Annotated in this window: 85 protein-coding genes, 6 tRNA genes and 1 riboswitch (2 of these 92 cut by a window edge); of the genes, 59 read left to right on the plus strand and 32 right to left on the minus strand. The window is 48.4% G+C overall.

Annotated elements, in window-relative coordinates; all coding sequences use genetic code 11:
• From EJL91_RS18940 to EJL91_RS18960, 5 genes are all read left to right on the plus strand, one after another.
• Positions 1 to 482: the 3' portion of a hypothetical protein gene (locus EJL91_RS18940; protein WP_125143524.1), read on the plus strand. 10 nt of this gene lie to the left of the window's left edge; the window shows 482 of its 492 coding nt (coding positions 11-492); the start codon falls outside the window, past its left edge; the stop codon is at positions 480 to 482.
• Between the two features lie 145 nt (positions 483 to 627).
• Positions 628 to 1,026 carry a hypothetical protein gene (locus tag EJL91_RS18945; RefSeq protein ID WP_125143525.1) on the plus strand — a complete coding sequence of 133 codons (399 nt, stop codon included), beginning with the start codon at positions 628 to 630 and terminating at the stop codon, positions 1,024 to 1,026.
• Between the two features lie 12 nt (positions 1,027 to 1,038).
• A complete protein-coding gene (locus EJL91_RS18950) occupies positions 1,039 to 1,437 on the plus strand; it encodes a hypothetical protein (protein WP_125143526.1) in 399 nt (132 codons plus the stop codon).
• An 89-nt stretch (positions 1,438 to 1,526) separates the two neighbouring features.
• Positions 1,527 to 8,327 carry a phage tail tape measure protein gene (locus EJL91_RS18955; RefSeq protein ID WP_125143527.1) on the plus strand — a complete coding sequence of 2,267 codons (6,801 nt, stop codon included), beginning with the start codon at positions 1,527 to 1,529 and terminating at the stop codon, positions 8,325 to 8,327.
• 60 nt (positions 8,328 to 8,387) lie between these two features.
• The gene (locus EJL91_RS18960) at positions 8,388 to 8,663 is read left to right on the plus strand and encodes a hypothetical protein (RefSeq protein WP_125143528.1); all 276 of its coding nucleotides are present in this window, start codon (positions 8,388 to 8,390) and stop codon (positions 8,661 to 8,663) included.
• A gap of 1 nt (position 8,664) precedes the next feature.
• Here EJL91_RS18960 and EJL91_RS25175 read toward each other — a convergent pair whose 3' ends face one another.
• From EJL91_RS25175 to EJL91_RS18970, 3 genes are all read right to left on the minus strand, one after another.
• A complete protein-coding gene (locus EJL91_RS25175; protein WP_279230053.1) occupies positions 8,665 to 8,787 on the minus strand; it encodes a hypothetical protein in 123 nt (40 codons plus the stop codon).
• 43 nt (positions 8,788 to 8,830) lie between these two features.
• The gene (locus EJL91_RS18965; RefSeq protein WP_125143529.1) at positions 8,831 to 9,328 is read right to left on the minus strand and encodes a hypothetical protein; all 498 of its coding nucleotides are present in this window, start codon (positions 9,326 to 9,328) and stop codon (positions 8,831 to 8,833) included.
• Positions 9,329 to 9,413: 85 nt separating this feature from the next.
• Positions 9,414 to 9,797 (minus strand): hypothetical protein, encoded by a 384-nt coding sequence (locus EJL91_RS18970; protein WP_125143530.1) that lies wholly within the window; start codon positions 9,795 to 9,797, stop codon positions 9,414 to 9,416.
• Positions 9,798 to 10,009: 212 nt separating this feature from the next.
• On the opposite strand from EJL91_RS18970, the gene EJL91_RS18975 reads away from it, so the two are divergent.
• The 4 genes from EJL91_RS18975 to EJL91_RS18990 all read left to right on the plus strand — a co-directional run bounded on the left by EJL91_RS18975 (position 10,010) and on the right by EJL91_RS18990 (position 12,303).
• On the plus strand, positions 10,010 to 10,897 hold the full coding sequence (locus EJL91_RS18975) for a hypothetical protein (protein ID WP_125143531.1): 888 nt from the start codon (positions 10,010 to 10,012) through the stop codon (positions 10,895 to 10,897).
• Positions 10,898 to 10,908: 11 nt separating this feature from the next.
• Positions 10,909 to 11,460: a hypothetical protein gene (locus EJL91_RS18980; protein WP_125143532.1), complete on the plus strand. Its 552-nt coding sequence runs from the start codon at positions 10,909 to 10,911 to the stop codon at positions 11,458 to 11,460.
• 217 nt (positions 11,461 to 11,677) lie between these two features.
• Positions 11,678 to 11,860, plus strand: coding sequence for a type II toxin-antitoxin system HicA family toxin (locus tag EJL91_RS18985; RefSeq protein WP_125143533.1), 183 nt, complete (start codon positions 11,678 to 11,680; stop codon positions 11,858 to 11,860).
• Positions 11,861 to 11,898: 38 nt separating this feature from the next.
• Positions 11,899 to 12,303, plus strand: coding sequence for a type II toxin-antitoxin system HicB family antitoxin (locus tag EJL91_RS18990; protein ID WP_125143534.1), 405 nt, complete (start codon positions 11,899 to 11,901; stop codon positions 12,301 to 12,303).
• A gap of 696 nt (positions 12,304 to 12,999) precedes the next feature.
• Here EJL91_RS18990 and EJL91_RS18995 read toward each other — a convergent pair.
• Both EJL91_RS18995 and EJL91_RS19000 read right to left on the minus strand, forming a co-directional pair.
• A tRNA-Met gene (locus tag EJL91_RS18995) sits at positions 13,000 to 13,073 on the minus strand.
• 15 nt (positions 13,074 to 13,088) lie between these two features.
• A tRNA-Val gene (locus tag EJL91_RS19000) sits at positions 13,089 to 13,161 on the minus strand.
• Between the two features lie 263 nt (positions 13,162 to 13,424).
• On the opposite strand from EJL91_RS19000, the gene EJL91_RS19005 reads away from it, so the two are divergent.
• From EJL91_RS19005 to EJL91_RS19075, 15 genes are all read left to right on the plus strand, one after another.
• The gene (locus tag EJL91_RS19005) at positions 13,425 to 14,348 is read left to right on the plus strand and encodes a diacylglycerol/lipid kinase family protein (RefSeq protein ID WP_125143535.1); all 924 of its coding nucleotides are present in this window, start codon (positions 13,425 to 13,427) and stop codon (positions 14,346 to 14,348) included.
• Positions 14,349 to 14,395: 47 nt separating this feature from the next.
• Entirely contained in the window at positions 14,396 to 14,956 is a 561-nt protein-coding gene (gene ispF, locus EJL91_RS19010) for a 2-C-methyl-D-erythritol 2,4-cyclodiphosphate synthase (RefSeq protein WP_125143662.1), read from the plus strand.
• A gap of 219 nt (positions 14,957 to 15,175) precedes the next feature.
• Positions 15,176 to 16,579 carry a cysteine--tRNA ligase gene (gene cysS / locus EJL91_RS19015; protein ID WP_125143536.1) on the plus strand — a complete coding sequence of 468 codons (1,404 nt, stop codon included), beginning with the start codon at positions 15,176 to 15,178 and terminating at the stop codon, positions 16,577 to 16,579.
• Positions 16,564 to 17,055, plus strand: a complete 492-nt coding sequence (locus EJL91_RS19020) for a Mini-ribonuclease 3 (protein ID WP_125143537.1) — start codon at positions 16,564 to 16,566, stop codon at positions 17,053 to 17,055. The genes cysS and EJL91_RS19020 overlap by 16 nt, the downstream gene beginning before the upstream one ends.
• Positions 17,042 to 17,848: a 23S rRNA (guanosine(2251)-2'-O)-methyltransferase RlmB gene (gene rlmB, locus EJL91_RS19025; RefSeq protein ID WP_243125478.1), complete on the plus strand. Its 807-nt coding sequence runs from the start codon at positions 17,042 to 17,044 to the stop codon at positions 17,846 to 17,848. Before EJL91_RS19020 ends, rlmB begins: the two co-directional genes overlap by 14 nt.
• A gap of 73 nt (positions 17,849 to 17,921) precedes the next feature.
• Positions 17,922 to 18,479, plus strand: coding sequence for an SOS response-associated peptidase family protein (locus EJL91_RS19030; protein ID WP_125143538.1), 558 nt, complete (start codon positions 17,922 to 17,924; stop codon positions 18,477 to 18,479).
• 417 nt (positions 18,480 to 18,896) lie between these two features.
• A complete protein-coding gene (locus EJL91_RS19035) occupies positions 18,897 to 19,739 on the plus strand; it encodes a MurR/RpiR family transcriptional regulator (protein ID WP_125143539.1) in 843 nt (280 codons plus the stop codon).
• Positions 19,740 to 19,758: 19 nt separating this feature from the next.
• A complete protein-coding gene (locus EJL91_RS19040) occupies positions 19,759 to 20,463 on the plus strand; it encodes a ribulose-phosphate 3-epimerase (protein ID WP_125143664.1) in 705 nt (234 codons plus the stop codon).
• Positions 20,464 to 20,523: 60 nt separating this feature from the next.
• Complete coding sequence (xylB, locus tag EJL91_RS19045) at positions 20,524 to 22,062, plus strand: xylulokinase (protein WP_125143540.1); 1,539 nt, start codon at positions 20,524 to 20,526, stop codon at positions 22,060 to 22,062.
• A gap of 188 nt (positions 22,063 to 22,250) precedes the next feature.
• On the plus strand, positions 22,251 to 23,285 hold the full coding sequence (locus tag EJL91_RS19050; RefSeq protein WP_125143541.1) for a substrate-binding domain-containing protein: 1,035 nt from the start codon (positions 22,251 to 22,253) through the stop codon (positions 23,283 to 23,285).
• 96 nt (positions 23,286 to 23,381) lie between these two features.
• Positions 23,382 to 24,887 (plus strand): sugar ABC transporter ATP-binding protein, encoded by a 1,506-nt coding sequence (locus EJL91_RS19055; protein ID WP_341467034.1) that lies wholly within the window; start codon positions 23,382 to 23,384, stop codon positions 24,885 to 24,887.
• Positions 24,888 to 24,905: 18 nt separating this feature from the next.
• Entirely contained in the window at positions 24,906 to 25,895 is a 990-nt protein-coding gene (locus EJL91_RS19060) for an ABC transporter permease (RefSeq protein WP_125143542.1), read from the plus strand.
• Between the two features lie 56 nt (positions 25,896 to 25,951).
• Positions 25,952 to 26,503: a 6-phospho-3-hexuloisomerase gene (gene hxlB, locus EJL91_RS19065; RefSeq protein ID WP_125143543.1), complete on the plus strand. Its 552-nt coding sequence runs from the start codon at positions 25,952 to 25,954 to the stop codon at positions 26,501 to 26,503.
• Between the two features lie 58 nt (positions 26,504 to 26,561).
• Positions 26,562 to 27,398: a sugar phosphate isomerase/epimerase family protein gene (locus EJL91_RS19070; protein WP_125143544.1), complete on the plus strand. Its 837-nt coding sequence runs from the start codon at positions 26,562 to 26,564 to the stop codon at positions 27,396 to 27,398.
• A 312-nt stretch (positions 27,399 to 27,710) separates the two neighbouring features.
• Positions 27,711 to 28,517 carry a hypothetical protein gene (locus EJL91_RS19075; protein WP_125143545.1) on the plus strand — a complete coding sequence of 269 codons (807 nt, stop codon included), beginning with the start codon at positions 27,711 to 27,713 and terminating at the stop codon, positions 28,515 to 28,517.
• Between the two features lie 75 nt (positions 28,518 to 28,592).
• On the opposite strand, the gene EJL91_RS19080 is transcribed toward EJL91_RS19075, so the two are convergent.
• The 5 genes from EJL91_RS19080 to EJL91_RS19095 form a co-directional block, all read right to left on the minus strand.
• Positions 28,593 to 28,665, minus strand: a tRNA-Thr gene (locus EJL91_RS19080).
• 238 nt (positions 28,666 to 28,903) lie between these two features.
• A complete protein-coding gene (locus EJL91_RS19085) occupies positions 28,904 to 29,158 on the minus strand; it encodes a hypothetical protein (RefSeq protein WP_125143546.1) in 255 nt (84 codons plus the stop codon).
• Between the two features lie 154 nt (positions 29,159 to 29,312).
• Positions 29,313 to 29,385 (minus strand) — tRNA-Ala (locus tag EJL91_RS19090).
• Between the two features lie 224 nt (positions 29,386 to 29,609).
• The gene (locus EJL91_RS24670; protein WP_164516890.1) at positions 29,610 to 29,762 is read right to left on the minus strand and encodes a hypothetical protein; all 153 of its coding nucleotides are present in this window, start codon (positions 29,760 to 29,762) and stop codon (positions 29,610 to 29,612) included.
• Positions 29,763 to 30,004: 242 nt separating this feature from the next.
• Positions 30,005 to 30,077, minus strand: a tRNA-Ala gene (locus tag EJL91_RS19095).
• A gap of 197 nt (positions 30,078 to 30,274) precedes the next feature.
• On the opposite strand from EJL91_RS19095, the gene EJL91_RS19100 reads away from it, so the two are divergent.
• Both EJL91_RS19100 and EJL91_RS19105 read left to right on the plus strand, forming a co-directional pair.
• Positions 30,275 to 31,018, plus strand: a complete 744-nt coding sequence (locus EJL91_RS19100; RefSeq protein ID WP_125143547.1) for a M15 family metallopeptidase — start codon at positions 30,275 to 30,277, stop codon at positions 31,016 to 31,018.
• 314 nt (positions 31,019 to 31,332) lie between these two features.
• Positions 31,333 to 31,413: transfer RNA gene (locus tag EJL91_RS19105), tRNA-Leu, on the plus strand.
• A 199-nt stretch (positions 31,414 to 31,612) separates the two neighbouring features.
• Here EJL91_RS19105 and EJL91_RS19110 read toward each other — a convergent pair.
• On the minus strand, positions 31,613 to 33,073 hold the full coding sequence (locus EJL91_RS19110) for a GntR family transcriptional regulator (protein WP_125143548.1): 1,461 nt from the start codon (positions 33,071 to 33,073) through the stop codon (positions 31,613 to 31,615).
• Between the two features lie 231 nt (positions 33,074 to 33,304).
• Here EJL91_RS19110 and EJL91_RS19115 point away from each other — a divergent pair, with 231 nt between their 5' ends.
• Positions 33,305 to 35,743: a hybrid sensor histidine kinase/response regulator gene (locus EJL91_RS19115; protein ID WP_125143549.1), complete on the plus strand. Its 2,439-nt coding sequence runs from the start codon at positions 33,305 to 33,307 to the stop codon at positions 35,741 to 35,743.
• Between the two features lie 118 nt (positions 35,744 to 35,861).
• On the opposite strand, the gene ilvN is transcribed toward EJL91_RS19115, so the two are convergent.
• From ilvN to EJL91_RS19135, 4 genes are all read right to left on the minus strand, one after another.
• On the minus strand, positions 35,862 to 36,353 hold the full coding sequence (gene ilvN, locus EJL91_RS19120) for an acetolactate synthase small subunit (RefSeq protein ID WP_125143550.1): 492 nt from the start codon (positions 36,351 to 36,353) through the stop codon (positions 35,862 to 35,864).
• On the minus strand, positions 36,316 to 38,085 hold the full coding sequence (gene ilvB, locus EJL91_RS19125; protein ID WP_341467035.1) for a biosynthetic-type acetolactate synthase large subunit: 1,770 nt from the start codon (positions 38,083 to 38,085) through the stop codon (positions 36,316 to 36,318). Before ilvB ends, ilvN begins: the two co-directional genes overlap by 38 nt.
• A gap of 97 nt (positions 38,086 to 38,182) precedes the next feature.
• Positions 38,183 to 38,770: a TetR/AcrR family transcriptional regulator gene (locus EJL91_RS19130; protein WP_125143551.1), complete on the minus strand. Its 588-nt coding sequence runs from the start codon at positions 38,768 to 38,770 to the stop codon at positions 38,183 to 38,185.
• Between the two features lie 155 nt (positions 38,771 to 38,925).
• Entirely contained in the window at positions 38,926 to 39,261 is a 336-nt protein-coding gene (locus tag EJL91_RS19135) for a cyclic-di-AMP receptor (protein ID WP_009295999.1), read from the minus strand.
• Between the two features lie 237 nt (positions 39,262 to 39,498).
• Between EJL91_RS19135 and EJL91_RS19140 the strand changes: the two genes are divergently transcribed.
• The 4 genes from EJL91_RS19140 (at position 39,499) to EJL91_RS19155 (ending at position 44,205) form a co-directional block, all read left to right on the plus strand.
• Positions 39,499 to 40,323 (plus strand): MerR family transcriptional regulator, encoded by an 825-nt coding sequence (locus EJL91_RS19140; RefSeq protein WP_125143552.1) that lies wholly within the window; start codon positions 39,499 to 39,501, stop codon positions 40,321 to 40,323.
• An 80-nt stretch (positions 40,324 to 40,403) separates the two neighbouring features.
• Positions 40,404 to 41,810 (plus strand): MATE family efflux transporter, encoded by a 1,407-nt coding sequence (locus EJL91_RS19145; RefSeq protein ID WP_125143553.1) that lies wholly within the window; start codon positions 40,404 to 40,406, stop codon positions 41,808 to 41,810.
• A gap of 287 nt (positions 41,811 to 42,097) precedes the next feature.
• Positions 42,098 to 43,483, plus strand: a complete 1,386-nt coding sequence (locus tag EJL91_RS19150) for a sodium-dependent transporter (RefSeq protein ID WP_125143554.1) — start codon at positions 42,098 to 42,100, stop codon at positions 43,481 to 43,483.
• 101 nt (positions 43,484 to 43,584) lie between these two features.
• On the plus strand, positions 43,585 to 44,205 hold the full coding sequence (locus EJL91_RS19155; protein WP_125143555.1) for an HAD family hydrolase: 621 nt from the start codon (positions 43,585 to 43,587) through the stop codon (positions 44,203 to 44,205).
• Positions 44,206 to 44,209: 4 nt separating this feature from the next.
• Here the strand turns inward: EJL91_RS19155 and EJL91_RS19160 are convergent, their stop codons facing one another.
• From EJL91_RS19160 to EJL91_RS19175, 4 genes are all read right to left on the minus strand, one after another.
• The gene (locus EJL91_RS19160) at positions 44,210 to 44,812 is read right to left on the minus strand and encodes an ATP-binding cassette domain-containing protein (protein WP_125143556.1); all 603 of its coding nucleotides are present in this window, start codon (positions 44,810 to 44,812) and stop codon (positions 44,210 to 44,212) included.
• Positions 44,813 to 44,902: 90 nt separating this feature from the next.
• Positions 44,903 to 45,688 carry an ABC transporter permease gene (locus EJL91_RS19165; RefSeq protein ID WP_125143557.1) on the minus strand — a complete coding sequence of 262 codons (786 nt, stop codon included), beginning with the start codon at positions 45,686 to 45,688 and terminating at the stop codon, positions 44,903 to 44,905.
• A 31-nt stretch (positions 45,689 to 45,719) separates the two neighbouring features.
• Complete coding sequence (locus EJL91_RS19170) at positions 45,720 to 46,820, minus strand: ABC transporter substrate-binding protein (RefSeq protein WP_125143558.1); 1,101 nt, start codon at positions 46,818 to 46,820, stop codon at positions 45,720 to 45,722.
• Positions 46,821 to 47,209: 389 nt separating this feature from the next.
• Entirely contained in the window at positions 47,210 to 48,118 is a 909-nt protein-coding gene (locus EJL91_RS19175; protein WP_125143559.1) for a LysR family transcriptional regulator, read from the minus strand.
• 185 nt (positions 48,119 to 48,303) lie between these two features.
• Between EJL91_RS19175 and EJL91_RS19180 the strand changes: the two genes are divergently transcribed.
• The 4 genes from EJL91_RS19180 (at position 48,304) to EJL91_RS19195 (ending at position 52,443) form a co-directional block, all read left to right on the plus strand.
• Positions 48,304 to 49,134 carry a sugar phosphate isomerase/epimerase family protein gene (locus EJL91_RS19180; RefSeq protein WP_125143560.1) on the plus strand — a complete coding sequence of 277 codons (831 nt, stop codon included), beginning with the start codon at positions 48,304 to 48,306 and terminating at the stop codon, positions 49,132 to 49,134.
• The gene (locus EJL91_RS19185; RefSeq protein WP_125143561.1) at positions 49,121 to 49,876 is read left to right on the plus strand and encodes an SDR family NAD(P)-dependent oxidoreductase; all 756 of its coding nucleotides are present in this window, start codon (positions 49,121 to 49,123) and stop codon (positions 49,874 to 49,876) included. The genes EJL91_RS19180 and EJL91_RS19185 overlap by 14 nt, the downstream gene beginning before the upstream one ends.
• A gap of 29 nt (positions 49,877 to 49,905) precedes the next feature.
• The gene (locus tag EJL91_RS19190) at positions 49,906 to 50,988 is read left to right on the plus strand and encodes a TRAP transporter substrate-binding protein (protein WP_125143562.1); all 1,083 of its coding nucleotides are present in this window, start codon (positions 49,906 to 49,908) and stop codon (positions 50,986 to 50,988) included.
• A gap of 372 nt (positions 50,989 to 51,360) precedes the next feature.
• Positions 51,361 to 52,443, plus strand: a complete 1,083-nt coding sequence (locus EJL91_RS19195; protein WP_125143563.1) for a TRAP transporter substrate-binding protein — start codon at positions 51,361 to 51,363, stop codon at positions 52,441 to 52,443.
• Positions 52,444 to 52,546: 103 nt separating this feature from the next.
• Here EJL91_RS19195 and EJL91_RS19200 read toward each other — a convergent pair whose 3' ends face one another.
• Entirely contained in the window at positions 52,547 to 52,984 is a 438-nt protein-coding gene (locus EJL91_RS19200) for a DUF6608 family protein (RefSeq protein WP_125143564.1), read from the minus strand.
• Entirely contained in the window at positions 52,971 to 53,447 is a 477-nt protein-coding gene (locus EJL91_RS19205; protein WP_125143565.1) for a LytTR family DNA-binding domain-containing protein, read from the minus strand. Before EJL91_RS19205 ends, EJL91_RS19200 begins: the two co-directional genes overlap by 14 nt.
• A gap of 210 nt (positions 53,448 to 53,657) precedes the next feature.
• Here EJL91_RS19205 and EJL91_RS19210 point away from each other — a divergent pair, with 210 nt between their 5' ends.
• The 7 genes from EJL91_RS19210 to EJL91_RS19235 all read left to right on the plus strand — a co-directional run bounded on the left by EJL91_RS19210 (position 53,658) and on the right by EJL91_RS19235 (position 60,295).
• Complete coding sequence (locus EJL91_RS19210) at positions 53,658 to 54,365, plus strand: hypothetical protein (RefSeq protein ID WP_125143566.1); 708 nt, start codon at positions 53,658 to 53,660, stop codon at positions 54,363 to 54,365.
• Positions 54,366 to 54,711: 346 nt separating this feature from the next.
• A complete protein-coding gene (locus tag EJL91_RS19215) occupies positions 54,712 to 54,954 on the plus strand; it encodes a (2Fe-2S) ferredoxin domain-containing protein (protein WP_125143567.1) in 243 nt (80 codons plus the stop codon).
• A gap of 13 nt (positions 54,955 to 54,967) precedes the next feature.
• Positions 54,968 to 56,683: a [Fe-Fe] hydrogenase large subunit C-terminal domain-containing protein gene (locus EJL91_RS19220; protein WP_125143568.1), complete on the plus strand. Its 1,716-nt coding sequence runs from the start codon at positions 54,968 to 54,970 to the stop codon at positions 56,681 to 56,683.
• Entirely contained in the window at positions 56,683 to 57,861 is a 1,179-nt protein-coding gene (locus EJL91_RS19225; RefSeq protein WP_125143569.1) for a SpoIIE family protein phosphatase, read from the plus strand. The genes EJL91_RS19220 and EJL91_RS19225 overlap by 1 nt, the downstream gene beginning before the upstream one ends.
• A 14-nt stretch (positions 57,862 to 57,875) precedes the next feature.
• The gene (locus EJL91_RS19230; RefSeq protein ID WP_125143570.1) at positions 57,876 to 59,330 is read left to right on the plus strand and encodes a 4Fe-4S dicluster domain-containing protein; all 1,455 of its coding nucleotides are present in this window, start codon (positions 57,876 to 57,878) and stop codon (positions 59,328 to 59,330) included.
• A 112-nt stretch (positions 59,331 to 59,442) separates the two neighbouring features.
• Positions 59,443 to 59,565: a hypothetical protein gene (locus EJL91_RS25180; protein WP_279230054.1), complete on the plus strand. Its 123-nt coding sequence runs from the start codon at positions 59,443 to 59,445 to the stop codon at positions 59,563 to 59,565.
• 43 nt (positions 59,566 to 59,608) lie between these two features.
• Positions 59,609 to 60,295, plus strand: a complete 687-nt coding sequence (locus tag EJL91_RS19235; RefSeq protein ID WP_125143571.1) for a CatA-like O-acetyltransferase — start codon at positions 59,609 to 59,611, stop codon at positions 60,293 to 60,295.
• 192 nt (positions 60,296 to 60,487) lie between these two features.
• Here EJL91_RS19235 and EJL91_RS19240 read toward each other — a convergent pair whose 3' ends face one another.
• On the minus strand, positions 60,488 to 61,369 hold the full coding sequence (locus EJL91_RS19240; RefSeq protein ID WP_125143572.1) for a LysR family transcriptional regulator: 882 nt from the start codon (positions 61,367 to 61,369) through the stop codon (positions 60,488 to 60,490).
• Positions 61,370 to 61,590: 221 nt separating this feature from the next.
• Between EJL91_RS19240 and EJL91_RS19245 the strand changes: the two genes are divergently transcribed.
• The 5 genes from EJL91_RS19245 to EJL91_RS19265 all read left to right on the plus strand — a co-directional run bounded on the left by EJL91_RS19245 (position 61,591) and on the right by EJL91_RS19265 (position 72,306).
• The gene (locus EJL91_RS19245; protein ID WP_125143573.1) at positions 61,591 to 62,031 is read left to right on the plus strand and encodes a MarR family winged helix-turn-helix transcriptional regulator; all 441 of its coding nucleotides are present in this window, start codon (positions 61,591 to 61,593) and stop codon (positions 62,029 to 62,031) included.
• 28 nt (positions 62,032 to 62,059) lie between these two features.
• A complete protein-coding gene (locus tag EJL91_RS19250) occupies positions 62,060 to 63,820 on the plus strand; it encodes an ABC transporter ATP-binding protein (protein WP_125143574.1) in 1,761 nt (586 codons plus the stop codon).
• Complete coding sequence (locus EJL91_RS19255) at positions 63,820 to 65,898, plus strand: ABC transporter ATP-binding protein (protein ID WP_243125479.1); 2,079 nt, start codon at positions 63,820 to 63,822, stop codon at positions 65,896 to 65,898. The genes EJL91_RS19250 and EJL91_RS19255 overlap by 1 nt, the downstream gene beginning before the upstream one ends.
• A gap of 585 nt (positions 65,899 to 66,483) precedes the next feature.
• Positions 66,484 to 68,499, plus strand: coding sequence for a hypothetical protein (locus EJL91_RS19260; RefSeq protein ID WP_125143575.1), 2,016 nt, complete (start codon positions 66,484 to 66,486; stop codon positions 68,497 to 68,499).
• A gap of 18 nt (positions 68,500 to 68,517) precedes the next feature.
• Positions 68,518 to 72,306 (plus strand): peptidase A26, encoded by a 3,789-nt coding sequence (locus tag EJL91_RS19265; RefSeq protein WP_125143576.1) that lies wholly within the window; start codon positions 68,518 to 68,520, stop codon positions 72,304 to 72,306.
• A 21-nt stretch (positions 72,307 to 72,327) separates the two neighbouring features.
• On the opposite strand, the gene EJL91_RS19270 is transcribed toward EJL91_RS19265, so the two are convergent.
• Positions 72,328 to 72,624, minus strand: a complete 297-nt coding sequence (locus tag EJL91_RS19270) for a hypothetical protein (RefSeq protein WP_125143577.1) — start codon at positions 72,622 to 72,624, stop codon at positions 72,328 to 72,330.
• A 91-nt stretch (positions 72,625 to 72,715) separates the two neighbouring features.
• On the opposite strand from EJL91_RS19270, the gene EJL91_RS19280 reads away from it, so the two are divergent.
• The 3 genes from EJL91_RS19280 (at position 72,716) to EJL91_RS19290 (ending at position 89,040) form a co-directional block, all read left to right on the plus strand.
• Positions 72,716 to 86,323: an MSCRAMM family protein gene (locus EJL91_RS19280; protein ID WP_243125480.1), complete on the plus strand. Its 13,608-nt coding sequence runs from the start codon at positions 72,716 to 72,718 to the stop codon at positions 86,321 to 86,323.
• A 21-nt stretch (positions 86,324 to 86,344) separates the two neighbouring features.
• The gene (locus tag EJL91_RS19285) at positions 86,345 to 87,217 is read left to right on the plus strand and encodes a hypothetical protein (RefSeq protein WP_125143580.1); all 873 of its coding nucleotides are present in this window, start codon (positions 86,345 to 86,347) and stop codon (positions 87,215 to 87,217) included.
• A gap of 234 nt (positions 87,218 to 87,451) precedes the next feature.
• Positions 87,452 to 87,558: riboswitch (glycine riboswitch) on the plus strand.
• Positions 87,559 to 87,684: 126 nt separating this feature from the next.
• Complete coding sequence (locus EJL91_RS19290) at positions 87,685 to 89,040, plus strand: alanine/glycine:cation symporter family protein (RefSeq protein ID WP_125143581.1); 1,356 nt, start codon at positions 87,685 to 87,687, stop codon at positions 89,038 to 89,040.
• A gap of 90 nt (positions 89,041 to 89,130) precedes the next feature.
• On the opposite strand, the gene EJL91_RS19295 is transcribed toward EJL91_RS19290, so the two are convergent.
• Positions 89,131 to 89,454, minus strand: coding sequence for a DUF3870 domain-containing protein (locus EJL91_RS19295; protein ID WP_125143582.1), 324 nt, complete (start codon positions 89,452 to 89,454; stop codon positions 89,131 to 89,133).
• A 288-nt stretch (positions 89,455 to 89,742) separates the two neighbouring features.
• Here EJL91_RS19295 and EJL91_RS19300 point away from each other — a divergent pair, with 288 nt between their 5' ends.
• The 3 genes from EJL91_RS19300 to EJL91_RS19310 all read left to right on the plus strand — a co-directional run bounded on the left by EJL91_RS19300 (position 89,743) and on the right by EJL91_RS19310 (position 93,549).
• The gene (locus EJL91_RS19300) at positions 89,743 to 90,618 is read left to right on the plus strand and encodes a LysR family transcriptional regulator (protein ID WP_125143583.1); all 876 of its coding nucleotides are present in this window, start codon (positions 89,743 to 89,745) and stop codon (positions 90,616 to 90,618) included.
• 320 nt (positions 90,619 to 90,938) lie between these two features.
• Positions 90,939 to 92,168: an MFS transporter gene (locus EJL91_RS19305; RefSeq protein WP_125143584.1), complete on the plus strand. Its 1,230-nt coding sequence runs from the start codon at positions 90,939 to 90,941 to the stop codon at positions 92,166 to 92,168.
• 46 nt (positions 92,169 to 92,214) lie between these two features.
• Complete coding sequence (locus tag EJL91_RS19310; protein ID WP_125143585.1) at positions 92,215 to 93,549, plus strand: acetyl-CoA hydrolase/transferase family protein; 1,335 nt, start codon at positions 92,215 to 92,217, stop codon at positions 93,547 to 93,549.
• Positions 93,550 to 93,744: 195 nt separating this feature from the next.
• Here EJL91_RS19310 and gdhA read toward each other — a convergent pair whose 3' ends face one another.
• The 3 genes from gdhA to EJL91_RS19325 form a co-directional block, all read right to left on the minus strand.
• Entirely contained in the window at positions 93,745 to 95,097 is a 1,353-nt protein-coding gene (gdhA, locus tag EJL91_RS19315; RefSeq protein WP_125143586.1) for an NADP-specific glutamate dehydrogenase, read from the minus strand.
• A gap of 38 nt (positions 95,098 to 95,135) precedes the next feature.
• The gene (locus EJL91_RS19320) at positions 95,136 to 96,464 is read right to left on the minus strand and encodes a serine hydroxymethyltransferase (protein ID WP_125143587.1); all 1,329 of its coding nucleotides are present in this window, start codon (positions 96,462 to 96,464) and stop codon (positions 95,136 to 95,138) included.
• Between the two features lie 189 nt (positions 96,465 to 96,653).
• The gene (locus EJL91_RS19325) at positions 96,654 to 96,992 is read right to left on the minus strand and encodes a DUF3870 domain-containing protein (protein ID WP_125143588.1); all 339 of its coding nucleotides are present in this window, start codon (positions 96,990 to 96,992) and stop codon (positions 96,654 to 96,656) included.
• A 487-nt stretch (positions 96,993 to 97,479) separates the two neighbouring features.
• Here EJL91_RS19325 and gltS point away from each other — a divergent pair, with 487 nt between their 5' ends.
• From gltS to EJL91_RS19340, 3 genes are all read left to right on the plus strand, one after another.
• The gene (gltS, locus tag EJL91_RS19330) at positions 97,480 to 98,679 is read left to right on the plus strand and encodes a sodium/glutamate symporter (RefSeq protein ID WP_125143589.1); all 1,200 of its coding nucleotides are present in this window, start codon (positions 97,480 to 97,482) and stop codon (positions 98,677 to 98,679) included.
• Positions 98,680 to 98,898: 219 nt separating this feature from the next.
• Positions 98,899 to 99,717, plus strand: a complete 819-nt coding sequence (gene murI / locus EJL91_RS19335; protein WP_125143590.1) for a glutamate racemase — start codon at positions 98,899 to 98,901, stop codon at positions 99,715 to 99,717.
• 53 nt (positions 99,718 to 99,770) lie between these two features.
• Positions 99,771 to 100,622 (plus strand): bifunctional 5,10-methylenetetrahydrofolate dehydrogenase/5,10-methenyltetrahydrofolate cyclohydrolase, encoded by an 852-nt coding sequence (locus tag EJL91_RS19340; protein WP_125143591.1) that lies wholly within the window; start codon positions 99,771 to 99,773, stop codon positions 100,620 to 100,622.
• 270 nt (positions 100,623 to 100,892) lie between these two features.
• Here EJL91_RS19340 and EJL91_RS19345 read toward each other — a convergent pair whose 3' ends face one another.
• The 5 genes from EJL91_RS19345 to EJL91_RS19365 are packed head-to-tail and all read right to left on the minus strand — an operon-like array spanning position 100,893 to position 110,328.
• Positions 100,893 to 101,915 carry a hypothetical protein gene (locus EJL91_RS19345; protein WP_125143592.1) on the minus strand — a complete coding sequence of 341 codons (1,023 nt, stop codon included), beginning with the start codon at positions 101,913 to 101,915 and terminating at the stop codon, positions 100,893 to 100,895.
• Positions 101,902 to 103,158, minus strand: coding sequence for a hypothetical protein (locus EJL91_RS19350; RefSeq protein WP_125143593.1), 1,257 nt, complete (start codon positions 103,156 to 103,158; stop codon positions 101,902 to 101,904). Before EJL91_RS19350 ends, EJL91_RS19345 begins: the two co-directional genes overlap by 14 nt.
• Positions 103,145 to 106,636, minus strand: coding sequence for a hypothetical protein (locus EJL91_RS19355; protein ID WP_125143594.1), 3,492 nt, complete (start codon positions 106,634 to 106,636; stop codon positions 103,145 to 103,147). The genes EJL91_RS19350 and EJL91_RS19355 overlap by 14 nt, the downstream gene beginning before the upstream one ends.
• A 13-nt stretch (positions 106,637 to 106,649) precedes the next feature.
• Positions 106,650 to 107,327: a hypothetical protein gene (locus EJL91_RS19360; protein ID WP_125143595.1), complete on the minus strand. Its 678-nt coding sequence runs from the start codon at positions 107,325 to 107,327 to the stop codon at positions 106,650 to 106,652.
• Entirely contained in the window at positions 107,320 to 110,328 is a 3,009-nt protein-coding gene (locus EJL91_RS19365; RefSeq protein ID WP_125143596.1) for a DUF6765 family protein, read from the minus strand. Before EJL91_RS19365 ends, EJL91_RS19360 begins: the two co-directional genes overlap by 8 nt.
• Before the next feature lie 164 nt (positions 110,329 to 110,492).
• Between EJL91_RS19365 and EJL91_RS19370 the strand changes: the two genes are divergently transcribed.
• The 3 genes in view from EJL91_RS19370 to EJL91_RS19380 are tightly spaced (at most 35 nt apart) and all read left to right on the plus strand, a layout consistent with a single transcriptional unit that may run on beyond the window.
• Entirely contained in the window at positions 110,493 to 111,056 is a 564-nt protein-coding gene (locus EJL91_RS19370; RefSeq protein WP_125143597.1) for a hypothetical protein, read from the plus strand.
• 35 nt (positions 111,057 to 111,091) lie between these two features.
• On the plus strand, positions 111,092 to 113,914 hold the full coding sequence (locus tag EJL91_RS19375) for a DUF6603 domain-containing protein (protein ID WP_125143598.1): 2,823 nt from the start codon (positions 111,092 to 111,094) through the stop codon (positions 113,912 to 113,914).
• Positions 113,911 to 115,343, plus strand: the 5' portion of a protein-coding gene (locus EJL91_RS19380) for a hypothetical protein (protein ID WP_125143599.1). 790 nt of this gene lie beyond the right edge of the window; only the first 1,433 of its 2,223 coding nucleotides appear in the window; the start codon lies at positions 113,911 to 113,913; its stop codon lies off the right edge, out of view. Before EJL91_RS19375 ends, EJL91_RS19380 begins: the two co-directional genes overlap by 4 nt.

The following is a 115,343-nucleotide window of genomic DNA, read 5'->3' on the forward strand; positions in this document are numbered from 1 at the left end:
AAATTGTATGTCCGTCATGCAATACAATTTTTGATGAAGATTTATTAAAAGCAAAAAGTAGTGAAAATAATTGTTTAGTATGCGGGGCTAATTTGAGCGGATATGGTGAGACGAATGTAACGGATGAGCATTCCGATTGGATTACGTGGTGGTACTATGGTTTTAAAGAGAATAATGGGAGAACAACTTCCTTGAGAGACAAGCCGATAGATTTAATACGGTTTGGAGACACGTACTTTCTAATTAAGGAATTTAAAGCACCGCCTGAAAGTAATCCGGGTGGATTAGATGAAGTGAAGCGTATTCTACGCACCTACATCCCCGATGCATTTGCTCCGGCAGCGGAAGAACCTGTAATACGCTGCCCTTACTGTTCTAGCACAGAATACACCTTACTTAATAAAGGCTATAGTCTATTTACAGGATTTTTAGGTTCTGGAAAAATAAAACGGGTATGTAACCGTTGTAAGAGAGAGTTTTAAGAACAATTAGGAGTCTTCGCATTACCATATACGAGTAAACTGTTTAAATGTAAGAGTTGCGGGTATATGTTCTAGCGGAAGGAAAAGAATGGAATTGCAATAATTGTGGGAGCGAATTTTAAGAAATTATAAGGAGGTAAAATAAATGAGTATGTATTTTTATGATATATACAAGCCGGGCGAATTAGATGAAAATGATACGGGTGGAGTATTTCTTACTTGCAAAAATTGTGGCTGTAATCAATTATGTTATTACGATAAATTCAAAGAATTTTGTGAAGATTATATAGTGCTAAAAGACAATGAAACAATTAACTGCGAAGACTGTGGCGAACCAGCCGAACAGATTATCACCCGTAGACCAGAATCCTTAGAACCGTGTTCTCAAAATGAATATGTGCCCGTCTGTCCAATCTGTCATTCACCAAAGATTCACAGGATTCCGATAAGTAAGAAGATAACAAGGGCTGCTATATTTGGAATATTCGCATTACCTAAGGCTGGGAAAGAGTGGCATTGCGATAATTGTGGATCGGAATTTTAAGGAGGAAAATAAATGAGTATGTATTTTTATCAGATCGATAAGCCGGGCGAATTGGATGAAAACGATCCTGGGGGAGTATGGCTTATTTGCAAAAATTGTGGCTGTATTGAACTAGGCTATTACGATAAATTCAAAGAATTTTGTGAAGATTATGTAGTGCTAAAAGACAATGAAACAATTAACTGCGAAGACTGTGGCGAACCAGCCGAACAGATTATCACCCGTAGACCAGAATCCTTAGAACCATGTTCCCAAAATGAATATGTGCCCGTCTGTCCAATCTGTCATTCACCAAAGATTCATAGGATTCCAATAAGTAAAAAGGTAACAAGGGCTGCTATATTTGGAATATTCGCATTACCTAAGGCTGGGAAAGAGTGGCATTGCGATAATTGCGGAAGTGAGTTTTAAAAATAAAAACTGAATATTCAAGAAAGATAAACAGCTTGTGTATGCAGGCTGTTTTTATGTTATATAACGCAAATAAACGGAGGCATTAAATGAATAATGATTTTAGAATTAGCTTGATTGCGATTCTGGACAAAACCATGTCAAAAAGAATGATAAAAAATGATTTGAAATCCTTTGATGGTCAATTATTCGTCAAGGTAATAGCCAATATAAATAAGACATTATCCAAAAGAGCACTAACGCAATCGTTAAGAGAGTTGACAAACCTTAACGTCAGTGTAAAGACTAAGCTGAATCAATCGACAAGCGAAGCTCAACTAAAAAAGCAGATAAAAACATTACAAACTAAAATCGAAGATTTGGATATACGTTTAAAGGCAAATACAGGACAATTAAAAGAGTCTGTTAAACAGGCTGGAGTTAGTGCACAAAAGATTGCCAGTCAAACACCTATCGAGTATAAGGTTTTGATAAAGAAAGACAAGTTAGTAAGTGATTTATCTTTATTAGCAAAACAAAATAGCAAGTTATTTACAAACTCAGCAGCGACGCAAAAGTATGGGAAACTTCTGAACGATGCATATAATGCATCAACAAGCGGTGATATTAAAAAACTCACTTTAGGTATGGCGGCATTTAAAAATGAGTTGAAGGCTACCAACCTAAGTGGGCTTACTTTGACTGATACTTTTAAGAAAGCTGTGGGACGGACTGGTGAGTTGATTAGTGCTACATCTATGGTTGCAGTAGCCTATAGTCAAGCAAGAAAAGCATATACAGAGGTTAATGCGTTAGATGATTCAATGACCGGGCTTTATAAAGTTGCGGATGAAATTAACTCTCGTGAGGATTTCCCGGCTTATTTGGATAAATCGATTAAGAAAGCAAGGGAACTGGCAGTAGAAACAAAATCATTAATTTCTTCTGTTACAGACTGGAAAAAGATTGGTTTTAGTTTAGGATTAAGTGAGGAATTAGCAGAAGTATCCACTAAATTTGAAAAGACCGGAGATATGAGCATTGAAAAGGCGATGAGCACTCTTATTTCTACTTTACAGGCATTCAAAGACATTGATGGGCTTACAGAAGAACAATATAGTGAACGGGCTTTAGCCATAGCGGATAAAATTAATAATATCTCAAACACGCGCGGTATTGATGCGGAGGAAATCTCTGATGCACTGAAAAATAGCGCTACAACATTGCAAGAAGGTAACAATGATTTAAACCAGTCAATTGCAATGATTGCAGCAGGAAACCAGATTTTCCAGTCTTCGTCTGAAGCTGGGAATATGCTGAAAACAGTGAGCATGAGATTGCGAGGACTCACAGAGGATGGAGAAAAAGCAGAAGAGTCAGTTGCAATGCTGCAAGAAACAATATTAAACTTAACCAATGGTAAAGTAGACATTATGCTTGACGAAAATACTTTCAAATCTACTTACGATATTTTATTGGAAATCTCCAAAGTCTATAATTCCCTCAGTGACAATTCGCAGTCACTTTTGCTGGAAAAAATAGCCGGAAATCAAAGCGGTGTTCCGATGGCGGCTATGCTACAAAACATGTCCGAGGCAGAGGAAATATATAAAGATGTTTTGAATTCTGTTGGCAGTGTAGATCGGGAATTCCAAAGGTATCAGGAAGGTGCATCAGCAGCCATAACCAGATTTAAAGAAACGCTTGTTTACACATATACAGGTATACTTAGTGGAGATATGACTAAAAGTATTGCTAATGTGGGAACTTCTATTCTTGACTTGGTTAATAAGTTTAACTTATTGCAGTCTTCATTGATTGGGATAGCGGCTACGGGCGCAGTTAAAAGTATTGTTGCGATAAGTACAGCTGGTGTATCTGCGGCAATGCAAATGAGCACCTTGGGCGATGCGATAAAACGAATCGAGTCTCTGCCTATAGATGCAGGAAAAAGAAAAACGGCATTGAAAAATATTGGGAAGGCAAGCAAAAGCCTAAGTGATAGTCAGAACAAGTTGCTTCTTTCCAATAAAGCATTATCTCAAAGCGATAGAATGAATATTCTTACCGGTCAGGATGTAGCAAGAGCCAAACAAAAAGAAAAACTTGCTACTTTGGGACTTACACAGGTAACAGAAGGGCAGGCAGTGGCAAATGTTAAGGCGGCAACGAGTACATTTAGCTTGAAAGCTGCACTCACTGGACTTGGGGCTACCATGAAAGCAATTTTTCTGTCGAACCCCATTGGAATTTCATTAATGGCTTTAAGCGTTGGAATAGGAGCTGTTTCTGGTAAATATCATGAGTTTAAGCAAGCAATAGATGATGCCAGACAGACGAGTATTGAAGCTGCTGATGCTGCCGCTATGCAGGCGAATAAATTAAATGAATTGTATATGCAGTATGAAAACTTAGCAGGAGTTACGGATCGTACGTCTTCGCAAGAGCAAGAATTTAAGACAGCAATTGAGCAAATTACTTTGGCGCTGGGTGATAAAGCGAAGGTGTTGGAAGGTCTGACAGTTGGTACGGAAGAATATTCCGAAGCTTTAAAAGAGGCAACGCAAGCAGAGATAGAAGAGCAGTACGCAGCAGCAGTGAGAGGGCGAAAGGCCGCAGAAGATACCTTGCATGATGCTACATGGAGCACATGGAGTGGAAGTAAAATTGATGTACCTTTAAATGTCAATATGACTGGTGTGGAAAAGCACGTACAGGCACTCGGAATTGTTCGCACAATGCTGAATGATTTTGAAAAGGAAACCAGTCAAGGTATAAAGTGGGCACCAGAACATCCTGAAAATATGGATAGCGTTGTTGAATACTATTCTGCACTGGTTAAGGCAAGAGAACGTCTTACATTACAGTCTAAAGTATTAAATAACGATGCCATTCTTGAATCAGATATTTATAAAAAAATAGATAAGAGTATTTCAGATGTCTCTGAAAGTGTAAAGACGTACACTAAAAATAAATATGAAGAACTAAAGCTGGAATATGAGTATCATAATGGAATACCAACTACTGTTGAAGACTTCAATAGCATGAAGGATGCATTATTAAATGCAAGCGGTGCAGGTGAGGGACTAAAGCGCGTTTACAATGAGCTGCTATCAAAAGATTTTAGCTTCTTGGCAACACAAGCGATACAGGAAGTGCCAAAGGCATCCGATGGCAAGACCTTATTGCCTTGGACAGAAGACCAGAACAAGAAGATTGATGAATATCAGAGTAAAATAAAGTCTTTGATTGAAGCACAAATGTCTTTGGCAGATGGTACGATGACAAAATCAGGTGCGCTTGACCTGATACAGGAATATGGAATTGATCCCAGCAAAGTGGAAATGTCCACTGGGGCATTTATTGGATTAAGGGAAGAACTTGAGCGCATTGCAAAGCTGAGTCTAAATAACATCAGTTCCAAGCTTGAAGAAATGCTGAAGGGGGGATTTATTGATGAGTCTGCGTTTAGTATGCTATCACAGAGTTTCCATGACATGGCATATAACATTGATGAAAATGCAAACTCTTTGAGCACTTGGAAAAAACAATTACAGGATTCAAGAACTTCAATCTCGGATATTTCAGTTATCTTGAAGGATCTAGATGAAAATGGTATTAATAATCTGTCGTCGTCTTCGGTTGATAAAATTATATCTAACTATCCCGGTCTTTTATCGTATCTTAGTAAGGAAAAAGAATTACGTAATGGTTTGAACCAGGAATTAGAGAGACAGGAAACTTCTGCCAAGTCTGCGTATCTTAATATGATGCAGGCGGATGAAACATTTTATCAGCAGATATTACAGAATGAATCAAACAAGGTAGTGGCCGTAAATAATACAATTAACAGCATTGTAAACGGAAATGCACAGTTGGTTAATATGTTAGGCGGATACTATAATACGGATTTGGGAAATTTCAAATCATTAGCAGAAGCAAAGGCGAAAATAGAGGAAACATTAATCAAAAATTGTGCAGCTGCTTGGGCGAGATATTATCGAGTACAAGTTGTTGATGGTGTGGCAACTACAAATGCACTGGATGGTGGTGTACATAGTGGTGAAGAGGCAGCGGCAAGAAGCGCGGCAATTGCATCCGCGTCGGCTTATAATCAGGCGATAAAGTCATTGGATAGTTTGGCAAATATTTCTGTAGGAGTTGCAGATATTGGTAAAATTGACTCTAAAGGTAATGGAGGTAATTCCCAAAAAGCAAAAGAGGAACAAAAGAAAGTCCTCGACTGGATTCCGGCAGCATTAGACCATGTTGAGAAGGAACGGCAAAAGGTTGTAGACATCATAGAGGATGAGAATGTAGCTTATGAGAAGCAGCTCTCCCTCACGCATGAATTACTCGCAAACGATGAGGAAGTAATACGGGTAAACAAAGAGGCGCTTGATATATACCTGAGCCAGTGGGAAGCAATCCGTCAGAAAATTATTGAGGCATTTGGTGAGACAGAAGGTAATGCGCTGATTAGTAAAATTATGATGGGTAGTACCTTTGCTGAAGATTGGAAAAATGAATTTAGTTATGATCCTGATGATAAAACTATGTCTGCAAAGATGAAGCTTTTGGAGGATGGCGAAGAGGCTTTTGCAACCTATACGAAACAAGATGAGAAATACAGAAACAAAGTAAAAGAACACACAGAAGATCTTAAACGGCAGTTTGAAATCCGAGTGAATATTATAAAAGAATCCCTGGAAGATTTAAAATCCGAGATGAGTCAAATCGAGTCAGAAATAAGTCTTAAAGAAATTACAGGCCGCATTATTACGGAGTCTGATTACCGGGATATGATAAATCTGGCTGACGGCCAAATAGACTTACAGTATGAGCAGATTGATGCTTTAGAAGAGTATTTGGACGAATTAGATGAAGGAAGTGCCGAATGGTACAATGTCAAGTCTCAGATATCAAGCTGTAAAGACGCCATAAGGCAATGCGAAGAAAATCAAGCCAAATGGAATGAAGAAATTCTAAACCTCCCCGTCCGCAGAATTGAACGGTATTTGGAATTGCTCGGATTTATCAAGCAAGACCTCAGGAATTTCATTGATGAGCAATCCAGTTTGGGTAGAGATACATCACAGGAGCAATTACAAAAGCTAATTGAATTATCCTCTAAGCAAATCGAAAAGCTGAACGAAGAACACGAAGAACTGGTCAAAAAGCTGTCTAACTATGATTATGGCAGCGACAAGTTTAACGAAGTCCAGAAGAGCATTCAGGACTGTGAAAACGAAATGTCTTCTCTGATTCAGGAACAAATCCAGTACAACAAACAAATCCTAGATATCCCCCTCAATAAAATCAACGATTTAAAAGAGCAGCTTAACAGTATAAAAGGTGCATTAGATAGCGTTACAGGCGATTACGACACAGCTATCTCTGCTGTTATTAATACGATTGAGAAAGAAATCGATAGTTATAATGACATGAAAGAGGCGGCGGAGGAATCCTATGAAGCCAGGATTAAACCATTACAGGATGAATTGGATTTATTGAATAAAACTAATGAGGCGCGTCAAATTCAACTAGATGCCGAACAAAGCTTGTATGATCTGGAACGTGCTAAAAATCAGAAAACAACGCAAGTTGTAGAAAATGGTGAGATTGTTTATCGGGAAGATATAGATGCAGTCAGAAACGCTAATAAAGCGCACGAGGACGCACTGTACAATAAAGCGAAGTATGAACTGGAACAGCAGATTGAGTCACTGGAGAAAGAACGTGATGATCTTTTAGAAAGCTATGACGGACAAATCGCTAAACTGAATGAAATTAAGGACAGATGGTCTGAAATAGCGGATAACATCCGTGATGCAAATGAAGCGGCCCATGCCTCCGATATTCTCGGCGCCGGCTGGGAGGATAAAGTCACTACCGGTAATGATAAAGACATCTATGATGCAATGGTAAAGAATTATGAGGCTGCAGAGGCTCAGAAGGAAATGTACCAGAAACAAATTGATGCAGCGGAAAAGGTATCGTCTCTTATGGAACAGTATATAGCAGCTTTCCAGAGTGGGACAATGAGCTATCAGGATGTACTCTCTAAATTCGATGAGCTGATTCTTGCAGCCAAAGACGGTTTCTCCTCTCAGGAATATCTGGATGCACTTTTAAACGTTTCGGGCAACAGCGATACGGCATCGGCATTGGAAAACATACAAAGCCAGATATCCGGTTCTTACGAGGATTTCAAAGCTTACCTGCAAGCGGCACACTTAAACAACGAATTAATATTAAAGTATACATCCACCTGGGAGGAAATTAAAAAGACCCTGGAGGAACAGCTGGTAGCACTGAAGAAGATGGCTGAGGAAGAGGCTAAGAAAGTTTCTGATTCCAAGCCGTCCTCCGGAGGTAAGGGAGGTAAAGGCCACTCTTCTTCCAAAGGACCGAACTGGAATACACCGGATGGAGCAGCAGAAGGCCCGGCAAAAGAAATTGAGGAACGGGAAAAAGCAAAGAATTCTCACAAAGATGGACTTGAAAGCAGCCCGGTTGGGCGTACTGTCAGCAGCAACACTGAATTTATCAGAACACTGGGACTTCGAAAACTCAATCCGGAAGAGATCGCCTCTATCCTTCATGAAGGAGAGGTCGTAGTTAACCCGGAGCAGATTGATCAGGTGGCGGAAAATTTTAATGCGCTGGAAAAACTGGCACTGAGTGAAGAACAAAAGCGGCATTTACTTCAGTATTCTTCTCAAATACCGGTCAGCTTACCGGAATTTGCCCCTTTTAAGCAGGCATATAATCCGTCGGCTACAGTAAAAGAATTTAATTTTAACATGGGTGACATTAATTTGAACAGTGTTGATAATACACAGAAGCTGGTAGATACCATTGCCAGAGAATTTGACTCGGCATTATGTCAAAAATTTTCCAAATACTAAAATGATTAGAGGATGCCTGGTTCTTTGGGCATCCTTTTCTAACAAGAGGTGAAATATAATATGAATTATTCAGAATTAGTTCAATACATAGCAGAGAAAACGACGGCACAAGTTGATAAAATGATAAAGAAAGAAGTAAATTCCGATAAGACTTTTACGGCCCAGATTACCGAGACGGTAAATGCCACTACGTGCCGCGTGTTATATTGCGGAAATACCTTTACGGTTTCTAATATCATGCAATGCGATGCCGGTGATGTAGTGCGTGTCTGTGCTCCATGTAATAATTGGACGGATTTATTTGTTGTAGAAAACAAAACAAAACGGACCAGATAAATTAAAGCTGATGGTATCCTGAACCGCTTTTATCAATGATTCCATCTCCCTGAATCACAAGTTGGTGGGAATTGTGGGCGGCGGTACGGCCGATATAGGAGAAACGATTCTTATTGTCCTTCAAAATAGGGACGCCATTGGCGTCCCTCACTCTATGAAATCATATTCTACAACCCGTTCACTCTGTTCCATTCCTCGTCTGACATAAAGGTATGATTACTTCGGATATCATTAATTATATTAGCCGTTTCTGATGGATCGCAATATGTTGCTAAAAATAGACTGGCATACTTTTCAAAGTCTTCCTGACTTTCAAATATTCCATCTTCATACCATGAAATAAGCTCTGCTATTGTATCCTGTTTCATTTCTTCTTGTGTCTTTTGAGGTATTCTTTCGATCCATGCACCGTTTACATCTACTGTGTAACCATCACTTGTCACTGTATCTGTCTCCAGATATCCAAAAACATCAAAATGATATGATTTCCCATCTATAGTTTCCCAACAATCGACAGGGTATGTACCATCGTCCCTCTGATACCACTGTAGTATTCCAAACTCTGGGTCTTTCTGCCATTGTCCTGCAAACGCCATCATGGTAAATGAAAACGTTAAACATAAAACAGTTCCTAGTGTCGCTAATTTCTTGATTACATTTTTCATACTGATTCTCCTTATATATAATATTTTATTTATTACATTTATTTATCCATGGCCCCATCTGAACCAACATTGTTACCATCTGGGGTCACTGTTGCCACCCCTCTGCTGTTTTTGCTTTGGCCACATTTAGTTTTTCATATGCTGAATCGGATGCTGTATGACTGGCCTCATTTAAATATCCACTATTAAACTCTGATTCAGGATTTGTTTCTGTGGAAAATATCCCATCTGATGTCAGACTGCCTACCAATCTATATTTGTTCAAAACCTGACCAAATTCACCCGTCACTGAATTATCATCTGTAGGAGCATACACGTTAGCTGAACCATTCACAAAGTTCCCTGATCTTGCATATCCCTGAAGGCCATCAGAATTTTTTACAGGAGGAAATTCTTCAAGTACTATTTGAACCCTTGTTCCATCATATTTTAATGCTGTATAAATTAAACCTATATCTGATTGTAACACACTATAATACGCATATCCATATGGATCATTTATAAAAAATATAAAATGAGTAAAACAGATTACATAAAGGTGTCAGAGCAGCGGCCGCACTGAAAAACGCAGAGACTGTCCGTCAGCCAGACACGCAGCGCTGGTGCATACCGGGGAAGACCCCAAGACATTTTCCAGATAGGATGTGATATAATGTAAAAAATGTCGATTGGGAGGGCGCTATGCAGAGGACTATATATGCATACGATATAAGTATTAATCCACAAAGAGGGAAAAATACAAAGGTGTTGGAAAACTATGAAAAAGATTTTATGATTGTGTTACAGCGACTTTGCCGTCGAAAAAAGCAAAATAAAATAATAAAATATGAGAAAGATAGAAAAATTTTATATCTTGATTCAATATCACATAATGAAAGCTCACATACAATTAAAATGAAGTTTATTTCTGCCAAATATGGTGTGGTTAGAAATGTGATGAATACTATAACGTGTATTGAGCGCGGGCGATTAAAACAAAAACCAGATGGAGATTTAGAAAAGAATCATTTGATAATTAAATTTGAAGAAAATAATCAGGCCGTTATGTTATACGAATATAATAAAGACGGGATAGGGTTTCCAAAACTTATCGATTATATAAATGAGAAAATAAAAGAGATACACGAGAAGAAAAAAGACTTTATTTATTATCATCTGACATATAAATCCATTGTCTCTAGCGATTTTCTGAAATCATTAGAAAAGTTGAAAAGAGTAAAAGCAGTTACTCTTACAATAGATCAGGATGAAATCGGAGTTTCTGAAACAAAGAGCTTTGCAGGGAGGAATGATATTTCTGAAGATATAGATATTGTATTAAAACCAGCGGCAAGAGGGCTAGCTATTAGAGGAAATACTGTTAAAGAATTTTATAAAATGTATAATGATAAAAGTATGCCTATAAAAAGAATAACAGTAAAAGGGGATCGGGACACAAAAGATCCTTTAACTTTCGACACCGAAAAGATGAAAGAAAAATATCCAATAGATGTAATAGAAGAATCGACAGGTGAGGTAAATACAGAAGACCTTTTTAATGAAATGGGGAAGCTGTGTCAGTATTTTTAAGGAGAATCTATATGCATAATCTGTATGAAATTATAGATCCTATAAAAGATTTTTATAGCATGCGACATAAGCAACAGACGGAAATTGTGGCGTATATTTTATTGCCTTTTATTGTAGGGATTATATTTTTGATTTTCGATAATATATTTTATACGAGAAGAATGTTTTGCTTGGACGATTTTGTCTTAGATTTATTAAATCAATTAATTACCATGCTCGTTCTGTTTATAAGTTTTAGCATGGCATATTTGTCTATGATAATCACTAGTAGTAGTAAAAATATTGAAAATCTTAAAGGCACATTTTCTAAAAAGTATGTTTTAAAAAAAACCAAAGATTATTGTAGTTTGTATCAAGTTATTGTATGTGAAATTACATATATGTTGGTTTTTGATATAATATTTTTGCTCATGATTTTTTTTGAAAAATTTTACATATATTTAGCAAGCGATGGAAGCATTAAACTAATAATTTCAATTAATATTACATTATTAGTTCATGTATTATTAGTAATGCTAGTATCAGTTAAAGACATATATTATTCATTTTGGCGTTCAGTTTAGTGTGAATTAGCAGAATATTATTCATTTTGGCGTTCAGTTTAGTGTGAATTAGCAGAGCCACCCACCCGTGGCTCTTTTTCTGTATTCAAGGCCAATCTATTCCTACTTGAAAAATAGAATCTGTATCGTTTCTTCATATCCTTACACGTATAGTATGTATGAATGTGTTGACAATACGTGCTACACGTGCTATCATATAATCAGAAGGAGGAAAGAGATGAGATTCAGAGAAGTAGAGAAAATGATTTTACAAGATGGCTGGTATGAAGTAAAACAAGTTGGATCTCATCATCAATATAAACATCCAACAAAGACCGGAAAGGTTACGATACCAGAACATAAAGGGAAGGATATAAATTCCACAGTTGTAAAATCGATACTTAAGCAGGCGGGGCTGTAAAGCCCCAATTGCCTGAATGAAAAACAGGAGGTGATAGAGTGAAATTAGTTTATCCAGCGGTATTTACTCCGTATGAAGATGAAAGCGGCGGTTATGTGGTGGAATTCCCAGATCTGCCTGGTTGCGTAACTGGTGGTGATAATATGGCTGAAGCAATCTTTATGGCAGAAGATGCCGCCAGTGGCTGGGTACTTACAGAACTGGAAGATGGACAGCAGGCTCCTAAGGCTTCCGAATTTTCGGCTGTATCCGTGGAACCTGGTCAGTTTGTAAATATGGTTGCGCTTGATATGGATGCATATGCTGCAAAATACGGAAAAAAGGCAGTCAAGAAGACGCTGACCATTCCAGCATGGCTTAACACTTATGCAGAAGAACACAATATCAGCTGCTCAGCTGTTTTGCAGGAAACACTCAGTAAGATGGCACAGTCATCAATATAAAATGAAGAATCTCATTTCGGCGCTCAGTTATCTGGGCGCTTCCCTTATGATGTTAAAGTGTCAGGTTGTTTTTCTGTAGAGCATCCCACCAATGGCAGGTAGAACAATAGTTGGGTCTATGGCCGGGGCGGTTGCTACCGGCCTTATTTATATCATGGCCCAGTATGCCAAGTGAGGTGTTCGCTGCCGACGGACACATGCTGACAGGTTGTCAGAAGTGGAACGGGACTGTGGTGGGACCGGACGAGCCGGGAGATTGGTATTTTCTGGACAATACGGCTGGAGGGCCGTTGGAGGGCGCAGCATGGCACGAGAGAGCTGAGGGCGCTGGTGCCTGGGAGATATGGGAAGTAAAATAGTTACAAAATTAGCCCATTATCCGTTTGCTGGTTATAGGGGAAAAAACCATGCCTGCGTTATAATTAAAGAGGGCGACGCCCGGAGACACGATTCTCCACTGGCCTCGCCCCATATCCTATTACTCCATTGGCCCCGGACCCTCAACCGGGGCCTCTTCTTTCAGCTCTTCAACAATTTTTCGCAGCTCTTCCCGTATTTCCTCTCGGCAATGGGTTCTTTTTGGAGGGGATATGGAACAGAAAATAAAAAATGATTCTATTCCATAAATTCATTTTCAACGAGAATCGAGAAAAATAAAAAACCCTTGCAAATATAGTATTTACAAGGGTTTCTAAGTAGCGGAAGGGAGATTTGAACTCTCGACACCACGGGTATGAACCGTGTGCTCTAGCCAACTGAGCTATTCCGCCATATTTTGTTTTCAATGGGGCCTATAGGGCTCGAACCTATGACCCTCTGCTTGTAAGGCAGATGCTCTCCCAGCTGAGCTAAGACCCCATTTGCATGTCCCTCAATCGCGACTGCTTAGATAGTATAATATTTATTGTTCCAATTGTCAATACTTTTTTGACAATATTTTATAGAAATTTTCTTCTCTTTTTACTATGAAGTATGCTATAATTAAAAACAGTGAATAAAACAGAGGTTTTGCGGTCTTCTGCCTGCCGGCGGCCGCTTTAAAATGTTACGGTTCATAGCCCTGCAGTATTCGGCAGTTCTGCGAATAGTAACATAAAATATACAGAACAACGGAGGCTGTGATGTATTATTTTATTATAAATCCCCACTCCAGGAGTGGATACGGTTATAAAGTCTGGAAGAGAATTGAAAAACTGCTGAAGCTGGAATGCGTGGAATACAAGGCATTTCTGACGGAGAGGCCGGGACAGGCGGCCGAGTTTGCCGATCAGCTTACGAAGGGGTGCAGGGAACCCAAGATCATTGTGGTTGTTGGAGGGGACGGTACGGTTAATGAAGTGCTGGACGGACTTTCTTTTTGCAATACGATTACGCTTGGGTATATTCCGACCGGTTCCGGCAATGATCTTGCCAGGAGCCTGAAACTTCCGCACTCCCCGAGAAAATGTTTAAAGAAGGTTCTCCATCCCAAATATCATAAACTTATGGACTACGGCGTTGTCACCTACGGAGATGATGTAGTGAAACACCGCAGATTTGCCGTGAGCGCCGGAATCGGCCTGGATGCGGCTGTCTGTCATAATCTTCTTTATTCAAGAGTAACACCACTGCTCAACCGGATTCATCTTCTGAAGATGAACTATATTCTTGTCGGAATCAAACAATACCTGATGGCCAGGCCTGCGAAGGGCTATATTGTGCTGGACGGAAACAAGAGAGTGGAATTTAATTATATCTATTTTATATCTGCGCATATCCATCCTTTTGAGGGGAGCGGATTCAAGTTTGCGCCCAAAGCGGACTGCAGTGACGGCAGACTGGAGATTTGCGCGGTCAGCCATTCTTCGAAGATGCAGGTGCTGTCGATACTCTGGCGTTCTCTGTTAAAACGTTCCCATAATAAGGGACTCAGAACTTACCAGTGCAGGGAAGTCCAGATTCACACGGACAGGCCGATGGCGGTTCATGTGGATGGGGAGAGCTGTCTGTACCAGAGCGACCTGCATGTGCGCTGTATTGAGCGGAAGGTCAGGATCATTGTATAAGGAAGTAAACAAAATGACGAAACTGAATGACAGAAAGGATAGACAATATGAGAATCGGACAGGGATATGATGTCCATAGACTGACGGAGGGCCGGGATTTGATCCTCGGCGGCGTAAAAATACCGTATGAGAAAGGTCTGCTGGGCCATTCCGACGCCGATGTACTGGTGCATGCGGTGATGGACGCTCTTTTAGGAGCGGCTGCGCTTGGAGATATCGGAGAACATTTTCCCGATACGGACCCTGCCTACAAAGGAATATCCAGTATTGAGCTGTTAAAGCACGTGGGAAAGCTGCTGGAGGAGAACTGTTATATTATAGAGAATATCGATGCGACAATCATTGCCCAGAAGCCGAAGCTTCTGGCCTACCGTCCGCAGATGATGGAGAATATCGCCGAGGCTCTCGGCATTGAGAAGAGCCGTGTCAATGTCAAAGCGACGACGGAGGAGGGCCTTGGGTTCACCGGAAGCGGAGAGGGAATTTCATCCCAGGCAATTACCCTGTTGACGACGGTAGATAATTACTGCTATGATAGGGAAATGATGCAGGGCTCCGGCTGCGGAGGCTGCTCCGGCTGTTCGGCCGCCAGGCTGAAAGAGGATTAAATCAGGAGAAGAAGAATAAACCGGAAAAAGAAGAATAAACCGGAAAAAGAAGAATAAACCGGAAAAAGAAGAATATACCGGAAAAAGAAGAATCAATCGCACAAAGAAGAATCAATCGCACAAAGAAGAACCAATCAAAAAGAAAAGTATATTAAAGAAGGTAAGTTAATAAAAAGGAAATTCAATCATAACGATAAGAAATAACAGGAGAAGCAAAGTATGAAAATTTTCAACACTCTGTCCAGAAAAAAGGAAGAATTTGTCCCCCTGGAAGAAGGCAAGGTTAAGATGTATGTATGCGGGCCAACCGTATACAATTTTATTCATATCGGCAACGCAAGGCCGATGATTGTATTTGACACGGTAAGACGTTATTTTGAGTACAAGGGATATGAAGTGAATTATGTATCCAATTTTACCGATGTGGATGACAAGATTATTAAAAAGGCAATCGAAGAGGGCGTGGACGCCGACACCATTTCCAAGAGATATATCGAAGAGTGCAAGAAAGATATGGCGATGATGAACGTGAAACCGGCCACCACCCATCCGCTGGCAACAGAGGAGATCTGCGGCATGCTCGACATGATTCAGGATCTGATCGACAAGGGCCATGCCTACACGGGCAAAGACGGCACGGTATACTTCCGTACCAAGTCATTTGACGGCTATGGAAAGCTGTCCCATAAGAATCTGGAAGATCTCCAGTCGGGTTTCCGCGAGATCAAGGTGACGGGAGAGGAAGATAAGGAAGATCCGACCGACTTCGTGCTCTGGAAACCGAAGAAAGACGGGGAGCCGTACTGGGAGTCACCGTGGTGCAACGGCCGTCCGGGCTGGCACATCGAGTGCTCCGTTATGTCCAAGAAATATCTGGGCGATTCCATCGACATCCATGCGGGCGGAGAGGATCTGATTTTCCCGCACCATGAGAACGAGATTGCACAGAGTGAGGCATCCAACGGCACGAATTTTGCAAAATACTGGATGCACAATGCATTTTTAAACATTGACAACAGGAAGATGTCGAAGTCCCTCGGCAATTTCTTTACTGTCAGGGAAATCAGTGAGAAGTATGACCTTCAGGTTCTGCGTTTCTTTATGCTGAGCGCCCACTACAGAAGCCCGCTCAACTTCAGCGCCGAGTTGATGGAAGCTTCCAAGAACGGCCTTGAGAGAATCCTCACGGCGGTAGAGAAGCTGAATGACGGACTGAAGACGGCAGAAGGCGTTATGACGGACGCTGAGAAAGAGAATGTAAACGCTGCGAAGGAATACGTTCAGAAGTTTGAAGACGCCATGGACGACGATTTCAACACGGCCGACGCGATTTCCGCCATTTTCGAGCTGGTGAAATTCAGCAATACGACGGGTGCCGGAGCGTCTGAGGAATATTTAACCTGGATGAAGGAAACTATCGAGAAGCTCTGTGACGTACTCGGAATCATTACGGAGAAGAAAGAAGAAATCCTGGACAGCGAGATTGAGGATATGATTGCGCAGAGACAGCAGGCCAGAAAAGACAAGAACTTTGCTCTGGCAGACGAGATCCGCGGAAAACTTCTGGACATGGGAATTGTCCTGGAAGACACAAGAGAGGGCGTCAAATGGAAACGTGCCTGAACTGTTTTAAAGAAGCGCTGAAATTAAAAGAAGTAGAGGCCAGGGAATATTCTCCCCTGGCCTTGGCATATCTGGGGGATGCCGTTTATGAGCTGGCAATCCGCACCTTTGTCATGAATCATGGCAACACCCAGGTAAACAAGATGCATAAGAGGACGGCAGGCCTCGTCAAGGCGGAGGCCCAGGCCAATTTCTACAAGGTTTTGGAGGAAGAGCTGACCGAGGAGGAAAAGGCCGTATACAGAAGAGGCAGAAACGCCAAATCGGTGACAATGGCAAAGCATGCCACAATGAAAGACTACAGGATGGCAACCGGATTTGAGGCCCTGATGGGATATCTCTACCTGACGGAACAGATGGGGAGGATGGCTGAACTTCTGGGCCACGGCCTTTCAAAGTTGGGCGAGATTGAGGCGGACGGCGGACCGGAAGCGCTGAATGGGCAGGAGGAAAGTAAAACGGATGAAACAGAATGACACCAGCGCCTGCAAAGCCGGAGATACCGGAAACGATGCAGGTGAAGACAATGTAAGATTTGAAGAACTGACAATAGAGGGGCGCAATGCGGTGCTGGAGGCGTTCCGTTCGGGAAAGACGATAGACAAGCTTTTTGTGCTTGATGGCTGCCAGGACGGCCCGGTGAAGACCATCACCAGGGAAGCCAGAAAACAGGATACGATTATCAATTACGTTGCGAAAGAGAGACTGGATCAGCTCTCCGATACCGGGAAACACCAGGGCGTGATTGCTTATGCCGCCGCATACAAATACGCGGAAATAGAGGACATGTTTAAACTGGCTGAGGAGAAGGGAGAACCGCCGTTTCTCTTTATTCTGGACGGAATCGAGGATCCGCACAATCTCGGCGCCATCATCAGGACCGCCAACCAGGCGGGGGCACACGGGGTAATTATACCGAAAAGACGGGCCGTTGGACTCACTTCCACGGTGGCAAAGACGTCGGCCGGTGCGATCAATTATACGCCAGTTGCCAAGGTGACGAATATTTCTGCCACCATTGAGGAGCTGAAGGAAAAGGGACTCTGGTTTGTCTGTGCCGATATGGGCGGAGAGGTGATGTACCGCCTGAACCTGAAAGGGCCGATTGGACTGGTAATTGGAGGCGAGGGAGACGGCGTCAGCCGCCTGGTGAAGGAAAAATGCGATATGGTGGCCTCTATCCCGATGAAGGGCGATATCGATTCACTGAATGCCTCGGTGGCGGCCGGTGTTCTTGCCTATGAGATAGTAAGGCAGAGGATGAATTAGGGCCTTACTGTCTGCAGAACTGCGGTTTTGCAGGGCTGTGAATAGTAACCATTCAGGACATACGGAAGAGATTATGTGCAGCAGATATTTTACGGAAGATGAGACGTCCGGAATCCGGACGGATGTGCGTCCCTGCGACGAAGCGGCGGTGCTGGTTTCGGAGAGGGGCAAAACAATTGTGAGAAGGAAGATGTACTGGGGTTTTCATCCTGCAGTCAGCGAGGGCAGGGGAAACGGACAGACGGTTTATAACGCGCGTGTGGAAACTGCGCCGGAAAAGATGATGTTCCGGGACTGCATGGCAAGGCGCCGCGTGGCGGTACCGGCCGGCGGCTTTTACGAGTGGAACCGTGCGGGTGAAAAAGCAGTTTTCGAGGCCGCGGCGGGAAAAGAACTGTATTTTGCAGGATGTTACCGGTTTGAGGGCGCCGAACCTCATTTTGTGATTTTGACAACGGAACCCAACGAATCAGTGAGGAAAATCCATGACAGGATGCCGCTGATTCTGAAACAGGAACAGCTTGAAAGCTGGCTGTCGGATGGGGAAGATTACCGGGAACTGCTGAAACAGACGCCCGGGGAGCTGAAAAGCACCATGGACTATGAACAGCAGACATTTGAATTTATCTGAGATGATATGTCACTACAGGCTGTGCCGTCAATAAATAAAAAAGAATGTAATAAAAAAGAGTGTAATAAAAAAGAGTGAAAACCGTTATTTTTCGGTTTCAACTCTTTTTTATTACACTCTTTTTTATTTGGGAACCGGACAAACGGCCATAAAACAACGATAGAGTGACATATCGTTGTTTTCAAATGCTAAAAATAAAAATGAAGTATTTACTATTTTTAGAAACTTCAAATTGAAGTGCGAAAAAGGAAAAACAACATAAAATTGACCAAAAATTGTGCAGATCTGACAATGAAAGGTGGGATAAATCTGCTATACTAGATAAAAAAAACATACTATATTTACTTCAGTTTTTGCAATTACTATAATAGTTATAAGAAAAACTTCATTTGCAAAATCTGATTATGGAGGAAAAACATGAATGAATTGTTGGTGAAAATCAGATTTTTAATTCCGTCCCTGCCGAGGGCGGAGAAAGCTTTTGCACAGGCGCTGGTAGAAAATCCGGATGCCATCACACATCTTACGCTGGCCCAGATAGCCGCGGAGTCTAACAGCAGTGAGGCATCGGTTATCCGTTTCTGTAAGAGGATGGGATATCACGGATACATGGATCTGAAGGATGCTTTTATCCTTGCCATGGCGGACGGAAGTGAAGTTCACGAGGAGGAAATCGAGGAATCGGATGACATTTCCGTAATATTAAAAAAGGTTTTCCAGAGCAATGTACAGACGCTGCAGAACACCATGGTTCTGGCAAATGAAGGCTATACGGACGCCTTAAATGCAATTATAGGGGCAAGGTCCATTCACTTTTTTGGAGTGGGAGACGCCTATGCGGCCTGCCAGTTTGCATTTATGAAGTTCTGCCGGCTTGGAATTCCCTGTTCCGCCCACAGCGACGTCATGCTGCAGTACACGATTGCGGACAACCTGGGGCCAGGGGATGTGGCTTTGGCTGTTTCCTATGAGGGCCGTTCAAGAAATGTGGTGCAGGCCATGAAAATCGCCAAAAAGAGAGGGGCGACCACCATCAGCATCACGAAGATGAACAAGTCCCCGCTTTTAAAATATACTGATATCAGCCTTTTCATCTCGGTCAGTGATTTGACAATCGGAAGGGATAAGGCGACCCGGAGGGTGGCGGATCAGTTCATCTTGGACGTCCTTTATCTGGGTTACATCACCAAGACGAAAAAAGACTATTCGAAGTGCCTGAAACGCACGCAGGCCGCCATCGATTGCAATAAAATTATGTAGGAGAATGAAAGTGAATGAAATGTATCAATTAGCCCCATCGGTCTATGCGGCCGACTATCTTCATCTGCAACAGCAGATGGCCGTCATGAAGCGGGCCGGAATCAGGCAGTTGCATATTGACATTATGGATGGGATTTTTGTTCCGAACCTGTCCTTTGGCCCCGATTTTGTGGCCGCGATCAGGGAGGCCACGGATTTCTTTCTGGATGTCCATCTGATGATTGAGGAACCGCTGCGGTTTGTGCGGGCGTTCAGTGAGGCGGGGGCCGATGGAATCACGGTTCACTGGGAGGCGTGCGGGAATCTGGGAAGAACGTTGGAGGCCGTCCGCAGCCTGGGCAGACAGGCCGGTATCGCACTGAATCCGGGGACACAGATTGAAACGCTGACGGGCAGGGCGGTGGATCCGATAATATGGGAACTGGCGGATCGGCTGCAGCTTATGACGGTGGCCCCCGGATTAAAAGGACAGACCTTTCTGAATGATTCAGCCGGAAGAATTACACAGGCCCGGCGTTTGTTAAGGAAAATCGGACGGGAGATTCCGATTGAGGTGGACGGCGACATCACTCCGGCTAACCTGGGCAGAGTGCTGGAAGCGGGAGCTGGGATTATTGTAGCCGGAAAAGGACTGTTTTCCGGCAGTCTGGAAATGAATATCGGCGCTTACAGAGCAATTATGGAGAGGGAAATGAAACAGAGAACGGCGGAGAAGGCAGTGTAATATTTTTGCCGGCGCGCAAGGAATGAAAACACAGCCGATCAACCGGGGAGGCGGTAAAGAATGGAGTACGTGATAGGAATTGATATAGGAACAAGCGCTACAAAGACACTTCTGATGGATTCGGACGGAGAGATTACGGCCCAGGCATCCAGGGAATATCCCCTGTACCAGCCCGGCAACGGATGGGCGGAACAGGAGCCGGAGGACTGGAGCCGAGCGGTTCTTGAAACGCTGAAAGAGGTGACGGAGAAATCGGGAGTGGGGGAGGAAGAAATTAAGGGAATTGGATTTTCCGGTCAGATGCATGGCCTCGTCATGCTGGACGGGGCAGGAAAACCGCTGCGGCGATCTATTATATGGTGTGATCAGAGGTCGTCCGCCCAGGTGGAGGAGATGCTCGGACTCATGCCTCTTGAAAAATGGATGGAGATTACGGCCAATCCCCCGATTGCTGCATGGACGGCGGCCAAAATTCTCTGGGTGAAGGAAAATGAACCGGAGCTGTATAGGAAATGCCGCCACATTCTGCTGCCGAAGGACTATATCCGCTACATTCTTACGGGTGAGTTCGCAACGGACGTATCGGACGCATCCGGTATGCAGCTTCTGGATGTTAAAAACAGGCGCTGGTCACAGGAGGTTTTAAAAACGCTGGACATTGATCCGGCGCTGCTGGGAAAAGTATATGAATCCCAGGAAGTGACCGGAACCCTGCTGCCGGAGATAGCAAAGAAATGCGGTCTGGCACCTGGCGTAAAGGTTGTGGCCGGAGCCGCGGATAATGCCGCGGCCGCAGTCGGAACCGGGGTGGTTCTGGATAAAGAGGCATTTACAACGATCGGAACGTCGGCTATTGTGTATACGCATCTGGATCATTTTACAAGGATACCGGACGGCGGGCTCCACGTCTGCTGCTGTGCCGTGCCGGGAGGGTATTTTACCATGGGAGGCCCCCAGGCGGCCGGACTTTCGCTGGAATGGTTCAAAGATGCCTTCTGCCGGGACATGGAAGAGGAGGCCGAACGGGCGGGAACGGATATCTATACTTTAATCAACGAGGCGGCCGCCGGAATCGAGCCGGGGAGCGGGAGGCTGATTTACCTGCCTTATCTGATGGGAGAACGGACGCCCCATATGAATCCGAAGTGCAGGGGCGCATTTGTAGGGTTGAATACGATACACGGAAAGGCGCATATGCTCCGCGCAATTATGGAGGGAATCACCTATTCCCTGGCAGACTGCAATAATATTCTGAAGGGACTGGGAAACACGGTGACGTCCATGAGAGTCTGCGGCGGCGGCTGCAAAAGCCGTGTATGGAGGCAGATTATGGCCGATTTATATGAATGTGAAATACGTACCCTGAAACAGGAGGAAGGACCTGCTTACGGTGCGGCGATACTGGCCGGGGTGGGAGCCGGAGTCTTTGATAACGTGGTGGATACCTGCAGGAAATTAATCAGCACCAGCCTGGCGGAGACACCGATTCCCCGGGAAGTGAGACGGTACAGAAATTATCACAGATTGTACGACAGGCTGTATGAGGATATGAAAACGGATTTCGGCCTTCTGTACGATTTGGAGAATCTCGAGGAGTAAGGGAAAATGGGGACGACATGAGAACCGGGGAACGGCGGAAGAACCGGGAACAACATGAGAACCGGGGAACGGAAGAAGGATCGGGGAACAACAGAATAACCGGGGAACAACAGGAAATAGTTTGCCGCGGAAGCGGTGTTAACTATAAAAAAGGCAAAATGTGCCGAAAAAAAGTGGAGGAAAATACTATGAAGAAAAAAATCGTGGCAGCACTCACAATCGCGGTAGCAGCATCAGCTTTATTCGGCTGCTCAAACGCAGCATCCGAGACGAAAGCGCCGGAAACGACTGCTCCGGCAGCTGAGGCCGCAGCGCCTGCAGAGACAGCGGAAGAAAAAGCGGAGGAAGCGAAAGACAGCGCGGCCGAGGGCGGAAAGACATTCGGCGTCACCTACTGGATCGAGTCGGATTTCTTTAAGACAGTGGCGGATTCCATCACGCAGGCGGCGGAGGCCGACGGAAATAAGACCGTTGTCGTGGATGCGCAGCAGGACAGTACAAAGCAGATCCAGATTATCGAAGACTTTATCGCACAGGATGTATCGGCAGTATTCTTAAACCCGGTTGACAGAGACGCCGTTGCACCGGCTCTCCAGAAATTAAAGGAAGCCGGAATTCCGGTCATCAACTTTGACTCTTCCGTTGCAAACCTGGAACTGGTAGACGCTTATGTGGCGACCGACAACATTCAGGCCGGAGAACTCTGCGGAGAATCCATGATTAAAGATTTCCCTGACGGCGGAAAGATCGCAATCCTCAATTACCCGGCAAACAGCGCCTGCCTGGATCGTGAGGAAGGTTTCATGAAGACAATCGAAGGCAAAGGTTTTGAAGTAGTTGCAACTTTTGACGCGGAAGGCACAGTAGAAAAAGGCCAGAACATCACAAGCGATATTTTACAGGCTCATCCCGACATCGTGGCTATTTTCTCCATCAATGATCAGGCCGGCATGGGAGCGTATGCAGCATGCACGACATCCGGCGCAGACGTTGCGATTTACGGTGTGGACGGCGCTCCGGAAGCAAAGCAGGTCATTGCAAAAGAGGGAAGTATCTACAAAATGACGGCAGCCCAGTCCCCGATTAAAATCGGAACAAACTGCTATGAAGTTGCAAAGACAATTTTAGGCGGCCAGAAACCGGAACAGTTCCAGATTGACGTTCCTGCATTTACGATTGACAGCAGCAATATCAAGGATTACTTAAATGCCGGCTGGCAGTAAACAGAAGTAACGGCGTTTTTAGTGGGCGGCATGCGACTTGCCGCCCACTTTTTGAAGACAGGCCTTTTGAGGGAGAACCATAGGAAACGGGAAGATATGAAGGAGCAAAATATGGAACAGTTGCTTAAAATGGATGGAATTACGAAATCCTTTTCTGATGTAAAGGTACTGGAGGACGTCAGGCTGGAGCTGCGTTCGGGGGAGGTTCACGCGCTTCTCGGCGAGAACGGCGCGGGCAAGTCCACACTGATTAAAATCCTGGGAGGGGCTTACAGCAGAGACGGCGGTGAGATATATGTGGACGGTAAAAAGGTGGAAATTACCAATGTAGACAGTGCGAAAAAACACGGTATCCGGGTGATTCACCAGGAATTGATGCTGATCCCGTATATGACAATCGCCGAAAACATATTTCTTGGCCAGGAACCAAAGACGAAGTTGGGAACAGTTGACACCGCGAAAATGAATGCGGATGCGGCCGCATTTTTAAGCGCCCTGGAGCTTAAGCTGGAACCGTCTCAGATAGTGGGGAAACTGAACATAGCGCAGCAGCAGATGGTCGAGATCATCAGGGCAATCTCATTTGGGGCAAAGATTATTGTCATGGATGAACCGACCTCCTCCCTCACGGACACGGAGGTGGATGTGCTCTTTGAGGCGGTGAAAAAGCTGAAGGAAAAGGGCGTGGGAATTATTTACATCAGCCACAGGATGTCGGAGTTAGATGTGATTGCGGACCGCATCACGGTGATGAGGGACGGAAAGTACATTGACACGGTGGTGACGAAAGAGACTTCCCACGATAAGCTGGTAAGCCTGATGGTCGGAAGGACGCTCGGGGATTTGTACGAAAAACATAACCATTCGACCGGTGAAATTGTGCTGAGGACCAGGCATCTGGCATCGGGAAAGGAGGTAAGGGACGTTTCCTTTGATTTACACAAGGGGGAGGTGCTGGGATTCTCCGGACTGGTCGGTTCGGGGCGGTCGGAGGCTATGGCCTGTATCTTCGGCCTGAGAAAAAAGGACGGAGGCGTCATCGATCTGGATGGAAAAGAGACCAAAATACATAGTGTAAAGGACGCAATGGATCACGGAATAGGCCTCGTGCCGGAGGATAGGAAAAAAGAGGGAATTTACCCGGTGCAGGGAATCCGGTTTAATGCAACGCTGGAGGTGATGGGTGAATTTCTAAAAGGCGGGCGCTACGACAGGAAAAAAGAGCTGGAACTCACTAAGAGATATGTCGATGACATCATGCAGACAAAATATGCGGGAGTGGAGCAGGCGATCGGGCGCCTGAGCGGCGGAAACCAGCAGAAGGTGATCATCAGCCGGTGGCTGCTGGTGACGAAGAAGATTCTGATTCTGGACGAACCCACCAGAGGAATTGACGTAAAAACAAAATCGGACATTTATCATCTGATCGACAAATTGACGGCAGACGGTCTGTCCATCATTTTTATCTCCTCCGAGATGCCGGAATTAATCAACATGTGCGACCGGATCGTGGTTATGAACCAGGGGCGCACCACCGGAATACTGAATCGTGAGGAATTTACCCAGGAAAGAATTATGGAATTATCGACAAAAGAAATCTAAGGGGAAAGAAGTGAAATTATGAAAAATAAATTTGGACAGTCGGTTGTCAACACGGTTAAAATGAATTTCGGAATTTTAATGGGCCTGTTTATCCTGTGTCTGGGCCTTACCTTTATGACAGATAAATTTGCTACGGTTACCAACTTTTTTAATGTGGTCCGCCAGATTACCATCAATTTGTATCTGGCCTGCGGTATGACGTTTGTCATCCTGCTCGGCGGGATCGATCTGTCCGTCGGTTCGGTGATTGCGGTCACAGGCTGTGTCAGTGCGGGAATGATTACCTGGCTGGGACTTCCCGTTCCGGTGGGAATCGTGATCGGCCTATTCTTTGGAACGCTGATTGGGGGCCTGAACGGAATTATTGTTTCCCGCACAACGATCCCTGCCTTTATTGTGACTCTGGCTACCATGAACATCGGCAGGGGTATTGCCAGAATCTATACCCACGCCCAGACGATCGCCGTGCTCGACGATTCCTATACTTTCTGGGGAATGGGCAGTATCTTCGGGCTGCCTATCCAGCTCTACCTGATTATTGCAGTTGTGATTGTCTCCTCCTTTATACTCAACCGCACCAGGCTGGGACGCCATATCTACGCCACCGGGGGTAATAGGATGGCGGCGGAATATTCCGGTATTAATGTAAAATGGGTTACATTTTTTGTGTTTGCCTTCAGCGGATTTCTGGCGGCGCTGGCCGGAGTCCTGACTGTAGGAAGAACATTTACGGCCACGATGATCATGGGTGACGGCGCCGAGATGGATGCCATCGCAGCCGTTGTTCTCGGCGGCACCAGCATGAGTGGTGGAAAAGGAAGCATTTCCGGCACCGTGATCGGCGTCATTGTCATTGGAATCCTGAAGAACGGCATGAACCTGCTGGGAATCGATTCTTCCTGGCAGTACGTGGTGCAGGGTATCGTAATCCTGATTGCCGTCTATATTGATTACATTAAATCCGGCGGTTCCCTTCAGGCTCTGGTCAGGTCACTGAAGCGAAATTAATGTTCCGCCGCACCGGAGCGGCGGCAAAAGATGATAAAGACAGGGGACAGATGGATATGAAAAGTAAGACAGTTGTAGAAAAGGTTTTGGAGGAGCTTTGCCAGTGCATTGAGAGTGTTCCGCTGGAAACCCTGTGCAGGCTGGCCGGGAAATTTGAAAGGGAAAATCGGATTTTCTGTGACGGAGCGGGCCGGAGCCGGCTCCAGGCGGAAGGATTTGCCATGAGGCTGACGCAGATGGGATTTCAGTCGAGCGTGGTTGGGGAACCCACAACACCCGCCCTGACGGGGGGAGATGTTCTTCTCATCCTCAGCGGTTCAGGAGAGACGCCTATGCTGATAGAACACGCTTCGAAAGCCAGGGAAATCGGAGCCGTGATTATCCTGGTGACAACCAGAGGGGATTCCACGCTCGGGAAACTGAGCGATGAAACCGTTCTTTTAAAAGCATCCGCCAAGAACAGGAAGTCCGGTGATTCCATACAGCCCATGGGGAGTCTTTTTGAACAGAGCGCCGGCATTCTCTGTGATATTATGGTTCTGCTTTTGATGGAGCGGTATCAGATAAGCAGTGAAGAAATGTACAGGAACCATAGCAATCTGGAGTAGCAGGGGAGAAGAGAGCAGAGAAAGACCGGACAAGGATAAGCGGAGGATGGGGTAAGCGATGAAAGATAAGAAAATTAAGCTGGGAGCGGTTGCCTGGGGACTTCCCGGAGGAGGCCTCTATGCAGCGAGGACTGCCAAAGAAGCAGGGCTTGATGGAATCCAGTTGGAACTAGGCAGCTATGAGGCAGGATATCCCCTGTCACAGAGAGAAGTGATGGAAGGATATCTGGAGGACCGGGAGCGTTATGGGATTGAATATCCGGCGCTTGTGTTAAACGACGTGATGGTCCATGAATTTATCCACGGCAGGAATACGCAAAACGGAGCGATTGCATATGATCAGATTGCTCTGGGAATTGAAACAGCCGGACAGCTTGGGATTGATCGGATTATGATACCGAACTTTCTTGAAAACCTGATCCGCAGTGAAGAACATACGGAGAATACGAAAGAGGCGCTGCGTTATGCCTGCCGCGCCGCCGCTCCGAAAGGAATCCTGATTCTGACGGAAAATGCACTGGACTCAGAAGCCCAGATACGGATGATGGAGGATCTGAACGAGCCAAACCTGAAAGTTCATTTTGATACGCAGAACTTCAAATTTAATTTTGATATGGATCAGTGTGAACAGCTCCGGGTACTGTATCCGTGGATGGACAGCGTGCTCCATGCGAAGGACGGGATAGAGAATCCGGGGGATCGGCTGCTGGGACAGGGAAATACCGACTTCTTCGACCAGATGCGGTATCTGAGGCAGAAGGGCTTTGAGGGATGGATTGTCACGGAGAATTATTATAACCTGATGCCTCTCCGCGCCGAAGCGCCAAAGAACCGGCAGATGGAGCTGCTCAGGAGAGATATGGAAACAATACGAAGATGCTTTGAGAAGTATTAGCAGGTTGGACAGAATAATGACGCTGCATATACTGATTAAAAAGCAGGGTACGAAGAAACAGGTATCCTGCTTTTTTGTACTGTTTTCGCAGGCACGGTAGTTTTTATGTGGGACGCCGGTATTGGTGCATGAAATACAGAAGCAGAAACGGATTCTTCCAGAAATAGAAAGTCCGGCAGGGACTGGTTTTACGGCAGAAATCGTTGTAAGATGAATAAAAGAGAAAGCAAAGGGGGCAGGAGGTAAAAAAGGAAAGCAGGGAAAGGCAAGGAAACGCAGGAGATAGAAAAGGAAAAGACAGGAGGGGGATCAATGTCAAAGAATAAGGCAGCGAAAGCATTAAAAGCGAAAAAATTCCAAACAGGTGAAATCCGAGCGGGCAAAATTCAAGCGGACGAAATCCAAACAGACAAAATCCCAAAAGACAAAATCCAGGCCGGCAAGATCCGAACAGAAGAAACCCGAATGAACATACCCCATGCGAAAGTATCCCGGGCCGGGGAAGTCCCAATGGAGCAGGCAGGCTATGGGATTCTGGAGGAATATAAAACTCTGCGGGATGAGATTCAAAGCTATATCGATGCGTCAAACCAGATATACATGTTCATTTTTACCGCGGTAAGCGCCATCTATCTGCTGGCATACTATAATCATGATGCCAGTTTCTACATGATTACCTTTTTGGTCTTGCTGTTGACAAAATGCCGTCTGATTTTTTACCATGAAAGCCTGATTCGGATTGGAGAATATATCGGAAGCTGTATAGAGCCGAAGGTACCGGGGCTGAACTGGGAAACAAAAACGCGCGGGTTAGAATATGAAGTGACCGAAAAGTCGGTTAGTTATTTATTGGCGGAATTACATTACTTTTCGTATACGATTATGTCTTTGGTGACGGTTGTCATTTTATGGGAGAGCGGAGAATGGAGAGAATACGAAAAATGCAGCAGGTTTATGATGTGGGGAGCTATTGGCATTACAACGCTGATTATTATAATTCTCGATTTCGGGATGCGTTTTCGGACTTTCAGGGTGAGGGAAAACTATAGGAAGAAGTGGGAAGAAAGGCATGATAAGACAGAGGAACCGAACGCAGTGGAACCTGAGACAGGACGTTAAGAAATCATCGGCGGGGGTGCTCAAAGCGATTCCAAACATCAAAAAAACCCTTGAAAAATTCAAGGGTTTTAATCGAGCTGCTGACGGGAATCGGACCCGTGACCTCCGCACTACCAATGCGACGCTCTACCGACTGAGCCACAGCAGCATCTGACGTTTAAGCCTTGACTAGTGTACCACGGGACGACGGTTTTGTCAACTATCTTATCCGCCTCTGAAAGAAAAATATTAGAGGAAAATATAGCCGTAGGAGGATGAAAGCTGCAATGCCTATCCGGACACGTTTGAACAGGCGGAGCCCCACAACATCCCGCCGGATCTGTCTCTGTTGAAAAACATGCCGATGAATAAATATGCTTTCTGGAACTGGCGTAAAGTTGAGATGCCTACACAAATGTAATATTGGTTGTATAGGCTTCGCCGCCAATCGGCTGATGCATATCGATAATGGCAAAGTGAGAGGAAAGATTTTCTTTTAAAGGCTCGGCAATCGCTGCAAAGCGGTAATTTGTGCCGTTGACTACCTGTTTGGCTACGGCCAGCGGCTGATAAAAATAATCCTCGTGTTTTCCAGTTGCGTTATAGAAAATAAAAGAATCATATGGGGTAAGATAGGACTGGAAAGTCCAGCTTCCGGGCATAACGGTACCTCGATAATATGGTTAATACATTATATGCATGAGAGCCGGGGAAGGAAACGAAAAATGACGGCAGCAGAACAAAAGAAAAGGGACCTCTGTAAAGAATTATTTAGGCGGATGAAAAAGTACGCGGAGCGTTCTTTCTATTGTTTAATGGAGACAACGGGATTCGAACCCGCGGTCTCTGCGTTGCGAACGCAGCGCTCTCCCAGCTGAGCTATGTCCCCATGAGCTCAATTATATCACAGACAAAAAAGAATTCAATATATACATCAAAAAAATCAGAAAAAAACAAATTTTCTTTTCATCCGGGAATTGGGACGATGTCTTCCAATGCTGCGGATTTTGGCCAGTGTCAGAGGCGGGCACGGCAAAAACCGGTTCCCAGGAGCTGAAAGTCATTGGAAACCGGCTTTTTCTTTGTAATGGCGAGTCTTGTTTGTCTGTGTACCTAATTTCCTCCAGGACCGTCCTTACGTGGACGCTCCGATTCAGGAAGCGGTTCGGTGGAAACCGGAAGTTCATCCGGAACCTCATACGTTGCGTTGGAAGATTTGGGCATGTCTATCTCAGGGATATTGCCGTCGTCATATAAATTTCTCAATGCATTCACCATCCTTTCCATCTGAAAACATTTTTTCTGATGTTCTTCATAGTATCTGCGAATGCGGAAAAACTATTCGGACACGGTGAAATGGCGCTGATTTCCAAACGGATGGAGCGGCATTATTATTATTATTATTATTATTATTCGCCGCCGTGCGTTTCTGCCCGGAGGACTTTTTATAGCAAAGGAGCATTTTCGCAATAATATAAAAGGCCTGATAATTACCAGACCTTTTTAAATGGAGCATACGGGATTCGAACCCGTGACCTTTTGAATGCCATTCAAACGCGCTCCCAGCTGCGCTAATGCCCCGTGATGTGATTGACGTTATCAATCAGACAGCAATATTGTATCATAAAACGTTTCAAAAGGGAAGAGTGTTTTTATATTTTATATAGTTTATATTTTACCATAAATTACAAAGATTTTTGAGAGGGAAATCCGGCTCCCTCCGGGGCAGGGACAATCCTATGCCTGTCTGCATATCATACATAAAAAAGGCAAATGCCATGAAAGATATTAAACTGTGTCATCCACAATTGCAGATAAAGGCGGCGCGTCTTTTAGAGGAGTGCGAGAAGCAGGGGCTGAAGATTAGAATAGGGGAGACGCTGCGAACCAGGGAAGAGCAGGATGCGTTATATGCCCAGGGCCGGACAAAACCCGGAAATATTGTGACAAATGCACCGGGCAGCAGTTACAGTTCTTACCACCAGTGGGGAACGGCCTTCGATATCTACCGGAACGACGGGAAGGGAGCTTATGATGAATCAGGAGGCTTTTTCACCAGGGTAGGACAGATTGGGAAATCCGTCGGCCTGGAATGGGGAGGTGATTGGAAGAGTATTGTAGATAAACCGCATTTCCAGCTTCCGGACTGGGGGAGCAGTACGGCAGGGATAAAGAAAAAATATGGGACACCGGATGTATTTATGAAGACATGGATTCCGGTAAAGCCGGGCGCTGCCGGAGCAGGCTGGGAACACGACGGTCAGGGACGGTATAAATACCGGAACGAGAACGGCAGTTATGCCACCGGAGAATGGCAGCAGATCAACCGCCGCTGGTATTTATTCGGTACGGACGGATATATGCTGACCGGATGGCAGAAATGGAACGGCAGGGTTGTGGAAAAAGACGAACAGGGAGACTGGTATTATTTTGACGAGACGCATGGCGGTCCGCTGGAAGGAGCCTGCTGGCATGAATGTCCGGGAAATAAAGGAGCACTGGAAGTCTGGCAGACGCAGTAAACAGAAAGTTACGGACAGAGGAATCCGGCAGGAGGGAATCCTGCCGGAGGAGTATGAAAAAGTATTACTGCAGGTCCTGCCTGCTGATTCTTATAATACATAAAAAATGTGTTGAAAGTTTGGCGTCTTTGTGAAAAAAGTGTGAAGCCGGATGCAGAGCCGGAGGGCAGGGCCCCCTCATTCGGAGCCGGAGTCCACGTTTATTCCCGGATCCCCCGATCCATATTTTGATTGACAAAGCCAGTAGCTTTCTTATATAATAATAGTGCTGTTTTAAAGGTGGGAAATGCGTTCTTTGCATCTGGCACCGTTGAGCGGGTGTGGCGGAATTGGCAGACGCGCTAGATTTAGGTTCTAGTGGAAACCCCGTGCAGGTTCAAGTCCTGTCACCCGCATGTTGAAAGTGCTGTAAATACAGCACTTTTTTTCGTTGCAGCCTGTGCTGTGCTTTTTTGGCCGGCCGCAGTCCGGATATATTTCTTTTGTTCTATACAGTGTATTCTACAGATTGACCGCGGCATAGCTGCGCCATGGCCTCCGGGCTTCCGCCCTTTCAGGTGATTCCTTCAGGGGGCCGGGAAGTTTTTTTGCTAATCATTCATCCATGAGAATAAGACGGATCGATGGGGAGAGCCGCAGTTCATCCGGTTCGAAGCCAACGCCGAGAAGATACCGTTCCAAGGAATGAAATTGATGAGTGCTCGTCTCCTTCATGCATTTTCCGCACAGGACGAAATCGTTCTGATCCAGATACTTAAGCATTTTTTCTGTAAAATCCCTGAGTTCTAAATCCAGCGCTTCTGTTTCCTCCTTAGCGCCTTTTAAAGGATATCCCCAAAGAAACAGGCCGAATATTTTCGAATAAATTTCGCGGATTCCGTTTAAAGGGCTGCTCTGTGAGATACAGAGCAGCAGGTGCCAGGGCGTGAGCCCGCAGCGCCCGCTGTCCAGATTTTTTCTGAGCTGTTCTTTTAAACGTTCGCGCTCTTTGCCAGTGAGAGCCAGGAGCGTTGCTACCGCCACTTTTTCACAGGAATAGATAATCACTTCATAGGACTGGACAAAGAGTGCCAAATTACGCCGGACGGCAGGAACGGTAAAGTCGGGCATATTGCATTGCCGTCCGATCGGGAAGATCCGGGTACCGATCCCGTTGACGGATTCGGCTGCGCCGGTCTGGTTCAGGACCAGGATGGTTCTGCGGATCGTGCTGAGAGAAACGCCATATTTTTTTGCCATTTTTTCGTAGGAGGGAAGATACTCGGTCTCCCTGTATTCACCAAGGTAGATTTCAAAGAGGAGACGTATGGCCAGGCTGTAGCAGAGCTGAGGCCGTCCCCGGTAAATACGCCAGACAAAAGGAGTCTGTTTTTCAGAAGGGGGTGCATATTGTTCCACATAGTGGAGCGCCTCTTCCATGGAAGCCCTCTGGTGTTTCAGAATGGCGCCGTGCAGTCCCGGCCAGTCCTGCCTCTTCTTGTAACTGATAATTTTTTCGATTCCATTACGCAACAACTTCTTGTTGTAGAAGTCAGTCCCTCCCCTTTCTCCGATAAACATGAGTCCCATGAACATCGATATTTCCCAGAAGAGGTTCATCGCCAGAGGATTTTCCAGTTTTTGCAGCACGTAACAGTAAAAATAGAGCAGATCGTCAGACTGTGCGCGCTCTATGTAAAGTGAAAGATGCAGGAAATCAGTTTCGTCCATCCGTCGGAAGGCCTCGACGAAGAGAGGAACTAAGATCTGCTCCGCAGTCCGGCAGAGATCGGGAAATGCAGTCCGACGCTCCGAAAAGAAACTGAGGGCAAAATCAATCAGCTCCTGTCTGCTCTGCCTGAAGATAATCCTGGTGGGCCTGCCGTTACGCATGGAGATATATCCCTCGGAGCGCAGTTGTCTTAGAGCGGCTTTTACGGTCTGGGGGCTGACGCAGAACTGCCTGCACAGTGTATCAATTGATGGCAGGGCATCCCCGCATTTATAATATTCAAAATGAATTCGCATGAAAAAAAATTCATAAATCAGGCTCGATATTTGTTGTTCTTTTTCCATTTAATCAGGCTCCTGTATTTTATCGGTATGCTTTTTATTCTATCATTTCCTGCAATGAATTGCCATAAGCTGGTTGTGAAGTTTTGACGGATATGGTATATTGTAAACAGATTAACATGAACAAGGTAAAACTGCGGATATGGAGGCAGGCTTATTTAACGGGCGGCAGAACTTTAAAACATGCGGTATCTTCCTAAATAACAATTCTCATGGCCAGGAGGAATTATAAAAATGAGTGAACAGGAAAAAGAGACGGCGTCGGGCAGCCGGGAATTGCAGACGGCATCGGCCGAGTATGAGTATCATACGCTGATGCGCCTGATGGGAGTCAGTGTCAGCAAACATCTTCTGGATGAACATTTTACACTGATTTGGGCGAATGAGTTTTACTATAAGTTTATCGGTTGGAATAAGGCCGATTATGAGGCGGAGTTCCATAACAGGCCGGATCTCTTTTATGCAAAATACGACCCGGAAGAGTGGAGACGCCTCACGGAGACGGTCGGGGATGCGATTGCCAATCACCGGGACGGTTACCAGCTTTTGTCACGGATGCACAGAAAAGACGGAAACCGATTATGGATTCAGTTCTCCACACAGTTCTCGGAGGAGTATGTAAACGGTTACCAGGTTGCTTATACGGTCATGACCAACATTGACGAGTTGATCAGGGTTCAGAAGGAACAGTCGGTTACTTATGAAAACCTGCCTGGTTTTGTTGCAAAATACCGGATTGACAAAGAACTCAACATGACACTTCTGGAAGGGAACAGCCGTTTTATGGAATATTTTCTGGAAGTTGAAAACGGGAAAGAAGAAAGCCTGCACAACCGTAATATAGAAGATAATATGGCGGCCATATGGGACAACCGTGAAAAACTTCTGGTGGGCGAACCAGTACACTTCGTCATGTGCGTGAAGAGCAGAAAAGGCCAGACACTGTGGCTTCAGGTCAATGCCACCTGTGTGGACTGGCAGAACGGCTGCCCCGTTTACCTGGCTTTATTTATCGACATCACCGATGTGACCGAACTCCGCCAGATGCAGGCGAAACTGACGGAACAGGCAGAAGCGCTGAAAGATGCGCTGACCGTGGCGGAACAGGCTAATCATGCTAAGTCGGATTTTTTATCCCGCATGAGCCACGAGATCCGGACTCCAATGAATGCAATTATCGGCATGACAACGATTGCCGGAGCATACATAGACGATAAACAGAGGGTGGCTGACTGCCTGAAAAAGATTGGCTATTCCTCAAAGCACCTGATGGCCCTTATCAACGACGTGCTGGATATGTCTAAGATTGATGAGGGGAAGATGAAGATAGCGCATGAGAATTTCAATTTGGAGAGTGCAATAGAGTCACTGACTTCCATCATTTATCCGCAGGCCGCCGCCAAGGGGGTGAATTATACGGTGCCTTTCGTGGAGCTGAGTGATACAGTTCTGACGGGAGATGCTATGAGGTTAAACCAGGTACTGTTAAACCTTCTCTCTAATGCGATTAAATTTACGCCGGAGGGCGGTTCCGTCCGCCTGGAGATACAACAGGTAAGACGTCTGGAAAAGCAGCTCCGAGTGCGTTTTATTGTCAGTGATACCGGAATCGGGATGAGTAAGGAATTTCAGCGGCGCCTCTTTAACCCATTTGAGCAGGAAAGCGTGACAACAGCAAGAAAATTTGGCGGCACCGGGCTTGGCATGCCGATTACGAAGAATCTGGTCACCCTGATGGGAGGCACAATTTCTGTAAAGAGCGAAGCCGAAAAGGGCAGCACCTTTACGGTAGAGATAGATTTTGAGGTTCCTGAGACCAGGGGCAGCATATCATCGCAAAAGCATCCGGCAATGGAATCCCTAAAGGTTCTGGTGGCCGATTACGATCGCGACAGCTGTGTACATACTTCTAATTTATTAAAAAACCTGGGAATTTGGTGCGATTGGGTGCTCACAGGGGAAGAATGTGTGGAAAAAATACGGGGCCTGCACAGTACGGGAGAAAATTACGACGTCTGTTTCATTGACTGGAAGATGCCGGATCTGGATGGAATCGAGGTGACACGGCGCATACGGGAGATTGTGGGAACGGATACAACAATTATCATTATTACAGCTTATGACTGGAGTGCAATCGAAAAGAGGGCCAGTGAAGCGGGTGCTAATGCATTTCTCGCAAAGCCGCTTTTTTCATCGGTGCTCTACAATACACTGCTTTCGGCGGCGGGGAAGAGCAAGGTGCTGACGATGTCGTCTTACGGCATTCAGATGAACAAGCCGGATTTGTCAGGCTACCATGTTCTGTTGGCGGAGGATAACGAGCTGAACCGTGAAATTGCCATGGAACTGCTTAAAATGACGGGGGTGACGGTGGAGTGCGCGGCCGACGGGAAAGAGGCTCTGGAGAAATTCCTTGCTGACGGCGACCGGATTGACCTGATCCTGATGGATATGCAGATGCCGGTAATGGATGGGTATGAGGCGGCGGAGAGGATCAGGAAATCCTCACACCGGCGGGCCGGGAGTATCCCCATCGTCGCAATGACGGCCGATGCCTTTCATGAGGATGTGGTGAAAGCGTCGGAAGCCGGAATGGACGGCCATCTGGCGAAGCCAATTGATTCGGGTTTACTCTATCAGGTTCTGGGCGGAATGCTTAAGGCTGACAAATAGCCGGCTTAATTTGAAAAGCTGTGTTAACAACTATCATTATAGCAAAACAGGCTGCCCGGCAGGGCATACCATTAACTCCGCGGCTGCGGCTCCGGGGTTAATGGTATCGGGAAGCAAGCTACCGCTCCATTGCGGGGGCGGCCACATTTCCTCCCCGGGCAATCTCAAACCGGTTTATAAAATGATTCTCCAGCAGACGGATCAGTCCGTCGTTCCTTTCTTCTGTATCCACACTTTCAAGTAAAACGGCTGTCGGTGTATAGTCGATTATTTTGACGCCGTAAACCTGGGAAATTCTGAACAGTTCCGTCATATCACTGTCTGAACAGTTTCGGACCTTTATGAACATAAGTTCCCTGACATGTATGGCGATATCGGTAAAATCTACGACTTTAATGACCTCAACGCTGCGGTTGAGCTGTTTTTTTACCTGTTCGAATACTTTGTCGTCACTGGTGAGGCTCACGGTCATCCGCGACACGGTTTCATCCTCCGTCCTGCCGACGGTCAGACTGTTTATGTTATAGGATTTAGCGGAGAACAGTCCGCAAATGCGTGCAAGGACGCCGATATCATTTTCTACGAACAGACAAATCCAACGTTTCTTCATTCTTGTTTTCCTCACTTTCCAGAATCATATCCCCAAGCGCATTACCAGGTGGAACAATAGGGAGTACGTTCATTTCCCGGCCAATGATAAATTCTATGATGGTTGGGAGGCTTCTGCACTGTTTTGCTTCCAGCAGAGCGCGTTCTATCTCATTTTCATCGGTGACACGGATTCCTTTGGCGCCATAGCTATCCGCTATTTTCATAAAATCCGGCGTATAAACGGGACATTCTTCCCCAGGAGAGCTGCAGGAAGAGGGACAGCTTTTTCTGCGGCGCATGCAGGTGGAAGAGTAGCGCCTGTCGAAGAACATTTCCTGCCACTGTCTGACATTACCCAGATAGCCGTTATTCAGGATACAGACGATAAGAGGCAGTTCGTATACGACCGCAGTCGCCATTTCCTGGATATTCATCTGCATGCCCCCGTCTCCTGTAATAACAACGACGTCTTTGTCCGGATTGCCGAGTTTTGCGCCAATGGCGGCCGGAAAACCGTATCCCATGGTTCCGAGCCCTCCCGAGGTCAGCATCTGCCTGTTTTCATTAAGTTCCAGAAACTGCGTGGCCCAAAGCTGGTTCTGCCCCACGTCGGTGGCGATAACGGCATGACAAAAGAGCCTGTTGACGCATTCCATGATCTTCTGGGGAGTCAGGCCGGTCTGTCCCATGGAGACAGGTTTATGTTTCTTCCAGCCGTTTATCCGGGCCGTCCAGGCCTCCGTATCCAGGGGAGAAGCTTTCTCCAGCAGGGCATGCAGCGCATCCTTTGCATCCGCCACAATGGGGATGTCGACGGCAATATTTCTGGAAATGGAGGCGGGATCGATATCAATATGTACGATGGAAGCATTTTTGGCGAATTCTTCGATTTTACCGGTGATGCGGTCGTTGAATCTGGTTCCGATGGAGAAGAGGAGGTCGCAGTGACTGACCGCCGAATTGGCTGCATAGCTTCCGTGGATTCCAAGATTTCCGACGTACAGAGGATGGGAGGTGGGCACGGCTCCCCTGCCCATGATGGTGGTGATGACGGGAACCTTTGTAAGCTCGGCCAGTTCCGTCATCTCACGGGATGCGTGCGCGATCTGTACGCCTCCGCCGACGAGGAAGACGGGCCGTTTCGACTGCTCCAGCAGTTCTGCCGCCTTCTTTATCTGTCCCGCATGGACGGAGGTATTCGGCTTGTAGCCGCGGATTTCCACACTGTCTGGATAATCGGGGCTGCCCTGTTCCTGCTGGATGTCCTTCGGAAAATCGACGACGACAACTCCTGGTTTTCCGCTTCCGGCGATGAGGAAGGCCTTCTTAATAATCGCGCCCAAATCCTCCCTGCGTCTCACTGTGACTGCATATTTACAGATGTTTCTCGTAATTCCGACGATGTCCACCTCCTGAAACGCATCGTTGCCAATCAGGCCGACCGGAACCTGGCCGGTAAAGCAGACGAGGGGAACGCTGTCAAAGTTGGCGGTTGCAATACCGGTGACGAGGTTTGTGGCCCCCGGACCGCTCGTCACAAGGCAGACCCCTGTTTTACCGGTGGAACGGGCATAGCCGTCGGCGGCATGAATCAATCCCTGCTCATGGCGCGGCAGGATTACGCTCATATCTTCTTCCCCGTACAGGGCGTTAAACAGGTCGATGGCCTGGCCTCCCGGATAGGCGAAGAGAACGTCGACATGCTCCGCCTTCAGGGCTTTTACAAATAATTGGGCGCCTGTTATCATCATAGAATACCTCCTTTAATAATTGAATGCATGTACTTGCTTGCATATAGGGCGTTTTTTTGGCACCGCCGTGCGGCAGTGCCTTGCTATTGCTTCACTGTTAAATGGCAGATGCCGTTGGGATGCCGTTAATCAATGTTTCAACGCTCTTTTTTACGAAATCGCTCCGGGAGTCCGAAGACAGTTGCTCCCCGAAAGAAGCCTTCAGAAACGTATAGCCGAAGGTGGTGGAAAAGACCGTCATCGCCAGGCAGTCAAAATCCAGGTGAGGCAGCTTTCCAAGCTCTTCCATCTTGACGAAATAGGCGGTGAGGGAGGAGAGAAAGGCCTGCGGTATTTTCATAATCAGGGGAGCCGCTTCCTCATAAAGCTGGGGGGCGCGCAGACCGATGGACAGGTTGACAAAATCGGGAGTGATTTTGTCCATATAGACGTTCATAAACATCTCCAGATCCGGCTGCAGTTCCCACACCACGTCCTGAAATACTTCAGGGGTCAGATTGCCCCGCCACTGTTCCTGCTCCATGCCGCTCAGCGCAATATCCTTTTTACTCTTAAATTTCCTGAAGAGGGTACATTCATTGACCCCGGCCGCCCTGGCGATATCCTTTGTCGTCGTTGCAACGTAGCCCTTGTCCCGGATCAGAGTCATCGTGGCATCAATAATTTTCTGGCTGGTAGTATCCATATTCACTCCTAATGCAAGTACATGCTTTCATTTGATTTTACCGGGTTTCTTTGCGGATGTCAATCCCAAGCCATCGGAAAACAGGCCGGATGAACGGCATTCTGTTCATCCGGCCTGTTTCCGGTACACATCAGTCATACCGCATGGCAGTATGGTTAAAATTTCTGGAAATCTTCTACGTTCATGACAAAGATTGTGGAACCGCCTACCTTCATATTCATCGGAACCGTCATATTGACGGTCGGACAGCAGTTTCCGGCCATAGTTGGTGGTGTGTAAACCAGTTGTTCTCTTGTACCCGACATCTTCTTAATAATGGTAATCGCTTCCTCTACACGGCTGTCGTCAACGCCCAGCATCAGTGTCGTACTTTTCTTCTTCAGAAAACCGCCCATTGTGGAAAGTTTTGTAACAAAGAAAGAATTCTGGTTCAATTCGTAAACTAAATCATCCGCATCTTCGCTTCCGATAATTGCCATAATCATCTTCATAATCAGCACCTCCTAACTCACTATTGTTACTATTTTACCATTAAATCATGAAAATGGGAATAAAAAATTGATAAAAATTTATCTCTATTTGAATTTTTTGTGATTTCACTGATTATACGGTGGGAAAAAGACGGTAAAACCGTATAAGCCGGGTATACTGGAGCGCAGATGGTTACGGATAGGAGAGGACGTTTGTAAATGGATATGTTATAATAAGCAGTGGAAAGAGGTGATCATTTGACTTTTCAGATTGGAAAAATAGCAAAGCTTCTGGGAATGTCATCAGAGGGACTGCGGCTTTATGAAAGAATCGGCATATTGAATCCACGGAGAGGAAAAAGCAATACCACTTATCGAACTTATGAACATCTTGACTTCACTGCGTTGATACGAGCCAGAGGTTATCATTACGCCGGATTTTCCAGCAAAGAAATTGCCGCTCTCATAAATGCAAAACAGTTACAGGATGTAATCGCGGGATATGAGGCCAGAGAAAAGGAATTAGAGCATGAAATTTGGCTAAAAGGACTGATCCTGGAAAACATCCGTGAACTGAAAGAGCTTACTGTAAAGGCAGAGCAGAATCTAGGGGAAATAACCGTCTGCACCCAGCCTGCCATATACCGTTTCCCGTTTATGAAGAATGGGGAATTCCTTTTGAGAGCGAATCAGGAGAAAGCATTCAGGCAGTGGGTTTCGTTTACCCCGATTGTGTTCATATCGCAAAGTAACGAATGGGATAAGTTAATGTCAGGCAGCGGGCAAATTACAGCAGCCTTAGGTGTTTTTGAGGAACAGGCAGAAAGATTGAAACTGGATTTACAATGGGCATCCTACTATCCTTCCAGCCGGGCCTTGTATTCCATTGTACAGGAACAGGGAGACGATTTCCAGCCGCTTTCTTGTCTGAGACCGCTTATGGAATATACAAATAGAAACCGGATACAGGTCATCGGTGACCCGGTTTCCAGAACTTTCTTATCCATGAATAAAAGTGAAACCTACACCCGTTACCGGGAAGTATGGCTTCCTTACCGGAATGAAGGCACAGATAATTGTTAAAATATGCACCCCGGACCTTGACTCTCAACAAGGTGTAGGGTGTATTTTTTTATAGGTGAAAACAAAGAGGAGGAATACGAATGACGGTAGAGAGAACTGCAGCAGACAATGAAAACAGGACGGTTTTTGAATCAATGCCCGTTATAAAGGCACTTGCCGTTTTAGCTGTGCCCACAATCATAAGCCAACTTATTACACTGGTCTATAACCTTGCAGACACTTATTTCGTTGGGCGGACCGGCAATTCTTATATGATTGCCGCTGTGGCGCTTGTGTATCCGGTTTTCTCAATGACTGCCGCATTGGCAAATTTGTTCGGCGTCGGAGGAGGAAGCCTTATTTCACGTCTGCTCGGCTCGGAACAGGAGGAACAGGCAGAGAAAGTATGTTCTTTCAGTTTCTATTCGGCAATTTTAATTTCTCTACTCTTCTCTATGACGGCATTTATATTTCTAAATCCACTGCTGAAGCTTCTGGGGGCATCTTCGGAAACAGTCGTATATGCGCGGGAATATATGTTTTTTGTTGTTGTTTTAGGGGCGGTTCCCGCTGTATTATCGTCTACAATAGCTCATTTGCTTCGCAGTGCAGGGTATGCCCGGCTGGCGGGCATAGGCTTAAGCTTAGGGGCCGTTTTGAACATTGTTTTAGATCCGCTGTTTATGTTTGTGATCCTTCCCGCCGGGCAGGAAGTAACCGGCGCCGCTTTGGCGACTATGCTTTCCAATTTAATGGCGGCAGTCTATTTCCTTGTCGTATTGCTGCGGCTGCAAACAAAAAACGGCTTGTGTATACGTCCCGGCACAGGACTGCCTGAAAGAGAAAATATGAAAATGGCGGTATTAGTCGGTCTGCCGTCGGCATTGACCACCTTATTTTATGATATTGCTAATGTATTTTTAAATGTTCTGATGGCGGCTCACGGGGATTATCAGTTAGCTGCTCTGGGAATAATCCTGAAAGCAGAACGGCTCCCGCTCAATACCGGCGTTGGGATTTGTCATGGAATGCTGCCGCTGGTGGCTTATAATTATTCTTCTGGAGACAGGAAACGGATGTTCTCCGTAATTAACACTGCGAGAACGGCTGGCCTCATTGTGTCGGCAGCCAGTATCTTATTGTATGAAATATTTTCAGGAGGTATTATCCGTCTGTTCATCAGTACGTCCATGGAAAATACGTCGGACACATGGCAAACAATTGCTTATGGAACAATATTTTTGCGGAGCAGGTGTCTTGCCGCTCCGTTTGCATTTATGAATTTTCATATCACATATACATTACAGGCAGTGGGGGACGGAAAAAATACCCTCATGCTTGCAGTTCTGCGCCAATGTATCATTTATATACCCATGATGTTTATCATGAATGTAATACTGGGGGCAACCGGTCTTGTCTGGACACAAATACTTGCGGAAATTATAACACTCTGTATCGCGTTGCATGTTTTCAAAAAACATATAAACCTAAGAGCAGATCTGTCATGATAAGGGCCGTTCTATCGTTTTTGTCAGTATGTTTCCGGTGTCTTGCGAGTGTATGCAATATAAAGACAGTGATCCGTTTCATAAAGACAATCGATATCCTCAGGTTATATCTCCGATAACTATTTCGTATGTCTGGGACGGCCGCTGAAAATGGACTTTTAAACGGAAATCTGATATTATAGCAGACGTGCGTCTGTTTGCAGGATGTTTTTTCCGGGAGTACAAAAAGAACGGGAATGAATGCGGCGGAAAAACAAAACAAACTATGTTCAGGGGGTATGATTATCATGAGTCAGAGAAGAGGCCAGTGGGCCAGTAATCTGGGATTTATACTGGCGGCGGCGGGGTCTGCCGTGGGTCTGGGAAATATCTGGAAGTTTCCGGGAAAGACGGGAGCATACGGGGGAGGCGCTTTTCTGCTTTCCTATATCGTGATTGTGGCTCTGATTGGTTTTCCGGTCATGCTGGCTGAACTTTCGATCGGACGGGCCACCCAGAAGAATGTGGTGGGAGCGTTCCATCAGCTTAACAGGAAGTGGACCTTTGCAGGCGGAATCGGCGTATTGACACTTTTCGTCATTATGTCTTATTATAGTGTGGTGGGCGGATGGGTGCTCAAGTACGTCTTTGCCTATCTGGTGGAACCGGGCTTTGGAAGCGGAGCCGTGTCCTATCAGGAATATTTTGTGAATTTTATCGGTAAACCGGTGCAGCCCCTTGCATGGGGATTTGTATTTCTGGTGCTTTGCATTTATGTGGTAGTTAAGGGAGTCTCCGAGGGAATTGAGAGGGTCAGTAAGATTCTGATGCCGGCTCTGTTCCTCCTTCTGATTGCCTGCGCGGTGAGGTCTGTGACACTCCCCGGCGCGAAAGAGGGGCTTTCCTATATGCTTACCATCAAACCTGGCAGTTTTAACCGTGACACGCTTGTAGGGGCGCTTGGACAGGCATTTTTCTCCCTTTCCGTGGGAATGGGGATTATGGTCACTTACGGTTCCTATGTGCCGAAGAAGGATAATCTTGTAAAGAGCGCGGCGTGGATCTGTGTGCTGGACACGCTGGTTGCCATTCTGGCCGCTTTTGCAATTGTTCCGGTCGTGTTTGTCACCCTTGGGGCGGAGGGGCTGGGCATGGGCGGCGGCTTTGCCTTTATGGCCCTGCCGGAGGTATTTGACGGGCTTCCGGGAGGACGGATATTCGGCCTGTTTTTCTTCGTGCTCCTTTTCCTGGCAGCTCTCACCAGCGCTATCAGCATTCTGGAGAGCTGTGTGGCATTTATCACGGAAGAGTGGAAGGTGTCCAGACTGAAAGCTACGGTTATTTTGTCCGTGCCGATGACCGTATTAAGCGCCGGATATTCCCTTTCCCAGATGGAGTCGAGAAACATCAACCTGCCCTGGTTTGATTTTTCAAAGGGACTTCAAATGCTGCCGATGAATGCGGTGATGGAAAAGTTCACCGATAACCTGATGATTCCGGTGGGAGCGCTCTGCTTCTGTATTTTTGCCGGCTGGATCTGGGGGAAAGGCAAGGCCTCAGAAGAGATTAGTTCAAACGGAACCTATCCGTTCCGGCTCAGGAAAGCATGGGAATTTATCGTGCGATTTGTGGCTCCGGCCGTTATCCTGCTGATTCTCTACTTTACCGTGGGAAAAGGCCAGGGACTTTCATAACCGCTCCGTTGGAATGTGGGTTTTACGCACGGGATGTCCGTCTGCGGGCGGCTTCGGGACGATGGGCTGCGGGGCAGGCGCTTTAAACAGGAGGAGTATCGATGATTAAAAACATTGTATTTGATATGGGACGTGTCCTTTTAGACTATGAGGCAGCCAGGGTATGCTGGCAGTTTACAGACTCCAAAGAAGACGTGGAGCTGATGGAAAAAGAACTGTTTTTTGCGGAGGAGTGGACTCTGCTGGACAGGGGAACCATTGAGGAGGATGAGGCGCTTAAGCGCGTACAGGAGAGACTTCCGGATGAGCGGACAAGGGAACTGGCGCGGCTGAGCCTGGCTCACTGGCACGAGTTTAATATTGAGCCGAAACCTGGTATGGAGGAGCTTGTGAAGGAGCTTAAGGAAGCAGGGCTGTCCATTTACCTCTGTTCCAATGCCTCTCTGAGGCTGAGGGTTTTTGAAGACAGGATCCCGGGAATCGAATATTTTGACGGCGTTCTCGTTTCTGCGGAAGAGAAACTGCTGAAACCGGAGCCTGAGATTTTTGAACGCCTGTTTGAGAAATTTTCCATCCTGCCGGAGGAATCCCTGTTCATTGACGATATCCAGGCCAACATCGACGGCGCGGCGGCTTGCGGAATGAAGGGATACTGTTTCGCGGACGGTGACGTCGCTAAACTCAGGGAATATTTGTTTACACGCGCTGCGGATCAGAGTTAGGGAACTAAGTATCGGAATTAAGTATTTCACGCTGAAGTGTAATAATTTTACCGCCCAGCAGGCCGGCATCGTTCCGGTCGTGGGTGGATAAGAGGACAGGACGTCCGTCTGCTTTCTCCAGAAGGTAGCGGATGGCCCTGTCTTTTGTTTTTTCATCCAGGCCGGTGAAGGGTTCGTCGAAAATAAACATATCGCAGGGAGCCAGCAGGGCGCGCAGCAATGCGCAGCGCCTCTTCATGCCGCCGCTCAGGGTGGAGACGGGGCGGTTTAACGCTTCTTCGGGCAGGAGTCTTGCCATCTCTTTGAAAAGACGGTCCCTGTCGGTGCGTCCGGGCAGTACGAGGGCGGTATTTTCCATAGGGGAAAATTCGGGAATCAGCCTGTCCTCCTGAAAAACCGTAGAAAAACGGATTTTTTCGGGGGAGGAGGTGATTGTACCTGAGTCGGGTTTTTCGAGTCCCAGAATCAGGCGGAACAGCGTTGTCTTGCCCATTCCCGAAGGGGCCATCAGGCAGCAGATGTCCGGGGATGCGATTTTCAGGCTGACGCCGGAGAGAACAGGCAGGGAGCCGTATGATTTTGTGATGTTATCGAGTATCAGTTCCATTTATAACCTCCTGATGTATGGATGCTGTGGTGATTGTAGGACAGTCCGTAAAGAGCCGTACCATATCGTACCGTATCGGGCCGGACAGCATTATCCCTGCTTTTTTCTGCCCAGAGAGCCGATTAAGAGCAGGAACAGGCGCTCAAAGAAAAAGGTGACGGCGATAATCACAAGGGTCCAGGCAAAAAGCCCGGCCGTGTCGAGGTAAATCTTTGACATGTAGAGTTTTTCACCGATGGAATAGCTGGGTACGCCGATGACCTCGGCGGCAACGCCTGATTTGAAACTCATTCCAAGGGCAGTCCTTACGCTGGTCAGCAGATAGGGCAACAGGGCGGGCAGGTATACGGCTTTTACTTTCCGGAAGAAGGAGAGGCGGAAGACGCGCGCCATCTCAAGCAGCTTGCCATCGGCGCTCTTGAGGCCCGACAGCGTTGCGGTGTACAGCATCGGAAGGACGATAGTGAATGCGATAAAGACCGACAAGTTTTCAGCGCCGGTCCAAATCAGGGCCAGGATGACAAAGGAGGCTACGGGGATGGACTTTAAAAGGAGCATTACCGGGGCCAGAAGTTCATCCAGGAATGGAAAGCAAAAGGCCAGGCAGCCCGTCAGAATCCCGCAGAAAAATGCGGCGGTAAATCCTGTGCAGATTCGCAGGGAGGACAGGCCGATGGTCTTCCAGAAATCAAATGTGCCGATCTGGGACGACAGGGAGGCCAGCACATCGGCCGGCCCCACAAATATGATGGAATTATTGACTGCGGCAGACAAAACCTGCCACAGGACGAGCCAGAAAAGTAAGATTACGGCTTTTCCGGCGATATTTTTACGGTTCGGTTTTTCTGATGTCTTTCCGTTACTCTGGGTATTCATATTCTGCTGTCTCCGGATAGAAATTTCATTTTTACTGTTTGGCTGTGTAATAGAAACCGTCGGCCGGGAGTTTTCCGCCTACGGATTTCGGATCCTGTTCATACAGGACGTTCAGATAGCCGGCCAGGGCGGCCTTCATCTCTTCGCCCTCAATGAAGGTGATGTTGCAGTAAGGAAGCGCTTTTTTTGCAATCGGGGCCTTTTCAATAATGCCTGCCTGAACAATCTGCTCGGCCGTGGCGTCCGGGTTTAAAACGGCGGTTTCAGCGGAAACCTTGTGGTCGGAGAGGAATACCTTTACGGCCTCCTCATTCTTTTTCAGGAAATCGTTGGTGACAATCGTAACGCCCGTCACAAGACGGCTGCCGTCTTCGCCCTGCACCTTATCCCACTCCGCGGTCAAATCAAGCACAATCTTAAGAGCCTCATTCTGGGCGCAGGCCACGGTTACAAACGGCTGCGGAAGCAGGCCGATAGCGTCCGGCTTCTCTTTTAACACGGCGGCAACTTCGGTGGCCTCGGATTTATATTCTAATGTTACGTCGGTCTCGGCAAGACCGTTTGCCTTTAACAGGTATTGGATGACGTAGTCGGGGGTCGTTCCCTTTCCGGTCAGATAGACTGTTTTACCCTTCAGGTCGGCCACGGATTTGATGGAATCATCGGAAGAAACAATATAGAGCACTCCCAGTGTATTGATATCGATCACGGAGATGCCGCCTTCCGTTTTATTATACAGGACACTTGCCACATTGGCGGGAACCAGGGCGATATCCAGCTTGCCTGAGGCAACGGAAGCGACCAGTTCATCGGCGGCGGTGACCATCTTGAAATCATATTGATTGGCGGAGGCGCCGGAATTCATCAGGGAGACAAGTCCCATGGAGGTAGGTCCTTTTAACGAGCCCACCCGGATGGCTCCTTCTGCGGCGCTGCCGGAAGTTTCCTGCGTATCTTCGGCCGGAGCCGTTTCTTCGTCAGACGGTAAAGCTTCACTGCTTTCACCTGTTTCAGCCTGCGGCGCCTGGCTTTCGGCAGCCGTGGTTCCGGCAGTACGGTTGTTGGAAGAGCAGCCTGCAAGGGAAGCTGCGGTCATGGCAAGAGCCATAAAAACGGGTAATAATTTTTTCATAATTGATTCAGTCCTCTCTTTTTTGTGGTGTGGATAACTTGGGTTATCACAGCTCAAACCGAGGCAACTGACAGGGAACAGCCGGAAAAAGAAATCCGGGACAAACAGCGGGATTACGATTCTCAGGCTTCCCCCTCAGCCGGTTCAGCCGTTTCGAAGGGAAACAGGCCAAGCTTTGGAGTGAGCGTGAAACAGTGTGCCGTTACGGCTGCATAGACTAAATGCGGCCGCTCCGTTACACCAGTTACTATACAGGATAGAGGGAGAAAAAACAAGGGCGTCCCTGGAAACTATAACAGAAAAACCTATGCGTAAAACGAATACGTTATATTGGAATGTAATATTAGTATTCCCGCACAGGTTCCCCTATAATAGGGCTATGATGATCATCAGAAAGAACTGGAATGCGAGCCTCCTGATTCCTCCATCCGGGCAATGACATAGTCTTTGAAGTTGCGGACAAACGGCGGCAGGATCTCGTTTTTGGGCCAGCATAGATAGAGGGGGCGGCTGAGCGACGACGATTCGAGAACCAACGGGGTTACATTTAAAACCTGCAGCTCGGGAACGTGTGGGATAATTCCCACTCCCAGGCCGGAGGAAACGGCGGCGGCAATCATCTTCTCATTTTCCGCCTCCTGCAGAATATGGGGAGTGAGATGAAACCGCTCAAATATTCCGTCGAGACAGTAACGGGTACCGCAGTTGCGGGTGTAGGAAATCAGCGGTTCTTCAAGCAGACGGGACAGCGTAACGCGTCCGGCGCGTGAAAGAGGATGACTGTTCGGTACAATCGCGATCAGCTCCTCATCATACAGATGGTAAAATTCAATCTTATCGCCGGGAATCCTGGCGCCAAAGCCCAGGTCGATTATTTTCTGGTGAAACGCATTTTCCATCATGGCTGCGTGCTGCTCGATAAACTCGAACTGGACCAGATGGTTTTCCGGGTTCTGATGGAAACTGCTTATCATATCCGGAATGAAATGGCTCTGGAGCGTGTAGCCGACAGCCATACGGATTTTACCGCTGTTGGAATTTCTCATGCTGTGTATTTCCGAAGTTGCAAGATCGAGTTCACTCAGAATTTTATTGACATGGATCAGGAAACGTTCGCCGTATTCCGTAATCCTGATGCCGCGGCCAATCTTGTAAAAGAGAGGTGCATTAAGTTCGGCTTCCAGATCGGCAATGGAGTGGCTGAGGCTCGGCTGTGCAATCAGCAGCTTATGGGATGCTTTTGTGTAGCTCTCCAGTTCCGCAATCGTCTGGAAATAACGCAGTTGTTGAAGATTCATTTTCCTTCCTCCGCTTTGGATTAAATCAGCGCCCGGATTTTAGCAGTGGATGCGGAAACCGGTATGCGCAGGTATGATGTTCACTGGGTCTGGAAGTACCTGACCAAGTGTTCATAGTATATCACAAAGCCGCGGGGAAGGTGAAGTTTTAACCTTAAGAAGATAGAGAAAAGAGGGATATAACAATGAAAACAAAATATCAGCTCGTACATCTGACCGATATTACCTGTCCGCCGCCGGAGATGATTCGGATTGCGGCCCGGACCGGCTATGATTCCGTCGCGCTCCGGACGATACCGATGGGCGTGGAGGGAGAAAAGACGTTTGATATTGCAAAGGACAGGAAACTTTTTTCGGAAATAAAACAGGCCGTCCGGGAGACCGGGATTGAGATAGACGGGATCGAGAATACCAGGATTTATGACGGTGTCGATATCAGGAAATATGAACCGTGCCTGGCGGCGGCGTCCGAGCTTGGCGTACGCCATGTCTTATCCAACATCTGGACCGATGACAAGGCATATTATACGGAAAAGTTCTGTGAGCTCTGCGATTTGGCGGAAAATTACGGGATCACCGTCAACGTGGAATTTGTTACCTGGTCCAGCGTGAAGAATCTGCAGGAGACAAAGGAACTGCTTCTGGCTTCGGGCAAGAAAAACGTCGGCATTATTGTGGATACCCTGCATTTTTACCGCTCCCGGGTTAATATAAACGAGCTGCCGGAGCTGCCGCCGGAATGGTTTGTCTGTGCGCATCTGTGCGACGCCGGTAAGGAAATTCCGGAGGATCGGGAGAGTCTGGTACATACGGGGCGTGCCGAACGGCTGTATCCGGGAGAAGGGGCAGTACCGATTCGTGACATTATCATGAATATTCCCAACCGGAATGTCATCCGGGGACTTGAGATACCAAATTTAAAACGTGTTGCACAGATGGGATACGAGGCGTATGCGGGGCAGGCGCTTAAATGGGCAGAGAGATGTATGAGGGAGGATGAAAATGAACCGATTTGATGAGAAAGTTGTTTTAATCACAGGGGGAGCAGGTGACATCGCGGCTGCTGCGGCAAAACGGCTGCTGTCAGAGGGCGCCAGGGTTGTACTTACGGATTTATCGGAAGAGGGCCTGACGGAAACAAAAAAGAAACTGATGGAAGACGGTTTTGAGGACAACAGGATAAAGGTGATCAGGGGTAATGTGTGCGACTATGAAGACTGCGTGAAAGCCGCCGATTTTACGGTGAAGGAATTCGGAAAACTCGACGTGCTGGTGGCGACGGCCGGCATAGTCCGCCACTGCCCAATTGATGAAATGAGCGAGAAGGACTGGCAGGATGTGATAAATATCAATCTGACAGGAGTTTTTCATTCGGCAAAATCGGTAGTTCCGGTGATGAAAAGACAAAAGTATGGTAGAATTGTCCTGATATCTTCCCTTGGCGGCAGAACGGGACGTCCCGGCGTAGGAGTCAACTATGCGGCGTCCAAGGCGGCGGTAGTGGGAATGACACAGCTTCTCGGCTATGAGCTGGGGCCGTGGAACATTACGGTTAACAGCGTGGCGCCGGGGCCGCTCAAAGGACGGATGTTTTTAACGCTTTCGCAGGATAAGATTCAAAAACTTTCGGAGGGCGTACGGATCCCCCGGCTGGGGGAACTGGAGGATATAGCGGCGGCGATTGCCTATCTCGGAAGCGATGACGCGGCCTGGACAACCGGAGAAATACTGGATGTCAACGGCGGGCTGCAATATTAATATTTGTAAGGTACAGGAGGAGAATTCAGATGAAAAAAAAGGGTGTTATTATGGGGGCCTTACTGGCGGTGGGGATGGCGCTGTCGCTTTCGGCCTGCGGCGGGGAATTGTTTCAGGAGGAGACGGTTGTTGGAGCGCCGGGATTTGAACATCTGGATCAGGTGGTTCTGATCGGCGCGGATGCTAATGCCAAAGGGGCGGCCGGACAGATATTTTTTCAAAAAGTAGCCGAGAACGTGGACCGGATTACCGGGGGAAAACTGACCCTGGATCTATTCCACAACGGGGAACTTGGCAATGACGAGGAGATTTTCCGTCAGATGCGGTTTAACGACATTCACCTGACGGTGTCCCAGACAGCGCCCGCCGTCTCTTTCGTCCCGGAGCTTGCGGCCCTGGATCTGCCGATGGTTTTTGCAAAATATGACGGCGGCACAATCGACGCCGTGTTCAACGGGGAGAACAGCGATTTCCACCGGAAACTGTCCGAAAGCTATGAGAAATCGGGCCTGCATCTGCTGGGCATCATGCAGAATGCAACGTACCGCCTGACCACCGCAAACCGGGATTTGTCCACACTCAAGGATTTTAAGGGGCTGCAAATCCGCACAATGGGCAATTCCAACCATATGGCATTCTGGACCGCCATCGGAGCGGAACCGACGCCTCTTGCGTGGTCCGAAGTCTACTTTGCGCTGCAGTCCGGCACCGTGGATGCCCAGGAAAATGCAGCGGATACTATAGTGGGGGCGAACCTGTATGAAATCCAGAAGGTTCTGGCCTGCACAAACCATATCCTCTATGCAAACCAGATATGCATTACCCAGAAGGCTTATGAGGAGCTGGCGCCGGAATACCGGCAGGCGCTTAAACAGGCCGTGGATGAAGCGAATGCCGACATGCGCCGGATGCTTCTGGAGATTGACGAGACAAACAGGAAGACCCTTGAAGAACACGGAATGAGAATTATCACATATGACGAAGCGTTTTTCGATGAGGTGCTGGCGCTCGACAGTGTGAAACAGCTTTATAAGGGGATAGATGCATCCGTGGACGGCCTCGGAAGTATTTTACAGGATAGCCTGGAGACGGAATCAAAACGGGAAAAATAGCGGACGGATAACGGGAAAGAGCTGCAAAATGACATGAAACACCATTGTGTTTGTGCCATTTTGCGGCTCTTTTTTGTTGAGTGGCAATGAAAAGTCCGCGAAGCGTACTTTTCGCTGTTTGGAGTACTTTCAAATATACTAAACGGCTTTTTGCGGATTCTTATGATATATTTAGATGCCTGTGCAAAGAAAAAGTTAAAATTTACAGAAATCTATGCGAATTTTAGTGGTATTGCATGAAAATTCACCATTGGTATTTCCGAACTACATACACTATAATATCGGCATAATGGTCGGGTACAAACAGAACAGATTATAGAAAGTGTGAAAATCTCTGAATCGTAATAAAAATCCGACGGGAGGAGAATATAGATGAGAAGAATTCGCAGTTTTATGGGAGCCGCGCTTGCAGCGGCAATGGCAGTGTCGATTACGGCCTGCGGCGGTGTGGAAACCGGTACGGAACAGGAGATTAAGGGGACGCCGGGATTTGAGGATTTGGAACCGGTGGAACTGATTGGCGCCGATTCTATTTCAAAGGGAGCGGCCGGGCAGCTTTTTTTTGAAAAAGTAGCGGAAAATGTGGACCGTATTACAGGCGGAAAGCTCACCATCGATCTTTTCCACAATGGAGAACTCGGCAATGACGAGGAGCTGGTGCGCCAGATGCAGTATAATGATGTTCAGGTAATGGTTTCCCAGACGGCCCCGGTCGTACCATTCGTCCCGAGCCTGGCGGCGTTAGATCTCCCTATGGTTTTTGCAAAGTACGACGGTGATACCATTGACGCCGTGTTTAACAGCGGAGATTCCGAGTTTCACCAGAAGCTGTCATCGGGCTATGAAGAGGCAAAATTACATCTGCTGGGAATTCTGCAAAATGCGACCTACCGTCTGACGACCGCGGACCGGGATCTCAACAAGCTTGCCGATTTTAAGGGGATGCAAATCAGAACGATGGGCAATTCCAACCATATGGCGTTCTGGACGGCGATCGGTGCGGAGCCGACGCCCCTCGCATGGTCGGAGGTCTACTTTGCACTCCAGTCCGGCATTATTGATGCCGAGGAAAATGCGGCTGATACGATAGTAGGAGCGAATCTGTACGAGATCCAGAAAGTATTGGCCTGCACAAACCATATTTTATATGCAAATCAAATATGCATCAACAAGGAGGCTTATGACGGGCTTGCGCCGGAATATCAGGAAGCGCTGAATCAGGCGGTGGATGAAGCGCTTGCGGAGATGCGTCCCGTGATGCTGGAAATCGACGAAACGAATAAGAAGTTACTGACGGATAAAGGAATGACAATTATCAATTATGATACCGGGTTTTTCGACGAAATTCTGGAGCTTGACAGTGTGAAGAAACTCTATAAAGAGATTGATGGTTATGCAGGCGGACTGGGAACCGTTTTACAGAATAGCCTGGAAATGGAATCGGAGACGGAATAATAGCGGACGGATAACGGGAAAGAGCTGCAAAATGACATGAAACACTATTGTGTTTGTGCCATTTTGCAGCTCCTTTTATGCCTGGAGGCTGTGCATGAAACGGTTACTGCTTTTTCTCACCATGCAGTCGGCGTATCATCTGGATATCCTGATTCTGCTTTTTCACTTCCTGTTTCAGGCGGTGCATGTAGAACAGGGAACCGCCCAGATAGGGGAGGGAAAAGGTGGTGAGCATATCGAGATAACCGTGGGGGTGCACCGGTTCCCAGAGACTGGTGCACCAGGTAAGCGCCATCATGCAGGCCGCGGCTACAAAATATTCCAGGAGAATCACTTTTAACGGCGAAAGGTGATTAAGCCGGTAGGACTGGGACAGAATCACGACGCCGACCAGGCTTCCCGCCGCAATGGCGAGAATATTAAACTGGGTAAAATTCACTTCACGGTAAGAGAAGATATCGACCAAGGTTGCGAAAAGCCCCACAACTGTAAATACCTGACAATAGACCGAAAAAAAGTTTTCTTTATTAATAAGCTTCATTGGTTCCTCCCATCAGTTTTTCTTTGATCTCTTCCAGACGGTCACGGAAGTTTTTCTTATAGTGGCGGTTAATTACGAGCGTTTCGTTATTTTCCAGGCGGGCGATGACACGCATCTCAAAATCGTTTTGGATGGCGTCGATTCGGTAGAGGTTGACGACCGTTGATTTGTTAATCCGCACAAATCCCAGTCCGGCAAAACGTTCCTCGGCCTCCCTGAGTGAAATCCCAACTTCCCAGACACTGCTTTCCAGATAGGCGAACGTTTTTTTGTCAACCGATTCAAAATAAAAGATGTCTGCAGGAGCAAGCTGTTTTTCCACCCCGCCGGCCGTTCCGGAAAGACGGCGGTCAACGGCGCTTAAGATTCTGGCGGCCCAAGTGATTTCCGCATTCTCCTCCGAACAGTGGATTTCCGCATAATTTTCAGAGAGCCCGGCGTTCTGATGTATTATAACCTTCATAGTCCCGTTGGTTTCCTTTCTCTTCCTGTTAACTGCATCATACAGCGCCTTTCTATCATATCACAGGTTTCCCTTTTTTCTACCGGATTCGGTCAGGTTACGGAAATCCGGTTCCAAGTTACATACGCAGAATGGGAAAAGTCTCTATACTGTATGTAACGGACCGGTCAGTGAAACCGACGGGCGTTTTTATGAAAAGGAGGAATCAGGTTGAATTCGAAAAGAAATATCAAAAAGGGACTGGCCTGCATTGGTCTGGGGCTGCTTTTTATTCTGATCCTGTGTATGGATGTTGCGGTGTTTTATCTTGAACATGTTCTCTATCAGGATATCATGACAACCGGTATGACCGTTTGGCAGCACTGTCTTCATTTTATCGTGATCTGTACCGTGTGGGGGTGCGGCAGCATGGCGCTCTGCGGACTGGCAAAGGAAAAGGAGCTGCTGCCCGATTCAAAAAACAACGTGAAACGTCTTTCCGGCTCCCGCATTTTCATGCTTGTTCTCATTGCGGCGGCCGGGATTCTGTTCATGTCACTCGATATGCCCGGAATGAGCCTGCGGTTAAAACCGCTTTCCGAGCTGCACTATTTTCTGAAGCAGTACGGGAGGGCGGGAACGGCGGCGTTTCTTTTGCAGCACCTCTATTATCTGTTTGAATCCGTCATCATCCTGTTTCTGGTTGTCTTTGGGCAGCAGGCGGGAGAACTTCTGTTTCCTTTTCGCAGGACCCGCAGCGTTTTATGGGGCGGGATATTTTGCGCCATGACCTGGGGCATGCTCCATGGACTGACCAAGGACTGGGAGACGGCCGTTTTCTGTATTCTGCTCTCGGTGTTTTTTAATCTTTCTTATCTGGCCGCGGACCGCAGGCTGATTCCCGCTTATCATACGGTTGCGGCAATTTTTGTTATTTAAAAAGGAGACGCTGTAACCCGGCCGGTGCCGGTTTTACGGCGTCTTTTTTTGACAGCGGTGAGGGAATTGCCTTTTTGTAAAGAAACTGTTAAAAGTTCCGAAAATTAGTGAAAAATCGTGGCAAACTCAGGGAATGCCCTTAAAAAAATACAAGAAAACATAGCGGAAACGATTGATAATAATATCACAATATGAGATAATGAATACAGCCGGAAGGCGGCACAAAACGACAGCTTTTTCAGCGGAAGGAAAGGGGTCCCGTGCAGCCGACGGAAGGGAAACGAAAAGGACGGAAACGGTCCTGGTGATAAATGTAAAAGAAACAGAAATTCAGGGAGGTTTAAGCATGAGAGTATCGATCTGTATCGGAAGTGCCTGTCATCTGAAGGGCTCCAGAGAAGTGATTAAGAAACTTCAGCAGCTTGTCAGTGACAACAAGCTGGACGGCCAGGTGGATTTGAACGGAGATTTTTGTTCAGGCAATTGTCTGAAAGGAGTCTGTGTGACGGTGGACGGAGAATTATATTCCGTAAAACCGGAGACGACGGAAGAATTTTTTGAAAAAGAGATTTTAGGACGGCTTAAATAAGAGGGAGAATAAGATGCCGATAATTGATTTCAAAGCCGCAATGTGCAAGCACTGTTATAAATGCGTCCGCGACTGTGAAGTAAAATCCATTATGATCCGTGACGGCCATGCCTACATTATGCCGAACCGCTGTATTCTCTGCGGCCAGTGCCTGATAAGCTGCCCGCAGTCGGCGAAGAAGATGTCTAGCGAGCTGGATAAGGTGAAGCAGTTCCTCATTGAGGATAAACCGGTGATTCTGTCGCTTTCCTCGGCCTATATCGGCCTGTTTCACTACAGGACGAGGGGACAGGTGAAATCGGCGTTCACGAAGCTGGGATTCACGGATGTGCGGGATACGGCCGAGGCCGCTGCGATGGCGACCGGAGAATATGTAAAACTGCTGGAAAAGGGCGAGATGAAGAATATCATCACAACGGCCTGTCCCAGCATAGTGAACCTGATAGAAATCCATTATCCCGAGCTGATTGACGATCTGGCCCCGGTGCTGATTCCTTCGGGCATCCATACGAGAATGCTGAAGGAAGAGTATGGGGAGGAGGCCCGCATTGTGTTTGCCGGCCCCTGTGTCGCAGAGAAAGAGAAGATGAGAGCAGTCAGGCCCGACGCCGTCCTCACCTTTGAGGAGCTGAAGGAATGGCTGGAGGATGAAGGAATTACGATAAATGAATGTGAGGACACCGGTTTCGACGAGCGCCATCTGGGAGCCAATCTGCGCTATCCGATCAGCGGAGGACTGCTCACGTCGGTGGAGGCAACCAAGCAGGGCCACGATAAGTACCGCAAGTTTTATGTCAGCGGTGTGAAGGACTGCCTGGATGTCTGCGAAGCTATGACGACAGGGGAAGTGGAGGGCTGTTTCATCGAGATGAACGCCTGCCACGGCGGCTGCATCAACGGGCCTGCCACGGCGGCCACGGTTTCCAGTTTCAAAGTGAAGCTGGATCTGGAGGAGATGCTTCCGAAGGAGGCGGCAGATTTGTCCGCCCTGAATGAAAATGCAAGGAAGGTTCCTATTGCCCGAACCTTTAAAAACAGGGCCATGAAGGAGATTATGCCGACCGAGGAGGAAATCCGGGAAATCCTTAAGAAGACGGGCAAAAACAGGCCGGAGCAGGAATTAAACTGCGGAGCCTGCGGTTATCCGACCTGCCGCGATAAGGCGATTGCCGTCTGCCAGAAGAAGGCGGAACTCAACATGTGCATCCCTTACCTCTATGACAGGGCAAGGTCGATGTCCCATCTGGTGATGGAGACTTCGCCGAATATTATCATGATTATTGATGAAGATATGAAAATCCTGGAATGTTCCGCTGCGTCGGAGAAATATTTCAGCCTGAAGCGCAAAGAGATGAAGGGACACCTTTTAGGAGAATTTATTGATACGGAGGACGTGGAGGAGGTATTCAGGACCCACACAAGCATCCACAGCAAAAAAGTGGTCTATCCTGAGCTAAACCTGGCAACCATCCAGAATATTGCCTATATTTCCAAGGGGAATCTGGTAATCGCGACGTTTATCGACGTATCGCGGGAGGAGAAACAGGAGCAGCAGGAATACGAGAAACGTAAAGCCACAATTGAACTTGCCCAGAAAGTAATCTATAAACAGATGATGGTAGCCCAGGAAATCGCCGGGCTTCTGGGTGAAACCACTGCAGAGACGAAAACGACGCTTACTAAACTTTGTTCTTTGATTGACGATGGGAACGAAAGTGAGGTCCGATAATGGGAATTACCGTAGATGTCACTTATAAGAGTCTGAATAAGTATTCCGAGATTCTGTGCGGAGACACGGTGGAACTTTTAAAAACAGAAGATTCCGATGTAATGATACTGGCAGACGGGATGGGGAGCGGCGTAAAGGCCAACATCCTTTCCACACTGACGGCCAAAATCCTGGGAACAATGTTTTTAAACGGGGCCGCCCTGGAAGAGTGCGTGGAAACCATAGTCCAGACACTTCCGATCTGCCAGATCAGGCAGGTTGCATATGCCACGTTTTCCATTCTCCAGGTTTTCAATAACGGAGAGGCCTATCTGGTGGAATACGACAACCCGCGCTGTATTTTTATCCGCGACGGGGAGGTCGTACAGATTCCGAAGAACACGAAAGTGATCAAGGACAAAGAGATTAATGAATTCCGTTTTACTGTAAAAAAGGGCGATGCGCTGATTCTGATGAGCGACGGCACCATCCATGCGGGAGTGGGCAAATCCATGACCTTCGGATGGCCGTGGAAGGATATCGCGCAGTTTGCGGCAGTGCAGAGGGAGAGGCCGATTTCCTCCATCCGTCTGGCGGCGGCAATCTGCGAAGAGTGCAACAAGCTTTATGAGGAAAAGCCGGGAGACGACACCACGGTGGCTGTCATGCAGATTATTGACAGAAGGCCGGTGCACCTGATGACCGGACCGCCGGTGGACCGGGACGATGATGAGAGAATTATCCGGGAATTTATGAAAGATGAGACGGCATCGCGTATTGTTTCGGGAGGAACGAGCGCAACCATCCTGTCGAGGGAGCTTGGAAGGCCGTTAAAAGTTTCAATGGACTACACGGATCCGGAAATCCCGCCGATTGCCTATATGGAGGGAATTGACCTGGTCACCGAGGGCGTCCTGACCCTGAGCCGTGTCGTCGATATCCTGAACCGATTTGTGGAAAAGAAAGATTTGAGCTATGACTTTTTCAAAGAGCTGGACAAAAGTAACGGAGCGTCCATGCTTGCGAAAATTCTGATAGAGGACTGTACGGAGCTTCAACTCTATGTGGGAAAAGCGATCAACAGCGCTTACCAGAATCCGGGACTTCCCTTTGACCTGGGAATCCGGCAGAACCTGGTGAGGCAGCTTATGACGGCAGTCGAAAAAATGGGAAAAAGAGTTACGGTTACTTACTATTAAGGAGGATACGTAAAATGGTAACAAATGACGCGACAATACTGAAGTTAAAGCATGATGTACTTTACGAGGTAGCGAAGCTGGCATGGGAAGATCAGCTGGTGGATGACAAGAGGGATGAACTTCCGGGAAAGATGATTCCGGGACCCCAGGCACATTACCGCTGCTGTATTTATAAAGAGAGAGAAGTAATCAGGCAGAGGGTGCGCCTGGCAGAGGGCAAATGCCCGACGGGAAGAAATACGAATAACGTCGTACAGGTCATTAATGCAGCCTGTGAGGAGTGTCCGATCGCCTCCTATACGGTTACGGACAACTGCCGTAAATGTATGGGTAAAGCCTGCCAGAATTCCTGCCCCTTCGGAGCAATCACAATGGGCAACAACAAAGCGTTTATCGACCCGGACAAATGCCGTGAGTGCGGCAAATGCGCAACGGCCTGCCCATATAACGCCATCGCCCACTTAGAGCGTCCCTGTAAGAAGGTATGCCCGGTGGACGCCATCACTTACGATGAGTACGGTATCTGCGTGATCGATGAGAAGAAATGCATCCAGTGCGGCGCCTGTATCCACAGCTGTCCGTTCGGTGCGATTGGTTCCAAGACATTTATGGTAGATGTGATCCGCCTGATTAATGCGGGAAAGAAAGTGGTCGCTATGCTGGCGCCCGCCACGGAAGGCCAGTTCGGTCCCGATATCACCTTTGAAAGCTGGAGAACGGCTCTCAAAAAAGTCGGTTTTGCCGATATGATTGAGGTTGGTCTGGGCGGCGACATGACGGCCTCAGCCGAGGCTGCCGAGTGGGCCGAGGCTTATAAAGAGGGCAAGAAGCTGACCACCTCCTGCTGCCCGGCGTTTGTAAATATGATTAAACAGCACTACCCGGAACTTCTAGACAATATGTCCACTACCGTGTCTCCGATGTGCGGCGTTTCCAGAATGCTGAAAGCGGAGGATCCTGAGATTGTCACCGTATTTATCGGACCGTGTATTGCAAAGAAGAGCGAGACACTGGATCTGAACATCCAGGGTAATGCCGATTATGCGATGACCTACGGCGAAATCCGCGCCATGCTCCGTGCAAAAGACGTGGTTCTCGAACCGGAGGAGAATGTAAACCAGCAGGCCAGCGTATTTGGAAAACGCTTCGGCAACGGCGGAGGCGTTACAGCCGCCGTGCTTGAGTGCCTGAAAGAAATGGACGAAAACACGGATATCAAGGTCGCAAAATGCAACGGAGCGGCAGAGTGCAAGAAAGCCCTCCTTCTCCTGAAAATGGGAAGGCTGCCGGAGGACTTCGTCGAGGGTATGGCCTGCGTGGGCGGCTGTGTCGGCGGACCAAGCAGCCATAAAGCGGAGAACGAGGCAAAGAAATCGAGAGATAAACTGATAGCCGAGGCCGATGCAAGACAGGTGAACGAGAATCTGAAACAGTATAAGATGGAATCGTTCTCGATGCACAGACATTGATGCTAGGAAAACGGTTGAAAACTTTTAGTGAGAAATAGAATAAAGGCAGCCCCAAACAGGCGCAGTACGGCGGATTTGTTTGGGGCTGCCTTTACGCCGTCAGGAGGTGTAAATGGATGAAGAACTGATTGCCCGGATGAAAGAATGGAGACACTATATACACGCGCATCAGGGAACCGCTTTACAAGTCAACGGAGCGTCGATTGTAATAATCCCGGTTCATAGATATGATTAGAACTGAATCAGGAAAAAACAGCAGGGAAAAGAGAGGGAAGACAATGAGTGATTTCCAGCCAATCGATATGCAGACGTGGCCTATGGCGCAGGCTTTTTATTACTATACCCAGATGGCGCCGACCAGCTATACCATTAATGTGGACATGGACGTGACGGTTATGAGGAAGGCCTTAAAGGCGGGCGGATATAAGTTTTTTCCGGCCTATCTCTATCTGGTGACCGGAGCGGCTGCAAAGCAGAAGGAACTGAGGGTGGCCGTGAAGGATGGAGTTTTAGGATACTGGAATTCTCTGACCCCGGCCTATCCTCAGTTTCACAGCGACGACAATACAACTTCGCTGCTATGGACGGAATACAGTGACAGTTTTCCGGAGTTTCACAGACGGTATCTGGAAGACACGGAGCAACACGGCGGGAGCCATGGAATTCTGAGTTCCAAAGGGGCGCCGCCGTCCAACGCCTATATCATTTCTTGCATTCCATGGTTTACGTTCAACAGTTTTTCACTGCATAACCATGGGATAAAAGATTATTATCTTCCCAGTTTTGAAGCGGGAGGATTTACGGAAAAGAATGGCGGCCGGTCGGTTATGCCCCTGTCCGTTACGGTTCATCACGCCACGACGGACGGTTATCATTTGAAGGTGTTCTTTGATGAGTTACAGAAAAAGATGGATCATCCGGAAGAGTGGATGTGGCAGCAAAATCGGATTAGGAGGCAATTTTAGGGAAAGGGATCCGTCTGTTCGGCGAAACAAAAAATGAGATAGAATTGAAATTGGCAGGTACAAAAAATTACAATGGTATTGTTGATTTAATTTATGAACACAGATAGTTGAGGAGTCCGGCGTGCCGGACTCCTTTTGCGGTATGGAAAAGTTCCGTATCGCAATTTGAAAAAAGGTCGGCTTCCAATCTTATCACTCTAACGTTTTATATTCCAAATCCAGTAATCTTATAAATTCCTTTAATACATGATTTCCTGCCAGACTTTTATAATACACCCCAAAGCTGAGCGAAGCCGCGCCGCTTACCGGTATATAACGGAGCCCGTTGTCTTTTCGGCCCGGATAATCGGGAAGCAGGGAAAACCCCAGCCCTGATTTTACCATAGCGAGGGTGGCTTCGTATCCGTCCACGAAAAAGAGGTCGGACGGGTGGAGAGTGGAGGATGCACGCACCTGGATTTGCAGGACCGGGGAGGGCAGTCTGTGCGGCTCACAGATGAGCATCGGTCCCTTAAGTTCGTCCAGCGCCAGGGAACTGTGGCCCGCGAAAGGGTGGTCCGCAGTGCATACGCAGGCAATCGGCCGTTTGCTCAGCTCATGGAAAAAACCAAGAGGCTTTTTGGACTCTTCGTGGCGGAAGGCAAACATCGCGTGAAGCCGTCCCTCATCCAGTAGATTTGCCATGGATTTGAACGGAATTTGCTTGATGGAGGGGTGGAGCGCGGGGAATGTACTGAGCATTTTTGCGATGACAGGGGGCAGAAGATCGAGTTCAGACTGGTTATGACAGCCGATGTTCAGGGCCTGGAATTCTTTCGCCCCCGTTCCCAGCCTGCTTTTAGCGGTGGCGGCGATTTTTAAGATCCCGGAGGCATCTTCGATAAACATAAACCCGGCATGGGTCAGGCTCACACTTTTGCTGGTCCTGGCAAACAGTTTTGTTCCCAGTTCATCCTCCAGCGAAGTAATCTGATGGCTGACGGCCGGCTGAGTGATCTTCAAGACTTCCGCGGCTCTGGAAAAGTTGAGATATTCTGCGACTGCCATAAAGCATTCAAGCTGTACCGTATTCATATAAATCCTCCCTGTTGTCCCATAAAATTTGATATCTGATGTTGATGGAAAAGTCTTTACTGATGCCGGGAATCGGACAAAGTTAAAAATAGTTTTAATATATATCAATAAAAATTATTTATAGATTATAACATATTTGAATTTCACATTCAATGATAATGGAGTTATAAATATAAGGAAGGTAATTGTTAGCAAGCGAACAAATGTGGTGAGGTGAGAGAATGGAACAGAGAGAGAGCCTGCTGCTCTGGAATCTGAAAAAAGTAAATCTGGAGCTGGAAGGTGTGATAAACGGACTCCTGGAAGATCTGGGGCTGACGGCATCCCAGGGAGCAGTCCTGATTTATGTGCTGCAGCATCAGGAAACGGCAATCTGTTCGGCTGAAATCCACAGGAACTTTGGCATTGCCCGGCCTACCGTTTCCAATCTGCTGAAAAAGCTCAGACAGAAGGGATATATACAGTTTGAAAATTGCCCGCATGATGACAGGCAGAAGATGATTCTGGCAACCCCTAAGGGGGCCGGCGTGAAGGCGGTGCTGGATATTAGAATAAAGAGCATGGAGCGGGAACTTCTGAGAGATGTAACGGATGAGGAAGAGAAAAAGATGTTTGAATGCTTCAAAAAACTGGAACGGAACCTGCGGACGTACAAAATATGAAGAAAGTGAGAAGGAGATGATTTAAAATATGAGAACAATTTTAGGACAGCTGAAACAGTATAAGAAAGATTCCATCCTGACGCCCCTGTTTACGGCTTTGGAGGTCATTATGGAGGTGATGCTGCCTTTCATCACAGCGCTTATCATCGATGAGGGCATTCAGGGCGGAGATATGAATAAGGTATATTTCTACGGCGGAATCATGGTTGCCATGGCGGCCGTCAGCCTGGTATCGGGGGCTATGGCCGGCAAATATGCGGCCAGCGCATCTTCGGGCCTGGCCTGCAATTTAAGGCAGGGTATTTATGATAAAATCCAGACGTATTCATTTTCCAACATTGACAGATTCAGCACGGCCAGTCTGGTAACCCGTATGACCACGGATGTGACCAACATCCAGAATGCATACCAGATGTGCATCAGAATTGCGGTCCGTTCCCCGCTGATGCTTATATGCAGCATGGCGATGTCTTTCATGATAAGCCCGAAGCTGAGCATGGTTTTCCTCTGTGCCATCCTGTTTCTTGGCTGCGTCCTGGGAGGCATCATGATGGCGGCACGAAAGGTATTTGATGTCGTGTTCAGAAAATATGACGATTTAAATGCGGGAGTCCAGGAAAACGTATCGGGTATCCGCGTTGTAAAAGCTTATGTCAGGGAGGACTACGAAAACAGAAAATTTTCTAAAGCGGCGGAAAACCTTCGCAGGCTGTTCGTCAAAGCCGAGGGCCTGCTGGCGCTTAACAACCCTGCTATGATGCTTGTTGTCTACGGCTGCATTATCGCAATCTCCTGGTTTGGCGCCAGATTTATCGTGGTCGGCACCATGAGCAGCGGGGAACTGACCTCTCTTTTCAGTTATACAATGTCGATTATGATGTCCTTAATGATGCTTTCCATGGTATTTGTCATGCTCACGATGAGCGCCGCCAGTATCAGGAGGATTGAGGAAGTGTTTAAGGAGGAACCCGACATCCGCAACCCGGAAAATCCTCTGGAGGAAGTAAAAGACGGCAGTATCCATTTTGACGGCGTAACTTTTTCCTACAGGAAAGGGAGCGGAAAAAAGGCCCTGTCGGGAATTGACCTTCATATCAATTCCGGGGAAACGATTGGAATCATCGGAAGTACGGGAAGCGGAAAATCCAGTCTTGTCAATCTGATCAGCCGTCTCTACGACGTGGACGGCGGCTCTGTGTCTGTCGGGGGACATGATGTGAGACAGTACGATCTGGAAAAGCTGCGTGATGCAGTGTCCGTGGTTCTTCAGAAAAATGTCCTTTTTTCGGGAACGATTCTGGAAAACCTGCGTTGGGGTAACGGGGAGGCGACGGAAGAAGAGTGCCGGGAGGCATGCCGGGCTGCCTGTGCCGACGAATTTATAGAGCGTCTGCCCGGGAAATACGATACGTATATTGAGCGGGGAGGCGTCAATGTTTCGGGCGGACAGAAACAGAGGCTCTGTATTGCAAGGGCGCTCCTTAAAAAACCCAGAATTCTGATTCTGGACGATTCCACAAGCGCGGTGGATACGGCGACGGATGCCAGGATACGGGACGCATTTGCGAGGGTGATTCCGGGAACCACAAAGCTCATTATTGCCCAGCGTATTTCAAGCGTCAGCCATGCCGACAGAATCCTTGTGCTGGACGACGGAAAAATTAATGGTTTTGGTACTCATGAGGAACTGCTTGAAACGAATGAAATCTATCGGGAAATTTATGAATCACAGAATAAGGGCGGGGGAGATTTCGACCAGCCCGGAACAGGAAAGGGAGGTGCGGCGTGATGGAAAGAAACAGGACTAATAAAGCCGGAGAGTCCATGAGGATTCTCAAACGGGTCATTCAATATATGGTTACAAACTATAAGGCAGCATTTCTGGCCGTATTGGCCTGCATCATCGTTTCCGCTGCGGCCAGTTTAAAGGGCATGGTATTTGTACAGTCTCTGGTGGATGATTACATCCAGCCGATGCTGGGGCAGACGGCACCCGATTTCTCACCGCTTTTTGCAGCGCTTTCCGGCCTGGCTCTTCTCTATCTGATCGGCCTTTTTACCGCCTACGGATACAACCGTATTATGGTCACCGTCAGCCAGGGTACGATGAAACGCCTCCGCGAGGAATTGTTCCGGAAGATGGAGTCCCTGCCGGTCCGGTATTTTGACACTCATTCCCACGGCGATATCATGTCCGTGTACACCAACGACGTTGACACGCTGCGCCAGTTGATGAGCCAGAGCGTGCCGCAGGTGGTCAATTCGGCCGTCACCCTGGTTGCGACGGCGGTTTCCATGCTGTTTTTAAATGTGCCGCTGGCCCTTCTCACATTTGTCATGGCCGTTGTGATGCTTCTGGCGACGAAAAAGCTTTCCGGGCTGTCGGCAGTCCATTTCGGTGAACAGCAGCGGGATCTGGGCGCAGTGGACGGATTTATTGAGGAGATGATGGACGGGCAGAAGGTAGTGAAGGTATTCTGCCATGAGGAAAAGGCAAGAGAGGATTTCCGAAAGATCAATGATAAACTGCGCGGCAGTGCGGATAAAGCCAACCGTTATGCCAATCTTCTCATGCCGGTAAATTCAAATATCGGAAACTTAAGCTATGTGTTCTGTGCCGTGGCCGGCGCTCTGCTTGCCTTAAACGGAGTCGGCGGCATTACCATCGGTACGATCATTGCTTTTGTGGGACTGAATAAGAACTTTACACAGCCAATCACCCAAATCAGCCAGCAGATGAACTCGATCGTCATGGCCGCAGCCGGTGCAGACAGGGTTTTTGAACTGATGGATGAGGAATCGGAGGAAGATAACGGTTATGTGGAATTTGTAAACGTAAAGGAGCTGGAAGACGGCTCGCTGGAAGAAACACAGGAGAGAACCGGTGTCTGGGCCTGGAAGCATCCTCATAAGGCGGAAGGTACGGTCACCTATAAAAAACTGGAGGGAGGCGTTGTCTTTGATGATGTTGACTTTGGATATGACGATTCAAAAATGGTGCTCCACAATATCAAAATGTTTGCTGAACCGGGACAGAAGATTGCCTTTGTAGGTTCTACCGGAGCGGGAAAGACTACGATTACCAACCTGATCAACCGGTTCTATGATATACAGGACGGAAAGATCCGGTATGACGGAATCAATATCAATAAGATTAAGAAACCGGCGCTGAGGCATTCGATGGGAATCGTGCTTCAGGACACTCATCTGTTTACGGGTACCGTCATGGACAATATCCGTTATGGAAAATTGAACGCCACCGATGAGGAGTGCGTCAGGGCGGCGAAGCTGGCTAATGCGGACAGTTTTATCTGCCGTCTCCCGGACGGTTACCAGACGGTGCTCACCGGGGATGGAGGAAGCTTAAGCCAGGGCCAGAGACAGCTCCTTGCCATTGCCAGGGCTGCGGTTGCGGATCCGCCCGTCCTTATTCTGGATGAGGCGACTTCGTCCATCGATACAAGGACGGAGGCGCTGGTGCAGGACGGTATGGATGCCCTGATGAAGGGACGCACCACATTTGTCATTGCCCACAGGCTGTCCACAATCAGAAACTCCGACTGTATCATGGTTATGGAGCAGGGAAGAATTATCGAGAGAGGTTCCCATGAGGAACTGATTGAAAAGAAAGGGAAATACTTTCAGCTTTATACCGGGAATTTTGAAGAGGCGGGGGAAAGAGTTTCCACGGGAATGCAGACGAAAGAGAAGCTGGGAACCAGAGGACGTATGGACTTCGGTTCCCGGCATTTGCATTACCGTTTCAAGGGATGGATATTCTTTGATTTCATCGAAAACGGTGAATGTACGGCTTACTGTATTTCACTTTTCGTATTTCACTTTTATAAAAACAGATCTTGCAAATAAAATGGATTTGTGTTAGATTATAAGAACCCCATAAAACAATATGGCGGTGCAAATCAAAATTATATTCAGTATTATCAGAAGTCTATTTTTCTAAGGCGGGCAGAAAGTCAGACTGCGAAGCCGTTTATCATTGCCGACATTCCGGCATAATTTCTTTAGGTTTTGTATTATTTGAGAGGTTTGAATGCTTTTTTTAGTTCGCAGTTTTTTATCTTGAGTGTATTTTGAAATTTTTGTTTCAGGCAAAAGTTCTTTTTTATTTTCTTAAATTCAATTGTGCTCTTTTTAAATTCCTGGATTGCTCTTTTGGGTTCATTCCGGTTCTTTAAAGTTTCTTTTTTATTCCATTCAGTTTTTTATTACAGATGGTTTGAGGTTTTATTTCATTCCGGTGTTTTAGTGTCTGGCATCCTGTTTTTGTGACGGTGGGGAGGAAGCGGTATTCCCTCTGACATGGAGTCAAGCGGCAAATCAGCACTGGACACAGGCGCATTCTAAGCAGTTGCACGATGCGTATTAAAAAGCAATTTATCAAAAAGCAGTTCATTAAAAAGCAGTTTATCTAAAAAAGGAGGGAGGAAAGTTGTGAAAAAAGAAATATTCATTGTAGTATTTTGCACAGCCTTCGCCGTATTGTCGGCAGGGAGGGTGGCGCTTGCCTCTGCGAAGGGGGAAGGGGAGATAAAATACACGGTTTCTTTTGTGGATGCCGACAACTATGATACGGAGATATTTATCATGCAGCAGGGATCCGTTCCGGAAGGAACAACGCTGAATGTATCCTTTCCGGAACAGATTATCGGATCGGATGGGCATATCTGGAAATCGGAGGCTGCCAGCCCGCAGGGATTTACCCTGTACCAGGCCGGAACCCATAAGTATTACATCGAATATAAACAGGGGGATAAGGTAATGGAACCGGACAAGCCGGATGCGGATGGCAAAGCAAAACTTGAGGGATGGCTCCAGAAAGCCTGGAAGGCCGACTGTGATATTACCGGACAGTCACCGGAGGAAAACCGGGATCCTGCTCTGACGGTGGATAATGATTCGCGGAATAACAGCCGGATTACGAATCTGATTTCCATGATCCGGGACGGGGAATGGCATTATTTTTACATGATTGGCCAAAATTATGTACCTCAGACGCTTGTGATCGGTACAAACTTTGATGCGGAATATTCTGCCGTGATGGAAGAAACATTCCTGGTTGACAAGGAGAAGTATACAGTGCTGCGCATTGGAGTACGCAGAAACTGGCGTCCGGAAAGCTGTGCCCACGAATGGGAGGTAGTGGAAACGATAGCTAGCGGCTGTCTGGAATATGGCCGTGAGGTCTGCCGATGCCTGAAATGCAGGACGGAGGAGACCGTATCACTGCCAGCTCCAGGGCACTGCGATACGGACGGAGACTCTCTCTGCGATCTTTGTGGAAAACGGGCTTTTGAGCAGACGGTGGGCGATTCGATCCGAACTGTTATCAGGACAAAAAACGGGGACATCCCGCTTGCGTTCCGTTGCCTGGATACGGACTATAACGGAACGGGGATGATGATGTACCTGGCCGAAGAGAACCTGGGGGAAGAAATCACGGGAGTCTGTTTTGCAGAGAATGATTATAACGGTTCTCCGCTGAGAAAGTATTTTAACATGGCTTTTGCAAATAACAGTTCCGTTGCGGCGGCCCTTCAGCCGATTGCAAGGGAGGATGGAGACGGCAGGGACGATTATGCTTGCCTGCTGTCCAAAGAGGAGTATGAGCGGTATGAGGATTCCATCGGCGGGGAGGGAGAATGGTTTCTGCGCACCCTGACGGACGGCGGTATCTATGCGGTCAATTCCGACGGTCTGCTTATACAGGCTGCGGCAGCCGGAAATACCTCCTTTGGGGCAAGACCCTTCATTCTTTTGAAAAAGCCGGAGACCGAAGAGAAGGCCGAACCGGTATGGTGGAAAAAGGGCGATATCCAGATGAGGGAGATCGGAAAGAAATTATACCGGTTCCGGTGTATTGATGAAGATTACAGCGATAATCAGGATGGACACCGGAAATCAGCCCTGTTTCTATGTGACAGCGTAATCCCGGCGGATGTGGACAGCGACAGCCGGAATTTGAAGAAACTGAAATTCGGGGCGGATAACAATTACAAAACATCCGATGTGAAAAGATGGCTGGATCAAAACAGTTTAAACAGCAGCTTCAATCTGGAGCCGGTTTCCATCGGCGTCAGCACCGCGTACACGGGAAGTACGGCAGCCGGAACCCGGGAGCAGATAGAAGACAGCCGTCTGGTGCGTCACCCCATTGGATATCAGTTCATGCAGGGACGCCTCTTCTGCCTTTCCATGGAGGAGGCGCTTAAATACAGGGAAGCGCTTTGGCGGTTCGGTACTTTTCAGGGTGGGCCGGAGAGCCAGATAAGTCCATATTCTCAGGGATATTATCTGAGGACACCGTTTCACAGGGAGGGAGATGACGGAGATTTTTGTTACGGTGAAGATATCTATACGGTCGATCTGGTAAAGGGAAACATTCACACAGTAAAGACGTCAAGTGAGACGTATGGCATACGGCCGGCTTTTACGCTGCCGCAGGAATAAATCCGGGAGGAAGAAAAAATGGAAAAGAGACTGGGAAGAAGAGGAAGAAACCTGACATCCGCGGTTCTTATCACGGCTATGCTGCTTACGGGGGCAGCGCCGGCAGCCGCGTCTGCGGGCAGCTTTGTTTTTGAAGATTTGGCCGGAGCAGCCGGACAGGAACAGAGGCCGTACGGGAGACAGGCCGGTACGGGGAGTGAACTTTACGGAGAAGATGTATTTGCCGCTTCAGGAAGCAGTATGGCTTCGGGCAGTGAAATACCGGCATCGGTTTCTGTTGCGTTATTTGCAGCAGGAGTCAGTTCACTTGGAGATATATGGGATGGATGGGGAGGTGATTTTTCTTTTCTGAACGGGAATTTTGGGGATGGTTCGGAGCAAAAACCGTACCAGATTAAAAATAAAAGCCAGCTTATGGGCCTTTCACAGCTTGCCGCAATGGGAATGAGAGTCCAGGCCGGGGAGGGCGGCAATGATATAATCGGTTCCTATGATGGAAAATACTTCAGACTAATGAACCACATCGATCTGGGAGGCATGGACTGGAACCCGATCGGTTTTTACCGGGATTCCTCGGAGCTGGCGGGGGATGTGGCAGGTAAGTTCTGCGGACATTTCGATGGGAACGGGAAGACGGTATCCAACTTTAAGCTGAACAATACATCGTGGAACCATGTCGGTTTCTTTGGAGCGGTGGAAGACGCCACAATCAAAAACCTGACGCTGAAACCGGGAAAGACCGTATATGGCGGGGAGCAGACTGCAATTCTTGCAGGAAGCGCAAAGAATTCCAAAATCACGGACTGCATGGTAAATGGCAGTGTGTCCGCGGCAGGTACGGCCGGAGGCATTGCAGGCTCGATAGAGGGAACGGTTCTTTCCGATTCGGTGATCGAGAATTGTACGGCTAATGTTACCCTGGATACGGGCGGCCAAAGGGCAGCCTGTGTCGGAGGAATTGCCGGGAAAGCGGCGGGAAGCAGTATTGTGGACTGCCGCGTCGAGACAGGGGACAACGATACGGCCCGGATACAGGGGAGGGACGCTGTGGTTGGCGGTATAGCCGGTTTCCAGAATGGAACGGATATTTATAACAGCTATGTATCAGGCACTATCGGGGGTGTCGGCTCAAAGATTGTAGGGGGTATTACAGGCCAGTATGCGTCCGGCCATTTGAAAGTAGCCAGATTCGAGGGAACAATCGGCTTATCGGGAACCGGGACAGCCGGCCACAGAGGGCTCTTTATCGGCCACCGCGAGCCGGGGGATTACTACCGCTGGGGAACGGATATCGGCTATCTCTTCTCAGATTCGGAAGAAAAGATCGGTTTTAATGTGTGCGGAAGTGAGATACCGGATGATAACGAATATACGTATTCAAGCAGAGTCGGTTATTCCCATTCCGGGGACTTGTACTGCTCCCTCGTACAGGGGGGCGTGTCAAAGGACATATCCGATCGGTATTATTATGAGCTGCTGGAGGAGGGAATCCTCTCCATTCTCGATCGGGATCATGGAGGAGCCGGTGCAGAGGAAGCAGGATATTCCCTTGACCACTTTGCGCCGAACGACGCAGGGCGGCCGACCAGGGGATATCTGGTGTCGGTTCCCAGAATCGACACGGTATCTTCCGGAATTAATTATTATGATGCGGCGCTGCTGGAAGTCCGGGGGAACGGCAGCTATTACCGCACCATTGATAAAGAAAACAGGGGAGCCATTGCCCCGGGAAGGAGTGTTACGGTTACCACCTCGCCGAAAGACACGGAGGAGGCAAAATTCCAGATGGAAGGGGTGCCGACCTACATAAAAAACGGCAGAGAAACCGATACGGTATACAGGAGCGGCGGGGAGTACATTTTCACAATGCCGGCTGAAGATACGCAGGTAAAAGCAGAATATAAGAAGGTTGCGGTGAAGGTAGCCGTACTCCCTTCCATTTTCAGCATCCATGTGGTGGAAGAACGCACCGGAAACCGTAAGGACCCGGCCAAAATTACAAAGGTGACCGATCAGAGCGGAAAGCTGATTGCAAGCTATATCAACGGCGAACTTCAACAGGGTACGCAGATCCAGCCGGTTCAAATCCAGGCCGTTGTGGATGCGAATAATGATGTTGCCGATAATTCCGTAAAATGGTCGGTAGATGATCCGGACTTAATTCTTCTCGCTGCGAATGATGACGAGGATGCAGAAGGGTATACCAAAAAGAGCGCCACCATCCGTCTGAATATCAATGCCTCATTTTTTACGGATACAATCAGGAAACTGGAGAAAGAGCAGGCGGAAAAGAATTACCGTTATCCACTCCCCGACACTATTTTCGGAGCCGGACATCAAAACGGAGGCGTTGCTATCCTGACCGCCTCCACCAGACCGGCGGCCAGTTTTGAAGGGAAACCCTGTACCGGCAATTGCCGGCTCAACGTCACCTTTCAGGTGAAGGATAAAACTTATGTAGGAAATGAGGGAGCCGCCCTGGATAAAGAGGAACTTTCCTTTACCGTTACGCGGGCTCTGAGCGGAGACCGGAGGAAGCCGGATGAAAACATCCGGGTAACGCCTCCGCAGAACCTGACTGCCTCATTTACACCTGACTTCTTTGATAAAAAAGATATTTCCTGGTCGGTTGACGACCCATCTTTACTAAGCGTCGACGGAGAGAATAAATCGGCAAGTGTGTCGGCCAGGAAAGAGGCAAAGTGGATTCAGGATATCATAAAATCGGATGACGGTATTCATGCAAATGACCCATATGCAGTTTTGAACGGTTCCGGAAGCAGGAATGCCGGAGTGACCGTGACGGCCGACGATATGCTTGGCAGCCGAAGGACCGCGGTCTGCAATGCCGTAATTCATTTTGTCACCGATGATCAGACAACGGTTTATGCAGAAGGGATATCGGCCGTTCCTGAGAGTCTGAGTTTTGACCTGGGCTGCGTAAAGAGCGGAAACCGCAGTAATCCCGTCATTACCTGGACGGGCAACGGGGCGAGAAAGCTCAAAGTCACCGTGTACCCGGAGCAGGCATTTAACAGGGAATACCGTTTTACCGTTTCCGACGATTCGCTGGAGATAAACGGGGATGGAACCGTGACGGTAAATACGGACGCCAAATGGATTCACGAAGCTAATCAAACGCATCCCTACGAAGCAGGGCATACGGCAGTCATCACCGCAGCGGCGGAAGACGGAGGATTTAAAGCACTCTGTGACGTTACATTTAAATATAAGCTGACCGACAATACTTACAGCTCCGGAGGCAAAGGCTCGTCCGGCGGCGGAAGCTCATCGGGGGGAGGTTCCTCCTCCGGCGTCAGCCCGGACGGAGGCGTGGGTCCTGCCGGTAACGGTCCGGCGGCGGGGACGGCAGCTCCGGCGGGTAGTGTTGTTGGAACCTGGGTAAATACGGCAGACGGCCTTTGGGCATTTACGGCCGGCGGCAGAACCTACCATAACGAGTGGGCTTATGTCCACAACCCATACGCGGGCGGGGAACAGAGCGGCACGGACTGGTTCCGGTTTGATGAAACCGGCCATATGGTAACAGGATGGTATGCCGATACGGATGGAAACACGTATTATTTATGGCCGTTCCCAGATGGAACACAGGGCCGCATGGTGACGGGATGGCAGTGGATTGCCGGTTCGGATGGGAAAGAACGCTCCTTCTGTTTCAATTCAATATCGGACGGCACCAGAGGCGCGATGTACCGCAGCAGAACAACGCCTGACGGGAAGAGTGTCAATGAGAAGGGCGAGTGGACGGTAAACGGAACCGTCCAGATCAGGGAGAACAACCGGTAAACAGAGCTGTCCAGGCCGGGGTTAAACCGGGCGTACCGACCATTTATTTTCTTTGCGGTGAAAATACAGGGAAATCTGTTTTTTGTATCCGTGATCTAGATACTCACACTGGTAGATGGTTCCAAAGATAGAATTCGGCTTTCTGCCTAAAATTTTCGTAATCGGAATATCGATGTAAGTTCCGTCAGAATTCATATGGCGGAAGTATAAAGGCATACATTCACCTTCAACATTGTAACTTGCTATCACAGAAACAAAGGTGTTTAAGGCCGGATTGATCTGTTCAGCCGGCGTCTGCTCTGATTCGTAAAACGGCATGACGCAAGTCTCCTTTCATAGAATAGGGGTAACTTTTTGTGAAGATGATTTTATTGTAACGAACAAATGTTCTGATTTCAAGAGGGGGAAAATGGGAAATCGTATGGGAAAAGGTAAAACTGGAAGGCGTGTGACGGCACTGTTGCTTTCCGCCGCATTGTTTTTAAGCAGCATATCAGTTTCGGATTTACATCCGGCATTTGCAGCAGCCGGGCAGGATATATCATGGACACGGGAAGCTCTGGATGCCGCAGCGGCCAAAGGCTATATCCCGACCGGACTGGCTTATAGGACCAGTACATCCGCGATAAAGCCGGAGTTTGGCTTCATGGGGGAGAAACAATATCTTCACGGTTCGGGAAAGTATTCAGAATTTGCCAACCGGTATATTTACTGCATTAATCTCCATAAAGATAACGGCGGTAAATTGCTTTATGATTCACAGGCATTCCACTCAGGCACTTATAATATTGATAAACTTCCGGCCGGAATTATAAAAGGCGCTTCCAATGAGCAAAGAAAATTTAATTTCCTTATGATTGTCTATGCAGCCTCCTATCAGGCAAAACAGGAAGTTAAAACACTGGAACCGCCCAACGCTAATGTTGGAGTGGATATATTGACGGTCTGCAGCCCCATCATCCAGAATGCCGCGGACAACGCCGTATTTACCGGTGACTGGACGGCTGATTTTGCCTGGTTTAAAAATGCGATCTATCCGTTGACTCTGGCATCGGTAGGCCCGGTCAATACGATGGGGGATGCGGCCACGTACCGCCGCCTGACTTCAGCGGATATTCCCCAATGGACACGGGAAAAGGGGTGCGTCAACCGGGCTCAGGCGATATTCTGTTACATCTGGACGGCAGCAAAGCTTTCCAGTCATGTTGAACTGAACAATGGAAAAGACACATGGAAGTTTAAGGCTGTACTGGAGGAGGACGGGCTCTACCACGTGCGTATTCCCTTTGACGGCGAAAATCAGTATATTACGGAGTATTTGCGTGTCATCCGGGCCGAATGCTATGGGGACTGGAATAAGCAGGAGGATGCCGCCTGCCTGCATTTTATTTCCCCGACAGGACAGACGCCGTCCGAGGGCAGCATTGCAAGGCTGACGTATGCCGACAGTGATGGGATGATTGCCAGAAATCTTTCAGATGCAAAGCTGTACGAATTTAAATTTTATACCACGGGGAAATGGGAAACGGGTTTTAACAACGTCCAAAGCTATTTTTCCGCCATTATGGATCAGGAACTTGAAATTTACCTTGTAACAGGGGATGCTTCCGGCAGTTCTGCCGACATTGAGGTAAAACGGTATGAGCACGAAGAGTCCTGGAATGCCGATTATAATGTCAGACTGATCAAGTATGATTCAGAAACCGGAAAACCGCTGGAGGGAGCCCGCTTCGATATTTTAGAGGCTTTCGATGATTCGCAGCTTGACCAAACTGCATTAGATATGCAGGACGGCGCCGGGGCCGACGTATCTGCCGGTTCATTAAACTCCACGTTCTGGGGAGATGATTCTATTGAGGCGAATTACAGCGGGGACACAGGACTCCTTGAGACGGATGCCCTGCTTTATAACTGGGCGAATGAAGGCCAAAGCCAGTTTGAGCGGTGGGACGATCCGACGGAAGATCCCTGTATTGATGATTCTGACGTCACAGATTCCACAGGGAGACTGACTTATCAGGACGGAACCGGAACTTCGACCGGTGAAGCGGCCCATTCAGATGTCCGAAATTACATTTATCATAAGGGATATTGCGACGGTCATCCTGCTCCGGTGATTCAGTATGAAGAACCGCAGGATGAGGGGAATAATGAAGCCGAAGGCGACGGCGGTGAGGACACGGAGGCCTACAACCAGCAGCTTCACGATGAAGCCTGGGCAGCCTGGTACGCAGAGGTGGAAACTTGTACGGAGCTGACGGCGGAAGGCGGCTTCTTTCATGCGATTGAGCCGGAAATTGCCAGGGAGGCTATGGAGGCGGATCGGGACCGGTTCTATGAGGATTTTATATCACTGACCTATGATTACTCCGCCCGGGAACTGGAATCCCGGAAGGGGTATATCCTCCACGGCCTGCATGAGGATGACGTGGAAATCGAGTGGCGGACCGTAACTTCCAGCCAGTACAAGGACTTTGTGAAAAACGGCATATCCCATTTAGAAGAAACAGGAGACGTTGATAGCGGTATCCGGCCTTCTGAAACGCCGCCGGAAGCAGAATTAATTACGGTGCAGGGGGATGATGGATTTCCTGAGGCAGAGAAAGAGGAGGCAGGGAAGCGGTTAGAGGATGGGATGAAATTCCTGTTTATTGATGAGGAGAGTGGATACACTTCTGCATTATTTTCCGAAGTAAAGGAGAAAGTATATTCCAAAGGCAGCCCATCAGATGCCGATATGGCAGCGCCGGAACAAACAGCCAGCCCCTCGGAAGCAGCTACCCTGCAGGAGGCAGCCAGCCCCTCGGAAGCAGCTACCCTGCAGGAGGCAGCCAGCCCCTTGGAGGCGGGCAGCCCGCAGGAAGCAGCCAGCCCCTCGGAAGCAGCCACTCCGTCGGAGGCGCTCCGAAAAGGAATCACATTAACTGGATTTATGGCAGGACAGATTATAAACCGCAATGCCGGAATCGGAGCGTATGCGCTTTGGGCAGACAGGGGAAACAGCATAAGAAATTCCATATCCTTTGAGGGATCACAGGCAGGGACGGTGGAACAGGGGGAAAGTGACACGGTTGACTGGACGTTTATTCTCTATGACCATCGGACTGAGGGAGAAGTTCATATCGGCAAGCAGGATCTGGATTTAAATAAAGGAAAAAACGATGCCTATGACAGCTACGGTGACACCCAGGGCGACAGTACGCTGGAGGGAGCTGTATACGGTCTGTTTGCCGCTGTGGATATCGAGCATCCCGACGGAAAAACTGGTGTTGTATTTAAGAGGGATGAACTGGTGGCCGTGGCTTCTACGGATAAGAACGGAGAAGCCTCATTTCCTGCCATCACCGAGGCTCCGGGAACCCGTTTTAATTTTAATACCGGTGCGGTTGAGAAGCCGGAGGCCGCCGGTCCGGAGAATCTTTATACCAGCCGGACAAAGGCGGACGCGATCCGGGCTAATGAACGGTTTGAGGGACACAGTGGGAACGGGCACAGCCTGACGCTGCAAGAAAGTACAGACGGAGACGGCACAGGATACCGGAAATTGACTTCCAATCAGGGCGTCGATGGGACCGGGGACGGTGAGGCAGGCTACCGGATCCAGAATAATGAGGAAAATAATGGAAATTGCTGGATTGGCCGTCCGCTGCTCATCAGCCGGGAGGGAGGCAGTTATTATATTATGGAGCTGGCGCGTTCCGAGGGATACGAACTGTCACGCTATGGTGCAGACGCAGACGTAACCAACCGGGAAGCGGATGCAGCCGGAAATTCGCCATCTGCGGAGGGAACGGTCCATGTGTCTGAGCTGGAGATGAACCGGAAGGGCGGTTATAACCAGTTTTCGGCGTTCAGTAAGGATGCGGCAAACGGATATGACATAGCAGTAACCGGCCTCAGGAACGGCGCAAAATTCTATACGGTCAAAACAGAGATCGTGGTAAATCCCAATGGAACTCATACGGAGCTGGTGCCGGTCAGAGAACCGGTTTACGGGACCCCGGGAAACCAGGTCATTATTGACGGAAAGGCCGTTGAGGCATCAGTTGGAGATATCGTTGCACTCCCGAATGGAGGCAGCGCGGCGGTCAAACGGATTTCAGATGCCCCCCGGCTTCTGACCGGGATTCGTCCGGGCAATGCTTTTCAGGTAGAACCGCCTGAGATTATCGGGGAAGAGAAAACAGCAGTGGAAGCCGAGTTTATACAGAAGGTGAATGAGGGACTTAAAAAGGCCGGATATAAAATACCGGAAGAAGGTTCCCCATGGATTAAGGCAGCATTGAACGGGAGCTCAGAAAAGAGCTGGTGTGAGGCGGTGAATGACTGCCTGAAGCGTTACCGGGTATTCAATGCATTCCTGCTGGAAGACGTGGTGGAGGAAAACGGGGAGTTTTATGGGATCCTGCGTTATACCTATCTTCAGGCCGGGAGAGCCCTGCCGGCGCTTTATGACGAGACAGGAAAGAGCGTTTGGATTAGGAAAAAGATGCTCTATCAAACAGACGGAAAACAGGTAGACGGATATCTGTACTTCAATTATCCTTCGGGCAGTTACGACATCACCGAAAAGAACGAGGCCGGTTTTGTGACGGCGGCAACAATAAGGCAGCAGTCACCGGAAAAAAGCACTGCGGTCTGGGGAGAGGATCTTGCTGATATTAAACTTAAGGATGACCTGGGAAAACAGTACTGGGTCTATGCAGAAGATGAGCAGGCATATGACAATAGAGGAAATCTGGTCTATAACACCCGATATGAAAGTGAGGAGGCAGCCCCCGGATACGAAGAAAAGGTAACCGAAACTTTGCTGGCCGGGAACTATGATGAAGATACGACGCTCTATACCATCCATGTGGCACCGGAGCTGATACCGGCTGATGGCAGACTGGATTTCAGGATCCGGTATGATGAAGAATTTGTGGACGGCGGCAACACCTCCTACCCGGACTATGTTCAGAGGAATGCGATTGTGTCTGCATTCCCAGTTAAAACACTTCATGACACGTATATTGAAAATGTCCTGCTGACCTACCCGGGACAGACGAGGATTTATCAGGATGCCGGGACAAGGAAACGCCCGATTCCGGTATTTGAGCGGATTATCCGCCAGAAAGTAAGGATTGTGAAAGATATAGGAACGGCACAGGATGGAACGTATGCCCATAACACCAATGCCGGAACCGGCCATCAGGATAGTTTTACAGCCGGTCCGGGAGGGATGGAGGCGAACGCGGACAAACTTCCCAACTTTCGTTTCAAGATATATCTGAAGTCGAACCTGGAGCGGCTGTACCGGAACGGGGGAGGCGAAGTAAGCTGGATGGACCGGAACGGAAATGAGGTCAATGTTGAAGCTTACAAAGCCTCTTATCCTGAGACGGAGCCATTTGGCAGTGTCCAGAAGCTGTATACCAGAGTGCCTCACAAGACGGGTTCCCTTACCACAGGTTCTATCAGCAACAATACATGGGAGGAGGCGGTAACGGTTAACAGGACTCTCTATCCTTTTGATGATGAGGGAAGAATAGGAGAAAACCAGAATACGGGTTATACCCGTCTGCTGGAAACGGTGACAAGGACAATGGAGGACGGGGCCGGTAAGACGAGACAGGTGGAAGGGTATAACTATGACAAGTTCTTTGAAGCCATCCGGACGGCTAATCATGATAAATGGGACAGAAACGAAGATGACAGCACGTCGTTTAAACCGCCAGCCTTCATCCGCGGACTTATATTTGGGACAAACGGAGGGGAGAAAGAATATCCGGTTTTCCGCAACAACAGTGCGACAGAGAATCAGGCCAACACATCAAAAGAGGCCGGCGAAAATGCAAAACGTTCTGATTCCGTGCGCCAGTTTGCGATCAACTGGTATCTGGATGAGGAAGTGAAGAAGCTGACGGAAGATATCGGACAGGGAGAAACACAGGCGTCCGGCGGGGGTGAATCCTATCAGGATGAGGTTTATGACCGGGCATTGTATGCGGCTATTCTAAAGGCGGAGAACTATTTAAGCCCGTTTTTCGCCTATGATCTGGATGAAATATATGCAGTTGCCTGGGACAGTGAGGCCGACGGAGGAAGCGACGGGGACAGGACTACATTATCAGCGGATACACTTTACGAAACGGCCGGATATTATTACGGCGTATCAAAATACCTGCCGTACGGAACCTATGTCACAGTGGAACAACAGCCCTTCAGCGCAGAGCTGGGGGACTTTTATAACAAACATTATAAAACGGATCAACCAAAAGAAATCATCCTGCCAGCTCTTTATGAGGAGGGAAAAATTGAAGGGGCGGCGGAGGCCTATCACAGGGATTATCAATTCAGCAGTGAGGATACTCCCGAAGAATTGCAGAAAAAATATTATATCCGTGTCAATGAAGAGTGGAAAGAAAACCATACGGACGACTTAAGAAACTACGTAATCCGGGCTCATAATAATGACGGTGACTTTGAAATCTATAAATACGGACTGGCCGCCGGCAGACTGACTGGCCGGATTACCTATCCGGGTGGAAGTTTTGACTATCAGGGTTTTTCGGTTAATCAGGAAGAATTTAATCCTTACAAAGATGTATACAAAACAGAAAATACGGCTAGTGTTTACCGGAGCAACGAAAAGGTGGGAACGTATTACCGCTATGCCTCCGTTTCAGAACGGGCCGGGACCGCCGACAATGTGCTGTATCAAAGCGGAGCAGCAGCCGATGACAACAACCTGTCCGGATTCTATTTTAAGGATGGCGTAAAAACAATCACGGGAGCCTTAACAGGATATGATGGAATATATTATGCCGCCCTTGTGCCGTGGACAGTGACGGAGCCGGCGGATGCCGTGACAGATAAAACAGATGATTTTACCGGATATGCGGATGGAAAGTACAGAAATACGTTCTATGCTTCGAAACTTCGTATTGAAAAGCTGGATTCGGAGTCAGGTGAAACGATTCTGCACGACGGTGCCTTATTCTCAATTTACAGTGCGGAACGCGAGGATGGAGAACACAGCAGCGGCCGGGTGAAATTTTATGAAACAGATACTGTCATCACCGGAAGCCGGGAATTTCTGGCGGCGATGGGAGCAGACAGAATCACACCGATTGCCAGGCCGTCCCTTCCGTGGCAGGTGCCCTATAACGGAAAATATTATGGAACTGTGCCGGCCGGAACGCCGATCTGCCGGGAGAGCGAACAGATCATAATGGCCGATCAGACAGGAGAAAAAACGGGACAGTTCCGGGCATTTACGACCACAAAGGATCGGGGGACGGAAAACGGCAGCCAGAACGTGGGATATTTAGAGACTCCGGAGCCTTTGGGAGCCGGCTGTTACGTCCTGTGTGAAATAAAGGCGCCCGCCGGTTATGTCAGAAGCAGACCGGTAGCGGTCGAACTTTATTCAAATGAGATTGCTTATTATCTGAATGGCTCTGGTGATAACCGGGTAGTGGCGGCGGTTTACGAGGAAAATGTCACAAGAACACAGGACAACGGTGAGGAGAACACAAACCCGGACAGCACGAAGCCAAACGGAAACAAGGCCCGGGACAAAGGGGACAAAGGCGCCACGGCAAGGATTTACCTGAACAATACGCCCATCCGCCTGGAAGTGGCAAAGATAAAACCGGATGAAGATATGGTGTCATATGAACTGAAAGGCCGCCTGGAGGGCAGCATTACAGAACTGAAAGGACGTTATGGCTTAGAAAATGTGGAACTGGCCTGCAACGCATCGGGAAAGTATCTGAGTTATGGGTGGAAAAAGGGATTTTTAGATTCCCTGAAGAAAAAGCAGGAGGCGGGCGAGAGTATAGAAATCCTGTATGAAGATGGAGTTTTCACCGGCAATGCAAGGCTCTTCAAAGTTCCGGAAACGGCCGATGATGTGAACCGGTATCTGCCCGGCGCTGTGATGACCATGTATAATGCGGTTGAAGTGAAACGGAACGGGGATAGGGAGGACTACCGGTTTGACGGTGTGAATGTAGAACGGGATCGTTATGGTAATGTAAGTAATATCTATGTTCAGAAAGGATTTGCCGGAACAGGGCTCAGATTTGTCCTGGATAAGACAAAGGCAGACAGCGACGGCCTTAATGATTACGGGAACTACACCTGTGATGATCAGGAAAATGACAGGGGAGCGGGGACATGGACATATAAGACCGTAGAACGGGAGGATACCGACATCCTGTTTTATGACCTTGGAGGTCTTGATGTGCTCCGGAAAGAAAATGGTGTTCTGTATGGTTTTGATAAAGAAGGGAGGAAGATACGGGCCAAAAACAACAGTTCGCTTTTTGCACTGAAAAACGGGACGCCGTTTCTGGAAATCATTTGTCCGGACTATGAGGCACTGCGGTATAACGCAAAAGACCGGGTGTTTGACAGGGTACCGGAAGGAACGGTGCTGTACCATTTAGATGCGGAGAGGAACCGGGACAGCCAGGTTGAACCCTACACCGGAATGGCTTATGTGGTGGAGGGGAAGACCGGGAAAATCCTGGTCTGGCCGGTAAAGATTTCAAAGGATCAGTATGGCAATGTGACGGCAAGAGAGAAGATTACCACCGGCCGCATTGCCACGATGGAAGCGGATACGGAGCGGGAGTGGACTGTCGGAACGCTGAAAGAGGGAAGGTTTAAAAAGACCGTAAATCCCATTCTGAATGAGCACGGACAGCCGGTTTATTACCGGAGAACGGATGAGACATATCAAAAAGGCAGTCCTGTTTATGACAGGGACGGCGATTATATCCGGTATCGGTATGACGATAAACTGAAACAATTTAATGACAATGCATGGAGGATTAACAGAATCCCCGATCTGACGGATATCGGCTCCGATCCGGAAGAACCGGCAGACGACCGTCCTCTTTATCACCGCCAGGGAGAAAGCTGTATCATTGAAAACACATGGACGACCGGTGAGGCAGCTCCAAACGATCCATTTCAAAGCGGGATGACAGAGGGCCAGGTGGATGTGCTTAAGAGAGTTCCGGCCGGCCTGTATATCATGGAGGAATTATCGGCGCCGGAAGGATATGTAAAATCGATGCCGGTTGGTGTGACGGTGGAGGACAAAACAGAAATTCAGACAGCCGTGATAACAGACCGGCCGATCGGCGGATACCTGGAAAAGGCGGATGCTCCGGCGGACTTCCGTGTAAAGGTCCGGGATTGCGATAAGGCGCTTGATGAAGCTGAGATGCGGACGGAAGGAAAGGCATCTTATTCCTATGGAAGCGTAAAAGGAGCCAGGCTGGCTCTCTTCAGGGCGAAACGGGTCGCCACAAGCGATTTGGACAAGCATCCTTCCGGTTACTATCTGGAAAAGACGGAAGAAACACCGGCCAGGTGGACAAAGCTTGATGAAAATAACCGGAAAAAAACATTTGTGGCCGAGTGGGGTTCCGGTGATTCTCCGGAATATCTGGAAGCAATCCCAAAAGGGTTTTACATCCTCGAGGAAATAAGCGCTCCCGCCGGTTTCATCCGTTCATCTATGGAACTGGAAATAAAAGAAACGGAGGGGCTGCAGTATTTCCTGCTTCCAAATGATCATACCAAGGCAGAAATATATAAATATGCGGAACTAGATGGAATTAAACATCCTGTTACAAACGATAATCCCGCCGAATTTGCCCTGTATGACCACAATGGGGAGTTGTTCGATCGGTGGACGACGGATGACTGTGCTGAATATACAGCTTCTGTTGATACATCAAAATATAAAAATACAGGCCTTTTAAATGCGCTGCGTCTCCGGCTAGGCATAACCCAGGCCGCCGGGATAAGCGGCTTTACTTACAATTACCAGAGGCTCTTTAAAGAATACGGGACCGCATTTGATGAGCTGTCCTGGGAGGTGGAGCGCACTGCTGTGAGGGATTCTGCATCAGACCGGATATTCAGGACGTCGACCGGTTTTAAGATTGTTGTGGGGCAGGATTCAATTACATTTCAGGAAGGTATGGGCCGTGACGAGAGGGAGTGTTTTGTAAAGGGGTACCGAAAGAATGAGAATGCCCTTACCGTAAGCTGGCTGACCCGGAGAACGGCACGCAGGCTGACATCGGAAAACACAGATAAAAACGAGTCCGTGCGTCAGATGTGGGAGACAGATACGGGGAGCCAAATCCTGATTTGTTCTGAAAAAAACCTGACTTCGGAGGGGAAATGGGACTACCTTTTCGATTACAAGTTCAATTATAAAAAAATCAGGCCAGCTCAATACCCCAGCGCAGTAAGCTATGACACTCTGCAGGGTAACCACAGAATGGATTATATTCCGCAGGGACAGTACAGACTGTCAGAGCTGAAGGCACCGGAAGGATTCGCCGGAGTTTCCGAGCGGATTATCACTATAGAGGAAACTACCGATATACAGCTGTACTCCGTGGAAAACAAACCACGCTGCCTATACATTGAGAAACTTTCGGAAGATGGGAAGGGGCTGCCCGGAGCTGAACTGGCATTATATTGTCCGGATGACCGGGGAAACTTTTCACAGGCTCCGGAGTATCTTCAGGACACCTGGATATCAGGGAAAGAGGGATATTATACGGAGGAGGATTATCACGAGGGAAAAATACCGGATGGTTTTAAGGCCGGAGATATGAAGCCGCACCGGATTGAATTTCTGGCGGCAGGAACCTATTATCTGGCGGAAATCAAGGCTCCGGAAGGGTTTGAGATGATGGAGCCGCAAAAGGTGGAAATTCCCGGCGATGTGCAGGACGGCAGTCCTCTCCGCGTCACGGCCGTGAACCGGATAAAAAAAGGAACGCTTCTCATTGAAAAGGCAGATGCAAAAGACAATGATAAAAAACTTCCAGGGGCAAAGTTTGAGGTGAACAATAAGAGCACAGGCGAGAGATACTTCCTCGTCACGGATGAAAATGGCCGCGCTGTGCTTTCAGGTCTGGTAACAGGTTTCCTTCGGGAAGGAAAATGGATTCCGTATGAATTCGCCGTGAGAGAACTGGCGCCTCCCGAACTGTATGCCCTGACGATGGAAACGAAAACATTCAGCTTTGCGGATTTGGAAAACAGCAAAATCCTTACTTATAAGTGTGAATTCAAAAACGAACCTACCGACATTGTGATTTCGAAAACAGATTTTGAATCGAATGAATTTGTAAAGGGAGCCAGACTTGCTATCTATCGGGCGGTGGAAGAAGAGGGAACGTTTGTGCCGTCGGGAGAACCTCTTGAGGAGTGGGTTTCAGAGGGAAGGAAACATCGTGTTACAGGAAAATTGTCGGCCGGAGGGATTTATTTCCTCACAGAGCTTGAAGCGCCCGACGGATATCTAAGGTCATCTCCCATTCTGTTTGTCCTTTCCGATGACGGCAGGAAGATAAGCAGCATCTGCGATCAGGAACGAATTGTTGATTTTAAGACATCGGAACTGTTTAGTGACGCGGTGGAATCGGTCTCGGTTCAGGGAAGACGGCCGGTGGGTACGGAACGATGGCTGACCCATCTTGATACGGGAAAAATATACGTTATTCCATCCTATCAGACCGCGCCTCTGAGCGGAGCGGACGGACTGTTAAACGGCGAGCTGTATGAGGAAAAAGAAATAGTCCGATACACGGACGGGAACAGCCGGATCACGGGACGCCAGATTTTCCGCATGAATCTGAATACTGAAGGAGAATATCAGCCGAAACTCAGGACCGCCGAAAAGACATTTTTGAAACTGGAGACGGAGAGCAGCGGGCTGATTGAAGAATGGGAGGTGGAAAACAGAGAGGGAAGCGGATACCGGCATGTGATTCAAAATCCCGTATATGAAGAAAAGAACGTGATAGAGGTAGCGGGAGAAAATGGAAAGAACGGTTCATCCGTTCAGCCTGACAGCGTTATAAGATATAGCCTAACCTGTAAAAATACTCAGAAAACAGAAAAGGATATGGAAGTTTCCGTCCTTCTGGATCCGCAGCTCGAATACATGCCGGCCAATTCAGACCAAAGGTGGAACAGAGAAAAGAACGGAAAACTTACAATGACTTTCGGAAATATGGCTCCCGGGGAAGAAAAAAGTGTTCTTCTGACTGCGGCGGTGAAATCAGACGCCGAAACGGCAATTTCCTGCAAGGCGGAAATAGGCGGTGTTTTATGCCTGTGGAAAAATCCGGTTGCAAAAGAGGGCAGTCTGGCGATCGTGAACCGGCTGACAGGAACAGCGTCAGACCAGACGGAGAGGAAAAAATATACATATACCGTCGAACTGTATGATGGAAACGGGCAGGTTTTAACTGGCAGTTTCAGTTATGCCGGTGATGATGAAGGAAGAGTAAAAAGCGGTGGTCAAGTTGAATTGAACAGGAATGAAAGTATTGTAATCACGGGTCTTCCCTGGGGAACAATATACAAAGTTCTGCCTTCGGAAAGAGAGGAAAACGGTTCACCCGGCAAAACATTCGGCACGGAGGGAACCATTGGACGGGATGCTAAGAGCGCAATTTTTGTCTACAGGGAGAATGACGTCTCCGTACGTGAAATATTTAAACGGGGTGACATCTGTCATCTAATGGAAACCACGGTTTATTCCGATGGAAACCGTCTTGTGACAGGAAAAATTTCGTTTACGTTTGATGAGTCAGCTGCCGTGGGCGGTCTGGACATGAAGGATCAACCGGTCCGGGTGCTGATTTCAAAAACGGATTTAACGGGAGGGACAGAACTTTTAGGAGCGGAATTCTGTCTGCGGGACGAAGGCGGAACCATTTTAGACAAATGGATATCCGACGGCAAACCTCATGAGACGGATGCTCCGCTGAGACCGGGAGAAAAATATTGTCTTTCGGAAGTAAAACCGCCTGACGGTTATGCGGCGGCGGAAGATATCTGCTTCACGGTTCCGGAAGACGGAGCGGAGACGACGGTCATAGTAAGTGACAGGCCAACGAGAATTCTGATTTCCAAGATCAGTGCGGAGGCAGAAATGAATCAGCCGGAAATAAATCTGGCTGGAGCCGAGCTGGAAATGATAGACAGTGAAGGAAACAGGGTTGAAAAATGGATTACAGACGGTACTGCCCATATTCTGGAGGGAAAGCTCATAGCTGGAAAAACCTATACTTTGAGGGAACTTTCTGCTCCACCCGGATACCGTATTGCGGAACCTGTCAGTTTTACTGTGTCGGAGGATGGCAGCGCCGACATCGTAATCATGGAGGATGAACCAACCAGACTCATGGTAGAGAAAATCGGCTGCGAAGCAGACGGAAAAACGGAAACGGGCAGACTTGCCGGGGCCCTGATTCGGATCGAGGATAAGAATGGACGGGAAGTATACCGCTTCCTGACCAGGGAAGATGCCGCCCATGAAATCACCGGGATATTAAAGAGCGGGGAGACTTACACGGCTATTGAGGAGGAACCGCCCTACGGATATGAGTATGCGGAACCCGTGACTTTTACAGTTCAGGATAAGGATGAAGTGGTATGGATAAAGCTCATTGACCGAAAGAAAGCCGAACCGCCCCATGATAAAGAGAATGGGAAAACTTTTCCGGAGACAGTGGTCCGTAAGTACGACGGCATTACTTTAAAAGGATTGGCCGGCGCGGTGTTTGCCGTTTACCGCAATGACGGAAGTTTTCTGTTTTCTGTGTGTACGGGGGAAGATGGCAGGGCTGAAATTAAGATAGATGAACCGGGAACGTACACGCTGGTGGAGACAAAAGCGCCTTCGGGATACAGTCCATCGGAGGAGGAATATTCGTTTACGGTGACGGGACATGAAAAGGGCAGGAAAGAACTGCCAGTCGCGAATTATCCGGTAACGGAAACAGCCGGTGTTATTACGGTACATTATGACAGGAATCTTAAAGGAGACGGAAACATTTTCCTTAAGAAAAAACGGCTCTTTCCGCTGCCGATAGCCGGAGACGGCCCAGGAGGAGCGGGTGATTTGATATTAGGGATTATTCTTTTCGGGTCAGTAATAATATTGTGGATGCGGAGAAGAAAAAAGAACAGACCATACTGAAAGAACAGGAGGGCAGACAGTATGAAAGAGGTCATTGGAAAAAAGATTGTATTTGCAACAGCGGCCGGTCTGTTTGTTATGGCGGGGAGTATCCCCGCCATGGCGGCAGAGATTAAAAAAGTGAAGATAAAACTGGTGGCGGAGACCTTTGATGAGGCAGGAAAACCGGAGGTGGATTTTTTGACAGACAGCGATGAGTATGAAATCGTTGGCTTTGAAGAGAGGCAGGATCATGTCTACGAAGTGGAACTGGCGGCAGAGGACGGCAAAGGCTTTGGAAGGATGGAGCAGAAAGATATCAGACTTACGGGAATTAAAGCCTCTTGCAGCAGGGCCGTCAGGAAAGGCGGAAAAGAGGCGCTGGAACTGACGATTAAGGCAGAGGGGCTCGACGATGTCATCGGTGAGATCGGCGGAGCCGGTTTCAGGAATGGATCGGCTGTATGGAAAAAGGCGGATAATGCCTGCGCTTACGCAGTAATGCTTTTCAGAAATTCAAAGCGGGTGGGGTATACCCACAGAACGCAGGGAAACAGTTATAATTTTTCACCGCTCATGAGAGAAAAAGGCATTTATCACTATAAGGTTTATCCCCTCTCTGTTAATGATAAGAAGGGAATTCCGGTTGAATCGGAGTGGTATTCGGTAGATGAGAGCGAGGCTGAAAAATACCGGAAGGAGTATGAGGAGGTGAAAATAAAATTTCCCGGCTGGGAGCAGGATGAAACCGGCTGGCGTTACTGGCAGAAGGACGGAATTTTTCCGCAGGAGAGCTGGCTTTTTCTGGATGAAGAATGGTATTATTTTGATTCCTGCGGGTATATGGTTACAGACCGTTTGATACCGCGTAACGGCAGGGAATATTACCTGGGTGAAGACGGAACGGCACGGTAAAGCCGGTCGGGCCTGTAATGCCTGAATAATTATGGCCGGCAACAGCTCCATGCGATTTTGTGCAGACAGTAATAAGAGAGGGTAATAAGTGCAATTATTAAAATTATATAAATAAAATAAAAAAAGTGATTGAACATACAAGAGATCTGTGATACCATGTAAAGCACAAATATATATCCTATCAGTTCCGTCCTGCATCTGGGCAGGCAACGGGAGCTTCCGTCTACAGAAGCGGTAGGGTACTCTGGAGAGTCTCCATTTTGAGGAGCGCCGAAGGTGTAAGACAGATTCAAGTCCATGGTATCTGTTGATCTCTCAGGCAAAAGGACAGGGCATACATAAAAAGCAATGGGATAAGTCCCGTTGTATGCAAATGTTCTACTCTTTGGAGAGCTGGTATTTATCAGCTCTTATTTTATTGCCGCAAAACGGCAGCGCAATTAAAAACATAGAGGAGGATAACAAAAATGGACGCATTATTAGCATTGGTAACAAAAGGTAACGATTTTCTCTGGAGTTTTCTCCTGATCGTATTGTTATGCGGTACGGGTGTGTACTACACAATCAGGCTGAAATTTATTCAGGTTAGGAAATTCGGTGAGGGATGCAGGCAGGTATTCGGCCACATCAGGCTGAATGGAGAAAAGCATGAAAAGGGTGAGATGAGTCCGTTCCAGTCTATCGCAACGGCGATCGCAGCGCAGGTTGGTACCGGAAACCTGGCAGGTGCGGCAACAGCCCTGATCGGCGGCGGCCCGGGAGCGATTTTCTGGATGTGGGTCAGCGCTTTCTTCGGAATGGCTACCATTTATGCAGAGGCCGTGCTTGCGCAGACCTATAAAACAGAAGTAAACGGAGAGGTGACAGGAGGGCCAGTTTACTATATCAAGGCGGCCTTCAAGGGAACGTTCGGAAAGGTGCTTGCCACTTTATTCGCAATTTTTATCATTCTGGCTCTGGGATTTATGGGCAATATGGTTCAGTCCAACTCTATCGGGGCTGCGTTCGTGGAAGTGTTCCACGTATTTAACCTGAACATTCCTCCGGTAGCCGTAGGTATCGTGGTTGCAGCATTCGCAGCATTTATTTTCCTTGGAGGAACACAGAGACTGGCAGCGGTAGTTGAAAAGATTGTTCCGATTATGGCAGGTGTTTATATTGTGGGAAGCGTTATCCTGATTGCAATGAACTTTTCACAGATTCCGGAAGCATTCAGAGTGATTTTTGTGGGAGCTTTTGATCCTAAGGCAGTGCTCGGTGCTGGCGCAGGTATCGCAGTAAAAGAAGCGATCCGTTTCGGTGTGGCAAGAGGATTATTCTCCAACGAGGCCGGTATGGGTTCCACACCTCATGCCCATGCAAGAGCAAAAGCGGAAACACCTCATCAGCAGGGACTTTGTGCTATGATCAGTGTGTTTGTTGATACCTTCATTATCTTGAACCTGACCGTATTTTCCGTGCTTACAACAGGCGCAATGAGTTCCGGTAAGGACGGCACGGCTCTGACACAGGCTGCATTTATGGAGGGATTTGGTACATTCGGTATCATATTCGTGGCAGTCTGCCTGCTGTTCTTTGCATTCTCAACGATTCTGGGCTGGCATTTCTTTGGTCTTATTAATGCCAAGTACCTGTTCGGCAACAATGCCGCCAAGGTATATTCGGTGATTGTTGTTATTTGTATTATAATCGGTTCGACACTGAAACTGGAACTTGTATGGTCACTGGCAGACTTCTTTAACGGTCTTATGGTAATTCCGAATATTATGGCGCTGCTGGCGCTCAGCGGAGTTGTTATAAAGGCAGGACAGAAGCTGAAATAAAAAATTATAATACAGCCGTGGAAAGCAGCAGAAAATTCTGCCGTTATCCACGGCTGTTTCATAGCTCTATTTTAGGTTTGATACCCCGGTTTATTGCTTTTCCGTCACCATCATGAACCGGTTATGGGCGTCTTTCATACAGGCGATTAGCGGTTTTTGGGTCAGGGCAAAGTAACGTTCTTTAATCGTCCGTTCCAACTCCTCCAGATCTGTTTTGATGCTTTTGCCGATAAACATGGATGCTACAAAATTCCTTGTGACGGCAAGGATGGTATTGCATTCGACGTCCAGGATTTTTCCCGAATCTTTTTCAACTACGAGGCTGATGTAAAATTCTCCGTGGAGGGTATAAATGGCATCCTCACGGCTTGGTTTGGCCTGGCCTACTATCAGCAGAGTATCATTATTATACATGATTTTAATTCTCCTTCCGGTCTTTTTTCAATCGTACCGTCTTTATATGGTTTCAATTCTTTTCTCACCATGAGATTATATCAATACCACAACATTTTTTCCATAGAAAAAGAAGCGGAATTTGGATTGTTCTTCTGAAGCAGGGGAAGATTGCCGCCAATATGCGGTTTTGCCCACCTCTATCTCTTCTATTATAGAAAAAGGAGGTGCGGAATTGATCTGGCGGGAAATGGAATGATGTGTTAAAATGACGTTGTTAAAGTTGGGGAATGGGGGAGGCAGGAAGTTATGACGCTGAATCAGCTGAATTATTACGTGGAAATTGTCCGCCAGGGCAGTTTTACCAAAGCCGCAGAGAAACTCTTTGTAAGCCAGTCGACGCTTAGTAAGGCAATACGGGCTTTGGAAGAAGAGTTCCAGATGGAACTTATCAACCGGGGAGCCAAGGAGTTCCAGTTGACGGCACAGGGAGATGTTTTTTTAGAATATGCAGTCAGGATACTGGATTTTTATCATACCCAGACGCAGGAACTGTTTCAGCGTCTGCACAGTGCAAATGGAACGTTGAAACTGGGAATTCCGCCTACCGCCGGAGCTATCTATTTCTTTTCAATTCTATACAAATTCCGGGAAACCTACCCGGGAATTGACCTTAAAATAGAGGAGATCACGTCCAAGGCAGTACATGAGCTGGTAGCAGCGGGAAAACTTGACATGGGGATTGTGATAGAACCGTTTTCCGACGATAAATTTTACAAACGGCCCAGCTACACCTCAGAAGCGGTTCTGCTGGTTTCACGGAAGCATCCGCTTGCGGCAAAGCGCAGTGTTTCATTTTCGGCCCTCCGTGGTGAAAAGTTCCTTCTTGTAACACCGGATTACATGTTTCATGACGTTGTAATGGAAAAGTGCCGGGAGGCAGGATTCCAGCCGGATGTCACGTTTGAGAGTTACCAGTGGGAGCTGCTGTTTGAGATGGTTGCCGATAACCAGGGTATCTGCATATTACCGAAACCGCTGGTAGACAAGTTTAACAATACGCGGGTACATCAGGTTCATTTAAAAGATCCCGAGTTTCCCTGGACCCTTTCATTAATTTACCGCAAGGACAAATTCATCACGGTACCAATGCAGTGCTTTCTGGATTTGTGTTTTGGAACCTGATGAGGGAGAAAAGCAGAGTACATGGCAGTGTCATGATCCAAATGACAGTTCCATATGCTCTGCTTTTTTGCTGCCCGGGTATGGGGACACAGCGCATACCGTTTCCTGCTTTGGGGTATGAATTGAATTCATAGCCCATTAAAAAAGGCTATTTTCCATTTGAAAAACATCATGCTATAATCAAACCACAAAGCCGCAATGGCCATGCGGACAAGAGTGATAACAACAAAAAACAGCGCTGGAATTTATTGATAAGAGGGATTCAATCTGAAAAAAGTTACGTAAATGAGTTTCACTTAAAAGGAAAGGAATTGTGAATTATGGGGAATCAACAAACTAAAGTATCTTCTTCGAGGGCTGTTATAATTGAGTTCGTAATGTTTTTCACTTATGCGTTTTTTGCAGTAAACTGGATTGCGGGGAGTACGCTGACACCGCAGATTATGGAACATTTTAACCTGAAAACCTTTGCGTCAGCGACCTTTATTTCAAATGCGATTACGCTGGCAAAGATTATCGGAAATTTTATGGCGGCGGGTATTTTAAGCAGACTGTACCCGAAAAAGGCCATCGGCCTTGGTTCCGGGCTGATTGTACTGGGAAGTACCCTGGCAATATTCGCCCCGCAGTACTGGCTGTTCATTCTCGGCCGTTTCATCATGGGATTCGGAGGAGCATTGTATGTGGTATACTTCAGCCCTGTGGTGATTCATTATTTTGAGTCGAAGAAACGTCTCACAGTCAATGCGCTGAACGGCGCGGCGTACAATTTCGGCGGCATTGTTGCCATGTTAATTGTAGGGCCGGTTATTGCCTGGCTCAAAACCTGGCAGTACAGCATGGGATTTTTTGCAGTAGTCAGCGCCCTTCTCTGGGTTTTATGGCCGGTTATCGGCCAGGATTTTGAACTGAACCAGGGGACCGGGACAAAACAGGCGCCGTATACGATCGGCCAGGCCCTGAAAGAAAAAATCAACTGGATTCTGCCGTTTACCTATTCCGGTCTGCTTACTTTTTATATCGTAATGCTGAATATCTTCCCGATTTCCGGAACAACGGCAATCAGCAGCAAGGCCCTGAGTACGCTCGTGGCGGTGGGGGGGATCATCGGTTCCCTGCTTGCCATTGCAATGGGAAGAGTGTATTTTAAACGCCTTCCGGTGATTCGCATCTCCGGCCTTGCAATGACACTTTTCGGCGTCCTGATGTTCAGGACGGACAGCGGAGCCTTGTCGGCAGTGGCGGCACTTCTCATCGGACTGTTCATGTTCCTGCCGGTCAGCTCCCTGATGATGATTCCACAGGAACTTCCGGGAATGACACCGGCCAAACTGACAACGATTATGGGACTTTTCTGGGCCCTGTCTTACATTATTGAGACCGCCGCCTATTTTATCATCGGTTTCATTATCGACCGGTTTGGTTACGGAATGGGATTAAACTTTGCCCTGATTATGAGCGTCACATTTTTCCTGGGCTCCTTCCTTCTGCCGGAAACAGGAAAGGACGGCGCAAAGGAAACATCCGATGCAAAACTTAAATGCAGTTAAAGTTACCGCCCACAGCGGATATTATTAATAGAAGAGGAGAGTAAATATGAAATCATTCGAAGAGATCTACCGTGAAAAAGTGATGACAGCCGAAGAGGCCCTTGAACTGATAAAAGACGGAGACTATATGTTTTCCGCACAGGCTGCGGGAGAGCCGGCGGCAATCCTGTCCCATCTTCAGCACCTGAAAGAGACGGGAGTTAAAAATACCACAATCAATACCTGTCTTCCATTACAGTATTATGATGCATTTAAGGATTCGGAAATGCAGGGAGTGATGTCACATAACGGATGGTTTTTCAGCCCAGGACTGCGTGATGCACATAAAAAGAAACTGGTCAGCGCCATCCCCCAAAGTTCTACCTCGGTTCTGCGTAAAGTGCTGAGCCGACTGGAATATGAGAAACGCCGCCCGGTAGTCCTGGCAACCGTTTCTCCGATGGACAGCCACGGATATATGTCGCTTTCGGTAAGTGCAATCTATGAGCGGGATTTAATCAACAGCGGAGCGCTGACGATTCTGGAAGTGAACCCTAATTTCCCGCGCACCTTCGGGGATACGCAGGTCCATGTTTCCGAGGCGGACGCCCTTGTGGAATCTGACCGTCCTATTCCGGTGAGCAAGCTTGCGCCGTATACGGAAGTGGATGCAAAGATAGGAAAATATGTGGCTTCCCTGGTGGAGGACGGTTCCACAATTCAGCTTGGAATCGGTAATATTCCCAATGCCGTTGCCGCTGAACTGAAAAGCAAAAAGCATCTTGGAATTCATACCGAAATGTTCACGGAGACTATGGTCGACCTGATCGAGTGCGGAGCGGTGGATAATTCCTGCAAAGGTCTTTTAGACGGATATTCGGTCTGCTCCTTTACAATGGGAAGCAAGCGTCTCTATGATTATATTGACAATAACCCTGCCGTCCTGTTTAAGTCATGTACTTTTACGAATGATCCATACACAATCGGACGCAACAATAAATTCGTTTCAGTCAATGCGACTCTGGAGGTGGATCTCACCGGCCAGTGCGCCTCCGAGACAGTGGGTTATGATCAGTGGTCGGGCACCGGCGGCCAGTCTGAGACGGTGCAGGGCTCCCAGATGTCCAAGGGAGGCAAGTCCATTATTGCAATGCATTCCACATACAGGACAAAGGATGAGAACGGCGGTGAAACTCTGCACTCCAAGATCGTGCCCTTTCTGCACGAGGGAGCCGTCGTCACCACATCCAGAAACGATACGGATTATGTTGTGACCGAGTATGGAATCGCTTGGCTGCGCGGAAGAAATGTAGCGGAGAGGGCGGAGGCGTTAATCAACATTGCCCACCCTGATTTCCGTGACGGGCTGAGGGATAAAGCGAGAGAATATGGAATATGGTAACAGCCGGATTTTAAGTGGCGGTGATACGATACTGTGAATTGTATGATGCATCAGATGAGTAGAGATAGTAATAAACACGAGTAATAAAAACGCCCGATACCTGTTTTGCAGCAGATACCGGGCGCTTTGTCAATTATATGAGGTATGCAGAATCAGAAGATTTCGAAAAAAGGCTGTGAATCGTAACAATAAAAGTTACCATGCGATACCCTGAGCCATCATTGCATCCGCGACTTTCTGGAAGCCGACGATGTTGGCGCCTGCCACCAGATTATAGCCGAGGCCGTACCGCTTCGCGGCGTCAGCCGAGCCGTCATGAATTTCGATCATGATCTGATGCAGTTTTGAGTCAACTTCTTCGGCAGTCCACGAAAGCCTTTCACTGTTCTGGCTCATCTCAAGTCCGGAGACGAGCACGCCGCCGGCATTGACGGCCTTGGAAGGAGCGACCACCATGCCCGGTTGTTCCATCAGGAATTTAAGGGCCTCATTCGTAGTGGGCATATTGGCGACTTCAATGTAGTACTTAACACCGTTTGAAACAATTTTTTTCGCCTGTTCCAGATCAATATCATTCTGGGTAGCGCAGGGCATGATAATGTCGACTTTCTGTCCCCAGGGCTTCTCACCGGGGTAGAACTGCACACTGAATTTATCCGCATAATCCTGAACTTTGTTGCGTCCGGACGCCCTCATTTCCAGCATGTAACTGATTTTCTCATCGGTCACAATCCCGTCCGGATCATAGATATATCCGTCCGGTCCGGAGAGAGTAACCGCTTTGGCGCCTAATTCGGCCAGCTTCCTGGCGGCGCCCCATGCCACGTTGCCGAATCCGGCCAGGGCAACGGTCTTTCCGGCCAGCGTGTCGTTCTCATGCTTCATAACCGCTTCCACATAATAAACAGAACCGTAACCGGTAGCTTCCGGACGGATGAGGGAGCCGCCGAAGGATCTGCCTTTTCCGGTAAGGACGCCGTTCTTAAATCCTCCGACAATTTTACGGTACTGGCCGTACAGGTATCCGACTTCGCGGGCTCCGACGCCGAGGTCTCCGGCGGGAACGTCCACGTCAGGTCCGATATGGCGGTATAATTCAGTCATAAAGGCCTGGCAGAACCGCATAACTTCCCGGTCGCTTTTTCCGTTGGGATCAAAATCGCAGCCGCCCTTGGCGCCGCCCATCGGAAGCGTTGTCAGGCTGTCCTTGAACGTCTGCTCAAATCCGAGAAACTTCACAACCGAAAGATTGACTTCCGGTGAAAAACGAAGTCCGCCTTTATATGGCCCGATCGCCCCATTAAACTGTACTCTGTATCCCGTGTTTACATGGATTTTTCCGTTGTCATCCTCCCAGGGAACCCGGAATTCGATGATTCTTTCCGGAATGACCATCCTTTCCAGGAGCGCGTTATCTTCATATTCAGGATGTGCGTCAATCACAGGACTTAAAGAAGTGAGAACTTCTTCCACCGTCTGGACAAACTCCGGCTCATTCGCATTTTTTACTCTTACCTCATTCAGAACTTTTTCTATATATGCATTCATGGAAATACCTCCTCTAAAATTGATTGTTTTCGGAAAAATCAGTAGGCCTGATGGCAGTACATTTTTTCGAATTCTTCCCGGATAACCGGTGAAACCCACTCACTGGAGAACATCGGATGGGAAGTGGCGATTTTATAAACCTCCTGCCTGATTTCATCGAGTACGGCCGGATTGTCCTTGTTCTTAAGCCCCCTGCCCAGCATACGGCCGATATTGTACATTTCCTCTTCTTTGGCGCCTCTTGTGGTCATGGTTGGGGAACCGATTCTCAGACCGCTTCCAAGACTGGGCGGAAGTGTGTCGTAGGGAATCATATTCTTATTTGTGATAATGCCGAGACTGCAGAGAAGAGTCTCCGCCTCCTGCCCGTTGGCAATGACGGGAGTCACATCCAGCATGACCATGTGTGTATCCGTACCCCCGGTAATCAGCCGCATTCCCTCGTCTTTACAGCCACTTGCCAGTGCTTTTGCATTCAGGCAGACCTGTTTTGCATATTCTTTAAATTCGGGCTGAAGCAGTTCCTGGAAGAGGACTCCGCGTGCGGCTAGCATGTCGCCCTTTGGGCCGCCCTGAAGTCTTGGGAATACACCGCGGTCGATTTTCTGGCCCAGTTCTTTGCGGCAAAGGATAACGCCGCATCCGCGGGGCCCCCTGAGTGTTTTTTGGGTGGACATGGTGACAACATCGGCGTAGGGAACCGGGCTGGGAATGGCGCCGCCGGCAATCAGGCCGCAGTCGTGGGCACAGTCTACCCAGAAATAGGCTCCTACTTCATCGCAGATTTCCCGGAACGCTTTGTATTCGATGGTGCGCGGATAGGAAGACGCACCGGTTACAATGAGTTTTGGTTTGTTTTCAAGGGCCATCTGCCGAATCTGATCCATATCAATGCGCTCGGTCTCTTTATTTACGCCGTAATGAAGGGCGTTAAATTCCCGGCCGCTGTAGTGGAATTTGGCTCCGTGGCTTAAATGGCCTCCATTGTCGAGTTCAAGGGCAAGGAAGGTGTCACCTTTCTTTAATAAACCGGTGAGAACCGCCATGTTGGCAATGGTAGCGTTGCCCGACTGGATATTGGCGTGTTCCGCGCCAAAGACTTTTTTGACACGTTCAATAGCAAGAAGCTCGGCCTGGTCTGCCAGCTGGCAGCCGCCTACAAACCGTTTTCCCGGGTACCCTTCGGTGTTTTTGTTTGTGAATGCGGAACCTTCCAGGGCGGAAGCAAGTGGGGAAACAACGTTTTCTGAAGCAATAAGACCGATTGTTTCAAATTGGCGCTTTTCTTCGCGGTGAAGAAGGCCGGACATTTCAGGGTCAAAGACATCGAGTAATTTGACAGCATCCTGTTTTGTTGAGTTGGACATGAGAAAATCCCCTTTCATAGATAATTTATGGTTTATTTCGAACGCCTGCCGGCAATTCTACTCCTGTGAAATAAAAAAGGAAGAACAAACAGACATTGGTTGCAATGCCGGGTTTGTTCTTCCCTAAGATGATTAATCGGGGGTGACCGAATAATCTTTAAAAAAGATCGTATAATGAATGTTAAAACACTAAAGCTTAGCTTCCGGATACGCCATCAGATAACGGTTCTGCGCGTCCCTCAGAGCGACAAGGACCGCCTTTTGGGCCAGCGCCAGGAATCTTTTTTTGATGATTTCGCTGATGAGGGCGATGTCGGTGACAATGTTTTTCCCAACGAGAATTTCTCTTAAAAAGAGATTGGTGTCCTCCATAACCATGTTGGCGCTGGCATTGATAATCGTGTTCGTATGAATATCAATTACCATACTGAGGGAAAATGCGCCGTACATGGCGTTGATGGCATCTTCTTTTGATACCTTGGCAACGCCTGTGATAAATACTGAATCTTCCGGAAAAATTTTGACCATACCAGTTCTCCATTTCTTTCAAACGACGGAAAGCACGCTTCGCGGACTTTTCATTACCAATAACAAAAAGACGAGAGAACTACTCCATATTAATAGTTCTTTCGCCTAATTTATTTTAGTTCTGAGAGGATATCCCAAAACCAATATATTCGACTGACATCAGAATAAATGATCTTGAAAAAATAGTCAATCATAAAAACAACTAAAAATTAAGTAATAACTTTGTTTAATATTTCTATTGCCATCTTTTGAAAACTATGCTTTACTAATCTCAAAGTAAATGCTTCTGCGCAGAACATTAGCTTCAGACAATTGAAACCTTATATACACGTATATGGATGCAATGGATGCTCTCCCTATATGAACGTTTTTAAGGCTCAAAAGAATAGCATACATCTTAAGATGCATGCAGTTCTTTTGGGCCTTTTTGTATATAAGAATATTACAATATAACTTAAGTGAAATGAGAAGGGGAGGGGACAAAGATATGGAATTATCTTTAAATCTTTATCAGTCAATGGCATTGGCGGTTGCAGTGTTTTACCTTGGAAGCTTTTTAAAAACAAGAGTCAGGTTTTTTCAGAGGTATTGTATTCCGAGTCCTGTAATCGGCGGAATTATTTTTGCAGTATTAAGCCTGGTTTTCTATGAATTCGGAATTTTAAATCTTACGGTTGATACGACGCTTCAGAGTGTATTTATGAACCTGTTCTTTACAAGCGTTGGTTTTACCGCCGGTTTCAGCATGCTGAAAAAGGGAGGAAAAACTCTGGTAATCTTTATGGCGGCGGTTGCAGCTTTAATCACTATCCAGAATGTATGCGGAGCGGTGCTTTGTAAAGCATTTGGGCTGAATCCTCTTATGGGGCTGGCCCTTGGTTCCCTTCCGCTGACGGGCGGCCATGGAACGTCTTCCGCATTCGGTCCGCTGCTGGAGAATATGGGGGTTGAGAATGCGCTGACGGTGGCCGTAGCGGCGGCAACCTACGGTCTGATTGCAGGCAATGTGATCGGAAATCCGCTGGCAAGCCGGAGAATCAGGAAGCTTAACCTGAAAAGCCGCGGTTCCTCCGATGTTGCGCAGGAGGCTATGGATGAATTAAAGAAAAATACCGATGTTACTGAGAAACTTGATGTTGGGAAAGGGACACTTGGACTTGCACTGCTATTTACCGCTACGGGAATCGGAACTCTGATCAGTATGCTGTTTGAACTGGCGCATATTACACTGGCCTCCTATGTGGGCGCCATGTTGGTTGGCATTATTATCAGAAATGTCTGTGACAGAAGAGATGTAAAAATCCCGGTCCAGGAGATCAGTACAATCGGTTCCATTTCGCTTAATTTCTTTCTTGCACTTGCCATGATGGGAATGAAGCTGTACCAGCTTGCCGATTTGGCGATGCCGATGATCGTGATTCTTTTGGTTCAAACTGTGCTGACCGGATTATTTGTTTATTTTATTACCTTTAATCTCTGCGGCAGGGACTACGACGCGGCCGTTCTGTCGGCAGGACACTGCGGTTTTGGAATGGGAGCCACGCCGAATGCGATGGCCAATATGGATTCCCTGACACAGGTATACGGTCCGTCCGCAAAAGCCTATCTTATCATTCCGGTCTGCGGAGGATTTTTTACCGATATAATTAATTCACTGCTGATTACGGCATTTATGAATTTTCTGTAGCGAATGTCACGACACATTTTGCTGCAATACGTTTAATGAAGTACGCTTATATCAGTACACCTTTTATTTTTGTAGCCGATGACTCGTGCTATGCTGATTTAAAAGGGTAGAAATCATATTTTTGATTTCTACCCTTTTAAATTGAGTGAATTTCACCGTCGGCTGGCGGTGATTGGCTCACAAAGTTCATGTTCCATTATTTTTAAGGAGGTCAGAATTATGGATAATCGTCCGGTTGGTATTTTTGATTCAGGAGTGGGAGGGCTGTCGGCCGTAAAAGCAATGCTTAAGGCGGCGCCCAATGAGAGTATTATTTATTTTGGGGACACTGCACGCGTTCCTTATGGGAACAGAAGCAGAAATGAGATAACCTGCCTTTCGATGCAGGATGTGAACTTCCTTCGTATCTTTAATTTGAAAACGATTCTGATAGCATGCAATACCATAACGGCAAACTGTATTGATTCGCTCAGGGCGGCCAATCAGGATATTCCGATTATCGGCGTAGTGGAATCGGCGGCAAGTGCAGCCGCAGAAGCGACGAGAAATAAAAAAATCGGCGTGATTGCAACACAGGCAACGGTGGAAAGCGGAATTTACAAACAGAAACTCGAAGATGTGCTGCCGGGAGTTAAGGTATTTGAACAGAAATGCCCGAAGTTTGTCCCCTTAATCGAAAGCGGCCATATAAGTCCGGACGATCCGAAGCTGATCCCGGTGGTGGAAGAATACTGCAGGGGGCTGAAGGAGCAGATGGTCGATGTAGTAATACTCGGCTGTACCCATTACCCGCTGATCCAGGAAGCCGTCCGAAACTATATGGGCAGTGACGTAATCCTGATTGATTCCGGAGGGGAATCCGTCAAAGCAGTGCTGGAGGAACTCTCGGAAAACAACCAGAAAGCGGCTCCTCTTGTCAAGGGAAACGATAAGTATTTCTGCAGCGGTGACGTTGGAAAATTCGGTACCGTGGCAAATATGTTTTTACAGAAGAATATCCAGCCGTATGCATCGGAAATCAATATAGAAAGATTCTAAGTTTTGTTTAGAAGGAACTGAATAATTACAATTTTAAAACAGGAGGTAAATCCATGGCTGAAATATTGGATGGTAAGGAAGTGGCTGCCAGATTGACGGAAGAACTCATAATGAGGGCGGAAAATCTGAAAAGCAGGGGCGTAGTGCCAAAGTTAGCGATAGTGCGGGTAGGGGAGAGGGTCAGTGACGTCAAATACGAACAGAGCGCAGCAAAGAAGTGTGCGAAAATCGGGATTGAGGTGGAACTGTTCCATCTGGGCGGAGAGGCCTCGCAGGAAGAGGTGCTCAGAACAATAGAAACAGTGAACCGGGATGGTTCTATCCATGGCTGCCTGATATTCAGGCCGTTTCCCGAAGGATTCGACGATGCGCTGATACGTTCGAAGCTGGATCCGGACAAGGATGTGGACGGAATTACGAATGGTTCCCTGTCGGGTGTTTTTACCGGGACGAGGACCGGGTATACCCCCTGTACGGCAGACGCCTGCATGAGAATCCTGGAACATTACGGTTATGGCCTGGAAGGGAAAAACGTGGTTGTAATAGGGGCAAGCCTTGTTGTGGGCAGACCGCTTGGCCTGATGTTTCTGACCAGAGAGGCCACGGTTTCCCTCTGCCATATTAAAACACGGGACGTCAAACGTTATTGTGACAACGCCGATATCATCGTATCCGCCGTAGGCCACGCGGGGCTTGTCACAAGGGATATGGTGAAGCCGGGGCAGACCGTTATAGATGTAGGCATTAACGTAAACAAAGAAGGAAAACTGTGTGGTGACGTCGATTTTGACGGGGTCTCCAAAATCGTGGACGCAATTACTCCCGTGCCGAGAGGCGTCGGCTCCGTGACAACTTCCGTGCTGGCAATGCATACGATAGAGGCGGCAGAAGCGGCACGGGTTTAAAAGAAAATCGGCCGCTTTTTCCGTTTGGTTCAAAATCGCAGCCGCCCTTGGCGCCCCTTGTGGTCATGATAGGGGAACCGATTCTCAGACCGCTTTAAAGACTGGGCGGAAGTGTATCGTAGAGAACCATATTTTTAGCGAATAGGAAGACGCTCCGGTTACAATGACTTTTGGTTTGCTCGGCCTGATTTTCCTGATCTGCCAGCCTCCTACGAACTGTTTTCCCGGGCCGCCCTGCAATGCCTCCTAAATGTCTTTGCCCCCATTGTCTTATGAACAGGCAACCCGGCTTTCCGATACCAGCCCGTCTGCATTTTCCACAGACAGGGTATAAGAGGCGCCCTCTCTGTCACAGTCCAGAACAACGGTTTGTTCCACCCCGCTTTCCACCTCAATACGGCCGGCCCGGCTTAAGAAAACATGGCGGGTATTTTCAACCGTAAAGGTAAGGGTCACAGTCCGGTTGCCTCCGTCCTTTCCAGCGGGCGAAACCGCAGCGGAAAAATTTTTGATTTTTGCGGTGAGAGGAGTCAGTTCGAAAACCCGGGAAATTTTCGCCTCTCCCCGGGCCGCCACAAGAGTAAAACCGGTTTTCCGGTACAGGACGGATTCGTAAGTTCCATCGGCCATCAGACGCCCGTTTTTTTCCATCTCCTCATCCCCGGGGGTGAATACACAGGAGTCGGCGCCCATGACCCGGTACTGGAACCGTATTCTGTCTCCAAAGGACGCGCAGCCAAAGCCCGGAGCCACTTTAAATATGGGGATCTGAAGGGGATGGCGGACAATATGTATGGGGCTGCTGTTTAAAGCCATTTTTCCGGAGGAAGAAAACAGGACCGCGCGGCATACGGACGAATTGCCGGAAGGAAGTTCTGTCACCAGATCCTGAATCATAAATTCCGCGATGTCGTAAGTGGAAAAGCTCAGGGTGCGGACCGGAAAAAATACCAGAGTATGGTCATCCACAGCCTTTACGGCAAAAGAATCCGGGCAGGAAAGGCGGATCTTTTTAAACCGCTCTGCCGTGGTCAGGCAGCCGTCCCCGCTTCCAAGAGGGAACACCAGATAAACCATGGTCAGTCCGGCTATGGGCTCTGCCTGTTCCAGAGGAAGAAAATTATAATTGGTCCGCATTTCCTCATTCTGGAGGGAAAGCTCCTGCCCTGAGGTATTGTGCAGTTGAAATACCAGGCTGTTTTTTGCTTCGCAGGGCTCGCTCCGGCTGGAGGAAACCGTGTCGGGGCTGATGTCCAGAAACAGCTCCATGCCGTCATTCCTATCCCATCTCATGACTTGTCACCTCATTTCTGATATAGAGTATGTTTTTTTCACCTCCGGCTGTCTCATAGCAAAAGCCATAGGTCAGATAAAGCCCGGCAGGGTAGGCCTGTTCCCAGCATCCTTCTTTTTCGGAAGAGAGGACGTAGCTGTCTGTATCCCAGGCATAGACGGAAAGGGATGCAAGTCCGGCCGTCTTCCAGCAGAGCCTGACGGTTTGATGGTTCGGATAAGTCAGGAATTCCCCATACAGATACTGAAATTCCGGTACCGGCGGAACCACCAGCTTCCGCTCCAGACGGTAAAGGCCCTCACAGCGCAAAAGTATTTCTTCTGTGCCTTCCTTCAGAGGCAGAGTTCCGGAAGAGTTTGCCTGGAAGGAGACAGGGCTGCCACTTTTTGCTCCCGGTTTTTGGATCAGCTGGACATTGGAGGAAAAATGGACACCCCAGCATATATTTTTCTTATGATCCAGATAAAACTCCACGATCCTTGGGGGCATCAAAAATACGTTCACATCTTGAAAAACACCGCTGCCGTTTCCCACCAGATTCAGGTAAAACCGGTCGATCCTTTCGTCCAGAATCACGTTCCGGCTGGAACTGCTCTGGGGCTTTGGTCCCAGGATATCGTATCCCCCCGGCAATAGAAGGCCGCTGTCCGCATTCTCTATGGACCAGCTAAGAGTGATTTCCTGTCCGGGCGCCCCTGTGCTGGGCGAGGCGGATAACTGGCGGATCCGGGTCTCGGCCTGTTTCTTAAATATGGAATCGGATAGGATCAGCTTTTCATTTTCCCCGGCGTCATTAAGCCCCAAAATGGCAGACTGGAGAGTGGCGTAGCCCTCCGGTGCGGTGGAGACGATCCGGTCCCAAGTAAAAGTCAGAGAAAGCCCCGGTTTCAGCGTAACGGTTTTTCCGCTTTTGGGAAAGATGGTGCAGGAAATCCGGCTCTTTTTCAGAGGGGGATAATTCCACATGGTGGAGGTAAATCCGTCCGGGCAGAGGATGATCCCCCAGCCATTTTGGTCACGTGGGGTGAACAGGCTGCCTCCTCCCTCCCCGATGGACAGGCTGAGTTCCATGGAAAATCCCGTCTCCTCAGATAAAATAAAATCTTCAGCAGAAATATTAATAATGGAAACGTGCAGCATGGCCTGATGGCGCATGACCTCCAGACTGGCGGGAGGGCTGACTGCCAGTGTTTCCTCCTGAAAGCGGAACAAAAGCCGCGGGGCAGCATTAGGAATCTGCATCTGTTTCCTCCTCTCTTTCTTTCCCGCAGATACGAAGGTATCCGTCGGCTGCATAAATCATATCGTCCGTATCATGTTCTTGTCCGTCTTCACAGAGAATCAGCTCCGTGCGCCAATCTCCGGTCCTGTTTTTCGCCTCCCAGTAAAAGTTCAGGGAATCTGAATGAGGTACCGGCACGGAAATCTGCCGGCTTCCTGTGAGGATTGGGGAGCAGAAGCAGGTTACCTCGATGCTTTGGAGCGCCAGGGCCGTCAGGTCTTTGGAAATGGACATGGTGCGGACCGGAAGGATCCCGGTGATCAGGCTTATGTCTGCCCATGGGTCAAAGAGCAGAGTCAGAATCTTAGGGGGCAGCTTGGGATCCGGATAGAGAAAAACCTGGCTCCCCGGAATCAGGTAGGGGTCTGCACCGAATGCGGTAAACTCCGGGCAGATATGAAAATGCCGGTAGTCGCCATCCTCAAAATATCCCACAGTGCCGTCTGCCGGGTTCTTTAGATTTCCTACGAGCATGGAAAAGCCAGCGGCACACACGTTGGTTTGGCTGGTCCGGTCGGGATCATCCCCGCCCATATAGTGGCGGTAGGACTCCGGCTCTCCAAATAGCTCCAGCTGAACCGAAAGCCGCGCCACCGCCACGGGCTTTCCCACAAACTCAATTTTGGAGGGGGAGTGGCTGCCGGACTGGGTAAAGGACTGTAGGCGGTTGATGTATTCCACCAGATTTTGGAGTGATTTCGGCCCCGCAGCTCTTAGCCCTTCCAGAAAATCGTACATGTCCTGATCCAGGTCCTCCGGCAGTCTGGTGGAATGGGGAGCCCCCGGCGGGCTCTCCCAGCGGATGCCGGCGCCGGTTTCCACCAGGTTCAGGCTTCCGGCAGAGCGGCCGTCCGGGTGGTAGACCACCAGGCTGTGGTCCAAAAGATTGGGCAGAACAAACCCGCAGACGGGAGAATCAAGTTCCATAAAAGACGCCTCTAAGGGCGCCTGCTCTCCAGCCTTTAAAAACCAGGCGGCCAGCCTGGAGGGCTGAAGGAGCCTGGGAGGAAGCATCAGGTGGTGGACCGGATTTACAGCTTTTGGAGCCATCAGACTTTCCGCGGCGTAGAGATCAGGATAGTCAATATCCTGGAAGCGCCCCAGGGCGTCGATAATCCGGAGGCGGGACAGGGAGAGAAAGCCCGCCCGGATGGGGGAAAACAGCATGTCAAAAACAGGTCTGTCTCCTATGACGGAGCTGTCCAGGGTGGTAAGGACGTCCAGAAACCCCTGTTCCGACTGGTTATTAAGCAGGAGAGCAGGGGGAAGGACATGCTCCCGCATCATTAAAAAGCTGTTAAAGCCGTCCAGAGCCTGGGATAAGCGGCTTTCGCCGCGGAGTGCATCCAGGAGCTTCATCCGTAGCATGCCGTTATTTTGGAAACGGCGGTTAAAAAGAGCCGTGAGCTGCATTTGGGCATGATCGGAGATGAAAAGCCGTCCCTGCACCGGATAGGCGTTCTCCGGAGTGATGACCGGGTCCGGCGTTTCTGTGCAGCTGTAAAGATAATCTCCGTCTACCAGGTTCCACCGGCTGAAATCAGGCTTTGGGTTCAGCAGCTTCAAATCCGGATAGTAATTGGCCTGCCATTCCAAAATCAGAGGATACCATCCCGCATGGTATCTGTTTAAAGACACCGGGTCCGGGAGGGAGCCTGTAAAAATAGGAGAGCTTTGCAGGCCGCAGTTCTGGGCAGACTCGATCATGGAGCGGAGGAAAAGAAGGTCTTCTTCCGAGGGGGACTTTTCTGCCTTTTGAAAGGCCAGCCCGGCCAAAAGCCCGGAGAAGCCGGAGGATAATAAAACTGCCTCTGAGACAAGAGAGAGGATTTCGCCCCGGAGCTCTTCCGGAACCAGACTGGAAAGGGACAGACATGGGACAAGACTGCTTCCTGGAAGACTGACGGTGATCCCCGCCGTATGAGACAGCTGCAGCACGGTCACCTCCTGCCCGCTGGTCCGGCAGAAGAGAGGGGATTCCTCCGGGCCCTTCAAACGGGTGCCGAAAGGAACCTTTTCCGAGATCACAAGGGATGGTTCTGTAGGAACATAAAAGGGCTCGTCTTTCTCTTCAAAAAGCTCATACCCGCATTCCGCTTCCAGCCGGCCAAGCTCCAGCTTGATCTCCTCCATCTCATTTGTAAGGGAATTCAAGCCAAGAGCCGTTTCCTGAATAGAAAGCGCGGTGGCCCGGGAGTACATGGAAGCATAGGGCTCATCTGCGTAAAGATGCAGATACCAATTTTCGTAGATAGTCCTCTGCTTTTGAAGCAGGGCGGCATAGTTCTGACGCGCCCGGCGCTGCCGTTGGCGGAGTAAGGACAGGCTGTGGAGAATTTCCCGGGAGGGAGGTCTCGGCGGTTCTTCTCCCTCGTCCGCAGGCGGTTTTCTCATCCCGGTGACGCCCAGAGTATGTTCCACTCCGAATTTGGTGTGATGCAGTTCCTCCTCAGCCTTTAAAAGCCCCTGCCTCCGGTCCAGATCCTGTTCCAGATTATGTAAAAGGATGGTGGTAAGCCGCTCCTCCTCCCAGCTTCGGTTTCCGTTCATGAGGGCGGCCAGGGCTTCGGCGGAATTATTTCCGGCGGCAATGACAGGAAGCTCTGCGATTTCCCCCGGTTCCGGATCATCAGGAATTCCGCTGTGGTATAGGGTATCCTTTGTTTCCCAGCGGATCTGGTCCAATAGTCCGTGACACAGAGTACGGCATGGGAAATCAGGGCTGCTTCCGGTGAGGCCAAAGTCCCGCCAAAGCTGTTCCCAGTCTTTGATGCTCTTAAAGGGCTCTTCCTCCCCATCCTCCTGATACCATCCGCAGATCAGATAGCAGAGATCCACATGGGACAGCTGTTCCGCGGCCAGATCGTCGTAAAAACTGAATACGTTGCCGCAGCCGGGAGCATAGGCGGCAAAGAAGGGAGAGACCGGTGAAATGGCTGTAAGACGGATATGCCCGTCTCCCTCATCAGGGGATTCTTCCATGGAAAAGGAGCGTCCTAAAAAACGGAACGGCCGTTTTGGATCCTCCTGAAAGGGCCAGGACGGGCTATGAGAGGACGGGCCGGAGGCATTTTTGCTTAACACATCGCTCTCCACCAGAAATGCCCGTCCATGTACTAACAAATCAGCCGGTTTGGAGTCGTAAAAATTCCACATGCGGATTACAGCCCAGCGATTCGGAGCCAGCCGGTATGAGATTTCTTTCGTGTTATCATCCTGAATGCCCTGGGTGAAGCAGTCGGGCAGGCTCCAGTGGAGATAGACTCCCGGAGCCCGTCCGCGGTCTTCGGAAAACAGGGGCTTTTCGATGACGGCTGTAGGATCGCCCAGGCGGGCGAAGGTATAGGAAAAATCCGAATATATGCTTTTTTCCGGCATCTTTCCCACCAATGCTGCCCGAACCTTAATGGGGATAAAAAGAGAAGCTTCCTGTTTCATAGATTCCATCCTTTTATACTGTGGAGAATTTCAGCGCGGTTTTACGGTTGGTTAGAGGCTGGCCCTTTTTCTGGAAGGCTGCTTCACAGGAGACGGTCAGAGCCAGAGGAAGGGCGCTGTCGTCCGGAATGAGGCACTGCTCAGGAAAAGAATGACCATGGCCGTCCCAAAATACTTCTCCGGAATAGGTGCACACGGCGCCGTCCCTGGAAATGTATTCCAAAAGGACATGTTCCGGTTCTGCTGTCAGTTCATAGCCGTCCGCCGTATTCAGACAGAATATGGTGTCCTGGAGGGAGCAGAGCGCCGTCCGCCCAGTGGAAGCTTTCGCGTTTAAGGTATAACGGAAGTAGGGTAAAATCTTTCCCTCGTAGCCTTCTATTTCAATCAAGAGCTGCTTCCTCTTGGTGAGGCCTCCTATGGGGGTCCATTGGACCAGGGCTTTATAAGAGCCCCCCTTTTTACTGGCTGTGGAAATATTTAACGTTGAGGAGCAATCCAATGGAAGGAAACCGCTTCCGGAGTTTTCCTGAAGGATCTGGCCGGTTTTACCATCCTTGAGGGTAAGCTTTAAGGTACCACGGGGCTCTGTTTCAGAACCGGTACCATCGGTTTTCTCTGCATGTGCGGTTACCTGCAGGTGATCTGTTTCTGTAAATTCATATGTGATACTCAGCAGTTGTTCAGTCAAAAAGATCCACTCCTTTCTTTAAACGGTACAGCAGCAGCGTGAACTGGAAAAATTCGTCATATTTTTTCCCCTCGGAAGTCTCATGAGGATCGCCGTCCGTCAGCCGTTTATAAACAGTAGTTTTGTCATACTCAAAGGTGGGAACCGGGAACGTATCCTTCCAAAGCGTTTTCAGATCCTCCTGTGTTTCCGCTGCCTTGTTAAAGGTTGCCTCCAGAACCGGGGCAAGAATTTTCTTCCAGGTCACGTCGTCAAACATCTTGTTCTGGCAGGCGGCCAGAAACTGCATCATCCGCTTGCAGGCCCGGACATAGCGTTGGCTGTTTACCCGGTTTTGGTAGCCGCTGTATTGGGGAATTCCGGTGGAATCCATAGGAAGCTCCCCTATGTCCAAAGGAAAAATGTAGGAATATCTTGCGTGGGAGCAGTGGGAGGCGCTGCCGTTTTCTTTGATTCCAGCCGGATAAACGGCGTTTTCGTCGTATTCCCCGTAAGGAAACGGCATTCCGTCTTTGTTGTAAGGCGGATAATTCGAAGTGATATCCTTTCCGTCGGGCCCGATGACCTGCTGGATGCGGCCGAGATTCTGCCAGTCATGGTACGGGGAAAAGCCTTCATGGAGCATGCTGTCCAGAAGAATGTGGAGCGCAATGCCCATGGCCTGGAGGGTCTTCCGGTTTAACCCATGATTCATTGCCTGCTTTTGCACCGCGGTCAGCAGGCGTTCCACATACGGAGAGTCAAATTCTGTCCGGGAATTCTCCCCCGATGCGGGCGGATAGTGAAACGGAGCCAGAATGTCGGCCGGAACGTCATACTCCAATCCAAGAATTTTAGGATCTTTTGGCAGCAGGGCCGGTTTCTTGCTGATCAGCTCCTGATCGTTATACCAGTTTTCCATGGCGGTCGGGATAATTGGGATGATAAATGCAGGCCCAGTTTCATCGGGGCAGGGGATACAGAGGCCTGTCTTGTTCAAAACCGCAGGAATATTCTGAACCCGGAGCCCGCCGGTGGTGGCGTTGTCGGCAAGATACTGGCAGTACTCGGCAATGGTCTGGGCATCCTCATCCGAATACAGTCCGTTGTGAGTGGCCAGGGCTTTCAACGCATAATAATGCAGGGACAGACATTCCGGCTGATTGGAGAAAACCGGATCGGGGGCTTTTTTCTGCCCGGCTGTGATGTGCGGACCGTTTAGGGCGTCCAGTTCGTCTAAGGCCTGCCGGATACGCGCGTTTTCCAGACGGGGACTGATTGGCACGGCATTGGGCCGGATTTTCTGCTGCCAGCCGAAATCACCGGCCAGGAGTCCATTTGCTATGAGATATTCCGGCTTTGAAAATCGGAAATTATATACCTTTTTTCCGTAGGGAACCATGGTGTGCTCCATAACGGCTGTCAGGATCTCTTTTCCTGTTTCCGGGTCCAGATATAAAAGCTTCGTACCTGTTACGGCATCGGCTGCGGCCATGGGAGCGGCATCTTCTCCAAAGAGGGTGTGGTCCGGCGTAAGACAGATGCTGCCTTTTTCATGGGAAATGTGCAGAATTTCCGGCTCATTGCCGCTTAAAACATCCTCCACCTCTATGAGGCTGCCGTCCCTTGATTTCAGGCGGTCATGGAGTTTTACCTCACAGGCTTGCAGGGGGCCGTTTTCTCCTTCAAGGAGTGTGTCCTCTCCAAAGCATCCCCACTGATAGTAAAGCCGGGGGACATGTACGCTGTTGATACCCGGTTTGGTGGGATTGGAGCGGTCGTCCCCTTCGGTCAGGAAGCGGATGAATATGGTGGTGGCTTCGTCGTAGTAGATACCCTGGCTGTCTTTGTTGCAGGTATTGAAAGAGACCATGGCGTAGAAATCCGCAAAGGTGCCGGTATCTAAAAAATCTTCTTTATGGAGATTGGCCTTCCATTCTTTTGGAAAAGTCAGTTCCAGCTTAGTGGCATTCTGGTTTTTATCCTTTTTTATAACCTTGACATTTTCATCGGTAAAGCTGATCCAGTCCTGAAAGAGTAAGGCCCGCCCTTCTGCGATGACTTCCTCGGTTTCATTGTTAAAGCGGGACAGATAAATCTGGGGATCACTGTCTTTAAAGAAATAGCTCTTTCGGGCATCGGGTTTAAAGTAAGCGCCGTTTCGCAATTCCACAGTAAAGGAGAGATCCAAATATACGGGCATATCCTTTATAACATGTTCCAAATCCACAGAATAGGGGTAGTCAGGCGACTCCAGTATGCCGCTGCGCTGATAGGAGATGCAGATTTCATTCTTATACTTGGACCGGGACGCGGCGTTTATGATCCTTGGATCATTCCGCTGGATTTCCATAATATCATCGTTTGAGCTGACTGTGTAGGTGAGGGAAGACGCGTACTGGGCGGACATCAGGGCATTCCCGTCCTTTAGGGGGGCCATGGCCGTAAAGAGGCCGGTGGTACGGTAAGGGTGTTCCCGTTTGTATTTCTTATCGGGCACATTGACATCAATGTTCATGGAATACATACAGTCCTTATCAGGATAAATCCGTGTTGACTTTTCCTGGATATACTGTCCGGTATCACAGTCCTTAATCCTGCCTTTGATATGGGTGACCGCAACCGGCCTGGAAGAATAGGAGGCCTCCAGGGTTCCTTTTATCCTGTGATAAAATGCAGGTTCGTCATTGGAACCAGGGTCATCTTTCAGGGCCTGGAAGGTCTGTGTGTCAATGTTTGACACAATGGAATAGTCCTCCAATGGAATTTTTGTCTTTGCATATAGAAAATCCGGCTCCGGCCCAATGCCTTTCAGAAGATCACAAGCTCTCCGTTCCTGGAGCATTCCATAAAAAACAGGAGCTTGTCCCTTCAGCCTTTCCTCCCCTCCAAAGCTGTTTACATAAAACTCGTAATGGAGTGGATCGGAAAAGTCCAGCTCCAGAAATCCGCCCCGGGTAATGGCCTGCTTTCTGAGTTCCTGCTCCAGCTTGTCTTCGGACAGATCATAAGCCTGCTTCATAAGAGTTCCTCCTTTCGAATTCCTATTGGGAATACATTGAAATTTTAAGACTTTTAATATGTACTATTAAAATATACGAACTTTTTGTCATATTTATGACAAAAAGTTCGTAAACATATTAATGTAATACCAAAGAAAGAAAAAAAAGAAAGGAAGGAATTGCTATGTCAGAAGAAAACAGAACCCTGGAATTGATGGACATGCCGGTGGGACTTTTACAGTTCAACGCACAAGCGGCAGTAACCTTTACCCTGGTGGGCACTAATCTGGTGGCCCTGTACCGGAAGGAGGGAACGAAAAACACATTCCTCGTGAAGCCCACGGACAAGACCCCCAGCGGGGGAATGACCATCAAGGCAATGATTGATGACATTAACTTATTTTTAAAGGGATACGACCCAAGCGCAGCGCAATTGGATCCGGCCAAGGTGGCCGAGGCCGTAAAGGATGTGGACGAGGCCAGCCGGACCGAATCTGCTCCAACGGTAGAAAATATTGATTATGAATCCATTTCAGTGGAATTAAGTCAGGCATTTCTCTATCTCAGCACCGGCGAGCAGGTGGAGTATGCCTTCGAATTGAATGTGGATACCAGCCAGCTGTTTCCGGAAGGAATGACATTCTTTAATGTAAAAAAGCTGTCCATGGGAATCTGGAATACAGACCGGAAGTCGGTTCTGGAGCGTATGGGAATCATCGATTTTGATACATATCTGGGAGTGGAGTAGAAGGCGCCGGACAAGATAAGGAGGGGGAAATCCGAGTGGAAGAGAGGAATAGAGGAAAGACCCTTGCGGGACAAGCCGTTTCCAGGGCAGTAAATCTCCAGATCCTTGCGGGAGCGGATATCACCATCGGTTCCCTTCCCTTTCGTCTGCTCTACCAGTATGGTGGGGCAGACAGCGCCCTTCGGGCAGAATGGACCTCTGGAGGAGGGGAAGAGGAATTACAGTTGGACGGGCTATCCGATGTATTTACGGATAGCCCGGTTGGGTTTGGCGTGCCGGACACCATGGAGCAGTTTGATCTTCGGCTCACCGCCGTATCACTTACTTACTTTTTTAAACGGAGTGGATTTTGCTTCCGTATGGAAGCAAGTTCTTACGGCAGCTTCCAGATTGAGACGGAAAAGAAGGAGGCCGGTACGGCATTGGCATTTGCTTTGGAGCTGCAGGCCCGGTTTTATTTCCGGGAGCTTCCGGCTTTGGGAAGCGGGGCCAACCAAGAGGATTTTATCAGTCTGAGACGGTTTACTGTGGAGCTGATGCCGGATAAAACCGTGAAAATCAAAGCCCTGGCGGAATTGCAGCTTCTTAAATCACGGATTGAAATTCCCGTATCCATGGAGAAAAAAATGCCGGCGGCTATGGGAGAGGGGGCGGCAATGGGGGATGAGCCGTCCGTCCACTGGCTGGATGTGGGAAAGGACGCCGGTCCCCTTCACCTGTCCAGGCTGGGGTTTTCCATGGACGAAGGCAGCGCGGCGGTCTTTGTGGATGCCGGCGTACGCCTGTCTGTGCTTATGCTGGAATTTATGGGGCTTTCCCTGTCCCTGCCGTTCAAGGCTGGAAAAACTGTGGACTACGGACTGAGTGGTATTGCGGTCACCGTATCGAAGCCGCCCCTGTCCATCAGCGGCGGGCTTTATCTTTCGGGCAGCCGGGAAGAGCGTATATATTCCGGCCAGGTGATGGTGAGATTTCAGGATGTTGGCTTGACAGCCCTGTGTTCCTATGGGGAGCTGGCAGGAGGGAAACCATCCCTGTTTGCCTGGCTTCTCCTGGAGGCGTCCATTGGAGGGCCTCCGGCATTTTTTGTCACCGGCATTGCGGGCGGCTTTGGTTATAACCGGACCATCCGCCTTCCCTCCAGGGTACAGGATGCAGGAAAATTCCCCTTTGTGGCCGCGGCCATGGGAAAGGGAGATCTGAAGGCATCCATGACACCCGCCCAGGTTCTTGTGGCAATGAACGAGTACATAAAACCGCAGAATAACCAGTATTTTCTTTCTGTGGGAATCCGGTTTACTTCTTTTGGGATTGTGGAGAGCTTTGCGCTGGTCAATCTGGAATTCGGGGACCGGTTTGAGCTTTCCTTCCTGGGAATATCCAAATTATCCATGCCGGCCGGTTCCGGCACGCCCATGGCCTATATTGAGCTGGCCATCAAGGCAGTGCTTGCTCCGGATGACGGTCTGTTCAGTGTGGAAGGAGCCCTGTCCAGCTCCAGCTATCTGCTGAGCCGGGACTGCAGGCCCCAGGGGGGATTTGCGTTTTTTCTTTGGTATGGTGAAAATGAACACGCCGGAGATTTTGTAATTACACTGGGAGGATACCGGAGTGGTTTTTTCGTCAGCCATTACCCGAAGGCGGACCGGATCGGCGTCAACTGGAAAATGAGCAATGAGCTGACTCTGGCGGCAGAATTTTACTTTGCATTGATCCCTTCCGGTGTGATGATGGGGGGAAATCTGGGGCTGACTTATGAGTGGAAACGGCTGAAGGCCTGGCTGCGGGTATGGGCGGAATTTTTCATGCAGTGGGAACCGTTTCTGTATGAAATTTCCGTGGGGGTTTCTGTGGGAGCCAGCTACCGGTGGGATTTTTTTCCGTTTTATAAAACATTTACGGTGGAGCTGGGAGCTGCGTTGGATCTTTGGGGGCCGCCCTTTGGCGGCAGAGCCCATATTTCCTGGTTTGTGATATCTTTTACCATAAAGTTTGGGGAAGGACGTCCGTCACCTGGTGTGATCGGCTGGGATATTTTTGTGGATCAGTTCCTGAAGGAAAATAAAGAAGAACCGCTTGTGGATTCCGGAAGTAAGGAGGCGGCGGGACGGCGTCTGATCTCCATAAAAGCGGCCAAAGGCAGCCTGGGAGTCCGGAAAATAGGAGGATGCCTCCTGATGGATTCGGACCATATGCAGTTTGAGATTACCTCCAAAATGCTCTGCACCGGTGTGAGGTTTAGGGACTCCGTTCTGGCTGAGACACGGGATCTGGGAATTCTGCCTATGGGGATAAGTACCATGGACAGTGTTTTGGAAGTCCGGCTGGCTCCGGAACCCGGCCTGGATCATGGGCTGAGGCGGCGGGAAGAATTGGACTCTGTAGAGGCCTGGGCACTGTTTGAGAATGTCCCAAGGGCCATCTGGGACGTGAAAAAGCCCCTGCCCGATGATACGGAAACTTTAAAACAGAAGGTGCCGGCTGGAATGGTCCTGACCTGTAAAGAAAAAGAACCGGAGGGAGTGCTTCCGGATAACGGAATAGAATTCTATGACATGGAAATCCTGTGCCGGAATGAACATTTAACTCCCCATAGCTATGAATTTCTGAATCCGGATCCTGTTGACCCTAAGGAGTATCCCGGGGAAAACAGGCTGAAGCAGATTGAGGAATCCATTGGGGTGCTGGGCGGCCAGAGAAAGCAGATTCTGGATGAGCTTGGGGAGTTTTTCGGCATTTGCAGGGAAGAGGAAATCCATATATCCGGATGGGTCAGTTCATTGGATGAAATGATGTACTCAGAGCCTGTTCTGGGCAGGATCGGAGCGAAGGAAATTTGCAGGGAGGAATGTGGATGAACCAAAACATAGAAGCTGGAAAAATAAAACTGTCGGCTAAAACAAAACCGGCTTTATCTCCCGGTACCTGGCGCATTGCGGTGACCCAGGAGGTTTCCGGCGGAGAAACGCTTAAGGACAGCATAATCAGGCCGGAAGAGCTGGTGTTTTCCTGTGAGGCTGATCCTTTCACCATGGACCCGAAACAGATTTATTCCGTTTATCCGCCGCGGGACAGTTTCGGAATGTTCGAGATGGTAGTACCAAATATGGTACTAAAGAGGCGGACTCTTCCATGGGAAAGAAAAATTCCAGAATGCCCGGAGGCCCCCTGGCTGGCTCTGCTCCTTTTTTCTGAGAAGGAGGAGGAACAGCTGGTGCTGAGGACTGTGAGGCGGCAGGAGGGAGCCTATGAAGCAGGCGAAAGCCGGCAAAACCAGGAGGAAGACAGCTATATAGAGCTGGTGATACCTGCAGAGCTCTTTGGGCAGGTATGTCCATCGGCAAAGGATATGGAGCTGTCGGTTCACTCCCGGTTCACCAGCAGGAAGGACAAGGTCACGGAGGAGCAGGTGGTGGAGGACTGGCTGGCCGTGGTGGCAGCCAACCGGCTGCCACGGTCCGGTGCAGAAGGGAACGGTTTTAAGAATACGGTTTATCTGGTGTCCATGGAGGGGGCAGGGACTTTTCTGAAGGAAAGAAAATGTTCTGTGACTCAGGAAGGACCTGTCCGCCTGCCAGTGCTGGGAAGCTGGAGCTTTTATTCCAAAAAGGAGGAATACAATTTCCGGGCTCTGTTTGAAGGCTTAAGGGCCGGCCCATTAGCCGCCCCCATTCCACCAAAAGCGGGAGAGCGGGCCGAAGGCCTGCTGGAGCAAGGGTATGTGCCTCTCAATCACAGTCTGAGGGACGGCGGGAACAGCGTATCCTGGTACCATGGGCCATTTCGTCCCTGGAAGCAAAAGATGCGGGGGGAGCCATACCGGCTGTTCTCCGACGCCGGCCTGGTCTATGAGCCGGAAATGGGGATGTTTGACGTGAGTGTGGCCGCCGCGTTTAATCTTGGAAGGATGATGGCATTAAAGGACGGCGTCTTTGCAGGAGCTCTGGGAAGTTTTCGGGAAGAAAACAAACGGGAAGCGGCAAGGCGCCACAACCGGCGGTTAATCCGTTCGGCGCTGATGAGGTCTGGGACTTGGGACTCCGCCGGAAACGAAGGACTTACAGGAATGGAGGAATCCTTTGACCAACTGGCGGCCCGGCTGATCCTGGGGAGAGAAGAGAATTCCCTTTCCGGCCGGAGGAGCGGGCAGAGAAGCAAAAGCTTGGTTTCCCTCCCGCTCCCTGGGAAAGGGCATTTTGAATTCCTGACGGAGGAAGGCGGCGGAATACAGATCCCGGAAATTATACGAAATACTCTTGCAAAATGGAGCCTGCTGTACGGAGTCCC

Origin of the sequence: Clostridium transplantifaecale, assembly GCF_900626075.1 — a bacterium.
GTDB lineage: Bacteria > Bacillota > Clostridia > Lachnospirales > Lachnospiraceae > Otoolea > Otoolea transplantifaecalis.

What these genes read in the sequence shown, in the direction of transcription:
- EJL91_RS18945 (WP_125143525.1), top strand. Translation starts at nt 628, where the DNA reads ATGAGTATGTATTTTTATGATATATACAAGCCGGGCGAATTAGATGAA.
- EJL91_RS18950 (WP_125143526.1), top strand. Translation starts at nt 1,039, where the DNA reads ATGAGTATGTATTTTTATCAGATCGATAAGCCGGGCGAATTGGATGAA.
- EJL91_RS18955 (WP_125143527.1), top strand. Translation starts at nt 1,527, where the DNA reads ATGAATAATGATTTTAGAATTAGCTTGATTGCGATTCTGGACAAAACC.
- EJL91_RS18960 (WP_125143528.1), top strand. Translation starts at nt 8,388, where the DNA reads ATGAATTATTCAGAATTAGTTCAATACATAGCAGAGAAAACGACGGCA.
- EJL91_RS18965 (WP_125143529.1), bottom strand. Translation starts at nt 9,328, where the DNA reads ATGAAAAATGTAATCAAGAAATTAGCGACACTAGGAACTGTTTTATGT.
- EJL91_RS18975 (WP_125143531.1), top strand. Translation starts at nt 10,010, where the DNA reads ATGCAGAGGACTATATATGCATACGATATAAGTATTAATCCACAAAGA.
- EJL91_RS18980 (WP_125143532.1), top strand. Translation starts at nt 10,909, where the DNA reads ATGCATAATCTGTATGAAATTATAGATCCTATAAAAGATTTTTATAGC.
- EJL91_RS18985 (WP_125143533.1), top strand. Translation starts at nt 11,678, where the DNA reads ATGAGATTCAGAGAAGTAGAGAAAATGATTTTACAAGATGGCTGGTAT.
- EJL91_RS19005 (WP_125143535.1), top strand. Translation starts at nt 13,425, where the DNA reads ATGTATTATTTTATTATAAATCCCCACTCCAGGAGTGGATACGGTTAT.
- ispF (WP_125143662.1), top strand. Translation starts at nt 14,396, where the DNA reads ATGAGAATCGGACAGGGATATGATGTCCATAGACTGACGGAGGGCCGG.
- cysS (WP_125143536.1), top strand. Translation starts at nt 15,176, where the DNA reads ATGAAAATTTTCAACACTCTGTCCAGAAAAAAGGAAGAATTTGTCCCC.
- EJL91_RS19020 (WP_125143537.1), top strand. Translation starts at nt 16,564, where the DNA reads ATGGAAACGTGCCTGAACTGTTTTAAAGAAGCGCTGAAATTAAAAGAA.
- rlmB (WP_243125478.1), top strand. Translation starts at nt 17,042, where the DNA reads ATGAAACAGAATGACACCAGCGCCTGCAAAGCCGGAGATACCGGAAAC.
- EJL91_RS19030 (WP_125143538.1), top strand. Translation starts at nt 17,922, where the DNA reads ATGTGCAGCAGATATTTTACGGAAGATGAGACGTCCGGAATCCGGACG.
- EJL91_RS19035 (WP_125143539.1), top strand. Translation starts at nt 18,897, where the DNA reads ATGAATGAATTGTTGGTGAAAATCAGATTTTTAATTCCGTCCCTGCCG.
- EJL91_RS19040 (WP_125143664.1), top strand. Translation starts at nt 19,759, where the DNA reads ATGTATCAATTAGCCCCATCGGTCTATGCGGCCGACTATCTTCATCTG.
- xylB (WP_125143540.1), top strand. Translation starts at nt 20,524, where the DNA reads ATGGAGTACGTGATAGGAATTGATATAGGAACAAGCGCTACAAAGACA.
- EJL91_RS19050 (WP_125143541.1), top strand. Translation starts at nt 22,251, where the DNA reads ATGAAGAAAAAAATCGTGGCAGCACTCACAATCGCGGTAGCAGCATCA.
- EJL91_RS19055 (WP_341467034.1), top strand. Translation starts at nt 23,382, where the DNA reads ATGAAGGAGCAAAATATGGAACAGTTGCTTAAAATGGATGGAATTACG.
- EJL91_RS19060 (WP_125143542.1), top strand. Translation starts at nt 24,906, where the DNA reads ATGAAAAATAAATTTGGACAGTCGGTTGTCAACACGGTTAAAATGAAT.
- hxlB (WP_125143543.1), top strand. Translation starts at nt 25,952, where the DNA reads ATGAAAAGTAAGACAGTTGTAGAAAAGGTTTTGGAGGAGCTTTGCCAG.
- EJL91_RS19070 (WP_125143544.1), top strand. Translation starts at nt 26,562, where the DNA reads ATGAAAGATAAGAAAATTAAGCTGGGAGCGGTTGCCTGGGGACTTCCC.
- EJL91_RS19075 (WP_125143545.1), top strand. Translation starts at nt 27,711, where the DNA reads ATGTCAAAGAATAAGGCAGCGAAAGCATTAAAAGCGAAAAAATTCCAA.
- EJL91_RS19085 (WP_125143546.1), bottom strand. Translation starts at nt 29,158, where the DNA reads ATGCCCGGAAGCTGGACTTTCCAGTCCTATCTTACCCCATATGATTCT.
- EJL91_RS19100 (WP_125143547.1), top strand. Translation starts at nt 30,275, where the DNA reads ATGAAAGATATTAAACTGTGTCATCCACAATTGCAGATAAAGGCGGCG.
- EJL91_RS19110 (WP_125143548.1), bottom strand. Translation starts at nt 33,073, where the DNA reads ATGGAAAAAGAACAACAAATATCGAGCCTGATTTATGAATTTTTTTTC.
- EJL91_RS19115 (WP_125143549.1), top strand. Translation starts at nt 33,305, where the DNA reads ATGAGTGAACAGGAAAAAGAGACGGCGTCGGGCAGCCGGGAATTGCAG.
- ilvN (WP_125143550.1), bottom strand. Translation starts at nt 36,353, where the DNA reads ATGAAGAAACGTTGGATTTGTCTGTTCGTAGAAAATGATATCGGCGTC.
- ilvB (WP_341467035.1), bottom strand. Translation starts at nt 38,085, where the DNA reads ATGATGATAACAGGCGCCCAATTATTTGTAAAAGCCCTGAAGGCGGAG.
- EJL91_RS19130 (WP_125143551.1), bottom strand. Translation starts at nt 38,770, where the DNA reads ATGGATACTACCAGCCAGAAAATTATTGATGCCACGATGACTCTGATC.
- EJL91_RS19135 (WP_009295999.1), bottom strand. Translation starts at nt 39,261, where the DNA reads ATGAAGATGATTATGGCAATTATCGGAAGCGAAGATGCGGATGATTTA.
- EJL91_RS19145 (WP_125143553.1), top strand. Translation starts at nt 40,404, where the DNA reads ATGACGGTAGAGAGAACTGCAGCAGACAATGAAAACAGGACGGTTTTT.
- EJL91_RS19150 (WP_125143554.1), top strand. Translation starts at nt 42,098, where the DNA reads ATGAGTCAGAGAAGAGGCCAGTGGGCCAGTAATCTGGGATTTATACTG.
- EJL91_RS19155 (WP_125143555.1), top strand. Translation starts at nt 43,585, where the DNA reads ATGATTAAAAACATTGTATTTGATATGGGACGTGTCCTTTTAGACTAT.
- EJL91_RS19160 (WP_125143556.1), bottom strand. Translation starts at nt 44,812, where the DNA reads ATGGAACTGATACTCGATAACATCACAAAATCATACGGCTCCCTGCCT.
- EJL91_RS19165 (WP_125143557.1), bottom strand. Translation starts at nt 45,688, where the DNA reads ATGAATACCCAGAGTAACGGAAAGACATCAGAAAAACCGAACCGTAAA.
- EJL91_RS19170 (WP_125143558.1), bottom strand. Translation starts at nt 46,820, where the DNA reads ATGAAAAAATTATTACCCGTTTTTATGGCTCTTGCCATGACCGCAGCT.
- EJL91_RS19175 (WP_125143559.1), bottom strand. Translation starts at nt 48,118, where the DNA reads ATGAATCTTCAACAACTGCGTTATTTCCAGACGATTGCGGAACTGGAG.
- EJL91_RS19180 (WP_125143560.1), top strand. Translation starts at nt 48,304, where the DNA reads ATGAAAACAAAATATCAGCTCGTACATCTGACCGATATTACCTGTCCG.
- EJL91_RS19185 (WP_125143561.1), top strand. Translation starts at nt 49,121, where the DNA reads ATGAACCGATTTGATGAGAAAGTTGTTTTAATCACAGGGGGAGCAGGT.
- EJL91_RS19190 (WP_125143562.1), top strand. Translation starts at nt 49,906, where the DNA reads ATGAAAAAAAAGGGTGTTATTATGGGGGCCTTACTGGCGGTGGGGATG.
- EJL91_RS19195 (WP_125143563.1), top strand. Translation starts at nt 51,361, where the DNA reads ATGAGAAGAATTCGCAGTTTTATGGGAGCCGCGCTTGCAGCGGCAATG.
- EJL91_RS19200 (WP_125143564.1), bottom strand. Translation starts at nt 52,984, where the DNA reads ATGAAGCTTATTAATAAAGAAAACTTTTTTTCGGTCTATTGTCAGGTA.
- EJL91_RS19205 (WP_125143565.1), bottom strand. Translation starts at nt 53,447, where the DNA reads ATGAAGGTTATAATACATCAGAACGCCGGGCTCTCTGAAAATTATGCG.
- EJL91_RS19215 (WP_125143567.1), top strand. Translation starts at nt 54,712, where the DNA reads ATGAGAGTATCGATCTGTATCGGAAGTGCCTGTCATCTGAAGGGCTCC.
- EJL91_RS19220 (WP_125143568.1), top strand. Translation starts at nt 54,968, where the DNA reads ATGCCGATAATTGATTTCAAAGCCGCAATGTGCAAGCACTGTTATAAA.
- EJL91_RS19225 (WP_125143569.1), top strand. Translation starts at nt 56,683, where the DNA reads ATGGGAATTACCGTAGATGTCACTTATAAGAGTCTGAATAAGTATTCC.
- EJL91_RS19230 (WP_125143570.1), top strand. Translation starts at nt 57,876, where the DNA reads ATGGTAACAAATGACGCGACAATACTGAAGTTAAAGCATGATGTACTT.
- EJL91_RS25180 (WP_279230054.1), top strand. Translation starts at nt 59,443, where the DNA reads ATGGATGAAGAACTGATTGCCCGGATGAAAGAATGGAGACACTATATA.
- EJL91_RS19235 (WP_125143571.1), top strand. Translation starts at nt 59,609, where the DNA reads ATGAGTGATTTCCAGCCAATCGATATGCAGACGTGGCCTATGGCGCAG.
- EJL91_RS19240 (WP_125143572.1), bottom strand. Translation starts at nt 61,369, where the DNA reads ATGAATACGGTACAGCTTGAATGCTTTATGGCAGTCGCAGAATATCTC.
- EJL91_RS19245 (WP_125143573.1), top strand. Translation starts at nt 61,591, where the DNA reads ATGGAACAGAGAGAGAGCCTGCTGCTCTGGAATCTGAAAAAAGTAAAT.
- EJL91_RS19250 (WP_125143574.1), top strand. Translation starts at nt 62,060, where the DNA reads ATGAGAACAATTTTAGGACAGCTGAAACAGTATAAGAAAGATTCCATC.
- EJL91_RS19255 (WP_243125479.1), top strand. Translation starts at nt 63,820, where the DNA reads ATGGAAAGAAACAGGACTAATAAAGCCGGAGAGTCCATGAGGATTCTC.
- EJL91_RS19265 (WP_125143576.1), top strand. Translation starts at nt 68,518, where the DNA reads ATGGAAAAGAGACTGGGAAGAAGAGGAAGAAACCTGACATCCGCGGTT.
- EJL91_RS19270 (WP_125143577.1), bottom strand. Translation starts at nt 72,624, where the DNA reads ATGCCGTTTTACGAATCAGAGCAGACGCCGGCTGAACAGATCAATCCG.
- EJL91_RS19280 (WP_243125480.1), top strand. Translation starts at nt 72,716, where the DNA reads ATGGGAAATCGTATGGGAAAAGGTAAAACTGGAAGGCGTGTGACGGCA.
- EJL91_RS19285 (WP_125143580.1), top strand. Translation starts at nt 86,345, where the DNA reads ATGAAAGAGGTCATTGGAAAAAAGATTGTATTTGCAACAGCGGCCGGT.
- EJL91_RS19290 (WP_125143581.1), top strand. Translation starts at nt 87,685, where the DNA reads ATGGACGCATTATTAGCATTGGTAACAAAAGGTAACGATTTTCTCTGG.
- EJL91_RS19295 (WP_125143582.1), bottom strand. Translation starts at nt 89,454, where the DNA reads ATGTATAATAATGATACTCTGCTGATAGTAGGCCAGGCCAAACCAAGC.
- EJL91_RS19300 (WP_125143583.1), top strand. Translation starts at nt 89,743, where the DNA reads ATGACGCTGAATCAGCTGAATTATTACGTGGAAATTGTCCGCCAGGGC.
- EJL91_RS19305 (WP_125143584.1), top strand. Translation starts at nt 90,939, where the DNA reads ATGGGGAATCAACAAACTAAAGTATCTTCTTCGAGGGCTGTTATAATT.
- EJL91_RS19310 (WP_125143585.1), top strand. Translation starts at nt 92,215, where the DNA reads ATGAAATCATTCGAAGAGATCTACCGTGAAAAAGTGATGACAGCCGAA.
- gdhA (WP_125143586.1), bottom strand. Translation starts at nt 95,097, where the DNA reads ATGAATGCATATATAGAAAAAGTTCTGAATGAGGTAAGAGTAAAAAAT.
- EJL91_RS19320 (WP_125143587.1), bottom strand. Translation starts at nt 96,464, where the DNA reads ATGTCCAACTCAACAAAACAGGATGCTGTCAAATTACTCGATGTCTTT.
- EJL91_RS19325 (WP_125143588.1), bottom strand. Translation starts at nt 96,992, where the DNA reads ATGGTCAAAATTTTTCCGGAAGATTCAGTATTTATCACAGGCGTTGCC.
- gltS (WP_125143589.1), top strand. Translation starts at nt 97,480, where the DNA reads ATGGAATTATCTTTAAATCTTTATCAGTCAATGGCATTGGCGGTTGCA.
- murI (WP_125143590.1), top strand. Translation starts at nt 98,899, where the DNA reads ATGGATAATCGTCCGGTTGGTATTTTTGATTCAGGAGTGGGAGGGCTG.
- EJL91_RS19340 (WP_125143591.1), top strand. Translation starts at nt 99,771, where the DNA reads ATGGCTGAAATATTGGATGGTAAGGAAGTGGCTGCCAGATTGACGGAA.
- EJL91_RS19345 (WP_125143592.1), bottom strand. Translation starts at nt 101,915, where the DNA reads ATGAGATGGGATAGGAATGACGGCATGGAGCTGTTTCTGGACATCAGC.
- EJL91_RS19350 (WP_125143593.1), bottom strand. Translation starts at nt 103,158, where the DNA reads ATGCAGATTCCTAATGCTGCCCCGCGGCTTTTGTTCCGCTTTCAGGAG.
- EJL91_RS19355 (WP_125143594.1), bottom strand. Translation starts at nt 106,636, where the DNA reads ATGAAACAGGAAGCTTCTCTTTTTATCCCCATTAAGGTTCGGGCAGCA.
- EJL91_RS19365 (WP_125143596.1), bottom strand. Translation starts at nt 110,328, where the DNA reads ATGAAGCAGGCTTATGATCTGTCCGAAGACAAGCTGGAGCAGGAACTC.
- EJL91_RS19370 (WP_125143597.1), top strand. Translation starts at nt 110,493, where the DNA reads ATGTCAGAAGAAAACAGAACCCTGGAATTGATGGACATGCCGGTGGGA.